Source organism: Dermacoccus sp. MPR-E5 (genome assembly GCF_058809565.1).
Map to the genome: position 1 here is coordinate 115,344 of NZ_JBXASS010000004.1, position 111,912 is coordinate 227,255.

110 protein-coding genes, 5 tRNA genes, 1 other RNA gene and 1 pseudogene (1 of these 117 cut by a window edge) are annotated in these 111,912 nt (G+C 69.3%); 67 read left to right on the top strand and 50 right to left on the bottom strand.

The features are described 5' to 3' along the window. A protein-coding gene (locus tag AC1RS9_RS04150; RefSeq protein WP_074045627.1) for a glycosyltransferase family 2 protein crosses the window boundary here: on the bottom strand, window positions 1-90 show its beginning. Its footprint begins 993 nt before the window's first position; only the first 90 of its 1,083 coding nucleotides appear in the window; the start codon lies at window positions 88-90; its stop codon lies off the left edge, out of view. A gap of 106 nt (window positions 91-196) precedes the next feature. Here AC1RS9_RS04150 and AC1RS9_RS04155 point away from each other — a divergent pair, with 106 nt between their 5' ends. From AC1RS9_RS04155 to AC1RS9_RS04190, 8 genes are all read left to right on the top strand, one after another. Then, window positions 197-424 (top strand): hypothetical protein, encoded by a 228-nt coding sequence (locus AC1RS9_RS04155; RefSeq protein WP_006944208.1) that lies wholly within the window; start codon window positions 197-199, stop codon window positions 422-424. A 17-nt stretch (window positions 425-441) separates the two neighbouring features. Next, window positions 442-1,029 (top strand): nicotinate-nucleotide adenylyltransferase, encoded by a 588-nt coding sequence (nadD, locus tag AC1RS9_RS04160; RefSeq protein ID WP_006944269.1) that lies wholly within the window; start codon window positions 442-444, stop codon window positions 1,027-1,029. Next, window positions 1,030-1,404 carry a ribosome silencing factor gene (gene rsfS, locus AC1RS9_RS04165; protein WP_006944260.1) on the top strand — a complete coding sequence of 125 codons (375 nt, stop codon included), beginning with the start codon at window positions 1,030-1,032 and terminating at the stop codon, window positions 1,402-1,404. Then, window positions 1,401-2,057 carry a histidine phosphatase family protein gene (locus AC1RS9_RS04170; protein WP_006944190.1) on the top strand — a complete coding sequence of 219 codons (657 nt, stop codon included), beginning with the start codon at window positions 1,401-1,403 and terminating at the stop codon, window positions 2,055-2,057. The genes rsfS and AC1RS9_RS04170 overlap by 4 nt, the downstream gene beginning before the upstream one ends. Window positions 2,058-2,249: 192 nt before the next feature. Continuing rightward, complete coding sequence (locus tag AC1RS9_RS04175) at window positions 2,250-2,567, top strand: hypothetical protein (RefSeq protein ID WP_131941200.1); 318 nt, start codon at window positions 2,250-2,252, stop codon at window positions 2,565-2,567. Beyond that, window positions 2,564-3,052, top strand: a complete 489-nt coding sequence (locus AC1RS9_RS04180; protein ID WP_083607192.1) for a DUF4442 domain-containing protein — start codon at window positions 2,564-2,566, stop codon at window positions 3,050-3,052. The genes AC1RS9_RS04175 and AC1RS9_RS04180 overlap by 4 nt, the downstream gene beginning before the upstream one ends. Window positions 3,053-3,148: 96 nt before the next feature. Next, window positions 3,149-3,221 (top strand) — tRNA-Ala (locus tag AC1RS9_RS04185). Window positions 3,222-3,517: 296 nt separating this feature from the next. After that, window positions 3,518-3,590: transfer RNA gene (locus AC1RS9_RS04190), tRNA-Ala, on the top strand. Between the two features lie 217 nt (window positions 3,591-3,807). Here the strand turns inward: AC1RS9_RS04190 and AC1RS9_RS04195 are convergent. The 3 genes from AC1RS9_RS04195 to AC1RS9_RS04205 all read right to left on the bottom strand — a co-directional run bounded on the left by AC1RS9_RS04195 (window position 3,808) and on the right by AC1RS9_RS04205 (window position 7,617). Further along, window positions 3,808-4,686 carry an MFS transporter gene (locus AC1RS9_RS04195; RefSeq protein ID WP_354944934.1) on the bottom strand — a complete coding sequence of 293 codons (879 nt, stop codon included), beginning with the start codon at window positions 4,684-4,686 and terminating at the stop codon, window positions 3,808-3,810. Window positions 4,687-4,931: 245 nt separating this feature from the next. Further along, the gene (locus tag AC1RS9_RS04200; protein WP_074045582.1) at window positions 4,932-6,215 is read right to left on the bottom strand and encodes an acyl-CoA dehydrogenase family protein; all 1,284 of its coding nucleotides are present in this window, start codon (window positions 6,213-6,215) and stop codon (window positions 4,932-4,934) included. Window positions 6,216-6,279: 64 nt separating this feature from the next. Further along, a complete protein-coding gene (locus AC1RS9_RS04205; RefSeq protein ID WP_083607193.1) occupies window positions 6,280-7,617 on the bottom strand; it encodes an acyl-CoA dehydrogenase family protein in 1,338 nt (445 codons plus the stop codon). 177 nt (window positions 7,618-7,794) lie between these two features. On the opposite strand from AC1RS9_RS04205, the gene AC1RS9_RS04210 reads away from it, so the two are divergent. Continuing rightward, window positions 7,795-8,271, top strand: a complete 477-nt coding sequence (locus AC1RS9_RS04210; RefSeq protein WP_006944311.1) for a GNAT family N-acetyltransferase — start codon at window positions 7,795-7,797, stop codon at window positions 8,269-8,271. Window positions 8,272-8,377: 106 nt separating this feature from the next. Here the strand turns inward: AC1RS9_RS04210 and AC1RS9_RS04215 are convergent, their stop codons facing one another. Beyond that, entirely contained in the window at window positions 8,378-9,007 is a 630-nt protein-coding gene (locus AC1RS9_RS04215) for a type II toxin-antitoxin system PemK/MazF family toxin (protein WP_006944316.1), read from the bottom strand. A 170-nt stretch (window positions 9,008-9,177) separates the two neighbouring features. On the opposite strand from AC1RS9_RS04215, the gene AC1RS9_RS04220 reads away from it, so the two are divergent. Continuing rightward, window positions 9,178-10,422 carry an MFS transporter gene (locus tag AC1RS9_RS04220; RefSeq protein WP_006944205.1) on the top strand — a complete coding sequence of 415 codons (1,245 nt, stop codon included), beginning with the start codon at window positions 9,178-9,180 and terminating at the stop codon, window positions 10,420-10,422. Window positions 10,423-10,502: 80 nt separating this feature from the next. Here the strand turns inward: AC1RS9_RS04220 and AC1RS9_RS04225 are convergent, their stop codons facing one another. Beyond that, window positions 10,503-11,096: a rhomboid family intramembrane serine protease gene (locus AC1RS9_RS04225; RefSeq protein ID WP_074045583.1), complete on the bottom strand. Its 594-nt coding sequence runs from the start codon at window positions 11,094-11,096 to the stop codon at window positions 10,503-10,505. A 338-nt stretch (window positions 11,097-11,434) separates the two neighbouring features. On the opposite strand from AC1RS9_RS04225, the gene lepA reads away from it, so the two are divergent. The 3 genes from lepA (at window position 11,435) to AC1RS9_RS04240 (ending at window position 14,682) form a co-directional block, all read left to right on the top strand. Then, window positions 11,435-13,276 carry a translation elongation factor 4 gene (gene lepA, locus AC1RS9_RS04230; RefSeq protein ID WP_074039872.1) on the top strand — a complete coding sequence of 614 codons (1,842 nt, stop codon included), beginning with the start codon at window positions 11,435-11,437 and terminating at the stop codon, window positions 13,274-13,276. After that, window positions 13,273-14,109 (top strand): tRNA (guanosine(46)-N7)-methyltransferase TrmB, encoded by an 837-nt coding sequence (trmB, locus tag AC1RS9_RS04235; RefSeq protein WP_074045584.1) that lies wholly within the window; start codon window positions 13,273-13,275, stop codon window positions 14,107-14,109. The genes lepA and trmB overlap by 4 nt, the downstream gene beginning before the upstream one ends. Before the next feature lie 93 nt (window positions 14,110-14,202). Continuing rightward, entirely contained in the window at window positions 14,203-14,682 is a 480-nt protein-coding gene (locus AC1RS9_RS04240) for a hotdog fold domain-containing protein (protein WP_074045585.1), read from the top strand. A gap of 3 nt (window positions 14,683-14,685) precedes the next feature. Here the strand turns inward: AC1RS9_RS04240 and AC1RS9_RS04245 are convergent, their stop codons facing one another. Next, window positions 14,686-15,621, bottom strand: a complete 936-nt coding sequence (locus tag AC1RS9_RS04245) for a LysR family transcriptional regulator (RefSeq protein WP_074045586.1) — start codon at window positions 15,619-15,621, stop codon at window positions 14,686-14,688. Window positions 15,622-15,705: 84 nt separating this feature from the next. On the opposite strand from AC1RS9_RS04245, the gene AC1RS9_RS04250 reads away from it, so the two are divergent. The 3 genes from AC1RS9_RS04250 to AC1RS9_RS04260 all read left to right on the top strand — a co-directional run bounded on the left by AC1RS9_RS04250 (window position 15,706) and on the right by AC1RS9_RS04260 (window position 18,396). Next, a complete protein-coding gene (locus tag AC1RS9_RS04250; protein ID WP_083607200.1) occupies window positions 15,706-16,824 on the top strand; it encodes a TDT family transporter in 1,119 nt (372 codons plus the stop codon). A gap of 72 nt (window positions 16,825-16,896) precedes the next feature. Next, a complete protein-coding gene (gene hemW, locus AC1RS9_RS04255; RefSeq protein WP_131941184.1) occupies window positions 16,897-18,129 on the top strand; it encodes a radical SAM family heme chaperone HemW in 1,233 nt (410 codons plus the stop codon). Window positions 18,130-18,237: 108 nt separating this feature from the next. Next, window positions 18,238-18,396 carry a hypothetical protein gene (locus tag AC1RS9_RS04260; RefSeq protein ID WP_160126212.1) on the top strand — a complete coding sequence of 53 codons (159 nt, stop codon included), beginning with the start codon at window positions 18,238-18,240 and terminating at the stop codon, window positions 18,394-18,396. Here AC1RS9_RS04260 and AC1RS9_RS04265 read toward each other — a convergent pair. The 3 genes from AC1RS9_RS04265 to AC1RS9_RS04275 all read right to left on the bottom strand — a co-directional run bounded on the left by AC1RS9_RS04265 (window position 18,347) and on the right by AC1RS9_RS04275 (window position 20,559). Further along, complete coding sequence (locus AC1RS9_RS04265) at window positions 18,347-18,811, bottom strand: hypothetical protein (protein ID WP_131941182.1); 465 nt, start codon at window positions 18,809-18,811, stop codon at window positions 18,347-18,349. The two genes, AC1RS9_RS04260 and AC1RS9_RS04265, sit on opposite strands and share 50 nt — an antisense overlap. A gap of 244 nt (window positions 18,812-19,055) precedes the next feature. Next, window positions 19,056-19,526 (bottom strand): DUF4870 domain-containing protein, encoded by a 471-nt coding sequence (locus AC1RS9_RS04270; RefSeq protein WP_006944228.1) that lies wholly within the window; start codon window positions 19,524-19,526, stop codon window positions 19,056-19,058. A gap of 151 nt (window positions 19,527-19,677) precedes the next feature. Then, window positions 19,678-20,559 carry a DUF3097 domain-containing protein gene (locus AC1RS9_RS04275; RefSeq protein ID WP_040014389.1) on the bottom strand — a complete coding sequence of 294 codons (882 nt, stop codon included), beginning with the start codon at window positions 20,557-20,559 and terminating at the stop codon, window positions 19,678-19,680. 271 nt (window positions 20,560-20,830) lie between these two features. On the opposite strand from AC1RS9_RS04275, the gene hrcA reads away from it, so the two are divergent. From hrcA to AC1RS9_RS04315, 8 genes are all read left to right on the top strand, one after another. Further along, window positions 20,831-21,853: a heat-inducible transcriptional repressor HrcA gene (hrcA, locus tag AC1RS9_RS04280; protein ID WP_062257786.1), complete on the top strand. Its 1,023-nt coding sequence runs from the start codon at window positions 20,831-20,833 to the stop codon at window positions 21,851-21,853. 64 nt (window positions 21,854-21,917) lie between these two features. Beyond that, window positions 21,918-23,030 (top strand): molecular chaperone DnaJ, encoded by a 1,113-nt coding sequence (dnaJ, locus tag AC1RS9_RS04285; RefSeq protein WP_062257843.1) that lies wholly within the window; start codon window positions 21,918-21,920, stop codon window positions 23,028-23,030. A gap of 3 nt (window positions 23,031-23,033) precedes the next feature. Next, window positions 23,034-23,792 (top strand): 16S rRNA (uracil(1498)-N(3))-methyltransferase, encoded by a 759-nt coding sequence (locus AC1RS9_RS04290; RefSeq protein ID WP_074045590.1) that lies wholly within the window; start codon window positions 23,034-23,036, stop codon window positions 23,790-23,792. Window positions 23,793-23,823: 31 nt separating this feature from the next. Next, window positions 23,824-24,906, top strand: coding sequence for a PhoH family protein (locus tag AC1RS9_RS04295; RefSeq protein ID WP_492920606.1), 1,083 nt, complete (start codon window positions 23,824-23,826; stop codon window positions 24,904-24,906). Further along, window positions 24,903-25,409 (top strand): rRNA maturation RNase YbeY, encoded by a 507-nt coding sequence (ybeY, locus tag AC1RS9_RS04300; protein WP_006944324.1) that lies wholly within the window; start codon window positions 24,903-24,905, stop codon window positions 25,407-25,409. Before AC1RS9_RS04295 ends, ybeY begins: the two co-directional genes overlap by 4 nt. 28 nt (window positions 25,410-25,437) lie before the next feature. Next, entirely contained in the window at window positions 25,438-26,763 is a 1,326-nt protein-coding gene (locus AC1RS9_RS04305) for a hemolysin family protein (protein ID WP_062257790.1), read from the top strand. Further along, window positions 26,760-27,704 (top strand): GTPase Era, encoded by a 945-nt coding sequence (gene era / locus AC1RS9_RS04310; RefSeq protein ID WP_006944283.1) that lies wholly within the window; start codon window positions 26,760-26,762, stop codon window positions 27,702-27,704. The genes AC1RS9_RS04305 and era overlap by 4 nt, the downstream gene beginning before the upstream one ends. Before the next feature lie 9 nt (window positions 27,705-27,713). Further along, window positions 27,714-28,460: a class I SAM-dependent methyltransferase gene (locus AC1RS9_RS04315; protein WP_235006170.1), complete on the top strand. Its 747-nt coding sequence runs from the start codon at window positions 27,714-27,716 to the stop codon at window positions 28,458-28,460. A gap of 145 nt (window positions 28,461-28,605) precedes the next feature. Here AC1RS9_RS04315 and AC1RS9_RS04320 read toward each other — a convergent pair whose 3' ends face one another. Continuing rightward, complete coding sequence (locus tag AC1RS9_RS04320; protein ID WP_160126211.1) at window positions 28,606-29,010, bottom strand: ABC transporter permease; 405 nt, start codon at window positions 29,008-29,010, stop codon at window positions 28,606-28,608. Between the two features lie 45 nt (window positions 29,011-29,055). Beyond that, window positions 29,056-29,595, bottom strand: a complete 540-nt coding sequence (locus AC1RS9_RS04325) for a hypothetical protein (RefSeq protein WP_131941176.1) — start codon at window positions 29,593-29,595, stop codon at window positions 29,056-29,058. A gap of 305 nt (window positions 29,596-29,900) precedes the next feature. Between AC1RS9_RS04325 and leuA the strand changes: the two genes are divergently transcribed. Then, window positions 29,901-31,652, top strand: coding sequence for a 2-isopropylmalate synthase (gene leuA, locus AC1RS9_RS04330; RefSeq protein ID WP_074039893.1), 1,752 nt, complete (start codon window positions 29,901-29,903; stop codon window positions 31,650-31,652). A gap of 207 nt (window positions 31,653-31,859) precedes the next feature. Here leuA and AC1RS9_RS04335 read toward each other — a convergent pair whose 3' ends face one another. Then, window positions 31,860-32,279, bottom strand: a complete 420-nt coding sequence (locus AC1RS9_RS04335) for a DUF4186 domain-containing protein (RefSeq protein WP_253184067.1) — start codon at window positions 32,277-32,279, stop codon at window positions 31,860-31,862. 172 nt (window positions 32,280-32,451) lie between these two features. After that, on the bottom strand, window positions 32,452-33,093 hold the full coding sequence (locus tag AC1RS9_RS04340) for an alpha-ketoglutarate-dependent dioxygenase AlkB (protein ID WP_131941174.1): 642 nt from the start codon (window positions 33,091-33,093) through the stop codon (window positions 32,452-32,454). Between the two features lie 227 nt (window positions 33,094-33,320). Here AC1RS9_RS04340 and recO point away from each other — a divergent pair, with 227 nt between their 5' ends. Together recO and AC1RS9_RS04350 are read left to right on the top strand one after the other, a co-directional pair. Then, the gene (recO, locus tag AC1RS9_RS04345; RefSeq protein ID WP_038568662.1) at window positions 33,321-34,130 is read left to right on the top strand and encodes a DNA repair protein RecO; all 810 of its coding nucleotides are present in this window, start codon (window positions 33,321-33,323) and stop codon (window positions 34,128-34,130) included. Window positions 34,131-34,186: 56 nt separating this feature from the next. Next, a complete protein-coding gene (locus tag AC1RS9_RS04350; protein WP_370448850.1) occupies window positions 34,187-35,116 on the top strand; it encodes an isoprenyl transferase in 930 nt (309 codons plus the stop codon). Window positions 35,117-35,402: 286 nt separating this feature from the next. On the opposite strand, the gene AC1RS9_RS04355 is transcribed toward AC1RS9_RS04350, so the two are convergent. The 5 genes from AC1RS9_RS04355 to AC1RS9_RS04375 form a co-directional block, all read right to left on the bottom strand. Next, window positions 35,403-35,834 carry a Fur family transcriptional regulator gene (locus tag AC1RS9_RS04355; RefSeq protein WP_006944276.1) on the bottom strand — a complete coding sequence of 144 codons (432 nt, stop codon included), beginning with the start codon at window positions 35,832-35,834 and terminating at the stop codon, window positions 35,403-35,405. Between the two features lie 45 nt (window positions 35,835-35,879). Then, window positions 35,880-36,881 carry a metal ABC transporter permease gene (locus AC1RS9_RS04360; RefSeq protein WP_006944160.1) on the bottom strand — a complete coding sequence of 334 codons (1,002 nt, stop codon included), beginning with the start codon at window positions 36,879-36,881 and terminating at the stop codon, window positions 35,880-35,882. 74 nt (window positions 36,882-36,955) lie between these two features. After that, window positions 36,956-37,804, bottom strand: coding sequence for a metal ABC transporter ATP-binding protein (locus AC1RS9_RS04365; RefSeq protein WP_006944281.1), 849 nt, complete (start codon window positions 37,802-37,804; stop codon window positions 36,956-36,958). After that, entirely contained in the window at window positions 37,801-38,742 is a 942-nt protein-coding gene (locus tag AC1RS9_RS04370) for a metal ABC transporter substrate-binding protein (RefSeq protein ID WP_492920612.1), read from the bottom strand. The genes AC1RS9_RS04365 and AC1RS9_RS04370 overlap by 4 nt, the downstream gene beginning before the upstream one ends. A 46-nt stretch (window positions 38,743-38,788) precedes the next feature. Then, window positions 38,789-39,106, bottom strand: coding sequence for a DUF6703 family protein (locus AC1RS9_RS04375; protein ID WP_131941172.1), 318 nt, complete (start codon window positions 39,104-39,106; stop codon window positions 38,789-38,791). Between the two features lie 84 nt (window positions 39,107-39,190). On the opposite strand from AC1RS9_RS04375, the gene dusB reads away from it, so the two are divergent. Further along, complete coding sequence (dusB, locus tag AC1RS9_RS04380) at window positions 39,191-40,423, top strand: tRNA dihydrouridine synthase DusB (protein WP_006944180.1); 1,233 nt, start codon at window positions 39,191-39,193, stop codon at window positions 40,421-40,423. A gap of 154 nt (window positions 40,424-40,577) precedes the next feature. Continuing rightward, the gene (gene mqo, locus AC1RS9_RS04385) at window positions 40,578-42,074 is read left to right on the top strand and encodes a malate dehydrogenase (quinone) (protein WP_131942039.1); all 1,497 of its coding nucleotides are present in this window, start codon (window positions 40,578-40,580) and stop codon (window positions 42,072-42,074) included. 115 nt (window positions 42,075-42,189) lie between these two features. Here the strand turns inward: mqo and AC1RS9_RS04390 are convergent, their stop codons facing one another. Continuing rightward, complete coding sequence (locus tag AC1RS9_RS04390) at window positions 42,190-43,044, bottom strand: sulfurtransferase (protein WP_006944323.1); 855 nt, start codon at window positions 43,042-43,044, stop codon at window positions 42,190-42,192. An 80-nt stretch (window positions 43,045-43,124) separates the two neighbouring features. Between AC1RS9_RS04390 and AC1RS9_RS04395 the strand changes: the two genes are divergently transcribed. The 5 genes from AC1RS9_RS04395 (at window position 43,125) to AC1RS9_RS04415 (ending at window position 47,299) form a co-directional block, all read left to right on the top strand. Further along, window positions 43,125-43,403: a DUF2277 domain-containing protein gene (locus tag AC1RS9_RS04395; RefSeq protein ID WP_040014394.1), complete on the top strand. Its 279-nt coding sequence runs from the start codon at window positions 43,125-43,127 to the stop codon at window positions 43,401-43,403. Continuing rightward, a complete protein-coding gene (locus AC1RS9_RS04400; protein ID WP_006944331.1) occupies window positions 43,403-43,816 on the top strand; it encodes a DUF3806 domain-containing protein in 414 nt (137 codons plus the stop codon). Before AC1RS9_RS04395 ends, AC1RS9_RS04400 begins: the two co-directional genes overlap by 1 nt. Beyond that, window positions 43,774-45,039 (top strand): deoxyguanosinetriphosphate triphosphohydrolase, encoded by a 1,266-nt coding sequence (locus AC1RS9_RS04405; RefSeq protein WP_369815077.1) that lies wholly within the window; start codon window positions 43,774-43,776, stop codon window positions 45,037-45,039. Before AC1RS9_RS04400 ends, AC1RS9_RS04405 begins: the two co-directional genes overlap by 43 nt. Window positions 45,040-45,132: 93 nt before the next feature. After that, window positions 45,133-47,118, top strand: coding sequence for a DNA primase (gene dnaG / locus AC1RS9_RS04410; protein ID WP_131941170.1), 1,986 nt, complete (start codon window positions 45,133-45,135; stop codon window positions 47,116-47,118). A 108-nt stretch (window positions 47,119-47,226) separates the two neighbouring features. Beyond that, window positions 47,227-47,299: transfer RNA gene (locus tag AC1RS9_RS04415), tRNA-Asn, on the top strand. Window positions 47,300-47,448: 149 nt separating this feature from the next. Here the strand turns inward: AC1RS9_RS04415 and AC1RS9_RS04420 are convergent. The 5 genes from AC1RS9_RS04420 to AC1RS9_RS04440 form a co-directional block, all read right to left on the bottom strand. After that, window positions 47,449-48,363, bottom strand: coding sequence for an amino acid ABC transporter permease (locus tag AC1RS9_RS04420; protein WP_038568648.1), 915 nt, complete (start codon window positions 48,361-48,363; stop codon window positions 47,449-47,451). Continuing rightward, window positions 48,360-49,040: an amino acid ABC transporter permease gene (locus tag AC1RS9_RS04425; protein WP_038568646.1), complete on the bottom strand. Its 681-nt coding sequence runs from the start codon at window positions 49,038-49,040 to the stop codon at window positions 48,360-48,362. Before AC1RS9_RS04425 ends, AC1RS9_RS04420 begins: the two co-directional genes overlap by 4 nt. Before the next feature lie 65 nt (window positions 49,041-49,105). After that, entirely contained in the window at window positions 49,106-49,927 is an 822-nt protein-coding gene (locus AC1RS9_RS04430; RefSeq protein ID WP_006944204.1) for a glutamate ABC transporter substrate-binding protein, read from the bottom strand. Window positions 49,928-49,961: 34 nt separating this feature from the next. Further along, window positions 49,962-50,750, bottom strand: a complete 789-nt coding sequence (locus tag AC1RS9_RS04435; RefSeq protein ID WP_006944163.1) for an amino acid ABC transporter ATP-binding protein — start codon at window positions 50,748-50,750, stop codon at window positions 49,962-49,964. Between the two features lie 204 nt (window positions 50,751-50,954). Beyond that, window positions 50,955-51,608 carry a hypothetical protein gene (locus AC1RS9_RS04440; protein ID WP_492920618.1) on the bottom strand — a complete coding sequence of 218 codons (654 nt, stop codon included), beginning with the start codon at window positions 51,606-51,608 and terminating at the stop codon, window positions 50,955-50,957. Between the two features lie 142 nt (window positions 51,609-51,750). Here AC1RS9_RS04440 and AC1RS9_RS04445 point away from each other — a divergent pair, with 142 nt between their 5' ends. The 4 genes from AC1RS9_RS04445 to AC1RS9_RS04460 all read left to right on the top strand — a co-directional run bounded on the left by AC1RS9_RS04445 (window position 51,751) and on the right by AC1RS9_RS04460 (window position 54,474). Continuing rightward, complete coding sequence (locus AC1RS9_RS04445; RefSeq protein ID WP_144707435.1) at window positions 51,751-52,671, top strand: MerR family transcriptional regulator; 921 nt, start codon at window positions 51,751-51,753, stop codon at window positions 52,669-52,671. Between the two features lie 64 nt (window positions 52,672-52,735). Continuing rightward, window positions 52,736-52,809 (top strand) — tRNA-Ile (locus AC1RS9_RS04450). Window positions 52,810-52,930: 121 nt separating this feature from the next. Continuing rightward, the gene (locus AC1RS9_RS04455; protein ID WP_051805963.1) at window positions 52,931-53,746 is read left to right on the top strand and encodes a potassium channel family protein; all 816 of its coding nucleotides are present in this window, start codon (window positions 52,931-52,933) and stop codon (window positions 53,744-53,746) included. A 218-nt stretch (window positions 53,747-53,964) separates the two neighbouring features. Beyond that, complete coding sequence (locus tag AC1RS9_RS04460) at window positions 53,965-54,474, top strand: DUF3145 domain-containing protein (RefSeq protein ID WP_006944212.1); 510 nt, start codon at window positions 53,965-53,967, stop codon at window positions 54,472-54,474. A 36-nt stretch (window positions 54,475-54,510) separates the two neighbouring features. On the opposite strand, the gene AC1RS9_RS04465 is transcribed toward AC1RS9_RS04460, so the two are convergent. The 7 genes from AC1RS9_RS04465 to aceE form a co-directional block, all read right to left on the bottom strand. Then, on the bottom strand, window positions 54,511-55,929 hold the full coding sequence (locus AC1RS9_RS04465; RefSeq protein ID WP_006944206.1) for an acyl-CoA carboxylase subunit beta: 1,419 nt from the start codon (window positions 55,927-55,929) through the stop codon (window positions 54,511-54,513). Then, entirely contained in the window at window positions 55,926-57,179 is a 1,254-nt protein-coding gene (gene fabF, locus AC1RS9_RS04470) for a beta-ketoacyl-ACP synthase II (RefSeq protein ID WP_006944307.1), read from the bottom strand. Before fabF ends, AC1RS9_RS04465 begins: the two co-directional genes overlap by 4 nt. A gap of 89 nt (window positions 57,180-57,268) precedes the next feature. After that, the gene (locus tag AC1RS9_RS04475; RefSeq protein ID WP_006944284.1) at window positions 57,269-57,517 is read right to left on the bottom strand and encodes an acyl carrier protein; all 249 of its coding nucleotides are present in this window, start codon (window positions 57,515-57,517) and stop codon (window positions 57,269-57,271) included. Between the two features lie 116 nt (window positions 57,518-57,633). Next, window positions 57,634-58,617 (bottom strand): beta-ketoacyl-ACP synthase III, encoded by a 984-nt coding sequence (locus AC1RS9_RS04480; protein WP_006944239.1) that lies wholly within the window; start codon window positions 58,615-58,617, stop codon window positions 57,634-57,636. Beyond that, complete coding sequence (locus AC1RS9_RS04485) at window positions 58,614-59,792, bottom strand: acyltransferase domain-containing protein (RefSeq protein WP_062257810.1); 1,179 nt, start codon at window positions 59,790-59,792, stop codon at window positions 58,614-58,616. The genes AC1RS9_RS04480 and AC1RS9_RS04485 overlap by 4 nt, the downstream gene beginning before the upstream one ends. 84 nt (window positions 59,793-59,876) lie before the next feature. Next, window positions 59,877-61,175, bottom strand: a complete 1,299-nt coding sequence (locus tag AC1RS9_RS04490) for a PucR family transcriptional regulator (protein ID WP_074040720.1) — start codon at window positions 61,173-61,175, stop codon at window positions 59,877-59,879. A gap of 307 nt (window positions 61,176-61,482) precedes the next feature. Next, window positions 61,483-64,245, bottom strand: a complete 2,763-nt coding sequence (gene aceE / locus AC1RS9_RS04495) for a pyruvate dehydrogenase (acetyl-transferring), homodimeric type (protein WP_115296095.1) — start codon at window positions 64,243-64,245, stop codon at window positions 61,483-61,485. Window positions 64,246-64,544: 299 nt separating this feature from the next. Here aceE and AC1RS9_RS04500 point away from each other — a divergent pair, with 299 nt between their 5' ends. The 7 genes from AC1RS9_RS04500 (at window position 64,545) to AC1RS9_RS04530 (ending at window position 69,891) form a co-directional block, all read left to right on the top strand. Then, window positions 64,545-64,964 (top strand): DUF3052 domain-containing protein, encoded by a 420-nt coding sequence (locus AC1RS9_RS04500; RefSeq protein ID WP_006944308.1) that lies wholly within the window; start codon window positions 64,545-64,547, stop codon window positions 64,962-64,964. A gap of 34 nt (window positions 64,965-64,998) precedes the next feature. Continuing rightward, window positions 64,999-65,460: a peroxiredoxin gene (locus AC1RS9_RS04505; protein ID WP_038568635.1), complete on the top strand. Its 462-nt coding sequence runs from the start codon at window positions 64,999-65,001 to the stop codon at window positions 65,458-65,460. A 103-nt stretch (window positions 65,461-65,563) separates the two neighbouring features. Continuing rightward, window positions 65,564-65,636: transfer RNA gene (locus AC1RS9_RS04510), tRNA-Val, on the top strand. Window position 65,637: 1 nt separating this feature from the next. Then, a complete protein-coding gene (locus tag AC1RS9_RS04515; RefSeq protein WP_115296096.1) occupies window positions 65,638-66,489 on the top strand; it encodes a Nif3-like dinuclear metal center hexameric protein in 852 nt (283 codons plus the stop codon). After that, entirely contained in the window at window positions 66,486-67,223 is a 738-nt protein-coding gene (locus tag AC1RS9_RS04520; protein ID WP_006944179.1) for a zinc ribbon domain-containing protein, read from the top strand. The genes AC1RS9_RS04515 and AC1RS9_RS04520 overlap by 4 nt, the downstream gene beginning before the upstream one ends. 96 nt (window positions 67,224-67,319) lie before the next feature. Continuing rightward, a complete protein-coding gene (locus AC1RS9_RS04525) occupies window positions 67,320-68,564 on the top strand; it encodes a bifunctional RNase H/acid phosphatase (RefSeq protein ID WP_006944214.1) in 1,245 nt (414 codons plus the stop codon). Window positions 68,565-68,691: 127 nt separating this feature from the next. Then, window positions 68,692-69,891, top strand: coding sequence for an O-succinylhomoserine sulfhydrylase (locus AC1RS9_RS04530; protein WP_006944272.1), 1,200 nt, complete (start codon window positions 68,692-68,694; stop codon window positions 69,889-69,891). A 67-nt stretch (window positions 69,892-69,958) separates the two neighbouring features. On the opposite strand, the gene AC1RS9_RS04535 is transcribed toward AC1RS9_RS04530, so the two are convergent. Next, on the bottom strand, window positions 69,959-71,077 hold the full coding sequence (locus tag AC1RS9_RS04535) for an ArsB/NhaD family transporter (protein ID WP_492920625.1): 1,119 nt from the start codon (window positions 71,075-71,077) through the stop codon (window positions 69,959-69,961). 36 nt (window positions 71,078-71,113) lie between these two features. Beyond that, a complete protein-coding gene (locus AC1RS9_RS04540; RefSeq protein WP_040014418.1) occupies window positions 71,114-71,860 on the bottom strand; it encodes a YaaA family protein in 747 nt (248 codons plus the stop codon). A 137-nt stretch (window positions 71,861-71,997) separates the two neighbouring features. Here AC1RS9_RS04540 and AC1RS9_RS04545 point away from each other — a divergent pair, with 137 nt between their 5' ends. Together AC1RS9_RS04545 and rnpB are read left to right on the top strand one after the other, a co-directional pair. Continuing rightward, complete coding sequence (locus AC1RS9_RS04545) at window positions 71,998-73,479, top strand: RNB domain-containing ribonuclease (RefSeq protein WP_006944174.1); 1,482 nt, start codon at window positions 71,998-72,000, stop codon at window positions 73,477-73,479. Between the two features lie 148 nt (window positions 73,480-73,627). Beyond that, window positions 73,628-73,998: RNase P RNA component class A (rnpB, locus tag AC1RS9_RS04550), an RNA gene on the top strand. A 92-nt stretch (window positions 73,999-74,090) separates the two neighbouring features. Here the strand turns inward: rnpB and AC1RS9_RS04555 are convergent. Continuing rightward, the gene (locus tag AC1RS9_RS04555; protein ID WP_006944181.1) at window positions 74,091-74,228 is read right to left on the bottom strand and encodes a hypothetical protein; all 138 of its coding nucleotides are present in this window, start codon (window positions 74,226-74,228) and stop codon (window positions 74,091-74,093) included. A gap of 96 nt (window positions 74,229-74,324) precedes the next feature. On the opposite strand from AC1RS9_RS04555, the gene AC1RS9_RS04560 reads away from it, so the two are divergent. Next, the gene (locus AC1RS9_RS04560; protein ID WP_006944282.1) at window positions 74,325-75,569 is read left to right on the top strand and encodes an MFS transporter; all 1,245 of its coding nucleotides are present in this window, start codon (window positions 74,325-74,327) and stop codon (window positions 75,567-75,569) included. 54 nt (window positions 75,570-75,623) lie between these two features. Here AC1RS9_RS04560 and AC1RS9_RS04565 read toward each other — a convergent pair whose 3' ends face one another. Continuing rightward, the gene (locus tag AC1RS9_RS04565) at window positions 75,624-77,084 is read right to left on the bottom strand and encodes a GuaB1 family IMP dehydrogenase-related protein (protein ID WP_038568609.1); all 1,461 of its coding nucleotides are present in this window, start codon (window positions 77,082-77,084) and stop codon (window positions 75,624-75,626) included. 187 nt (window positions 77,085-77,271) lie between these two features. Here AC1RS9_RS04565 and AC1RS9_RS04570 point away from each other — a divergent pair, with 187 nt between their 5' ends. Further along, window positions 77,272-77,928: an MBL fold metallo-hydrolase gene (locus AC1RS9_RS04570; RefSeq protein ID WP_006944258.1), complete on the top strand. Its 657-nt coding sequence runs from the start codon at window positions 77,272-77,274 to the stop codon at window positions 77,926-77,928. A 284-nt stretch (window positions 77,929-78,212) separates the two neighbouring features. After that, window positions 78,213-79,406 (top strand): lipid II:glycine glycyltransferase FemX, encoded by a 1,194-nt coding sequence (locus AC1RS9_RS04575; RefSeq protein ID WP_473956447.1) that lies wholly within the window; start codon window positions 78,213-78,215, stop codon window positions 79,404-79,406. A 507-nt stretch (window positions 79,407-79,913) separates the two neighbouring features. Here the strand turns inward: AC1RS9_RS04575 and AC1RS9_RS04580 are convergent. The 7 genes from AC1RS9_RS04580 to map form a co-directional block, all read right to left on the bottom strand. After that, window positions 79,914-80,363: a hypothetical protein gene (locus AC1RS9_RS04580; RefSeq protein ID WP_473956449.1), complete on the bottom strand. Its 450-nt coding sequence runs from the start codon at window positions 80,361-80,363 to the stop codon at window positions 79,914-79,916. Further along, entirely contained in the window at window positions 80,315-80,881 is a 567-nt protein-coding gene (locus AC1RS9_RS04585) for a hypothetical protein (RefSeq protein WP_473956451.1), read from the bottom strand. The genes AC1RS9_RS04580 and AC1RS9_RS04585 overlap by 49 nt, the downstream gene beginning before the upstream one ends. A 287-nt stretch (window positions 80,882-81,168) precedes the next feature. After that, window positions 81,169-81,963, bottom strand: a complete 795-nt coding sequence (locus AC1RS9_RS04590; RefSeq protein ID WP_473956453.1) for a class I SAM-dependent methyltransferase — start codon at window positions 81,961-81,963, stop codon at window positions 81,169-81,171. Further along, the gene (locus AC1RS9_RS04595) at window positions 81,960-82,688 is read right to left on the bottom strand and encodes a 4a-hydroxytetrahydrobiopterin dehydratase (protein ID WP_051805948.1); all 729 of its coding nucleotides are present in this window, start codon (window positions 82,686-82,688) and stop codon (window positions 81,960-81,962) included. The genes AC1RS9_RS04590 and AC1RS9_RS04595 overlap by 4 nt, the downstream gene beginning before the upstream one ends. Before the next feature lie 214 nt (window positions 82,689-82,902). Beyond that, the gene (locus AC1RS9_RS04600; RefSeq protein WP_144707428.1) at window positions 82,903-83,514 is read right to left on the bottom strand and encodes an Lrp/AsnC family transcriptional regulator; all 612 of its coding nucleotides are present in this window, start codon (window positions 83,512-83,514) and stop codon (window positions 82,903-82,905) included. 467 nt (window positions 83,515-83,981) lie between these two features. Further along, complete coding sequence (ppgK, locus tag AC1RS9_RS04605; protein ID WP_006944296.1) at window positions 83,982-84,746, bottom strand: polyphosphate--glucose phosphotransferase; 765 nt, start codon at window positions 84,744-84,746, stop codon at window positions 83,982-83,984. 143 nt (window positions 84,747-84,889) lie between these two features. Continuing rightward, entirely contained in the window at window positions 84,890-85,777 is an 888-nt protein-coding gene (gene map, locus AC1RS9_RS04610) for a type I methionyl aminopeptidase (protein ID WP_136788027.1), read from the bottom strand. 81 nt (window positions 85,778-85,858) lie between these two features. Here map and AC1RS9_RS04615 point away from each other — a divergent pair, with 81 nt between their 5' ends. Together AC1RS9_RS04615 and AC1RS9_RS04620 are read left to right on the top strand one after the other, a co-directional pair. Then, window positions 85,859-86,038, top strand: a complete 180-nt coding sequence (locus AC1RS9_RS04615; RefSeq protein ID WP_006944217.1) for a hypothetical protein — start codon at window positions 85,859-85,861, stop codon at window positions 86,036-86,038. Between the two features lie 193 nt (window positions 86,039-86,231). Beyond that, a complete protein-coding gene (locus AC1RS9_RS04620; protein ID WP_006944312.1) occupies window positions 86,232-87,494 on the top strand; it encodes an MFS transporter in 1,263 nt (420 codons plus the stop codon). Between the two features lie 45 nt (window positions 87,495-87,539). On the opposite strand, the gene panB is transcribed toward AC1RS9_RS04620, so the two are convergent. Beyond that, a complete protein-coding gene (gene panB, locus AC1RS9_RS04625; RefSeq protein WP_050786456.1) occupies window positions 87,540-88,376 on the bottom strand; it encodes a 3-methyl-2-oxobutanoate hydroxymethyltransferase in 837 nt (278 codons plus the stop codon). A gap of 179 nt (window positions 88,377-88,555) precedes the next feature. On the opposite strand from panB, the gene AC1RS9_RS04630 reads away from it, so the two are divergent. The 10 genes and pseudogenes from AC1RS9_RS04630 to AC1RS9_RS04675 all read left to right on the top strand — a co-directional run. After that, entirely contained in the window at window positions 88,556-90,877 is a 2,322-nt protein-coding gene (locus tag AC1RS9_RS04630; protein WP_473956458.1) for an immune inhibitor A domain-containing protein, read from the top strand. 99 nt (window positions 90,878-90,976) lie between these two features. Next, a complete protein-coding gene (gene glnA, locus AC1RS9_RS04635; protein WP_074040717.1) occupies window positions 90,977-92,311 on the top strand; it encodes a type I glutamate--ammonia ligase in 1,335 nt (444 codons plus the stop codon). After that, window positions 92,308-95,298 carry a bifunctional [glutamine synthetase] adenylyltransferase/[glutamine synthetase]-adenylyl-L-tyrosine phosphorylase gene (locus AC1RS9_RS04640; RefSeq protein WP_492920635.1) on the top strand — a complete coding sequence of 997 codons (2,991 nt, stop codon included), beginning with the start codon at window positions 92,308-92,310 and terminating at the stop codon, window positions 95,296-95,298. Before glnA ends, AC1RS9_RS04640 begins: the two co-directional genes overlap by 4 nt. Window positions 95,299-95,341: 43 nt before the next feature. Then, window positions 95,342-96,721 carry a histidinol dehydrogenase gene (gene hisD, locus AC1RS9_RS04645; RefSeq protein WP_492920637.1) on the top strand — a complete coding sequence of 460 codons (1,380 nt, stop codon included), beginning with the start codon at window positions 95,342-95,344 and terminating at the stop codon, window positions 96,719-96,721. Further along, complete coding sequence (locus tag AC1RS9_RS04650) at window positions 96,718-97,848, top strand: histidinol-phosphate transaminase (protein WP_492920639.1); 1,131 nt, start codon at window positions 96,718-96,720, stop codon at window positions 97,846-97,848. Before hisD ends, AC1RS9_RS04650 begins: the two co-directional genes overlap by 4 nt. Continuing rightward, window positions 97,845-98,486: an imidazoleglycerol-phosphate dehydratase HisB gene (gene hisB, locus AC1RS9_RS04655; protein WP_492920641.1), complete on the top strand. Its 642-nt coding sequence runs from the start codon at window positions 97,845-97,847 to the stop codon at window positions 98,484-98,486. The genes AC1RS9_RS04650 and hisB overlap by 4 nt, the downstream gene beginning before the upstream one ends. Before the next feature lie 3 nt (window positions 98,487-98,489). Beyond that, complete coding sequence (locus AC1RS9_RS04660) at window positions 98,490-99,143, top strand: hypothetical protein (RefSeq protein WP_006944237.1); 654 nt, start codon at window positions 98,490-98,492, stop codon at window positions 99,141-99,143. Then, the gene (gene hisH, locus AC1RS9_RS04665; protein ID WP_006944195.1) at window positions 99,140-99,760 is read left to right on the top strand and encodes an imidazole glycerol phosphate synthase subunit HisH; all 621 of its coding nucleotides are present in this window, start codon (window positions 99,140-99,142) and stop codon (window positions 99,758-99,760) included. The genes AC1RS9_RS04660 and hisH overlap by 4 nt, the downstream gene beginning before the upstream one ends. A gap of 43 nt (window positions 99,761-99,803) precedes the next feature. Next, the gene (gene priA, locus AC1RS9_RS04670; protein WP_006944303.1) at window positions 99,804-100,544 is read left to right on the top strand and encodes a bifunctional 1-(5-phosphoribosyl)-5-((5-phosphoribosylamino)methylideneamino)imidazole-4-carboxamide isomerase/phosphoribosylanthranilate isomerase PriA; all 741 of its coding nucleotides are present in this window, start codon (window positions 99,804-99,806) and stop codon (window positions 100,542-100,544) included. Between the two features lie 101 nt (window positions 100,545-100,645). Further along, window positions 100,646-100,936 (top strand): annotated as a pseudogene (locus AC1RS9_RS04675) (SseB family protein); the annotation flags it as partial. Here the strand turns inward: AC1RS9_RS04675 and AC1RS9_RS04680 are convergent. From AC1RS9_RS04680 to AC1RS9_RS04705, 6 genes are all read right to left on the bottom strand, one after another. Then, a complete protein-coding gene (locus AC1RS9_RS04680; RefSeq protein WP_492920644.1) occupies window positions 100,919-101,137 on the bottom strand; it encodes a hypothetical protein in 219 nt (72 codons plus the stop codon). The pseudogene AC1RS9_RS04675 and the gene AC1RS9_RS04680 sit on opposite strands and share 18 nt — an antisense overlap. A gap of 42 nt (window positions 101,138-101,179) precedes the next feature. Next, entirely contained in the window at window positions 101,180-101,473 is a 294-nt protein-coding gene (locus tag AC1RS9_RS04685; protein ID WP_062256422.1) for a DUF3349 domain-containing protein, read from the bottom strand. 4 nt (window positions 101,474-101,477) lie between these two features. Continuing rightward, window positions 101,478-101,771 (bottom strand): hypothetical protein, encoded by a 294-nt coding sequence (locus tag AC1RS9_RS04690; RefSeq protein ID WP_006944293.1) that lies wholly within the window; start codon window positions 101,769-101,771, stop codon window positions 101,478-101,480. Next, complete coding sequence (locus AC1RS9_RS04695; protein WP_062256426.1) at window positions 101,768-103,036, bottom strand: inorganic phosphate transporter; 1,269 nt, start codon at window positions 103,034-103,036, stop codon at window positions 101,768-101,770. Before AC1RS9_RS04695 ends, AC1RS9_RS04690 begins: the two co-directional genes overlap by 4 nt. 298 nt (window positions 103,037-103,334) lie before the next feature. Further along, window positions 103,335-104,735, bottom strand: a complete 1,401-nt coding sequence (lpdA, locus tag AC1RS9_RS04700; protein WP_038568578.1) for a dihydrolipoyl dehydrogenase — start codon at window positions 104,733-104,735, stop codon at window positions 103,335-103,337. A gap of 115 nt (window positions 104,736-104,850) precedes the next feature. Then, complete coding sequence (locus tag AC1RS9_RS04705) at window positions 104,851-105,816, bottom strand: sugar-binding transcriptional regulator (RefSeq protein ID WP_051805940.1); 966 nt, start codon at window positions 105,814-105,816, stop codon at window positions 104,851-104,853. Between the two features lie 132 nt (window positions 105,817-105,948). Here AC1RS9_RS04705 and AC1RS9_RS04710 point away from each other — a divergent pair, with 132 nt between their 5' ends. The 5 genes from AC1RS9_RS04710 to AC1RS9_RS04730 all read left to right on the top strand — a co-directional run bounded on the left by AC1RS9_RS04710 (window position 105,949) and on the right by AC1RS9_RS04730 (window position 111,857). Next, on the top strand, window positions 105,949-107,322 hold the full coding sequence (locus AC1RS9_RS04710; RefSeq protein WP_404603426.1) for an ABC transporter substrate-binding protein: 1,374 nt from the start codon (window positions 105,949-105,951) through the stop codon (window positions 107,320-107,322). A gap of 104 nt (window positions 107,323-107,426) precedes the next feature. Continuing rightward, window positions 107,427-108,305 carry a carbohydrate ABC transporter permease gene (locus tag AC1RS9_RS04715; RefSeq protein WP_459110271.1) on the top strand — a complete coding sequence of 293 codons (879 nt, stop codon included), beginning with the start codon at window positions 107,427-107,429 and terminating at the stop codon, window positions 108,303-108,305. After that, a complete protein-coding gene (locus AC1RS9_RS04720; RefSeq protein WP_459110121.1) occupies window positions 108,305-109,192 on the top strand; it encodes a carbohydrate ABC transporter permease in 888 nt (295 codons plus the stop codon). Before AC1RS9_RS04715 ends, AC1RS9_RS04720 begins: the two co-directional genes overlap by 1 nt. Then, window positions 109,192-110,688, top strand: a complete 1,497-nt coding sequence (locus AC1RS9_RS04725; RefSeq protein WP_404603423.1) for a mannitol dehydrogenase family protein — start codon at window positions 109,192-109,194, stop codon at window positions 110,686-110,688. Before AC1RS9_RS04720 ends, AC1RS9_RS04725 begins: the two co-directional genes overlap by 1 nt. A gap of 152 nt (window positions 110,689-110,840) precedes the next feature. After that, a complete protein-coding gene (locus AC1RS9_RS04730; protein ID WP_492920649.1) occupies window positions 110,841-111,857 on the top strand; it encodes an NAD(P)-dependent alcohol dehydrogenase in 1,017 nt (338 codons plus the stop codon). The last annotated feature ends 55 nt before the right edge of the window (window positions 111,858-111,912 follow it).

Consider the following 111,912-nt stretch of genomic DNA (forward strand, 5'->3'; position numbering starts at 1 on the left):
CAGGACCTCTTGCTCGTCGTACATCGGGACGACGACGGACAGGTGGGGTGCGCCGTTGGGGAGGGTGTCGAGGCTGGGGTGGGAGGTCATGGCTACCTTCTCGGCGGATCGGCTCGTGCGCGGTGGCACCGTGTCGATCGAGACGTTAGGAAGGGTCGCTGTCATCGGGCTGTGCTGAGGCAGTATCCTTGCTTTCATGACGTCGTTCGTTTCGCTTGTCGCCGCTGTGGATGTTCCGGAGCTCGAGGAGAACCACATCGCCATGCCGCCGTGGGCCTTCGGTCTGATGGCCCTGTGCATCTTCGGCCTGTTGTTCGCGCTGCTGTGGGCCTTCCGCAACACCGCGGCCCGCTACGGTGCCCCCAAGGGCCACGGCCCCGCCGGTGTGCGAGGTGGGGGTCAGAACCAGGGTGTGAACCACTGACATCACGAATCGGGGTCATGGGCGGCACGTTCGACCCCATTCACCACGGTCACCTCGTCGCGGCGAGTGAGGTTCAAAGCCTCCTCGACCTCGACGAGGTGATCTTCGTGCCCACGGGTCAGCCGTGGCAGAAGGCCGGACGAGATGTCGCGCCGGCCGAGCACCGTTATCTCATGACGGTCATCGCGACGGCGTCTAACCCGCGCTTCAGCGTGAGCCGCGTCGACGTCGACCGTCAGGGCCCGACGTATACGCGCGACACGTTGACGGACCTCAAGCGGCTGCGTCCCGATTCGGAGTTGTTCTTCATCACAGGGGCCGACGCGCTCGCGCAGATCCTGTCGTGGAAGGGCGTCGACGAGCTGTGGGAGCTGGCGCACTTCATCGGCGTCACGCGCCCCGGGCACGAGCTCAGTGACGCGGGGCTGCCGCACGATCGCGTCACCCTGCTCGAGATCCCGGCCATGGCGATCAGCTCGACCGACTGCCGTGACCGGGTGCGTGCGAGCAAACCCGTGTGGTACCTCGTGCCCGACGGCGTCGTGCAGTACATCCACAAGTACCAGCTTTACGGGCCCCGAGCGGGCTCCCTCCAGGAGGACTGAGTGTCCGCAACAGACCGTTCCCTCGAGCTGACGCGAGCTGCCGCCCAGGCCGCCGCGGACAAGCTCGCCACGTCGATCACCGCGATCGACGTGAGTGATCAGCTCGCCATCACCGACACGTTCGTGATCGCCTCCGCGGAGAGCGAGCGTCAGGTCAACGCCATCGTCGACGCCGTCGAGGAGGCGCTGCTGCCGCTCGGCGCGAAGCCTCAGCGACGTGAGGGCCGCGCCTCCGGGCGTTGGGTGCTCATCGACTTCGGTGACATCGTCCTGCAGGCCTTCCACGAGGAGGACCGCGAGTTCTACGACCTCGAGCGCCTGTGGCAGGACTGCCCCGTCATCGAACTCGAGCTCGACGAGCCCGCCGACGCGTGACGCCGACGTCCCCCGAGAATGACCCGCTGCGGCGGGTCATTCTCTTGCGTCATGGGCGCACGGCGTGGAACGAGCAGGGGCGCTGGCAGGGCCGCCTGGACGTGCCGATCGACGACGTGGGGCTCCGCCAGGCCGAGCGTGCCGCGGCGCTGCTCGTGCGCGACGGTTCGATCACGCGCCTCGTGACGTCGCCGGCGCGGCGCGCGGCGCAGACCACGTCCGTGCTCAAGGGTGCATTCGACCTGGCCGGTCGGCCGCTCGTGCGCACCGAGGACGCTCGGCTCGTCGAGATCGACATGGGTGCGTGGGCCGGTCTGACGCACGCCGAGGTCGCTGCGAGCTGGCCCGACGCGTCGGCCGCGATCGCGCGTGGCGACGACGTCCGGCGCGGTGACGGCGGCGAGACGCTCGCCGAGGCGACGGCACGCGTCGAGGCGGGCGTGCGTGATGCCGTGTCGTCGGCAACCCCGGGGGAGAGTGTGCTCGTCGTGACGCACGGCGCCGTCATCCGCGGGGTGGCGGGTGCGTTGGCGGGGCTGACGCCGCAGACCGTGCGCACGTCGTTCCGGAGCATCGACAACTGCCACTGGGTGACGCTCGTCGAGCGTCGCGATGGTGGTTGGGCCATCGAACGCTGGAACGCGGGGGAGTGAGCCTGCGGGCTCGTGGGCTCTGTGGTGCGGCCGCGTCTTGCCGTGTCGGCGGATCGGCATTCATGTCTCGGTTTCCGGGCTTGGTGCTCGCGGCGGAGTGGGGGTGGGGCAACCTCGTGAAGGGGCCGTCGGCGCCGCGTCAGGCGTGGCATGATCAGGGCGGATCGCACGCGGACGAGGAGAGAGGCTCAAGTGAGCGAGCACGGCAGCAGCACGTCGATGGAGCGATGGTTGGGGATCGAGGGTGGTTCTCGACCGATGGGGCGCCCGGAGTGGCTTCGCGTTCTCGCGGCTCTCGCGCTCGGGTTGGTGGCCTTCGTCGCCGTCATTCTCGTGGCGCGGTCCCTCCTTCCTGACAGCGTCCTCGACGACGCGTTCGGGGCGTGGTTGCCGCCGATCCTCGGTGGTGTCGGGATGGGCTTGGCCTCACCGGCGATCAACCGTCTCGTGGGTGTGCCCGTCGCGGGCCGTGCGGACGAGGCCCGTCGCGGGGACGAGGTGCGGCGATGAGTCGGCACGCGGGGCGCGAGCGCAAGCGGATGTCGCCGCGCACGTTCGGGCGGCTCATGAACTTCTACCCGCCGCTGGTGGGCATGGGATTGCGGGTGAAGTCGTTCTCGGACGACTGGAGCGAAGCGCGCGTCGAACTCAAGCTCAATCGGCTGAATCGCAACCAGAACGGCACGGCGTTCGGTGGGTCGATCAACGCGATGACGGATGCCTTCTTCCCGTTGCTGCTCATGCATCAGTTGGGTCCGGAGTATCTCGTGTGGGATCAGGCGTGTGAGATCGAGTTCCGTTCGCCGGGCACATCGACGGTGTACGGCGTGTACGAGATGCCCAAGGACGTCGTCGAGGAGATCCGTGCGCAGGCCGCTGACGGGTCGAAGGTATTGCGCTGGTTCGAGTGTGATCTGACGTTGGTTGACGGCACGGTCGTCGCGCATGCGAGGCGTCTCGTGTACGTGCGCAAGAAGCGTCCGAAGGCGGCGTGACCGTTCGTGGGTCGAGGTTCGCGGCGTGCGTGCGGGTGATTTGCTTCGTGGGTGACCGGCCGGTTAAGGTACACGGGTTGCTCACGAGCTGAGTGCGGGGCTATGGCGCAGTTGGTAGCGCGCTTCCATGGCATGGAAGAGGTCTGGGGTTCGAATCCCCATAGCTCCACAAGACAGAGACAGAGGACCACCCAGACACGCTTTTCGTCTGGGTGGTCCTCTGTTTCTGTCTTTGATCGAACTCTGTGATTCGAGGAGCAGGGCGAGCGTCAGCGAGCCCGACAGAGTCCCCATAGGTCCGACGCGCGAAGCCCGTGTGCCTGCGCGACGCTGGGACGCGCGACGCCCCAGCGGTGCACGCACGCAGCGCGTGACCCTGAGGAGTCGTCGCATCGGGGTGAACTCGAGTTGGACTTGCTGCGTCGAGGAGGTAACGTTCTGCGAGTGCTCACGTGAGTGGGTCACGGGGCTATGGCGCAGTTGGTAGCGCGCTTCCATGGCATGGAAGAGGTCTGGGGTTCGAATCCCCATAGCTCCACCGAGACAGATAAAGACCCTCACCGTACACGGTTTTCGTTCGGTGAGGGTCTTTCTCTATCTCTGTTGAACTCTGTGACTCGAGGAGGAGGGCGAGCGCTAGCGAGCCCGACGGAGTCCCCATAGCTCCACGACGCGCGAAGCGCTTGGACCTCGCGCCGCCACGCCACGACGCGCGAAGCGCGTGAACCTCGCCGCCACGCCGCGTGAGCCCATCGTCACGCCATCGCCACGGCTTTGTCATCGGCAGGCATCGTCCCGCGCAGCGCCGGCATGAGTATCAGCGACGTGATGATGGCGAGCACAGGGGCGATCGTCATCGCGGCAGCGGCTTCGACAACATCGGCGATGCCTCCGATGAGCAGCGCGCCGGCGGCTTGGCCGACCATGGTGCCTGTGCTGAGCAGGCCGAAGGCTTGGCCCTTGGTGGCGAGGTCGATGGATACGACGAGGCGTTCTTGCAGGGGCAGGGCGGCCGCGTAGCCGATGGCGGCGAGGCCGCCCAAAAGCGCGGCGAGCACGATCGGCGGGTGGAGGGGGCGAACACGAGGAACGGTGCGGCGAGCAGCGGGCGCAGCGGCAGCAGGAGTCGTTGGCCGGTAGTCCTGCAGGCCGATGCGGGTGCCGATGACGGCGACGACGGCCGCGCCGGCGGAGATGAGGAACAGGTTCGTGGGGGCCACCCACGTCAGCAGGATGGCGCCGAGGGCGTTGCCGACGACCTGGACGGTGCTCACCGTCATGTTGAGCGTTGCGCGCCCGAGGACGAACGCTTCCTTGGGCACGATGTCCGACAGCAGCGCGATGGTCGCGGCGAGGGCGGAGTGCATGACGGCGACGAGCACGAAGCGCATCCACCACGGCAGTGACGGGATGACCTGGATGCTGTCGACGCAGGCGGCGACGACGCCCGTCATCATCATGGCGGTGCGCGGGCGCAGGAGGTCGCTCGAGGCGAGCAGGTAGCGCGACGTGACGAGCTGGACGAGTGGCCGGCCGAACATGACCAGCGCGGTCAACAAGGGGGAGTGCGTCTGGTCGAACATCATGACGCCCAGCGTGGACGTCCCCATGACGGCACTGACCATGAGCAGCATCAGAGAGATGAACAGCGCGCGGAACTCGGCGTTCGCGAAGAGGCTGCATTAGGTGGTCACACCACAATCTGACCCATGTCTCGTATGGCTGTGACACCGGGGGTCACTTCACGATTCAACTTCACGAGCGATGCTTCTCGTGAGAAGGCCGCCCCCCCACGCAGTGCGCCCCGCCGAACGATCATCGCCCGCAAACGCGTCAGGGACGAGGCGTTTCCGGGCGATGCTCGACAAGGGAAGCGCGATTACTTCAGCTGCCCGCTCGTCAGACCCAGCAGGCGACGAGCGACGACGAGCAACTGGATCTGCTGCGTGCCTTCGAAGATGTCGAGGATCTTCGCGTCACGCGCCCACTTCTCGAGCAGCTCGCTCTCGGCGTAGCCGTCGACTCCGACGAGTTCGACGCACTGCAGCGCGACGTTGACGCACGTGCGGCCCGCCTTCGCCTTCGCCATCGACGCCTCCATCGAGTTGGGCTTGCCGTTGTCGGCCATCCACGCGGCACGCAACGTCAGCAGCAGCGCCGACTCGTAGTCGGCCTCCATCTGCACGAGGCGCGCCGAGGCGTACGTCTGGGCGGCGACGGGTGCGTCCCAGTCCTGGCCGTGGCCGGCCTTCTCGAGGGCCGCGCGGGTGAAGTCGAGGCAGGCGCGCGTCAGACCGACGGCCATCGCCGCGACGAGGGGGCGCGTGTTGTCGAACGTCTGCATTGCGCCACCGAAGCCGCCCTCGGTGCGGATCTCGGGGTCACCGAGCAGATCGTTCGCGGGCACACGGCAGTCCTCGAGGACGAACGCCGCCGTGTCGGAGGCGCGGATGCCGAGCTTGTGCTCGAGACGCACGAGTTTGAGGCCAGGGTTGGAGCGCTCGACGACGAACGACTTGATCGCCTTCTTGCCGAGCGAACGGTCGAGCGTCGCCCATACGACGACGAGTTCGGCGCGCTCACCGGAGGTGACGAAGATCTTCTCGCCGTTGAGGACGTACTCGTCGCCGTCCTTCGTCGCGGTCGTACGGATGTTGCCCGAATCCGAGCCGGTGTCGGGCTCGGTGATCGCCATGGCAGCCCAGCGGTTGCCGTAGCGCTCCTTCTGCTCGTCGTTCGCGACGGCGGCGATGGCGGCGTTGCCGAGGCCCTGACGCGGGATCGACAGCGTCAGCCCGACGTCACCACGGCACGTCTGCATGATCGACAGCGCCGAGCTCATGTTGGCGCCGTTCTTGTTGACCTTGCCGGCCTTCGTGCCGGACGCGGGCTTCGTCACGCCCGTCGCCTCGTCGGCGTCAGTGCTGGCCGGGGCCTGGTCGGTGCCGTCCTTGGCGCGCGTGGAACCGGCGGCGCCCGCGCCGTTGCTCGCACCCGAGTCGGTCATGCCGTCGATGAGGGCGGAGACGAGGTCGAGCTCGGCGGGGTAGGTGTGCTCGGCGAGGTCGTACTTGCGGCTGACGGGGCGGAAGACCTCGTCGGCCATCGAGCCGGCCTGCTTGACGAGGGGGACAAACTTCTTCGGGATCTCGAGGTCGATCATCACTGGGTCCTTTGCTGAAAAAACGCGGAAAGAGGAGGGCTGGTGGCGCAGCGGAGCGGCGAGCTCAGACGCTGACGCCACCTTCGAGGACGCCGGCGCCGCGCAGGTCGCGGTACCAACGCTCGTTGTCGAACTCCTTGACGAAGCCGTGTCCGCCGAGCAGTTGCACGGCGTCGGAGCCGATCTGCGTGGCGTGCATCCCGACGAGCGCGCGGGCGTGAGCGATGGTCTCGGCGGCACCGGCGTCGTCTCCGGCGTCGAGACGCGCCGCGGCGCGCAGGGTGACGAGGCGCAGCCCATCGAGTTCGATCGCGATGTTCGACACGGTGAACGCGACGGCCTGACGGTGACCGATCGGCTCACCGAACGCCTTGCGCTCGACGACGTACTGCCTGACCTGATCGAGCACGGCGCGGCCGGTGCCGCACGCGAGGGCGGCCCACGCGAGGCGCGAGCGGCGGATGGCATCGAGGGTGTCGTCAGCCTTGCCGAGCAGGTTCTCGGCGGGCACGCGCACCCCGGCGAGGTGCAGGCGCCCGGTGTGCGCAGCGCGCACGCCCATCGCCGGCTCGTCGCTCGTCGTCAGGCCCTCGGTGCCGGCTTCGACGATGACGAGGCGCGCGGCGCCGTCGAGCATGACGCTGATGACGAACAGTTCGGCGGCATCGGCGCACGGCACGAGCGCCTTCTCGCCGGTGATGACGAGGTCGGCGCCGTCCCGGGTGGCCGTCGTCGCGGGGGTGCGCGGGTCGGCGAGCGGGCCCGCTTCGGCGAGCGCGAGCGCGGCGACGGCGGGCTTCTTCTCGTCGGTGAAGGCGGGCAGGTAGGTCTCCTGCTGCGCGGACGTGCCGTAGCCCGCGATGGCGGTCGCGACGGCGGCCGGTGCCATGATCGCAACGGCGAGGCCCATGTCGCCGCGGGCGAGCTGCTCGAGAACGAGGGCCGTCATCACGGCGCTGCGCTCCTCGGCGATGCCGCCGAGCTCGGCCGGGACGCCGACGAGCGTCAGGCCCATCTCGGTGGCCTGCGCACGGATCTCGTCGGGCAGGGCGCGCTCCGCGTCGGCCTTCGCCGCGGCGGGACGCAGCAGTTCGTCGGCCAGTTCGGCGGCGACGGCGGCGATCGTCTCCTGATCCTCGGTGGGCGTCAGGTCGAACTCGCGGCGCGGCTTCGTCGGGGCGGTGCGTGCCGCGTCGCCCGAGCCGGCCTTCTTGGTGAAGGCGCGCCCGGCCACCGTCTGAGCCTTGAAACCGGACTTGCTGCCCTGGTAGAGGGCACGCTCGACCTTGGAGCGGATCGCCGGGTTCTTGAGCAGATCGTGCCCGCCGGCCTTGGCGAGAAGGCGCAGTGCGATGGCCTGGCCCTTGTCGGCGAGGGAGGCCTGGTTGGTGGTCGAAGTCATCTCGGCCCTTTCCGTGAGTGACGGTGCGTCGGGGTGTGCGAGCGCCGTTCGAGGCGGCGTGACACGCGGCTGAAGCCGAGGTTACCTGAACGTAGGTACGCGCGGTATCGGTAACCGGGGACTGGCGTGCGGGCGAGGACGACCCGCTCCGGGGCGTGCCGCGCTAGGGTGCGGATCGTGAACATTCGCCGCGCCACCCAGGATGACGTCCCCGAGATCGTGCGCCTCAAGGCGCTGCTCATGATCGACGGGTGGCCCTTCGACATCGAACTCGACGACGCGTGGCGCGAACGGTGCGCCCGCGTCGCGCGCCAGCTGCTCGCCTCCGACGGGTACGCGTGCTTCGTCATCGACCGCGTCGAGGGCGCGGGCCCCGGCTCGCCGCTCGCGTCGTGCGTGACGGCGACCGTCGAACAGCACCTGCCCGGCCCCGACGGCTCGGGTCGCTCGGCGTACGTCGGCGACATGTGCACCGACGCCGAGTTCCGCGGCCGCGGCTGCGGCACGGCACTGCTCGACGCCGCACTGCAGTGGTGTCGCGAGCAGGAGGCCGGCTGGGTCTCGCTGTTCTCCACCGAGAGCGGCGACGCGCTCTACCGCAAGGCCGGTTTCAGCGACGAAGGGCCGTTCCAGCACCTGTCGATGGCGTTGTGACTCTCGGCCGCCCGCTGCGTCGATGACGTCGCGCGAATGTGACCGAGCTTCGCAGAGGTGGACGACAATCGCCGATGTGGACGGGATTCGCCGTTGGGGCGGGTGCTCAGCGGCCCAGGGAGCGGGTGCGGGCGGCGGCGACGACGGCGTCGAACGTCTGCTCGTCGATGTGTGAACCCTCGCGTCGCACCCTGGTGACGTCGAGTTGCAGGACTCGGTCGAGGCGCACCTCGCTGCGTCGTCCGCGGTTGTCCCAGGCGCCGGAGCCGACGTCCATCCAGTGACGCCCCGCCTGAGCTTCCTGCGCGGCGTCACGGTCGTGATCCTTGCTCGTCAGTGGAAGCGCGAGGACGACGTCTTCCAGCTCCGGGTGCCGGGCGATGACGAGAACCGGACGATCCTTGCCCTGCGAGTGGTCCTCCTCGTACGGCACCCACGCCCACACGACCTCACCCGGATCGGGATGCCCGTCGTCATGCGGCGCATAGGCCGTCGCGGGTAGCGGGGCCGTCCAGTCGCCACCATACGGGTGCGCAGAGCCGGCCGGACGAGCGTTGGGCGCGTCGTCGTGACGGTGCGACGTCGGTGCACCCGCGCGGCGTCCGTCGGGCCCGACCGTGGCGTCGGCGCGGCGCCGCGTGGACGACGTTCCACGGCGTTCGGGGTCGAGGAGCGCATTCATGCCCCCACGTGCGAGGGCGCGGGAGAGGCGGACGGCGACGGTGCGCAGGTTCATGGTCCGAACGTAGCCCGTCCGGGCGAGCGCCGGGTGCGGGGCACGCGCCGGCCGCCCGGTTGCGCTCTCACACGAACGACGGACGCAGGTGACGACGGGTGATGAAACGCACGCCGTGCGCACCCCCTCAGCGGCTCGGGGTAGGGGTACGGGTGCGGAAGAATGGATCGGTGACCGAAGCAACCGCGCTGCATGACATCTGCGACGACGAGGCCGTCGACGCCGAACGCTCGAACCGCCACGGCAGCTACCCGCGAGCCGGTCTGGCGATCCTGGCGCTGGCGCTCGGCGGTTTCGCCATCGGCACGACGGAGTTCGTCACGATGGGTCTGCTGCCGCAGATCGCGCGGGGTCTCGGCATCTCGATTCCGAGCGCCGGTCACGCGGTGTCGGCGTACGCGCTCGGCGTGGTCGTCGGTGCGCCTCTCGTCACGATGCTGTTCGCGAAGGTGCCGCGCAAGAACGTCCTGCTCGGACTCATGGTCGCGTTCTTCGTCGGCAACATCGGCTCGGCGCTCGCCTCGAGCTACCCGATGCTGCTGCTCGCGCGCTTCGTCGCGGGCATGCCGCACGGCGCGTTCTTCGGCATCGGCGCCGTCGTCGCGGCCACCCTCGTCGAGAAGCACCGGCGCACCTGGGCCGTGTCGATGATGCTCGCTGGCCTGACGGTGGCGAACATCGTCGGCGTGCCCGTCTCGACGTGGCTCGGGCAGCATCTGGGCTGGCAGTGGCCGTACGCCCTCGTCGCCGTCATCGCGTTGCTCACCGTCGTTGCGGTGTGGTTGTGGATCCCGCACCAGGGCTCCCTGGGCGTCACGTCCGTCACCGGTGAACTGAAGGCGTTGACGCGCCCGCAGGTGTGGTTCGCGCTCGCGATCGGTGTCGTCGGCTTCGGCGGCATGTTCTCGACGTTCAGCTACATCGCGCCGACGATGACGGAGCTCACCGGCTTCTCGGACGCCGTCGTGCCGGTCATCCTGGTCATCTACGGCATCGGCATGACGGCGGGTGCGTTCCTGTCCGAACGCGTCGCCATGCGCGGGCTCATGCGCGGCATCTTCGGCTGCCTCGTGACGATCGCGATCATCCTGTCGCTCTTCGGCTTCGCCGCGCACAACAAGGTCAGCGCGGTCGTGTTCGTGTTCCTGCTCGGCTGCGTGCCGACGATCATGGTGCCGATGATCCAGACGCGGCTCATGGACGTCGCCCACGAGGGCCAGTCGCTCGCGGCCGCTCTCAACCACGCGACGCTCAACGCCGCCAACGCCCTCGGCGCCTGGCTCGGCGGCGTCGTCCTCGACGCGGGGCTCGGGTACGAGTGGTGCTCGCGCGTCGGTGCCGTGCTCGCGGCGGCGGGCGCCGTCATCACGCTGGTCTCGGCATGGACGTCGCGCCGCGCCGCCGTCGCAGGCTGAGCGCGCCCCTGGTGGCGCGAGGTGGCCGCGCTGATTCGCCCAGCTCTGCCGTCATCGTGGGCACGCTCGGGCCGTGCGGATCAGCCTGAGGACGCCGTCCGATCGCTGACGAGCTTCGCGGCGAGAACACCGCCGATCGCGCCACCGAGGTGACCCTGCCACGAAACGTGGGTGCTCTGCGGAAGCACACCCCACAGCACGCTGCCGTAGACGACGGCGAGGACGAGCCCCACGACGACCTCGGGCCAGCGGCGCGTCCAGAATCCTCGGACCATGAGGTACGTCAGCCACCCGAAGACGACGCCCGAGGCACCAGCGACGGCCGTGTACGGCGGGCTGAGCAGCCACGCGGCGAGCCCCGACGTGCACGTGACGATGAACGTCACACGCGCGAGGACGGCCAGGCCGCTGAGGGCGAGGACGAACCCGAGCGGCAGCAGCAACGCACTGTTCGCCTCGAGATGAGCCCACCCGTAGTGTGCGAACGGCATGGTGAAGATCGACCACAGGTCGCTCACCTCCCAGGCCTTCAGGGAGGCGGCGGCGTCGATGGCGTGGTGCGTCAGCACGTCGAGGGCCTCGATGATCCACAGCGCGGCGACGATCAGTGCGGAGACGACGGCGGATTGCTTGACGCGCTCTGCCGCGGGGCGAAGGGTGTGGTCGAGATCCATGGGCTGGCCTCCTGTGGGGAGTGGCTCGTCGGGTCCACCGGTATGGCGTGGGTGATGCGTCGTCGGTTCGACAACGCGTGCTCGACGACACCCGATCGACGCGTATCTGTCTCGCATCGTAGTGGGGCTCTCTTCGCGTGCGCTGGATGCACGTGTCGCGTCGGCCGTCGTACGTGACGCGTGCGGCAGGGGTGTCGGGGCGTGAAAGAATGAAGGGTCGCCGGTGTGCTCCTCGCGGGGCGCGACGGGCGGCCGCAGATCGATGCGTCATCGCCGCCTCCAGGGCGCGCGGCGGCGAACACCGACCCGACGAACTTCGAGGTATCACGTTGTCACCCATGGCCCGCAAGGCACTCGAGCCCGCCGCGACGCCGCCGGAGCAGATCCGCAACTTCTGCATCATCGCGCACATCGACCACGGCAAGTCGACGCTCGCCGACCGGATGCTGAGCAAGACGGGCGTCGTCGAGGATCGGGCCATGCGTGCGCAGTACCTCGACCGCATGGACATCGAGCGCGAGCGCGGCATCACGATCAAGAGCCAGGCTGTGCGCATGCCGTGGGAGCTCGACGGTACGACCTACTGCCTCAACATGATCGACACGCCGGGGCACGTCGACTTCACCTACGAGGTGTCGCGTTCGCTCGCCGCGTGCGAGGGCGCCGTCCTGCTCGTCGACGCCGCGCAGGGCATCGAGGCGCAGACGCTCGCCAACCTGTACCTGGCGATGGAGAACGACCTCACGATCATCCCGGTACTCAACAAGATCGACCTGCCGGCCGCGCAGCCCGAGAAGTACGCCGCGGAGATCGCCGGCCTCATCGGCTGCGAACCGGAGGACGTACTCAAGGTCTCCGGCAAGACGGGCGTCGGTGTCGAGGAACTGCTCGACGTCATCGTCGAGAAGCTGCCTGCCCCCGTCGGTGACGCCGACGCGCCGGCCCGCGCCATGATCTTCGACTCCGTCTACGACACCTACCGCGGCGTCGTTACCTACGTCCGCGTCGTCGACGGACGGCTCAGCCCGCGCGAGAAGATCGAGATGATGTCGACGCGCGCGACGCACGAGCTGCTCGAGATCGGCGTCAACTCGCCCGAGCCGATCCCGACGAAGGGCCTGTCCGTCGGCGAAGTCGGCTACCTCATCACCGGCGTGAAGGACGTGCGCCAGTCGAAGGTCGGTGACACGGTCACGAACGCCGCGAAGCCCGCGTCCGAGGCGATCGGCGGCTACTCCGACCCGAAGCCGATGGTGTTCTCGGGTCTGTATCCGATCGACGGTTCCGACTACCCGATCCTGCGTGACGCCCTCGACAAGCTGAAGCTCAACGACGCGGCGCTCGTCTACGAACCGGAGACGTCGGCAGCGCTCGGGTTCGGTTTCCGCGTCGGCTTCCTCGGCATGCTGCACCTGGAGATCACGCGTGAACGCCTCGAGCGAGAGTTCAACCTCGACCTCATCTCGACCCTGCCGAACGTCGTCTACCGGGTGACGACGGACGACGGCGTCGTCAGCGAGGTGACGAACCCGAGCGAGTTCCCCGAGGGCAAGATCGCCGACATCACCGAACCCGTCGTGCGTTCGACGATCCTCGTGCCGAGCGAGTACATCGGCGCCGTCATGGAGCTGTGCCAGGCCCGTCGCGGCAACCTGCTCGGCATGGACTACCTGTCCGAGGAGCGCGTCGAGATGCGCTACACGCTGCCGCTCGCGGAGATCGTGTTCGACTTCTTCGACGCCCTCAAGTCGAAGACGCGCGGATATGCCTCGCTCGACTACGAACCCGCGGGGGAGCAGAGCGCCAACCTCGTCAAGGTCGACATCCTGCTGCAGGGCGACACCGTCGACGCGTTCAGCGCCATCGTGCACCGCGACAAGGCGTACGCCTACGGCACGATGATGGCGACGAAGCTCAAGGAGCTCATCCCGCGTCAGCAGTTCGAGGTGCCGATCCAGGCGGCCATCGGCACGCGCGTCATCGCCCGTGAGAACATCCGCGCCATCCGCAAGGACGTGCTCGCCAAGTGCTACGGCGGCGACATCAGCCGCAAGCGCAAGCTGCTCGAGAAGCAGAAGGAGGGCAAGAAGCGCATGAAGATGGTCGGTTCCGTCGAGGTGCCGCAGGAGGCCTTCATCGCCGCGCTCAGCCAGGGCGAGTCGGCGGAGAAGAAGAAGTGAGCAAGCCCGGTTACGTTCCGGGTGCGACGTCCGGCCAGCCGTCGGAGGGCGCGGGGGAGCACCCGCAGGTCGGGCCGCGCCCGCTCGCACGCACGCGCTCGTTCACGCGCCGCGGCGGCCGGATGCCGGAGCGTCACCATCGTGCGCTGAGTGACAACGGTGAGCAGTACGTCCTCGACGTTCCCCGCAAGCCGGGGACGACCGAGCCCGTCGATGGTTTCCGGCTCGACATCGCCGAGGTGTTCGGACGCCGGGCGAAGCTCGTCGTCGAGATCGGTTCGGGCGCGGGGGATCAGATCGTCCATGCAGCGCTCGAGCACCCCGAGACGGATTTCATCGCTCTGGAGGTGTGGCGTCCCGGCATCGCGCAGACGATCTCGAAGGCCGTCCACGCGGGCGTGACGAACGTGCGTCTCATCGAGATCGACGCCTCCGAAGCGCTCGATCGGCTCTTCGCGCCGGGCAGCGTCGACGAGGTGTGGACGTTCTTCCCCGACCCGTGGCCGAAGACGAAGCACCACAAGCGTCGTCTCGTGCAGCTCGGCTTCGCCGACGTCGTCGCCGACGTCCTCGTGCCCGGCGGCACCTGGCGCCTCGCGACCGACTGGGCCGACTATGCCTGGCACATGCGTGACGTCGCCGAGGCGTCGCCGCGCTTCACCAACCCGTGGACCGGGCGCCTCGCGGACGCCGGGGACGCCCACGTCGATCCCGAGGGCGCGCGCGGAGGGTTCGCGCCGCGCTTCGAGGGCCGCACGACGACCCGCTTCGAGACGAAGGGTCTCAAGGTCGAGCGCATCGTGCGCGACCTCGAGGTGAAGCGAGCCAACTGAGCGGTGCCGCGCGGCCCCCACGGCGTTCGGGCTCGGTGTCCCCGGCGCGGCTGATCGGGCGCGAACGCGATACTCGCGGGTAACCTTGGGGCCATGAATCAGGTCTACGGCATGTACAAGAAGCTCACAGCGAAGAACGACAAGGCGGGGCGCGCAGCGTTCTCGGCCGCGTTCGCGCTCAAGGCGCCCTACTTCCGCACGGTCGCCCCGATGATCCAGACGATGGAGCCGCACCGCGGCGTCGTGAAGATCAAGAAGTGGTGGGGTGTGCAGAACCACATCGGCACCGTGCACGCCATCGCCATCGCCAACGGCATGGAGTGCGCCATGGGGCTGCTCGCGGAGGCGACGACGCCCGACGACATGCGCTGGATCCCCAAGGGCATCACGCTCGACTACGTCGCGAAGACGCCCGGCGACATCGAGTGCATCGCCGAGACGACGCCGGAGGACTGGGACAAGGAGCCGCCGTTCCAGGTCGACGTCAAGGTGACGGGGCGCCTCGTCGAGGACGGCACGGTCGCCGTCGAGGGCATCATCCCGATCTACGTCTCGGCCAAGAAGAAGAAGTGACGTTCACCCCGCCGCCGTGGCCAGAAGCGCCGCGGCGGCGGGGTTCGTCAACCGCCGTGGGCCGGCCCAGACGGCCCTCAGGTTGCGGGTGAGGTCGACGCCGTCGACGCCGACCTCCACGAGGGTGCCCGCACGCAGCGCGTCGTCGACAGCGAGCCGGCTGAGGACGGCGGGAGCCGTCCCGGCCGCGGCGGAAACCCGCACGGCGGCGTTGCTCGCCAGCTCGAGCGCCGGGGGAGCGACATCGAGCGGCGCGAGGGCGCGGCGCAAGGCCACCCGCGTGCCCGAGCCCGACTCGCGCGCGACGAGCGGTGTGGCCGCCAGTTCCTCGGCGCGGACACGTGAGCGCGCGGCCCACGGATGCTGCGGCGCGACGACGAGGACGAGGTCGTCATGCGCGACGACGACGGAGTTCAACCCTGGCGGAGCGCCGGGGCCCTCGATGAACCCCAGATCCACCTCACCGCCGCGTGCCGCGGCGAGCACCTCCGTCGTGTTGCCGACGGCTACCGAGATGCCGCGCGTCTCGCCAAGCGATGGGTCGTGAGGGGAAGCGCCACCGGCGCCCGCGCCACCCGCGGCGTGCTGCCACCCCGCGATCCATCCCGGTAACAGGTGTTCGGCGACCGTCTGGCTCGCCATGACGACGAGGGGCGCCTGCGTACGAGCGCGCAGTGCCGCGACTCCCGTCTCGAGGGCGCGCGCCGCCTCGAGCGTCGCGCGCGCCCATTCGACGACGAGCAGGCCGTCGGTCGTGACGCGGGCACCGGTCGTCGCGCGATGGATGAGCGACAGGCCGAGCCCGCGCTCCAGCCGGGCGATGCTGCGACTCGCGTTGGGTTGCGCCACCCCGCAGCGTCGGGCGGCCGCACTGAGCGAGCCCTCATCGGCGAGTGCCACGAGCAGTTCGAGCGTCGCGAGGTCGGGCCAGGTCGTCACCACTCCAGCCTATATGCGAAACGCATACCCCCATGCCGGATATAGGGCTACCGGGCGAGCCGACACGGCGGGAGCATGGAACCCATGAGCACAGCCACCGCCACCGACGTCATGCCTCACCGCACCACCGGCTCGTTCTTCGCGAACACGACGGTGCCCGCGGCGTCGCCGGCTTGGTACGGCAGTGTCATGGGCAGCGCCATCCTGGCGACGCTGAGCGAACTGCGCACCGACGTCATCCCGTTCGGTCACCTGCTCGCCGTGGTGTTCTGGCTCATCGCCTGTACGTTGCTCGTCGCCCTCACCGCCGCGTTCGTCGTCCGTATCGCTCGTGACCGCGACGCGTTGCGTGCGAGCATCGCGAACCCCGTCGCGATGGCGCAGTGGGGCATGGTCTCGATGGGCGTCCTCGCCGTCGGTTCGGCGACATCGGCGGTGCTCCCGACAATCTCCGCGGGCCTGAGGGACGCAGCCTGGCGGGCCGACCTCGTCCTGTGGGTCATCGGCACCGTCATCGGCCTCGCCACCGCCGTCGCCGTGCCGGCCCGTCTGCTCGTCGCCGACCCGAGCACACCGACGACCGCGTGGGGTCTGGCGGTCGTGCCGCCGATGGTCTCGGCGACCGCCGGCGCCGGCATCGTCGGTTGGCTGAGCGACCCGCAGGCGCGCGTATGGGTGCTGCTCGCGAGCGCGGCCTGCTTCTTCGTCGCGCTCGTGCTCGGGGTCATCATCTTCGCGATCGCCTACCGCCACCACTGGCTCGTCGAGCCGCTGCCGCTCGCGGCGTCGATCACCGCGTGGCTGCCGCTCGGCGTCGTCGGTCAGTCGACGGCGGCTGCGCAGGCCATCGCGAGGCAATCGGCGTCGATGCTGCAGGGCCCGATCGCGACGACGGTGACCCAGGCCGGGCACGTCTACGGCTACGTCATGCTGACGATCGGGGTGCCGCTCGTCGCGTGGGCGCTCGCCATGACGGTGCGTGGCTTCACGAAGCGCATGCCGTTCAGCCCAGGCTGGTGGGGCATGACGTTCCCCGTCGGCACGCTCGTGCTTGGCTCGTCGATGCTGGGGCTCAGCTCGCACCACGCGATCTTCACCTGGGCCGGTGCGGCGCTGTATCTCTTCCTGCTCGGCACCTGGAGCGTCTGCGCGATCAGCTCGCTGCTCGCGGTGTGTCACCAGCGCGCTCTGCGTCACGCCTGAACGCGGCGATGAGCTGGGCGCGGCAGGGATGGACGGCAACGGTGCGACGCCGAGCGGTGCGACAATGACCAGATGCCGCAGATGCCCGACGGAATCCCCGCCCCTGACGACGGTGCCCTCCCGTCCGCTGCGCTCGCGACGCTGGCGGGCGGTGCGTTCGGGCTGTACGTCCACGTGCCGTTCTGCGTGACGCGCTGCGGTTACTGCGACTTCAACACCTACACGCTCACCGAGCTCGGTGAGCCGGGCGCGAGTGTCAGCACATACGCGGACGCCGCGCTGCGCGAGCTGGATCTCGCGGCACGTGAGCTGGGCGAGGCGCCCAGCGGCGTCCCCGTCATCGAGACCGTCTTCATCGGCGGCGGCACCCCGACGATGCTGCCCGCCGACGACCTCGTCCGCATCCTCGCGAAGGCGCGCGAGCTGTTCGGTCTCGCCGAGGGGTGCGAGGTCACGACGGAGGCCAACCCCGATTCGGTCGACGAGACCTACCTGCGCACCCTCGCCGACGGTGGTTTCACGCGCGTCAGCATCGGCATGCAGTCGGCCGTCCCGCACGTGCTCGCGACGCTCGAGCGCACGCACGACCCGGCCAACGTCGAACGCGCCGTGCGCGCCGCGAAGGACGTCGGGCTGCAGGTCAGCATCGATCTCATCTACGGCGCGCCGGGTGAGAGTCTCGACGACTGGCGCACCTCGCTCGACGCGGCGATCGCGCTGGAGCCCGACCACATCAGCGCCTACGCCCTCGTCGTCGAGGAGGGCACGAAGATGGGGGCGCAGGTGCGTCGCGGCGAGCTGCCCCTGCCCGATGACGACGACGAGGCCGACAAGTACGAGCTCGCCGACGCCTTGCTCGCGGATGCCGGGTACGACTGGTACGAGGTGTCGAACTGGGCGCGCTCGCCGCAGACGCAGTGCCGCCACAACCTCGCGTACTGGCGCGACGAGCCGTGGTGGGGTGTCGGCCCCGGCGCGCACAGCCACGTCGGCGGCGTGCGCTGGTGGAACGTCAAGCATCCGCGCGCCTACGCCCAACGCGTCAACGCGGGGCTCTCGCCGGCGCTGGCACGCGAACTGCTCGACGAGCGCCAGCGCTATGAGGAACGCGTCCTACTCCAGGTGCGCCTCGCCGAGGGACTTCCTCTCGACATTCTCGACGAGGACGGGCGACGCGCCGTCGCCGGCCTCGTCGCCTCGGGGCTGATCGACGGCCCGTCAGCGGTGCGCGACAAACGAGTTCGTCTGACGCTGCGCGGTCGCCTGCTCACCGACACCGTCGTGCGGGCGCTGCTCGCGATCTGAGCCGCGCGCACCGAGACGCCCGCCTCCCGGGGCTGGCCTGCCTCAGGGGCGATCCCCGGGCCCCTGCGTGCCCGCCTGCGCCGACCCCGACGACCGAAGGGGGCGCCGATGAACGGCTCCGACTACTCGACGACGACGCTGCCGCTCCTGTTCGTCTTCATCTCCTTCGTCGTCACCTTCCTCGTGACGCGCCTCATCCGCGCCGGCAAGGGTCCGTTCAAGGACAACGTCTCCCAGGACGGCGTCCACGTTCACCCCGCCGTCTAAGGCATCTTCGCGCTGCTTGGCCGGCGCGGTCATGAACACGGCGGCCGAGAGTTCGGTCTTCCGCGTCCTGGGGGCGATCCTCATCGGCGCGGGCGCCTCGCTCATCCTGGGCGAGTTCGCGTTTTCCGGAGGCGGTGATCTTGGGCGAGAAGTCGACGCCCCCGAGCAGGTGGTTGGCGCCCCAGACGATGGTGATGGCGGCGATGCCGCCCCGTGCGCCGACGAGCCAGGAACCCAGCGCGCCCTCCTTGACGAAGCCGAGGTCGCGTGAGGTGATGTGCCAGGCCCGGCGGAAGACGAAGGCCGCGATCGCGAGCTGCAGCGCCATCGTCACGACGCCGATCGGCGTCACGAGGCCGTTCTCGCTGTCGCCGAACAGATCACCGACGGCGGCGACGAGACTGCCAGCGAACATGGCGAGCAGCAGGAGGCCGAGGGCACCGAGGACGTTCTTGAGCGCCGAACGCTTGTCGACGGCGGCGACGCCCTCGCGCTAACGGGGGGCCGGGGTCAGGGCAGGGATGATGATTCTTTTCTTAAATCGGGTAGCACGAAGCGCCGCGGCACGGGGTGCCGAGGGAACGTTGTCAGGGGTGGGGGCGAGCCCAGCGCTCACACGAGGTGCGCTGTTGGGGCGGGGCGTCGCGACGTGGGCCGCATCAGTTGAGGATGCGGATCTGGAACGGGTAGTCGTAGCTCTCGCCACGCGCCGAGCGCAGCGCTCCCTTGACGTGGCACCACGCGGCGACGAGGAAGATGACGGCCCAGAGCACGAGCGCGACGGGAATGCCGACGAGGGTTAAGACCAGAACCCAACCGACGATGTAGAGAATCGAGAACGCAACGTTGAAGTTGAACGCCCCGGCCGCTGCGCGGCGCACCGCGGCGGAGCGGTTTCTGTAGATGAACCACACGATGAGCGGGCCGAGGAAGCTCACCCATCCCGCAGACAGGATCGCGGCGGCCGGCGCCGACAGGTGCGCGACGATCGAGGCGGCGCGCTCGTCATCGCTGAGGTGACCCTGGCCGGTGACGGGCGGCTCGGCGCCGTACGGAGCGCCGGCCAGCCGTCCGGCTCCCTGGCCCTGCGTGCGCTCGTCGGGGTAGGGGTACGGCTGGGAGTTGCTCACGACGTCTCCTGGTGTCGAAGGGTGAATCTCTCGTTCACTGACCATGATTCCGTGTCTGCGTCCCGAGCGCATCCCCCGCGGGATCGATATTCGCGGGCCCCGGCGTCCATCCCGGGGATGATGTCGGCGCACGCCGCGCCATCCCGGCGTCTCACTGCTGCGCGGGGTCGGTGACGAAGTCGATGAGCTCCTCGACGCGTCCGAGCAGTTCGGGTTGCAGGTCGGCGTACGTGCGCACGGTGCCGAGGATCTGCTTCCATCCGCGCGCGACGTCCGCCTGCGTCGCGTGCGGCCAGCCGAGCTCGGCGAGGATGCCGTGCTTCCACGACTGCCCCTTGGGGATGACGGGCCACTTCGACCAGCCGAGCCGCTCGGGTCGTACGGACTGCCACACGTCGACGTAGGGGTGGCCGACGATGAGCACGTGGTCGCGTGCCTGCGGCAGGGCGCGTGCCTTCTCGACGATTCGTGCCTCCTTCGTGCCGGGCACGAGGTGGTCGACGAGGATGCCGAGGCGGCGTCCCTTCTCGGGTCGGAAGTCGCGGATGACGGCCGCGAGATCGTCGACGCCCTCGAGGTATTCGACGACGACGCCCTCGATGCGCAGGTCGTCACCCCACACCTTCTCGACGAGTTCGGCGTCGTGCCGTCCCTCGACGAAAATTCGCGAACCCAGCGCGACGCGCGCCTTCGCCCCGGGGACGGCGAGCGAACCGGACGCCGTCCGCCCGGCCTGCGTCTGCTGCTCGGCGAGGCGCGCGGCGGTGGCGGGTCGGGGCGCAACGAGTGTCACGGGTTCGCCGTCGACGAGGAAGCCGGCGCCGAGCGGAAATCCGCGGGCCTTGCCGAAGCGGTCCTCGAGGAAGACGACGTGCTGCCCGCCCGACTTCTCGACGCGCACGACGGCGCCGACGTAACCGCTCTGGGCGTCCTCGACGACGACGTCGAGCTCAGCGGGCACCTCGCGCGAACGCCCACGTCGAGGCGCGCGCCAATCGCCGGAGAGGACGTCGGAGCCGTAACGGTCGGTCATGGCGATCAGGGTAGAACCGCCCACCGACAACCGCCGTCGCGGCGCGCCGAGAACGATGGCCGCGGGCGCAGCCAGGCGCCCGTCGCGGCGTCGCCGAGGGCCGGGGAGCGCGCGCCTGCCGACCGACGGACGATGGACGACGGCGCGAGGGAATCGCCCGCGACGCTGTGGGCGAACACACCCCGCATGATTTGGCACTCGCTCGGCGTGAGTGCCAATCTTGGACGGACTGCAGATCGAAGGACGGTATCGAGGCGCGGGAGGTGAGCGCATGAGCGACGAACGGCGGCTCGAGGTGCTGCGCGCCATCGTGCAGGACTATGTCGCGACGTCCGAACCGGTGGGTTCGAAGGCGTTGCTCGAACGTCATCAGCTCGGCGTCTCCGCCGCGACGATCCGCAATGACATGGCCGCCCTCGAGGACGCCGGTCTCATCTCCGCGCCGCACACCTCGGCCGGTCGCGTGCCCACCGATGCCGGCTACCGAATCTTCGTCGACCGCCTCAGCCAGGTGCGGCCGCTGAGCGCGACACAGCGTCGAGCGATCGAGACGTTCTTGCGTCAGAGCGTCGACCTCGACGACATCGTCGAGCGCACCGCCCGGCTGCTCGCCACGCTGACGAACCAGGCGGCCGTCATGCAGTACCCGTCGCTGCGGCGCTCACGGGTGCGGCACATCGAGCTCGTGCCGGCCGCCGAGGGGCGCCTGTCGCTCGTCGTCATCCTCGACTCAGGTCGCATCGAGCAGCGTCTCGTCTCCGTCGCCTCCGCCGACGACGAGCGCCTCGTCCAGACGCTGCGAGCGCGCGTCAACGAGGTCTCCGGCGCGCGGTTGCTCACCGAGGCCGCCGCGGCCATGACCGAGCTGGGCGCGGAGTTCGAGCCGGGGCAGCGTGCGGACGTCGACACGATCGTCGCGACGATCGCCGCGGTGTTCGCCGAGGACCGGGAGGAGCGCGTCGTGCTCGCGGGGACGGCGAACCTCGCGCGTGCCGGGCTGCGCGACGACGCGGGCCTCAGCGTCAGCCGTGTTCTCGAGGCGCTGGAGGAGCACGTCGTCCTCATGCGCCTCATCAGCACACGCGACGACGATCCGACGCACGAGGTGACCGTCCGCATCGGCGCCGAGAACGACTTCGCAGGCCTCGAGTCGACCTCGCTCGTGACGACGGCCTACGGCAGCGACGCCGTCGCGACGCTCGGCGTGCTCGGCCCGACCCGCATGGACTACCCGCAGACGATGGCGAACGTGCGCGCGGTCGCCCGCTACGTCTCCGAACTTCTCGAGCAGTGATGGCTCGGGCGCACCACGACCACATGAGTGATGAAATCTTCACCCGTCGAAAGCAAGGATGCTCGTGAACGACTACTACGCCGAACTCGGTGTCACGCGTGAGGCCTCCGTCGAGGAGATCAAGCGCGCCTACCGCAAGAAGGCCCGCAAGCTGCACCCCGACGTCAACCCCTCCCCGGAGGCGGCCGAGGAGTTCAAGCGCGTCGGGCAGGCCTACGACGTGCTCGGCGATCCGCAGAAGAAGGCGGCCTACGACCAGGGCGTCGACCCCTACGCGCCCGGCGGTGGCGCCGGGTTCAGCTTCAGCGACATCATGGACGCGTTCTTCACGGGGGGTGCCGCAGGGGGAGGCGGCGGCCCGCGCAGCCGCGTCCAGCACGGCCAGGACGCGTTGCTGCCGCTCGACATCCAACTCGCCACGGCCGTCTTCGGCGGCGAGCAGGAGCTGACGTTCGACACGGCCGTCGTCTGCTCGACCTGTCATGGCGACGGTTCGCGTCCCGGCACGGGCAAGCACACGTGTGACGTGTGCGGCGGTGCGGGGCAGACGCAGCAGGTGCAGCGCAGCTTCCTCGGCCAGGTGTTGACGTCGCGTCCGTGCACCGCGTGCCAGGGGTACGGCGACATCATCGACAGCCCGTGTTTCGAGTGCGACGGCAACGGCCGCAAGCGCGACACGCGCACCATCACGATCAAGGTACCCGCCGGCGTCGACACCGGCACGCGCATCCAGCTGCGTGGTGAAGGCGAGGTCGGCCCCGGCGGCGGCCCCGCCGGTGACCTGTACGTCGAGGTACGCGTCGAGAAGCACCCGATGTTCCAGCGTCAGGGCGACGATCTGCACTGCTCGCTCGAGCTGCCGATGTCGGCCGCGGCGCTCGGCGCCACGGTGCCGTTCGAGACGCTCGACGGCTCGCGCGACATCGACATCAAGGCCGGCACGCAGCCCGGCGACGTCATCACCCTCAAGGGCCTCGGCGTCACGCGGCTGCGCACCGACAACCGCGGCGACCTGCTCGTGCACGCCAACGTGCGCACCCCGAGCAAGCTGACGGCCGAGCAGGCCGACCTGCTGCGTCAGTTCGCCGAGTCGCGCGGAGAGGACTCGCCGGCGCCGAAGTTCCAGCCCGTCAACCAGGGCCTGCTCGGCAAGCTGCGTCAGGCCTGGAAGGGCTGAGGCGTGACCGCGCACCTCTACTTCGTCGCACCCGGCGCTCTGTCCGACGACATGGCGCCGGGTGCACCCGTCGTGCTCGCGGGTGACGAGGGACGCCACGCCGTCACCGTCAAGCGGATGGGTGTCGGTGAGCAGATCCTGCTCGCCGACGGCGAGGGCCTCGTCGCGCACGCCGTGGTCGCAGAGACCACGAAGGGCGAGCTGACGGCGCACGTGAGCGAGGTGACGCGCGAGACGCCGCCGGCGGTGACGTTCACGCTCGTCCAGGCGCTCGCTAAGGGTGATCGCGACCTGCAGGCGGTGGAGGCGGCGACGGAGCTCGGCGTCGACGCCGTCGTGCCGTGGCAGGCGGAGCGTTCCATCGTGCAGTGGAGGGGTGAGCGCGCCGAGAAGGCCCGCCGTAAATGGGTGGCGCAGGCCGAGGCGGCCACGAAACAATCACGACGGGCGACGCCCCCGCGCATCAGTGACCTCGTGACGAAGAACGCTGCGGCGCAGGCGATCTCGGCCACCGTCGCGGAGGGCGGCCTCGCGCTCGTCCTGCACGAGGACGCCGAGGCGAGTCTCGCGCAGGTCGAGCTGCCGTCGGCCGGTGACGTGATGCTCGTCGTCGGCCCCGAGGGCGGCATCACGCCCGCCGAGCTCGACGCGTTCGTCGCGGCCGGTGCCACGCCGGTGCGGATGGGCGCCACCGTGCTGCGTTCGTCGTCGGCCGGCCCGGCGGCGCTCGCCGCCCTGCTCGCGCGCTCGCGCTGGGTCTGAGCGCCCGAGCGACCACTAGACTGGAGACACGATGACTGACGCTTCCGCGCCCTCCGAGCGCACCCCTCACGACCCTGACGGCCAGGCTGCCTCGCAGCAGACGCGCATCGTCATCCCGCCCGACGTCGCGATGGTGCAGTTGCTCGGGCCGCAGGATCAGCTGATGCGCACGATCGAGCGCGCCTTCCCGCGCCTGTTCGTCTTTGCGCGCGGCAATGAGCTGACGATCGACGGCCCGCGCGAGGACGCGGCGATCGTCGAGACCCTCGTCGGTGAGCTGCTCACGATGATCGATGCGGGCCACCAGATCAACCGTGACGCCGTCGAGCGCTCTATCGGCATGCTGCGCGGCAAGAACGCGCAGCGCCCCGCCGACGTGCTGACGACGAACATCATCTCCAGCCGCGGGCGCACGATCCGCCCGAAGACACTGGGGCAGAAGGAGTACGTCGACGCGATCGACCGCAACACGATCGTCTTCGGCATCGGCCCGGCCGGTACGGGCAAGACGTATCTGGCGATGGCGAAGGCCGTCGCGGCGCTGCAGGCCAAACAGGTCAACCGCATCATCCTGACGCGCCCTGCCGTCGAGGCCGGTGAGCGCCTCGGCTTCCTGCCCGGCACGCTCAACGACAAGATCGACCCGTATCTGCGTCCGCTCTACGACGCGCTGCACGACATGATCGACCCCGACTCGATCCCGAAGCTCATGGCCGCAGGCACGATCGAGGTCGCGCCGCTCGCGTACATGCGCGGGCGCACGCTCAACGACTCGTTCATCATCCTCGACGAGGCGCAGAACACGAGCAGCGAGCAGATGTGCATGTTCCTCACGCGCCTCGGCTTCGGTTCGAAGATCGTCGTGACGGGTGACGTCACGCAGGTCGACCTGCCGGGTGGCACGACGTCGGGCCTGCGGGTCATCGAGGACGTGCTCACCGGAATCGACGACGTCCACTTCGCCCACCTCGACTCGAGCGACGTCGTGCGTCACCGCCTCGTCTCCGACATCGTCGACGCCTACGGCCGCTACGACGCGGCAGCCGAACGTCGCCGCGCCGAGGCGAAGAAGCGCCGCGAGGCGCGCGCCGGCGGCGAGGGGCAGCCGGCATGACGATCGACATCGCCAACGAGACCGACGTCGACGTCGAGCTGGACGAGATCCACGACTGCGCGCGCTACGCGATGGACGCGATGTTCGTCCACCCCAACGTCGAGCTGAGCATCCGCATCATCGACGAGGCAGCGATGGAGACGCTGCACGTGCAGTGGATGGATCTGCCGGGCCCGACGGACGTCATGAGCTTCCCGATGGACGAGCTGACGCCCGGCAGCGAGCGCGAGCCGTCCCAGGAGGGCATGCTCGGCGACATCGTCCTGTGCCCGAGCGTCGCCGCCGCGCAGGCGGCCGCAGCCGGGCACGACACGATGGAGGAGCTGCTGCTGCTCACCGTCCACGGTGTGCTGCACCTGCTCGGCTACGACCACGCCGAACCGGACGAGCGCGTCGAGATGTTCGAACTGCAGCGCACGATCCTGCTCACCTACCTCGCGAGCCGCGGGCGCAGCACGGAGGCGGGCACCATCCGCATCGCGCCGCCGTCCGGGCGCGAGTGACCCCGCAGACCTTGGGAGTGAACCGCACGTGACCATCGTGCTGATCGCCGCGCTCGTCAGCGTGGTCATGGGCTTCGTCTTCGCCCTCGTCGAGTCGGCGCTCGGGCGCGTGACGCGTCACCGCGTCGTCGCGCTCGCCGAGGAGGGCCACGCCGGCGCCTCGGCGCTCGGACGCATCGTCGACAACCACGCGACGGCGCTCATGGTGCTGACATTCCTGCGCGTCGGCGCCGAGATGACGGCCGCCGTCCTCGTCACCGTCGCCGCGACACGCGCGTTCGACGGCGCGTTCTGGCCGAGCCTCGCGACGGCCGTCGCCGTCATGGCGATCGCCTCGTTCGTGCTCGTCGGCGTCTCGCCGCGCACGCTGGGCCACCAGCACGCCGACAAGGTGGCGCTCGCGACGGCGCGGCCCGTCCTCGTCGCGCTCACGGTGCTCTCACCGCTCGCGCGGCTGCTCGTGACGCTGGGCAACGCGGTCACCCCGGGTGAGGGCTACAAGGACGGCCCATTCGACTCCGAGGCGGAGTTGCGCGAGTTCGTCGACCTCGCTGAGGATTCCGACCTCATCGAGGCCGACGAGCGGCGCATGATCCACAGCGTGTTCGAGCTCGGCGACACGATCGTGCGCGAGGTCATGGTGCCGCGCACCGACATGATCACGATCGACGGCTACAAGAGCCTGCACCAGGCGATGAACCTGTTCGTGCGCTCCGGCTACTCGCGCGTGCCCGTCATCGGCGAGAACTCCGACGACCTCGTCGGCCTGCTGTACTTCAAAGACGTCGTGCGGCGCACGCTCACCGGCGACGCGGACGCCATCGCCATCTCCGAGGTGATGCGCGATCTCGCGTTCGTGCCCGAGTCGAAGCCCGTCGACGCGTTGCTCAAGGAGATGCAGCGCGACCGCGTCCACTTCGCCGTCGTCATCGACGAGTACGGCGGCACCGCCGGCATCGTGACGATGGAGGACATCGTCGAGGAGATCGTCGGCGAGATCGACGACGAGTACGACCGCGTGACGCCCGGCGTCGAGGAACTGGGGGACGGCCGCACGCGCGTTCCGGCTCGCATGTCGATCGACGACCTGAGCGAGATGTACGGCGTCAGCATCGACGAGGACGACATCGACACCGTCGGTGGTCTGCTCGCCAAGCTCGTCGGGCGCGTGCCGCTCGTCGGCGCGAGCGGCGAGATCGACGGGCTGCGCCTCACGGCTGAGAAGATGGCAGGACGACGCCACCAGCTCGCGACGTTGATCGTCGAGCGTGTGGAACCCGAAGATCCCACCGACCCGGACGGGCGTGGGGACGAGCGCAGCGCCGAGACGCGCGGCGAGGAGACGGATCGATGACCGAGCACGACACGACCCACGACGGCGAGATCTACCGCGCCGGTTTCGCCTGCCTCGTCGGGCGGCCCAACGCGGGCAAGTCGACGCTGACGAACGCGCTCGTCGGCGACAAGGTGGCGATCACCTCGAGCAAGCCGCAGACGACGCGTCACACGATCCGTGGGATCGTGACGCGCCCCGACGGCCAGATCGTCCTCGTCGACACCCCCGGCCTGCACAAGCCGCGCACGCTGCTCGGTGAGCGCCTCAACGACGTCGTGCGCGAGACGCTGCTCGACGTCGACGTCATCGGGTTCTGCCTGCCCGCCGACCAGAAGATCGGCCCGGGCGATCAGTTCATCGCGAAGGACCTCGCCGAGCTGCAGCGCGTGCGCAAGCGCCCCGTCGTCGCGCTCGTGACGAAGACCGACACCGTCGATCGGGAGCGACTCGCCGAGCACCTCATCGAGGTCGACCGTCTCGGGGAGTGGGCCGCGATCGTTCCGTGTTCGGCAGTTTCGGGCAAGCAGGTCGATGATGTGGCGAACGTGCTGCTGGGTTACCTGCCCGAGTCGCCTCAGCTGTACCCCGACGACGTGCTGACCGACGAGTCGGACACCGTCATGATCGCCGAGCTCATCCGCGAGGCCGCGCTCGAGGGCGTGCGTGACGAGTTGCCGCACTCGTTGGCCGTCGTCGTCGAGGAGATGGTGCCGCGTGAGGATCGCCCGGCCGACAAGCCGCTCATGGACGTGCGCGTCAACATCTTCGTCGAGCGTCCCAGCCAGAAGGCCATCATCATCGGCCGCGGCGGTTCGCGGCTGCGCGAGGTCGGCACCACGGCGCGCGAGGGCATCGAGAAGCTGCTCGGGCAGCGGGTCTACCTCGACCTGCACGTCAAGGTGGCGAAGGACTGGCAGCGCGACCCGAAGCAGCTGGGCAAGCTGGGATTCAACTTCTGAGGTTTTCGTATGAGTGAGCACATGAAGGACCACGAGGCGTGGGCCGAGTTCGGTGACGTGCTGCGGTTGCCGATCAACCCCGAGACCGACTATGTCGGCGGGATTCCCTGGGAGGGAGCCGGGTTCAAGCCTGAGTTGCCGCTCGTCGACATCGGCCCCGGCTCGGGCCTGACGACGGTCGCGCTCGCCGAGCAGTTCCCCGACGCCGAGATCATCGCCGTCGAACCCGACCCGTGGATGCGCTCGATGCTCATGATGCGCATCGCCGAGCGCGACTCGCTGCGTGCACGCGCCACCGTCGTGCCGAACTCGATCCTCGACGCGTGGATGCCCGAGCAGATCGGTGGCGCGCTGCTGTTCAACGTCATCTACTTCCTCGGCGGACGCGCGCGCCTCGCGTTCTGGGATCGCATGGCGCAGGTGCTGCCCGAGGGCGCACCGATCCTCATGAGCCGCGCGTACGGCGTCGTCGACACGGGTGAGGAGCTCGTGCGCACGGCGAGTTCGACGATGGGGCGCAACACCTACGAGCGGTGGCGTCAGACGGTTCCGGTCAAGGACGGGCGCGTCGAGATCACCAACACGTACAAGACGATCCGCGGCGGCGAGGTCGTGCGTGAGGTGACGACGAAGATCGCGCCGTTCTCGCTCGACGAGGAACTCGTCGTCTCCGAGATCCCGATCGGCAAGTTCGCCATCGAGGAACTGAGCGAGAAGTACCTCGTCATCCGCCGCGCGCCCGACATCCGACGCTGAGCGCTCGTCGCCGACCGCTTGCCTGAGGTCTGAAAGTCCGCAATTCGTGATTGCAGTCCTCACGAGATGAGTTGAGGTCCGAAACCCTGCAGTGCAGAGTGTCGGACCTCAACTCGTCTGGGCCGGGTTCGCACAGCGTGGGAGGTCACACGACGCGCAGGGCCTCTCCGGGCGTCACCGTCGTGGCGCGACGCGCGGGCGGCAGGGCCGCGACGAGGACCAGCGCGAGAGCTGCGACGACGATGACGGCGAGCACCTCGAACGGTAGACCCCAGACGAAGCCGTCGTTGCCGGCCCCGATGAGCGACTGCGCGCCGAGCGAACCGAGCAGCACGCCGAGGGCGATGCCGACGAGCACGGCCGTCAACCCGAGCGCGAGCGACTCGCGCGTCACCATGCCGCGGATCTGACGCGCCGTGAAGCCCATGGCGCGCAGCATGCCGATCTCGCGGCGGCGCTGGATGACGACGAGCGACATCGTGCTGACGAAGCCGACGCCCGCGATGATCGAGGCGATGACGACGAGCGACATCATGAGGATCGAGACCATGTGCATGACGTCGAGCGCTTGTGCCCTCTCAGCGGCGCTCAGATCTCACGTCGTGATCGACTCCGACAGCGCGGCGCTGCCGGAGGCGAACGTCGTGACGAGGCCGACGCCGATGACGAGGCCGAGCGTGGCGCGCGTCGTGCGCATCGGGTCAGCGACGGCGTTGCGGCGTGCGATGCGCGCGTCGGGGCCGGCTCCGAGCAGGCGTCCGAAGATGGCGACCAGGCGCGGCAGGACGAAGGGCGCGCCCGTGATGAGGCCGAGACGGCGCACGCGCGCGTCGCGGTGCACGCCGAGCTCGGCGCAGATCGGGGCGTAGAGAAAGTCACCGAAGATGATGAAGGCGTGCGGGTCGACGAGCTGCATGGCGCCGCCTGCTGCCGCCAGGTCGAACATCAGGCGCAGGGTGTGACGGCGGACAAGGAACGCAATGAAGATCGCGACGCTCGCCGCCACGCCCCACCCGGAGCCGTTGCGGCCCGACATGACGCTGAGCGACAGCCCTGTCAGGGCAAGTGCAAAGAGCCCCTCGGCCGCCATGATCCAGCGTCGCGCACGTGGCCCGCGGCTCCAGATGTCGTTCACCCGCCCAGCTATTCACGCCGCGCGCCGGGCCGTCGTCATCCTGTGGTGGGATGAGCGCGCGGTAACGACGCACCGCCGGCGAGGAAGCTTGCGGCAGCCCGCCGCCGTCCGCCTGCTGGACGACGGCGACGTGCGGGTGGTGGTGTGGGGCGCGTCACCCCTAGGTTGGTGGCATGCGCACGGTTCGGGGAGTGAGTCTCCTTCTTCGTTGCCGCGGTGGGGCCAACTAGTCGGCCATCCTCACCGCGGGGTTGAATGGTGCTCGGCCGGCACCCGCAACGAACGCAGTGAGGCGAACACCACCCATGCACGGATCTCAGCAGCCGACGACGATGCCGATCGGCAAGTACGTCCCCTTCCACGAGCAGATCAAGGTCGACCTGCCCGACCGCACGTGGCCCGACAAGATCATCGAGAAGGCGCCGCGTTGGTGCGCCGTCGATCTGCGTGACGGCAACCAGGCGCTCATCGACCCGATGGATTCCGAGCGCAAGATGCGCATGTTCAAGCTGCTCGTGCAGATGGGCTACAAGGACATCGAGGTCGGTTTCCCGTCGGCGTCCGACACGGACTTCAACTTCGTCCGCGAACTGATCGACGGCGGCCACATCCCCGACGACGTGACGATCCAGGTGCTGACGCAGTGCCGCGACCACCTCATCGAGAAGACGTTCGACGCCATCAAGGGTGCGCCGAGCGCGATCGTCCACTTCTACAACTCGACGTCGGTGCTGCAGCGTCGCGTGGTGTTCAACCTCGACGAGGACGGCATCGTCGACATCGCCCTGCAGGGGGCGCGGTTGTGCAAGAAGCTCGCCGAGACGATCCCCGAGACGAAGGTGTACTTCGAGTACTCGCCCGAGTCGTACACGGGAACCGAGCTCGAATTCGCGGCGCGCATCTGCAACGAGGTCATCGGCGTCATCGAGCCGACGCCCGATCACAAGATGATCATCAACCTGCCGGCGACCGTCGAGATGGCGACGCCGAACGTGTACGCCGACTCGGTCGAGTGGATGTCGCGTCACCTCGACAGTCGCGAGTCCGTCGTGCTGTCGCTGCACCCGCACAACGACCGCGGCGAGGGTGTCGCGGCTGCGGAGCTGGGCTACATGGCGGGCGCCGACCGCATCGAGGGCTGCCTGTTCGGCAACGGTGAGCGCACCGGCAACGTCTGCCTCGTCACCCTGGGCATGAACCTGTTCGGTCAGGGCATCGACCCGATGATCGACTTCTCCGACATCCAGACGATCCGTTCGACGGTCGAGTACTGCAACCAGCTGCCCGTCGGCGAACGTCACCCGTACGGCGGCGACCTCGTCTTCACGGCGTTCTCCGGTTCGCACCAGGACGCCATCAAGAAGGGCTTCGACGACATGGAGCGTCAGTCGAAGGAGACGGGCAAGTCGATCGACGAGCTCGTCTGGGGTGTGCCGTATCTGCCCGTCGACCCGCACGACGTCGGGCGCTCGTACGAGGCCGTCGTGCGCGTCAACAGCCAGAGCGGCAAGGGTGGCGTGTCGTACCTGCTGAAGAGCGAGTACAACCTCGACCTGCCGCGCCGCCTGCAGATCGAGTTCGCTGGCGTCGTGCAGCAGTGGACGGACACAGCCGGCGGCGAGGTGACGCCGCAGTGGCTGTGGTCGACCTTCTCCGACGAGTACCTGCCCGGCACCGGTGAGGGCGAGCGCGCCTGGGGTCGTTTCAAGCCGGTCGGCAGCCAGCTCGACTCGACGGACGACGGCCGCGACAAGATCACCGTCCGTCTGCTCGATCGCGGCGAGCCCGTGACGATCTCGGGTGAGGGTAACGGACCCATCGACGCCTTCTTCGACGCGCTGAGCACCATTGACGTCGACGTGCGCCTCCTCGACTACACGGAGCACACGCTCTCGTCCGGCGAGGATTCGAAGGCTGCGGCGTACGTCGAGTGCGCCATCGGCGACCGCGTGCTGTGGGGCGTCGGCATCCACGAATCGACGGTGCGTGCGTCGCTCATGGCGATCCTGTCGGCCGTCAACCGTGCCGAGCGTGACGCGGAGGCGGCTGCGGCCTGACGGCTGGGCCAAGGGTTGTGGAGGTTCGCGCTCTGGGTAGCGCGAACTTCCACAACTATTTCGGTGTTCCGCGACGCATGAGGCACTCGGTGCAACACGGCATAATGGGACGAGCGGGTGGAACCCAGCGACCGGGGAAGGTGCTGGGCTCCACCCGCTTCGTCGTGTCAGGGTGACGGGCGTTGTGCGACATACCGCGGGGAGCGCTCAGAAGAGCGCCGCATCCGATGACATGCCCGGTCGCCGATGCTTGGACGGGGGCAGCGGAGCGCGACAGGAATCGTGGGGGAGGCGTCGCAACTCTCGCTCGATCCAGCGCATGATGACGGCGACGACGTAGACCTGATGCTCGTCTGTCAGCGGGTGGTGCTTGACGATGCCGTGGTGCTTCGCGAGGCATCCGCGGCAACAGGTCGCCGTCGCGTGTTGAGCCAGGAAGACCGGATGGCCGCGCATCGGGGTCTGCCGGCCGTCGTTGTCGGGATTGGCAGCGGCGAGGCGCTCGCCGATGAAGCGCGCGGCATGGGTTTCGATCTCGCGACGCCCCCGATCGCGCGCGTACCGCGCATCGGCCGGGCTGAGATGGAACTTCGCCCTGAACGATGATCGCCCGATCCGGTCGAGCACGCCGTCAAGGGTTTCGACACTGCGGGTCGCAAGAGTGGGCGTCGAAGAACGGGGCCGTGGGTCGGGCATGGCTACTGCTCCCCAGGTCGTCGAGGCGCGGGCGCCGTGGGCGCGTCCTGTGGTCCCACGCCCCTCGGCTGCAGGCTGACGGCATGCGTCACGGGGTTGAATCTCATCTCACGTCGTAGGGCCGGAACTGGATGCTGATGCGAGGCCCGACGGACTTCGTCGTCTTCGGAACGGCATGCTCCCAGGTCCGTTGACAAGAGCCACCCATGACGAGCAGGTCGCCGTGGCCGATCTGGAAGCGCAGGCTCTGCCCGCCACCGACGGGGCGAAGCGCCAGTGTGCGCGGCGAGCCGATCGAGACGATGGCGATCATCGTGTCCTTCGTGCTCGAGCGGCCCTCCTTGTCGCCGTGCCACGCGACGGAATCACGGCCGTCACGGTAGAGGCACATGCCGGCGGTGGTGAATGGCTCGCCGAGTTCGGGGGCGTAATGGTCGCTCAGCGCGCGTTGGGCGTCGCGCATCACGGGGTCGGGCCAGCGTTCGTCGCCGCGGTAGAAGCGCAGCAAGCGGGGCGTGGTGACCTCCTTGTCCCACATGACGCGACGCTCGCCCCGCCAGTCGACGCCCGCGCTGCCACCGAGCATGAGGCGGCCGAACAACTCGTCAGCGCCGGTGATGAAGCCGGGGCGCAGGTCGACCCAGGCCCCGCGCGTCAGCTGGGTGCGACGGACGGCGCCTACGAGCGGACGCACGCCGACCTCCTCGACCTGGTCGAGCAGCGACCCCTGCAACCCTGCGAACATGTGTTCGATTATGCGCCTCTTGTCCTGACTCGTCCAGCCCCGCCCTTTACGCCCAGATGCACCCGGGTGCAGTTGGACGCAGGGGGAAACGGCGGGGGTGGGGGAGCAGAACGCATGTCGGCGGCTGAGGCATGCCTGGGGACGCATCCGCCCGACGAGTTGCGCCGTCAGCGGACGAGACGCGGGCCCGCTATCGCTGACGCAGGCAACCGCGAGACAATGGAGACATGCCTCCCCTCTACCGTGACGCCGCCATCGTGCTGCGCACCCACAAGCTGGGGGAGGCCGATCGCATCATCACGATGCTGACGCGCAATCACGGCAAGAAGCGCGCCGTCGCGAAGGGCGTGCGCAAGACGAAGTCGAAGTTCGGGGCGCGTCTCGAGCCGGGCATGGTCGTCGACATCCAGCTGCACGAGGGGCGCAACCTCGACGTCGTCACTCAGGTCGACCTCCTCGCCTCCTACGGCGACGCCATCGCGCAGGACTATCCCTCCTACACCGCGTGTGCCGCGATGCTCGAGACGGCAGACCGGCTCTGCGAGGATTCCGACCGCGTCGTGGCCCACTTCAACCTTCTCGCCGGGGCGCTCGCAGCGCTCGCGCAGCGTCAGATCCCCGCGCATCTCGTACTCGACGCCTACCTCGTGCGTTCCGTCGCGACGGCCGGGTGGACGCCGAGCTTCATCGACTGCGCCGGCTGCGGCGACCCCGGCCCGCAGCGTGCGTTCAACCTCGCCGTCGGTGGCGCCGTCTGCCCGCAGTGCCGCCCGCCCGGATCGACCGCGCCGATGCCCGAGACGTTCGTCCTCATGGACGCCCTGCTGCGCGGCCACTGGAACGCCGTCGCCGCGACGAGCGACGACGCGCGTCGACAGTCGAGCAACCTCATCGCCGCATACGTCCAATGGCACCTCGAACACGGCGTGCGCTCGCTCAGGCACGTCGATCGCGGCGACTACACCGTCGTCGCTCGCTCGACCCCACCCGCGACACCCGCCGAGCCTGCGACGCACGACGCGCACCCGGCGTCCTGAGAGACTGTCCTCACCGAGACGTCGGGACACCTACGTCACGCAGCACGACGACAAGAATCACGACCCGAAGGACGACGCCCGTGCCGATCTCACCCGACCCGCACCCCAGCGGCGCCACGCCGCCCGCGATTCCTGCTGAGCTGGTGCCGCAGCACATCGCGATGGTCATGGACGGCAACGGGCGTTGGGCCAACGAGCGCGGTCTGCCGCGCACGAAGGGCCACGAGGCGGGTGAGGCGATGCTGATCGACGTCGTCGCCGGCTGCATCCAACTCGGCGTCAAGAACATCAGCGCCTACGCGTTCTCGACGGAGAACTGGCGCCGTTCGCCGGAGGAGGTGCGCTTCCTCATGGGCTTCAACCGCGACACGATCCGTCGTCGCGTCGACCTGCTCGACTCGTGGGGCGTGCGCGTCATCTGGTCGGGGCGCAAGCCGCGGCTGTGGCGTTCTGTCGTGCGCGAGCTCGAAGTCGCCCAGGAGCGCACGAAGAACAACACCGTCTGCACCCTGCAGATGTGCGTCAACTACGGCGGGCGCGCAGAGCTCGTCGATGCCACACGCTCGCTCGCTGACGACGTCGCGGCCGGCCGGTTGAACCCGAAGAAGATCACCGAGAAGACGATCCAGAGCTACCTCTACGCGCCGGGCCTGCCGGACGTCGACCTGTTCGTGCGCAGCTCCGGCGAGCAGCGGACGAGCAACTTCCAGCTATGGCAGAGCGCCTACGCCGAGATGGTCTTCCTCGACACGCTGTGGCCCGACTTCGACCGTCGCAAGCTGTGGGAGGCCGTCGACATCTACGCCCGGCGCGACCGTCGCTATGGCGGAGCCGTCGACGCCGTCGCCGCTCAGCAGGCTGCGGACGACGCTGCGGCGGCAGCTCGTGCGCCGTCGAAGCCCAAGCCGTCCTACGACCCGGTGCTCATGGGGGACCCCGACGCTGACGGCGGCGGCATCTACGAGGACGACGGCCTCATCGACTGACCCGGCCCCCCTGCGATTTACGAAGGTCGACGAAAAGCGCACAGAGGGACGCAGTTCGCAGTGGTGTCAGATGCCGGCCGCGTCGCCTGATTCACCCCTCGAGACCGGAGTCCGGGGCAGTGCCGTCATGGTATTCAGTGCCGCCGTGACGCGTCAGCGCCGCCGTGACACGGTGGAGACGGCGCCTTCGTGAGGTGTTTGCGCCGTCGCCATGCGGCAGGGTCAGTGCCGTCGAGACATTCGGTGCGGTCCTGACGGGAGAACCCGCCGCAACGCTTCGGGCGACTCAAGGCCCCGCGTCAGAGGGGGCGGAAGCAGAGGCAGCGGCGGCGTCCTGACTGCACGCGCGACACAGCCCGAAGATCTCGAGCTGGTGGCTGACGGCGGTGAAGCCGTGCTCGGCGGCGATGCCGGAGGCCCAGCGTTCGACCGTCGGGCCCTCGACCTCGACGGTGCGTCCGCACCGTCGGCACACGAGGTGGTGGTGGTGCGTGGGGGAGCAGCTGCGGTAGACGGCTTCACCGTCGTCGGTGCGCAGCACGTCGACGGTGCCGTCCCCGGCGAGCGCCTGCAGGGTGCGGTACACCGTTGCGAGGCCGATCGTCTCACCGTCGGCGCGCAGCTTCGCGTGCAGATCCTGCGCGGAGCAGAACTCGCCGCAGCCGTCGAGCCTCTCGGCGACGGCGCGCTGCTGGCGTGTCGGTTTGCGCGCACTCATCGGACATCCGTCCAGACTCGTCGAAGCTCGAAGCGTCCTGCGCTGTCACACCGCATCATGCGTGCCTTTCGAGGTCTCGACGGCGGGTCGGTGGGCGTCCCAGTGGTCGCCGTGCGGCGCGTGGAACTCACCGTCGTGAAGGTAGTCGACGTGGTCGCCGTGAGGGACGGACGGGTGCCCGCAGCCCTGCCGGTGCTCGTGCGCGTGGTGCGCCACCCGTCGCGCCTGACGAGCGCGCACGGCGTGCACGGTCATCGCCACGAACGACGCGAGCAGGAACAGCGCGATCGCCGCGAGCACGACGGTACCGCCGGGCGGGGTGTCGAGGTAGTACGCGCTGGTGACGCCCAGCGCACCGCTGAGGCAGCCCACGACGACGGCTGCGGCCGTCGTCTGACGGAAGCTACGACCGATCAGCTGGCCCGTCGCGTTGGGCAGGATCATGAGCGCCGAGATGAGCAACAGGCCGATGACGCGCATCGACAACACGACCGTCACCGACGTCAGAATCGACAGCAGCAGATTGAGCGGCACGACGGGCAGCCCCACGGCCCGCGCGTACTCCTCGTCGTTGGCGACGGCGAACAGGCGCTTGCGCAGCACCGTCGTCGCGCCGACGGCGACGAGGGCGAGCGCGCCGAACTGCCACAGCTGGTCGCTCGTCGTCGTGAGGATCGAGCCGAACAGGTACTGACTGATCGACGTCTGCCCCGCGTTGTCGGCGCGTGAGAGCAGTACGACGCCCGCCGCGATACCGCCGTAGAACATGACGGCGAGGGCGACGTCGGCGTTCGTCGTCCCGCGCAGGCGGATGAACTCGATGATGCACGCCGCGACGACGGCCGCGATGAGCGCCGTCAGGATCGGCGAGGCGTGCAGGAGCACCCCGATCGCGACGCCGGCGAGCGCGACGTGGCCGATGCCGTCACCGATGAGCGACAGCCGTCGTTGCACGAGGAACACCCCGACGGACGGCGCGGCCGCCCCGACGAGCAGCGCGGCGACGAACGCGTATCGCATCGCCTCGAGGACGAACAGGTCACCCACGGTGGCCTCCGATCAGAGCGTGGAAGGGAGCGACGGGACGCACGGGCGCCCCATCAGAACACGTAGCGAGCGACTCAGCCACGACGATCCCCCTCCCTGAATCGCCCGTGATCGGGCGCGAACCTGGCGTCGTCGAAGGGTCCGCGCGCGTAGCCCGGCGCGTGGTGCGGCAGGTCCTCGGCGTGGTGGTCGTGGCCGCCGAGCGACGCCCCACCGAGCGACGCGCTGACGCGCTCGCCGTAGCGCGCGGGCGGTCCGTCGAACGTCACGGCGCCGTGCGCGACCTCGACGATGCGCGTGACGATGCCGTGCAGCGCCTCGATCTCGTGCGTGACGATGATCATCGTCACGCCACTCGCGGCGAGGCGCTCGAGCACCTCGGCGAGTACCTCCTGACTGGCGGTGTCGACGCCGGCCGTCGGCTCGTCCATGACGAGGATGTCGGGCTGCGCGGCCAGCGCGCGGGCGATGAGGACGCGTCGGTGCTGACCCCCGGAGAGGGTGGCGACGTCGTCGCGGGAGCGATCGGCGAGCCCGACCTCGGCGAGGGCCGCGGTGACGAGCCGGCGATCCACGGCGTCCGCGCGTCGGTACCAGGGCCGGTGCGGCAGGCGACCCACCTCGACGACCTCTTCCACCGTCGCGCGCACCGACGCCGACAGCGTGTGCCGCTGCGGCACGTAGCCGATGCGCGTGCGCGCCTTGAACGAAGATGCGGGCGTGCCGAACAGCTCGACCTGCCCGCTGACGTGGTCGTTGAGGCCGAGGATGCCGCGCATCAGCGTCGACTTGCCGGAGCCGTTCGGCCCGAGAACCGCGATGATCTCGCCGGGGTTCACCTCGAGCGAGACACCGCTGACGACCGCGCGGCCGTCGTAGCCGAACGCGGCGTCGCGCAGTCGCAGGATGGGGGAGACGCTCACGAGCAGCCCTGGCCCTTCTTCAATGTGGCGAGGTTGGATCTCATCACGGCGAGGTAGTCGCTGCCCTTGCTCGCGTCCGTCAACCCTTCGATCGGGTCGAGGACGTCGACGCGGGCGCCGGTCTGGGAGGCGATGGTCTGAGCCACCTTCGGCGAGACGAGGGTCTCAGCGTAGATCGTCGTCACCTTGTTCTTCTTCACGTAATCGCTGATCGACGACAGCTGCGCCGGCGTCGGCTCGGCCTCGGGGGAGACACCCGACGCGCCGCGCTGCGTCAGCCCATATCGTGCCGCGAGGTAGGCGAACGCCTCGTGGCCGGTCACGATCGTCCGGTTCGTGCAGTGAGCGAGGCCGCCACGGTACTCGGCATCGAGGGCATCGAGATCCTTGACGAGTGACGCGGTGCGCGTGTGGTATCCGTCGGCGTGCTCGGGGTCGTCCTTGGCGAGCCGGGCACCGATCGCCTGGACGACGGCCTTGTAGCGCACCGGGTCGAGCCAGAAGTGCGGGTCGGAACCGCCGGCATGGGAAGCGTGCTCGTGCTCGCTCTCGTCATGGTGGCCCTCCTCTTCGGCTGTGAGGTCGAGGTCGGCCTGCGGCGAGACGTCGAGTGCGCGCCCGGCCTTGGCGCTCGAGGCGACGGCGTCGTCGACGCTGGCCTGGAAGCCCTTCGCGTAGACGATGAGGCCGGCGTCCGCGACGGAGGCGACCTGGCGGGGCGTGAGCTCGACGTCGTGCGGCTCCTGGCCGGCCTTCGTCAGGTTCTTGACGGTGACGTCTGGTCCGCCGATGCGTTCGAGCGCGTACTGCATCGGATAGAAGCTCGCCAGTGTCTGGACGCGGCCGTCGTCGGTGCGCCCGTTCTCGGAGCCGCAGGCGGTGACGCCGAGCCCCAGGGCGGCGGTGAGAGCAACGGTGAACGAGCGACGCATGAACATGACAATGATTCTCACTCAAAGTGAGAATCATTGTCAAAACATGGGGTTACCTCGGGAACGCCAGCACGATCGTCACGCCCAGCGTCAGCACGATGACGGCGGCGCGCGCGAGGCGGTCGAGCGGGCGCAGCTGCTGCCACGACAGGTACAGCAGCCAGGTGAGGAAGGCGGTGACGAGGCCGAACGCGACGGCTCCGACGACGCCGCGCACCGCGATGCCGACGATCATGAGGACGGCGAGGACAGCGAGGATGACCCACTGCGGCAGGCGCGCCAGCGCCCCGATCGCCGGGTCGGAGGCGTGCATGGCCTTCGCGCGGCTCGTGCTGACGGAGACTTCGGGTCGTGGTTCGTTGCGTGACACGGCACCAGGGTAGTGGGCGCGGGCCGGGTGCTGCTCCAGTCGTCATGTCGCCCGCCTTGCGCGCGAGTGGGACACTGGAAGGCGATGACTGTTCTCGAAGCCCCTCCCGCACCCGGTGCGCTCGTGCGCGACCCGTCGGCGCTGCCGCCGCTGCAGATCGGACGGCACACCATCACCTCGCCCGTCGTACTCGCGCCGATGGCGGGCATCACCAACCGTGCGTTCCGGCGCCTGTGTCGTCAGTACGGCGATGACGGCTCCGTCGCCGCGGGTGCGAGCGGCGCGACGTCGCTCTACGTCAGCGAGATGATCACCTCGCGCGCTCTCGTCGAGCGCGTTCCGCTCACGATGAAGCTCATCGAGACCGACCCCGACGAGAACCCGCGCTCCATCCAGCTCTACTGCACCGACCCGCTCAACGCCGGCAAGGCGGCGCGCATCCTCGCCTCGGAGGGCCGTGCGGACCACATCGACCTCAACTTCGGCTGCCCGGTGCCCAAGGTGACGCGCAAGGGCGGCGGTTCCGCGCTGCCATGGAAGACCGAGCTGTTCCGCGGCATCGTCAGCGCCGTCGTGCGCGAGGCGAGCCCGTACGACATCCCCGTCACCGTCAAGATGCGCAAGGGCATCGACACCGATCACCTCACCTACCTCGAGGCGGCGCGCATCGCCGAGGGTGAGGGCGTCGCGGCCGTCGCGCTGCACGCCCGCACGGCCGCACAGGCGTACTCGGGCCACGCGGACTGGTCGGCGATCCGCACCCTCAAGGAGACCGTGACGAGCATCCCGGTGCTCGGAAACGGTGACATCTGGTCGGCCGAGGACGCCATGCGCATGGTCGCCGAGACAGGCTGCGACGGCGTCGTCGTCGGGCGCGGCTGCCTCGGACGGCCCTGGCTGTTCACCGACCTCGCCGCGGCCTTCGCCGGTTCCGACGCCCGCGTCGACCCGACGCTCGGTGAGGTCTGCGCGACGTTGCGCCGCCACGCGGAGTACCTCGTCGAGTTCTACGACGACGAGCTCAAGGGCTGCCGCGACATCCGCAAGCACATCGCCTGGTACTTCAAGGGCTTTCCGGTCGGCTCGCAGCTGCGTCATCAGCTCGCGCTCGTCGACTCCCTCGCCGCGCTCGACGACCTCGTCGCCGGGCTCGACCTCGACGCCCCGTGGCCCGGCGCTGCGGCGGACGGGCCGCGCGGTCGCGCGGGCAGCGAGCGACGCGTCGTCCTGCCCGACGGGTGGCTCGACACGCAGGAGCTCACCGCCGAACAGGCCGCCTGGGTGGCCGAGGCGGAGGCGGAGAACTCCGGGGGCTGACACGCCAGGCGTGTCACGGATCACATCACCCCGGTAGTTCATCGCCCCGTTGCACGCTCGGCATCCAGGAGGACTACCGTGGAGAACAAAGCGTCGCGATGCGGCGCGCCAGCAACACGACACATCAGCGCGTAAGGGGCATGTGGTGAACAACGTGGAGGGCGCGAAGAGCGCATCCGATTCCGTCGACGTCCTGCTCGTCGGCGGCGGCATCGTCAGCGCGACGCTCGGTGCCATGATCCAGCGGGTGCACCCCGAGTGGTCGCTCACCGTCTTCGAACGTCTCGACGAGGTCGCCCTCGAGAGCTCGAACGGCTGGAACAACGCGGGCACCGGCCACGCCGCGCTGTGCGAGCTCAACTACACGCCCGAGGCGGCCGACGGCAGCGTCAACATCTCGAAGGCCATTGCGATCAACGGCCAGTTCCTCACGACGAAGACGTTCTGGGGTTCCCTCGTCACCGAGGGCGCGATGCGTGAGCCGTCGACGTTCATCAACAACACGCCGCACATGGCGTTCGTGCGCGGCGATGCGAACCAGAAGTTCCTGCGCGAGCGCTTCCGCCTCATGAGCGAGCACCCGTTCTTCCACGACATGGAGCACTCGGAGGACTACGGCCAGATCGAGCAGTGGTCGCCGCTGCTCATCGAGGGCCGCCCGGCCGGTGAGAAGATCGCCGCGACCTACGCCCCGAGCGGCACCGACGTCGACTTCGGCGCCGTCACCCGTCAGCTGTTCGAGGACTTCGTCGCCCGCGGCGGCGCACTCGAGCTCAAGCACGAGGTCACCGACATCGAGCGCAATGCCGACGGCTCGTGGAACGTCACCGTCAAGAACCTGCGGGACGGCGCGACGCGCGTCGTGCGCACGAAGGTGCTCATGCTCGGCGCGGGCGGTTACACGCTCAAGCTGCTGCGCAAGGCCGGGGTGCCCGAGGTGAAGGGCTACGGTTTGTTCCCCGTCTCCGGCACGTTCCTGTCGACCGAGAACCCGGCCGTCACCGCCAAGCACCAGACGAAGGTGTACGGCAAGGCCGCCGAGGGCGCGCCGCCCATGTCGATGCCGCACCTCGATGCACGCATCATCGACGGCCAGCGCACCGCGCTGTTCGGCCCGTTCGCCGGTCTCGTGCCGAAGTTCCTCAAGGAGGGCTCGGTTCTCGACCTCTTCCAGTCGCTGCGCACCGACAACGTGCTGCCGATCGCGACCGCCGGCCTTGAGAACCTCGGCCTGACGAAAGTGCTCGCGCAGGATCTGCTCGCGAACCAGGCCAAGCGCATCGAGGCGCTGCACGACTTCGCGCCGACGGCCGTCTCGGACGACTGGAAGCTGTTCACCGCCGGCCAGCGCGCGCAGATCATCAAGCCCATCTCGGGCACGAAGGGCACGCTGCAGTTCGGCACCGAGGTGATCACCTCCGCGAACGGCACGATCGCGGGTGTGCTAGGCGCGTCGCCGGGTGCGTCGACCGCCGTCCCGATCGCGCTCGACATCCTGCGTTCGTCGTTCAAGGACGAATGGGAGCGTTGGGAGAACGAGCTGCGCAGCGTCATCCCGATGCTCGGCACCGACGTTGCGAGCGACCCCCACCGCGCGCTCGAACTCGAGGCCGAGGCTGACACGAAGCTGGGTCTGCCCAAGCGCGGCTGACCCACGCTGACACGACGAACGGCCGGCCCCTGCACGAGCGGGGGCCGGCCGTTCGCGTCTGTCACGGGTGGGGCAGCGAAGGGTGCGAGATCGCCGAGGGGCGCGACGGCTCGGTTCAGTCGCGTTCGACGGGTCGTTCGGGGTCGCTGATCCAGTCCGACCACGACCCGATGTAGACCGCCGGGTCGTCGAACACGCCGCTCACCTCGAGCGCGAGCGCGAGATGCGCGGCCTGCACGCCGGAGCCGCAGTAGACCCCGACGCGTTCATGACGTGGGATGCCACGCGCGGTGAAGCGCGTGGCGAGGTCGTCGCTCGTGAGAAAGCAGCCGTCGGCGCCGATGTTGCTCAGCGCCGGGATGTTGACGGCGCCGGGGATGTGCCCGGCGACCGGGTCGATCGTCTCGTTCTGGCCGGCGAAGCGGTCGGCGGGGCGGGCGTCGACGAGCAGGTGACGCGCGGCGAGCTCCTCCGCGCCGTCGGCATCGACGAGAGTGAGGTGGCGGGGCGTCGCGATGAAGTCACCGCGTTGCGTTGGCGTCGGATCGCCCCCCTCGAGCGCCCCGCCGGCCTGCTTCCACGCGGCGAGACCGCCGTCGAGCACCTGCACGTCGAGCTTGCCGAAATAGCGCAGCAACCACCAGCAGCGGGCCGCGGCGAGGCCGTTCGCGGCGTCGTAGACAACGACGGGCACATCGTTGCGGACGCCGGCGGCGCGCATCGCGTCCTGGAACCGATCGAGCGACGGCATCGGATGACGCCCGCCCGCGCCGTCGTCGCTGACCGCGTCGCTGAGGGCGTCCTCGAACTCAACCCAGCAGGCGCCGGGCAGGTGTGCGTGCAGGTACGCCTCGTGCATCGAGGGCTGCCCGAGCGCCCACCGCACGTCGAGCAGGTGGAAGCGTTCGCCGGCTTCTAGGCGTGCGGCGAGTCGGTGAGCTGACACGAGCGGGTGCGGCAGGTGCGTCATGCTGTCAGCGTAGCGAGCCGGGGCCCGGCGTGGCGCCCGATGCGACGGCTGTTGTCGGCGTCGTGTGGCACGCTTTAGGCATGTGCCGCAACATCCGCCCGCTCAACAACTTCGCGCCCCCCGCGACTGACGAGGAGGTGCGTGCCGCAGCCCTGCAGTACGTGCGCAAGATCGGCGGCTCGGCCAAGCCGTCGAGCGCCAACGAAGCCGCCTACGAGCGCGCCGTCGACGTCATCGCGCAGGCCTCGCGCGAGCTGATCGACTCTCTCGTGACGAGCGCGCCGCCCAAGGACCGCGAGGTCGAGGCGAGCAAGGCGCGCGCCCGCGCGGCGCAGCGCTACGCGGCGGTGGCGAGCTGATGGCCGACATCATCGTCGAACCCGTCGGCGAGGCCGAGCAGACCGTTCTCGACGGCTGGCTCGATGACGCGGCGCGCTGGAACATAGACGTCACCGACGTCGCGACGATCGACGCGGCGTACGAGAGTTACGTCGACCGGGTCATCGCGCAGGACGAGACCGAGCGCGAGGATCCGACGCCGTTCGTCGCGATGATCGGCTTCGCGCTGGGGCAGTGGTTGACCCTGGAGACGGTGCTCGAGTGGCGGGTCATCACGGACGCCGAGGGCCGCGACATCGGGCTGTCGCTGCCGGACGAGTCGAGCATCATGTTCCCGAGCGACTTCGTCGCCGATGCCTGGAACGAGATGCAGCGCGACTGGCTCGCCGACTGGGCACGCGACCTACGCACGCAGCTCGAGGTGCTTCGCTGAGCACGTACGCGGCGCGCGATCGGGAGCGCTTCGTCGCGGAGGATCGCACCCGCAAGCGCAGTGATCGTGACGACTTCGCGCGCGATCGAGCGCGCATCGTGCACAGCGCCTCGCTGCGGAGGCTGTCGACGAAGACGCAGGTGTGGCAGGCCGGGACGGACGACTTCGTGCGCAACCGGTTGACGCACTCGCTCGAGGTCGCGCAGATCGGGCGCGAACTCGCGGACGCGCTCGGTTGCAACTCGGACGTCGTCGACGCCGCATGTCTCGCGCACGACATCGGCCACCCGCCGTTCGGGCACTTCGGCGAGAGCGTGCTCGACGCGCTCGCGGCCGACATCGGCGGGTTCGAGGGCAACGCGCAGACCTTCCGGCTGCTGACGCGCCTCGAGGCGAAGCGGCACACCTCGGGAGGGCGCTCCGTCGGGCTCAATCTCACGCGCGCGACGCTGGATGCGGCGACGAAGTACCCGTGGCGCCGTGGCGAGGGCCCGGCGGGCACCACGAAGTTCGGTGTCTACGAAGACGACGCGGACGTCTTCGCGTTCGTGCGCACCGAGGCGCCGGCACGCACGTGCCTCGAGGCGCAGGTCATGGACTGGGCCGACGACGTCGCCTACAGCGTCCATGACATCGAGGACGCCGTCGCGGCCGGTGCGCTGGAGTTGCGGGCGTTGCGCTCGCCGGCTGAGCGTGCCGGCGTCATCGCCGCGGCGCGCGCCCGGTACGCGCCCGATCTGAGTGATGACGCGCTCGCGGAGGCCTTCGACGCCCTGCTGCACGACGACCTGCCGGCATCGTTCGTCGGTTCGCGCCGCGATCTGGCGGCGTTGAAGGACATGACGAGCAAGCTCATCGGCCGTTTCGCAGCGGCACCCGAGGACGCCACGCGCGCCGCGTACGGCCACCAGCCGCTCGCGCGGTACGACGCTGTGCTCGTCGTGCCCGACGACGTGCGTGCACAGGTCGCGGTCCTCAAGGGAATGTCGGCGCACTTCGTCATGTTCACGCAGGCACGCGAGGCGCAGCACCGGGTGCAGCGCGAGGTCGTCGAGTCACTCGTCGCCCGTCTCGTCGCTGATCCCGAGCGCATGGACGTACCTTTTCTCGACGACGCGCGCGCCGCGGCCGACGATGCCGGCGTGCTCCGCGTCGTCATCGACCAGGTCGCGTCGTTGACGGACGGGCGAGCGCTCGCGGAGGCGGCGCACGCCCCGTCGTGACGATCGGATGGGGTTGTCGGTGGCCGCGCCTACACTTACGGTGCGTGCCGAGCCGGCCGTGGCCGGGCATCGCGTGAGGTGGGAAGGAGTGACGTGGCGGGGCTGATCAAGGCAGAGGACATCGCTGCCGTGAAGGATCGCGTCAACATCGAGGACGTCGTCTCCGAGCACGTGACGCTGCGGCGCGCGGGCGCCGGTTCGCTCAAGGGGTTGTGCCCGTTCCACGACGAGAAGACGCCGAGCTTCACCGTGCGTCCCGCCGTCGGTGTCTATCACTGTTTCGGGTGCGGTCAGTCGGGTGACGTCATCTCGTTCGTCATGGAGACCGAGCACCTGTCGTTCACCGAGTCCGTCGAGCGCCTCGCCGCGAAGGCCGGGATGGTGCTGCGTTACGAGGAGGGCGAGCGGCCCGACCGTGAGCCGCCGGGGCGGCGCATGCGGCTCGTCGAGGCGCACCGCGTGGCGGAGGAGTTCTACACCGAGGCGCTGCTTCGCGACCCGTCTGCCCGCGCCGGGCGGGATTTCCTGCGCGCCAAGGGTTTCGACGGCAAGGCCGCGCAGCACTTCGGCGTCGGCTTCGCGCCACGCACCGGCGACGCGCTGACGGCGCACCTGCGCGCCAAGGGTTTCAGCCCCGAGGAGATGACGACTGCCGGGCTCGTCGGTCAGTCGTCGCGGGGCCTCTACGACCGGTTCCGTGGCCGCGTCGTCTGGCCGATCCGCGACATCACGGGCGACACCGTCGGCTTCGGCGCGCGCCGCATCTTCGAAGACGACCGCATCGAGGCGAAGTACCTCAACACGAGCGAGACGCCGGTCTACAAGAAGACCCACGTCCTGTACGGGTTGGACCTCGCGAAGAAGACGATCGCGCGCGAGCGACGCGCTGTCGTCGTCGAGGGCTACACCGACGTCATGGCCGCGCACCTCGCGGGCGTCGACAATGCCGTCGCGACGTGTGGCACGGCGTTCGGCGTGGATCACATCAAGTCGTTGCGTCGCATCATGCGTGACGAGGCCGGGGGCACCCCCGCGCGCGTCATCTTCACGTTCGACGGTGACGCCGCCGGCCAGAAGGCGGCGATGAAGGCGTTCGACGAGGATCAGCGCTGGGCGAGCCAGTCGTTCGTCGCCGTCGCGAAGGACGGGATGGACCCGTGCGACCTGCGCCTGCGCCAGGGCGATGAGGCGGTGCGCGGTCTCATCGAAGACGCGGTGCCGATGTTCGAGTTCGCCGTGCGCACGACGATCGCGGGGTTCGACCTCGACCACGCGGAGGGGCGCGTCGCCGCCATGCGCGCGGTGGCCCCCATCATCGCCGGCATCCGTGACCAGACGCTGCGGCCCGAGTACGTGCGCACGGTCGCCGGGTGGATCGGAGTCGAGATCGAGCAGCTCAGCGCAGCCGTGCGCACCGCGCCGCGCGGCAAGCTGAGCGAGCGACGCCCGCCGCGGCGGGAGGAGTCGCCGGCCGCATCGCGGCAGGGTTCTCAGCAGCCATCGTCGGGCCCCGGCGGTGGGCAGCGCGAGGGCCAGAGCGTGTCGGAGGCCGCTGAGCCGCAGCGTCCGAGCATCCCGAAGCCGAACCCGCGTGATCCGTCGATCGCGGGGGAGCGGCAGCTGTTGCAGGTGATGCTGCAGTACCCGGAGTCGTTGAAGGGCACCGTGTTCGATCAGCTCGTACCGGGGGACTTCAGCGCGCCGGCGCACCAGCTCATCCTGGCGGCGGCGATCGTGGCCGGCGGACCGGGTTCCGTGGCGTCGATCGGGGCGTGGAACGAGGCCGTGCGGCGCGGCACCGACCCGCAGCTGCATGACGTGCTCAACGAGCTCGTCGTCCGTGACCTGCCGACGAAACTCGACGAGGCGACGGGCCGCCCGGATGAGCGTTATGTCGCGGCGCTCATCCAGAACGTGCAGGAGGGCGCGCTCAGCTCGGCGATCGCCGATGCCATGGGGCAGCTTCGCCGGCTCGACCCGAACGCGCCGGGTTACGCAGACGCCTCCCGTGCAGCGAGTGCGCACCTGTTCCAGTTGCAGACGCAGCTCAACGCGCTGCGCGAGGCCGGTCTGAGATAGGTGCCCCGGGCGAGCGCAAGGCTGCGATTGTGAACGCGCGTCTAACCTTTGCTATAGTTACGGCGCGCCAAACGTTCGGGTGAGAGCCTGAACCGCTGGGTCGAGCATTCCCCTATAGCTCAATTGGCAGAGCATTCGACTGTTAATCGGAGGGTTCTTGGTTCGAGTCCAAGTGGGGGAGCATCACCGAGAACCGCCTCGTATCACCATGATACGGGGCGGTTCTCGCATGCTGTGGCGGCTCGTGCGCCGCTGAGCGCGTCCTGACGCAACACGACGCGGGGGCCTCGACCGATCATGGTCGAGGCCCCCGCGTCGTGTGCGCGAACGTCAGGTCGTGTGTTGCTCGCCGAAGTTGACGCCCGGGGCGCCGGTGACGGCGACCCCGGCGGTCACGCCCGCGCCCGGCCCGTCGCCGTGTTCGCCCGCGCCGGCTGCCTGCCCGCGGTTCTGCAGGCGCTTCTCGACGAGGACGGCGATCTTCGAGATCGTGTAGTTGAGCGCGATGTAGATGAGCGCCACGACGAAGATCATCGGCACGATGTTCGCCGACGAGACCGCGGCGTTCTTGGCCTTGTAGAGCATCTCGCCGTAGAGCACGTTGTACCCCAGCGCGGTGTCCTTGAGCACGACGACGAGCTGGCTGATGAGCGTCGGCATCATCGCGGTGATCGCCTGCGGCAGCAGGATCGAGCGCAGGGTCTGCGTCTGTGTCAGACCGACGGACAGACCCCCCTCACGCTGCCCGTTCGGCAGCTGGTCGACGCCGGAGCGGATGACCTCGGCGACGACCGCACCGTTGTAGATGACGAGGGCGACGACCGTCGCGATGAACGGGTTGTTGTCGTTGTCACCGCGGGTCGAGAGCCAGCCGTAGACGAACAGCATCATGAGCAACACGGGCACGGCGCGGCCCAGCTCGACGATGACGCCGGCGACCCACCGCAGGGGCCGCACATGCGACATGCGGGCCATCGCGAAGACGATGCCGAAGACGGCGGCGCCGATCATGGCGGTGCCGGCGGCCTTCAACGTGCCGAGCAGGCCCGGCAGGATGTAGTCCTGCCACGTCGAGGCCTCGAGGAACGGCTTCCACATGGCCGAGGTGAGCTGGCCCTTGTCGTCGAGACGGCGGTAGACGAGCCACAGCAGGCCGAGAAGGACGAGGGCGCCGAGCACCGTCAGGACGGCGTGTCGCCGGCGGGCCTTCGGGCCCGGGGCGTCGAAGAGAACTCCGCTACTCATCGCTTCACCGCCAGTTTCTTGCCGAGGTAGCCGACGAGCAGACCCGTCGGCAGGGTCAGTGCCACGAAGGCGAGGGCCGAGGCGGAGAACGCCTGGTTGAGCAGGCCCGGGTCGTCCTCGGTCACCTTCGCCAGCATCGCGGCCATCTCCATGACGCCGATGACGACGGCGACCGTGGTGTTCTTCGTCAGCGCGATGAGCGCGTTGCCGAGGGGGACGATCGCGCCGCGGAACGCCTGCGGCAGGATGACCTCACGCAGTGACTGGCTGAACGTGAGCCCGATCGAACGCGCGGCCTCGGCCTGCCCGAGCGGGATCGTGTTGACGCCGGAACGCAGCGCCTCGCAGACGTAGGCGGCGTGGTACACCGTCAGGCCGAGCACCGCCAGGCGGAAGTTGTTCGTCGTGAAGAAGTCGGGGCTCTTGCTGTCCGCGAGCTCGACGCCGAGCTTGGCCCACAGCACGAGGTTGCACGACAGGATGATGAGCGTCAGGGGAGTGTTGCGGAAGATGTTGATGTAGGACGTGCCGAGGAAGCGCAGCATCGGCACCGGCGACATGCGCAGGACGGCGACGAGCGTGCCGAGGACGAGGGAGCCCACGGCGGCCACGAGGGTCAGCTTGATCGTCATCCACAACGCGTCGAGCAGATGATAATCGCTGAAAAGCGTTGACATGCAAGGCCTTTCAATGGGTGACGGTGACGGGCGCGGCGGGTGCCGCGCCCGACACCGCGCGTGGATCAGGAGCAGGCTGCCGGCTTCGGCGGGTTGAGCTTCGTGTCGTAGCGGAAGTCGGCGCCGAGGTTCGACTCGACGGCCTTCTTCCACTCACCGGAGTCGACCATCTTCGTGATGGCCTTGTTGACCTTCTCGCAGGTGTCCTTGTCGCCCTTCTTGAGGCCGACGCCGTACTTCTCCTCGGTGAAGGCATCGCCGACGAGCTTGAACTTGCCCTTGTAGGCATCCTGGTTGGCGTAGCCGGCGAGGATCGTGTTGTCCGTCGTCATCGCGTCGATGGCGCCGGAGGCGAGCGCGTCCGCGCACTCGGAGTACTTGTCGTACTGCTGGGGGACGAGGTTCGGCTGCTGCTTCTTCAGGTTGTCGACCGACGTCGAGCCGGTGACGGAGCAGACCTTCTTGCCCGCGAGGTCCTTGACGCTCTTGATGTCGCTGTCCGCCTTCGTCAGGACCGACTGGCCGGCGACGAAGTAGGGGCCGCCGAAGGAGACCTGCTGCTTGCGCTTGTCGGTGATCGAGTACGTGGCGAAGATCATCTTGACGGTGCCCGCCTCGAGCATCTTCTCACGCTGCTTGGAGGGCGACTCGACGAAGTCGATCTTGTCCTCGCCGTAGCCCATCTCCTTCGCGACGTACTTGGCGACGTCGACGTCGAGGCCCTTGTAGTCCGAGCCGGCCTTGAGTCCGAGGCCGGGCTGGTCGTACTTGATGCCGATCTTGATCTTGTCGCCCGAGCCGGACGAGCTCTTGTCGTCGCTGCCGCCACAGGCCGTCAGGCCGAGGGCGAGGGCGGCGACACCTGCGGTGGCGATGGCACGCTTCATGTCTGTTTCCTCCTGGGTTTGCTGACGGCCTGCGTCAGTGGGTGAGAATCTTGCCGAGGAAGTCCCGGGCACGATCGGTCGTCGGGTTGCTGAAGAACTGTTCGGGGGCCGCCTGCTCGAGGATGGCGCCGTCCGCCATGAAGATGACGCGGTCGGCGGCGCGGCGGGCGAAGCCCATCTCGTGGGTGACGCAGATCATCGTCATGCCGTCGGCGGCGAGCTGCGCCATGACGTCGAGGACCTCGTTGATCATCTCGGGGTCGAGCGCTGACGTCGGCTCGTCGAAGAGCATCACCTTCGGTTCCATCGCGAGGGAGCGGGCGATGGCGACGCGTTGCTGCTGGCCGCCGGAGAGCTGGGCCGGGAACTTCTTCGCCTGGTGGGCGACACCGACGCGTTCGAGCAGCTCCATCGCCTTCGCCTCCGCGTCGGCCTTGCTCTGCTTGCGGACCTTGATGGGGCCGAGGGTGACATTGTCGAGAATCGTCTTGTGGGCGAACAGGTTGAACGACTGGAACACCATGCCGACGTCGGCGCGCAGCTTCGCCAGCGCCGCGCCCTCCTCGGGCAGCGCCTTGCCGTCGATCGTGATCGTTCCGGACTCGATCGTCTCGAGCCGGTTGATCGTGCGGCACAGCGTCGACTTGCCGGATCCCGAGGGGCCGAGCACGACGACGACCTCACCGCGATTGACGCTCAGGTCGATGTCCTTGAGGACGTGCAGGTCGCCGAAGTGCTTGTTCACTCCGTCGAGCACGACGAGGGGTTCGCCTCGCTGGGCGGTGATGTCACTGTGCGCTGGGGCAGTGGTGGCTCCGGTCATGGCAGTGATCGTAGTCACGCCCACAGGACGCTACGGCGCCGCCGCGCTCATTCGTGACCTAATTGCTACACATGAGCGTGGATAGGTTGTCGATATCTACTGACCCGTCAGATCCCGCAGCACCCGCGCTCGTCTCACGCTGTTGACGACTCACGACCCCGGCTCCACCTGGTGGCCGGGGTCGCGAGCGAATCTGTGAGTGTCTCAGGCGGCGAGGACGCGTTGTGACGCTGCCGCGCGCTGCGCCGACTGGATCAGGGCGCGCGACGAACCCGACGTGAGCGTGCCGGTGAGCGACATCGTCAGCACCGGGGAACCGTCGACGCTCGTGAGCTGGAGGCCGACGCGCACACCGTCAACGTCGAGGTGGGCGCGCAGCTGCCCGACCGTCTCGGTCGGGATGCCGTCGATGACGAGCCGCCCCTGGACGTGCCTGCCCTCGGCGCCGGTGACGAACAGGCCGAGGCGCTCGCCGTCATGGACGATCTCGGCGATGTGCGCGACGGGGGTGTCGTCCTCCTCGAGGACCCAGTAGATACGGGGCGCGACGGCGTCGCGGGCCGGCTGCGCGAGCATGAGGACGCGGCCGTCCGTGCGGCCACAGGCGGCGAGAACGTCACGCTTACGCGCGGCGAACTCATCCGCGGTGAACGCGCCGAGGTCGTACGAGCGGAAGCCATGCGCCCACCGGGAGAGGCGTACGGGCAGGGCGAGGTCGGCGAGCCACAGTTCAGCTGCCTGGGTAGAGCTGACGGGCAGCGGCGCCGTCCAGGTCTGGTGCAGCCGCAGGCGGGCCAGTGCGGGCAGGCTCAGACCAAGGTCACTGAAAGATGTGTCGGTCTCGAGTGCCGTGCTCATGGTCGCCCCCTTCTGGTCGGCAGCTGCGGCGGGCGCCGACGAATGGGAACTCGCTGTGTGCGGCGTTCCTTTGAACGTAAGGCGGGGTGACAGGCGCCGACAAACCTTTGTCTAACGTTCTCAAGGTCGCTAATCTCTGCGTATGTCAACGCATGTCGAGGGGCTGCAGATCGGCGAACTCGCCGAACGCGTCGGGGTGTCGACTCACACCCTTCGCGCCTGGGAGCGCCGTTACGGCATCCTCAAACCGTCGCGCACGACGGGCGGCTACCGCGTCTACAGCGAACTCGACGTCCGTCGCGTCTCTGCGGTGCTGGGCCTACGCGAGCAAGGTGTGTCCATCGCGGAGGCCGCGCGCCGCGTCAACGCGAACGTCGTCGCCCAGATCCCGGCCGGCCGACGTATCGATGCCGCAGCCATCGTCTACGAGATGCACCGCGCTGTCGACCGGTTCGACGAGTTCGCCCTGAGTGCCGCGCTGGATCGGCTGCTGTCGTCGCATCGGCTCGAGGAAGCCTTGCGTGACGGCCTCATGCCGTTCCTCGTGCAGTTGGGCGGGCGTTGGGAGCGGGGTGAGGTGTCCGTCGCGCACGAGCACTTCGCGACGCAACTCATCCGCCGTCGCCTCGACAGCTACAGCCTCATGTGGGCCGATGGTGACGGGCCCCTCGTCGTCCTCGCCTGCCCGCCGGGGGAGCAGCACGACATTCCACTGCTCGTGCTCGGGGTGCTTCTCGCGCGCTCGGGGTGGCGTATTCGCTACATCGGCCAGGAGACGCCTGTCGCTGATCTTGCACAGGCGTGCTCGATCCTGCAGCCCGATCTCGTCGTCATGGCTGCGACGCGTGACACGACGTTCCGTCGCTCGCTCGACGAGCTGCGTGACCTCGCGCGCTCCTACCGCCTCCTCATCGGCGGGCGCGGCGCCACCGAAACCATCTGCGCCGACCTCGGCGTCGAGGCGATGTCGCAGGACGTCGTCGCCGCAGCTTCTGCACTCATCGACGAATCGGGGCGCACCGGACGATCCGACTCCGACGCCGCCGCACAGTTGGTCGGCTGACGCCACGTGGGTAACCCCACGTCACGGGGGTTAAACTCTCTTGCGGCCCGCGACGAGCGGGCGAGGGGCGGTAGCTCAGCTGGTCAGAGCAGGGGACTCATAATCCCTGGGTCGCGGGTTCAAGCCCCGCCCGCCCTACTCGGACGTCGTCACGCCGTCACGCCGAGGACGTCGTCATCTCGAGGCGAGCCGCCTTCTCGCAGGGCGTATGTCGGCGGCCGTCGGTGCGCGAGGGCGCGCCTCCCCCTACGATGGGCGCATGAGCAACGCGCCGTGGGTGAGCACCGGCCCGGCATCATCCGGTGAAGGCGCGCGGGAGAAGTGGCAGGAGACGACGCGCGTCCCTCTCGGCATCCTGGCGCTCGTCTTCATCGCCTCGTATGCCGCACCCATTCTCCGGCCGAGCCTGCCGACCGATGTCATCCTGACGTTCCATGCACTCAACGTCATCACCTACCTCGCGTTCGTCGGTGACTACTTCGCGCGCCTCCACCTCTCCCGCGACCGTCGCGGCTTCCTGCGCCACTCCGGGCTTGACGTGCTCGTCCTCGTCCTGCCCGCGCTGCAACCGCTGCGCACGATGCAGCTCATCGCCCTGCTGCGGCTGCTCGACAAGCGCCTCGGACGCACCCTGCGCGGCCGCATCGTCGCCTACCTCGGGTTCGCGACGCTGACGGTGCTGTTGCTCGGCGCACTCGCCGTCCTCGACGCCGAACGCAAGGCGCCGGGCGCCAACATCCACACCTTCGGCGACGCCCTGTGGTGGGCGACGACGACGATCACGACGGTCGGCTACGGCGAGCACCACCCCGTGACACCGAGCGGACGTGTCGTCGCCGCCTGCCTCATGTTCAGCGGCATCGCGCTGTTCAGTGTCGTCACGGGTTCGGTGGCGTCATGGATCCTCGATCGCGTCCGCGAGGAGGACGGCGAGGTCGCCGCCGACGACCGCATGCGCGACGAGGTCGAAGCACTCACCCATGAGATCCGAGCCCTGCGCGCCGACGTCGCGGAACTACGGGGCCGGACGGCGTCGCACCGGGCCGCAGCGCCCGAGAGCGACGACATCCTCTGAGCGGGCACTGCGAGACAGCTCGCCAGGACACGCGGGCGTGTCGCTCCCACGGGGTGAGCACCGCATGCGCCAGAGTGACAGGTTGATTCTTAGCCACGCCGCACGGGTGCTGGCCTGCAGCGTCGCCATCGTGCAGAATGGCGGCACACATCATCGGATTCCTGGGTGTGGCTGAGGTCGTTGGGGAAGACGTCCCTCGCGAACACCAGGAGGTTCGGATGTCGATGACTCGCGTCATGACGCGCGGGGTGGTTTTCGTGCACTCCACCCCCGCTGCGCTGTGCCCTCACATCGAGTGGGCGCTCGAGAGCGTCCTCGGCGCCGACGTCAACCTCGAGTGGACGCAGCAGCCCGTCGCGCCGGGCCTCGTGCGCAGCGAGTTCAGCTGGAGCGGCGAACCAGGCAGCGGCGCAAAGCTCGCGAGCGCGCTGCGCGGCTGGGATCACGTGCGCTACGAAGTCACCGAAGAACCCTCACCCGGCAACGACGGCTCACGCTGGTCGCACACCCCGAACCTCGGCATCCACCACACGTGGACGTCGGCGAGCGGCGACGCCGTCGTCAGCGAGGACCGCCTGCGCAGCGCCCTCGTCGCGAGCCAGGGCGACCCTGAGGAGTTCCGGGCCGAGATGGCCGAGCTGCTCGGCACCGCCTGGGACCAGGAGCTCGAGCCCTTCCGCTACGCCGGCGACGGCGCTCCCGTGCGCTGGCTGCACCGCGTCGGCTGACGCACCACACACGTCGAAGGCCGGGTGGGCGTCAGATCACAGTGGGATGTTGCCGTGCTGCCCGCGACGCGCGGGTGCGGCGGCCAGTGCCGAAGCGAGCGCTCCGCGCGTCTCGGCCGGCTCGACGACCTCGTCGACGACACCGATCTCCTGGGCGCGTTCCAGTCCACCCGCGAGCACGGCATGCTCGGCGGCTAGTTCCTCCTCGACCCGGGGACGCGCGGCCTCGTCGACCTCCGCGAGCCGGCGACGGTGCAGGATGCGCACGGCAGCGACGTGACCCATGACGGCGACCTCCGCGCTCGGCCACGCGAACACGCGCGTCGCGCCGAGGGAGCGGCTGTTCATCGCGATGTACGCGCCGCCGTACGTCTTGCGCGTCACGAGCGTCACGCGCGGCACGACCGCCTCGGCGAACGCGTGCAGCAGCTTCGCGCCGCGGCGCACCACGCCGTCCCACTCCTGACCGACGCCAGGCAGGTAGCCGGGGACGTCGACGAGCACGACGAGGGGGATGCCGAACGCGTCGCACATGCGCACGAAACGGGACGTCTTCTCCGCGGCGGGGGAGTCGAGGCACCCGCCGAGACGCATCGGGTTGTTCGCGATGACGCCGACGGTGCGCCCGCCGAGGCGCCCGAGCGAGGTGACGATGTTGGGCGCCCACTTCGCGTGCAGCTCGACCTGCTCACCCGCATCGTCGAACAGGTCGTCGACGAGGGGGTGCACGTCGTAGGCGCGCTTCGGGTTCTCGGGGAACGTGGCGCCGAGGTCGCGCTCTTCGAGCGATCCGAGGTCGAACTCGCCCTGATTCGCCATGAGCGAGGCGAGCAGACGGCCTCGCTCGAAGGCCTCATCCTCTGTGGCCGTGACGACGTGGACCACGCCCGAGCGTCGACCGTGCGGTTCGGGCCCGCCGAGGCGTGCGGCGTCGACGTTCTCGCCCGTCACCGAGCGCACGACGTCGGGGCCCGTCACGAAGATGCGGCCCTGATCGGCCATGATGACCACGTCCGTCAGCGCCGGCCCGTAGGCGGCACCACCGGCGGCGGCGCCGATGACCACGGAGATCTGCGGGATCTTGCCCGACGCCCGCGTCATGATGGCGAACACCTCGCCGACGGCATGCAGGCTGACGACGCCCTCGGCCAGTCGCGCACCGCCGGAGTGCCACAGCCCGATGACGGGCAGGTTCTCGGCGAGGGCGATCTCGTAGGCCTCGACGATCGCCTTGCACCCCTCGACACCCATCGCGCCGCCCTGCACCCGCGCGTCGGAGCAGAACACGACGACGGGCGTGCCGTCGGCGGTGCCGCGAGCGGAGACGAAGCCGGAGCGCTCGACCTCGGCGATGACGTCGACGCTGCCGGCGTCGAGGAAGTTCTCGAGGCGGCGATACGGGTCGCGCGGGTCGACGTCGGCCTCGGCCGGCGCGGTGGCGGTGAGGGCGTTCATGAGGCGCTCCGAATCGTGAGGGCGACGTTGTGGCCGCCGAAGCCGAACGAGTTGTTGAGGGCCGCGATGTCGCCCTCGGGCAGCGTGCGGGCCTCGCTGCGCACGACGTCGAGGTCGATGGCGGGGTCGAGGTCGTCGATGTTGATGGCCGCCGGAACGAGGCGGTGGTGCACCGACAGCACCGTGATGACGGCCTCCAGCGCGCCCGCAGCGCCGAGCAGGTGACCCGTCATCGACTTCGTCGCGGCCACCGCCATGTGGTCGGCGTCGGCGCCGAACGCGGCGCGGATCGCGTTCGCCTCGGCGACGTCACCGACGGGCGTCGAGGTTGCGTGGGCGTTGATGTGGCAGATGTCGGCGGGCGTCAGACCGGCGGCATCGACGGCCTGACGCATCGCCCGCTTGGCACCGGCACCCTCGGGTTCGGGCGCGGTGATGTGGTGGGCGTCGGCGGACATGCCGATGCTCGCGAGCTCGGCGTAGATCCGCGTGCCGCGCGCCTTCGCGTGCTCCTCGGACTCGAGCACGACGACCGCAGCACCCTCGCCCATGACGAAGCCGTCACGGCCAGTGTCGTACGGGCGGGAGGCGGCCTGCGGGTCGTCGTTGCGCGTCGAGAGGGCCTTCATCGCCGCGAACCCGGCGAACGGCAGCGGGTGCATCGGCGCCTCGGTGCCGCCGGCGATGACGACGTCGGCGCGGCCCGAGCGGATGATGTCGATCGCGAGACCCATCGCCTCGGCGCCGGAGGCGCACGCGGAGACGGTCGTGTGGGCGCCTGCGCGCGCACCGAACTCGAGCGACAGGTTGCCCGCAGAGGTGTTGGGCATGAGCATCGGCACCGTCAGCGGGTACACGCGACGCGGGCCCTTCTCGCGCATGACATCCCACTGGTCGAGCAGCGTCGTCACCCCGCCGATGCCGGTGCCGAACGCGACTGCGAGTCGCTCCGGCTCCACCTCGGGGCTGCCCGCGTCTGCCCACGCCTCGCGCCCTGCGATGAGCGCGTACTGGGCGCTGCGGTCCATGCGGCGCGTCTCGACCTTCGTCAGCACCTCGGCCGGGTCCTGGGCGATGGACGCGGCGAACGTCACGGGCAGCTCGAACTGCTCCAGCCATTCGGCGGGCAGCGCGCGAGCACCGGAACGACCGGCGAGCAGGGCGTCCCACGTCTCGGGTGCGGTGCCGCCGAGCGGGGTCGTCGCACCGATGCCGGTGACGACGATGCGGGCGTCGCGGTTCGGGGTCATGCTGGCTCCTTGGTGGGGCACGAAAGAATGGGGTGCGACGCGCCGCCCGGGCGGGCGAGGTGCCGGGGCGGCGCGTCGACGGGGGCCGTTCAGGCCTGGGCGTTCTTGATGTAGCTGACGGCGTCGCCGACGGTGACGAGGTTCTTGACCTCTTCGTCGGGGATGCGGACGCCGAACTTCTCCTCGGCGTTGACGACGATCGTCATCATCGACAGCGAGTCGATGTCGAGGTCGTCGGTGAACGACTTGTCGCTCTGCACGGAGGCGGCGTCGATGCCGGTCTCCTCGTTGACGATCTCGGCGAGGCCGGCGAGGATCTCCTGCTCGGAAGCAGCCATGGTGTTTCTCCTTGTCGTGACGTCGACCGTTCGTCGATCGACTCCGTCTGCGGTTCTTTCCTTGCCCCGGATGGCCCGCCGAGGCGCGGGAGCTGAATGCTGAGTCGCGGTGCGGCTCAGGGGATCTCGACGACCTGCGCCGCGTAGGCGAGGCCCGCGCCGAAACCGATCTGCAGCGCGAGATCGCCGCTCTTGGCCTGCCCCTCGCGCACGAGTCGTTCGGCGGCGAGCGGCACCGACGCGGCGGACGTGTTGGCCGTGTCGACGATGTCGCGCGCGATGACGACGCGTTCGGGTAGCTTCATCTGCTTGGCCATGGCGTCGATGATGCGGACGTTCGCCTGATGCGGGATGAACACGTCGATGTCGTCGACGCTCAGGCCCGCGGCGTCGATGGCGCGCAGCGCGACGGGAGCCATGCTCCACACCGCCCAGCGGAAGACGCTCTGACCTTGCATCGTGATCGTCGGGCCGGGCGAGCCGTCCTCGAGCACGTTGGGGCGGATGGCCTCCCACGCCGCTCCGTCACTGCCCCAGATCGTCGGGCCGATGCCGACGTGGTCGCTCGCGCCGACGATCGCCGCGCCCGCGCCGTCACCGAAGATGAAGGCGGTGCCGCGGTCGCTCGGATCGAGCACGGACGTCAGGCGCTCGGCGCCGAGGACGAGGACAGTGCTCGCGCTACCGGCCCGCACGAGGTCGGAGGCGACACCGATGCCGTGGCAGTACCCGGCGCAGGCGGCGGACAGGTCGAACGCGACGGGGGAGTCCAGCCCCAGTCGATCCGCGAGCATCGGCGCAGCGGCGGGCGTGAACATGTCGTGCGTGACCGAGCCGAGGATGACGCCGTCGATCGTCGCCGGGTCGACACCGGAGCGTGCGATCGCGTCGCGCGCCGCCGACTCGGCCATGTCGAGCATCGTCTCGTCGTCGCGCGCGAAATGACGCGTGCGGACACCGGAGCGCTCCTGGATCCACTCGTCGGAGGAGTCGATGGCCTCGACGATCTCGCTGTTCGGCACGAGCCGCTGCGGGCGGTAACCGCCGAAACCGAGGATGCGGGTGTACTGCGCGCCGGTGCGCTGCGCGAGGGCCTTCACTGCGCCTCCTTCGGATGAAGACGCACGAGGGGCTGGCCGGGAGAGACAGGGTCGCCCTCACTGACGAGCCACTCGATGATGCGCCCGCCGTGCGGCGCGACGACGTTGTACGCGTCGCGCGCCGTGACGACCTGTCCGATCGTCTCGCCGGGGGTGATGGTGTCGCCCTCGTCGAGGGGCGCGCGCTCGATCGTCCCCTTGGCCGGCGCGATGACGAGTCGCCACGCGGGTTCGAGATCGGTGTCGACCTGGCCGTGCTCGCGCACCATGCGGTGCGCCGCGTCGAGGTCGTCGGGGGTCTTGAGCGCCAGGGTCTCGACACCAGGCAGGGCACGCTTGGCGAGGCCCGTCAGGGTGCCGGCCGGCGGCACCTCGATGAGGCCCGTCACGCCCATCGCCTTGAACGTCTCCATCGTCAGATCCCAGCGCACCGGGTTGCTCACCTGGCTGACGAGGCGGCGCAGCACCCGCGTGCCGTCGTGGACGACGAGCCCGTCCTTGTTCGACACGAGGGGGATGCGAGGGTCGTGCGTCGAGATGGCCCGCGCGAAGACACTGAGCCGCTCCACGGCCGGCGTCATGTGCTCGGTGTGGAAGGCACCCGCGACCTGGAGCGGGATCACGCGTGCCTTCGCCGGCGGCTCGGCCTTGAGCCGCTCGATCTGCTCGAGGGTGCCGGCCGCGACGATCTGACCGGAACCGTTCATGTTGGCCGGCGTGAGGCCGAGGGCTTCGAGGTGGCTGACGACGTCCTTCGCCTCGCCGCCGACGACGGCGGCCATGCCGGTCGGCGTGACGGCCGAGGCCTGCGCCATGCCCGCACCGCGCTCGCGGACGAAGACCATGGCCTGCTCGGCGCTCAGGACGCCGGCCGAGGCCGCGGCAGTGATCTCACCGACGCTGTGGCCGGCGCCGACACCGACGGAACGGAATCCGTCGACGGGGTGGGCGAACAGCGCGAGCATCGAGACGAGGCCGCTCCCGACGATGAGGGGCTGTGCGACGGCGGTGTCCTTGATGGTCTCCGCGTCACCCTCGGTGCCGAGGTGGACGAGATCCATCCCGGCGCAGGCCGACAGCCACGCCATGCGGGAGTGAAACTCTGGCAGCTCGAGCCAAGGGCGGAGGAAACCGGGGGTCTGAGAGCCCTGTCCGGGGCACACGATCGCTAGCACCCCTCAACCTTGCCCTGGAGGTGGTGGGCGAGGCGACGAGCGGGCCGACGAACTTCGCCGGTGTGATTTGTAGGAAACCTCCAATCACACCTGGCTGGGTTGCTCCCGTGCGGCGCGGGAGGCGTCCGGCCGGGTGCGCGGGCGGGACCGAGCTGCGTCGAGGTCGGCGTACATGAGGCCCAGTCGGATGGCGAAGGCGTCCTCGGGGCAGGTGAGGTCGTAACCGGTGAGGTCGTGGGTGCGCCCCAGGCGGTAGCGCACGGTGTTCGCATGGACGAACAACTCGCGCGCCGTGGCCTCCAGCGAGCCGAGACGGATGTAGGCGCGCGCCGTCTCGCGCATGACCGAATCGGGCTGGAGCGCGGCCGTCACCCGTGCGGCGAGCGCGCGGCGTGCCTTGTCGTCACCGGAGACGGCGCGTGCGGCGAGCAGGTCGTCGCTGTGCACCGGGCGGCGGCAGGAGGTGGCCGCCGGCGCGGCGTCGTAGCCGCGCAGCGCGTCCCGTGCAGAGCGGCCCGCCGCATAGAGGTGCGGCACGCGGGGCCCGCACACGAGGGGGCCGTCGCCGAAGTGGTCGGCGAGCAGTCGCGCCGCGGCGAGCGGGTCGGCGTGCGGGGCGGCCTGAGACGACGTGCTTGCTGCATTGCCTGACGATGTGCCGCTGCGTGGCGTCGCGAGGGTGGCCGCGTCGAGCCCGCCGACGACGGCGATCATCCGCCGTCCTTCGACGGAGACGAGGATCTCGAGCCCGGCATGACGCGCGGCGCGTCGTAGTGGGTCGACGACGCTCGTCTGGCTGCCGAGAGGGCTCGCGCCGACGACGACGGTGACGCCGCGCACCTCGGCCCAGCCGAGGGCATTGACGCGGGAGCCGAGCGTCTCGTCGGGTTCGCCGCGCACGACGGCGTCGACGACGAGCGACTCGAGGCGTGCATCCCACGCGCCGCGCGATTCCGCGGCGCGCGCGTAGACGTGGGCGGCGCCGAACGCGACCTCACGGGAGTAGCGCAGGACAGCTTCGCGCACGGCCGCGCGTTCGTCGGCCCGCGCGAGGGCGGGTGCTTCGTCCTCGACGATCTCGATGACGGTGCGCAGCAGGTCGAGGGTCTGTTCGAGGCTGATACTGCGCGTCAGTTCGCTTGGTGCGTCGGCGAACACGTCGATGGCGCCGGCGCCTTCGACGTGCGGGTTCTCGAGCCACGACAGGAACGACGTGATGCCGCCGTGCGCGATGACGCCGATCCAGCTGCGATCCTCGGCGCTGAGCGCGGCGAACCAGGCGTGGTCGGCTTCGACGCGCGCCGCGGCCGACGTCGCCATCGCCCCGACGCCGCGGCGCATCGCCGTCAGAGATTCACGCGAGGGCACCCTGGGTTCCGCCATGCCCGTCACCGTAACCGAGCCTTGTGGGAACCCACGAGTAGCAACGACACCGGTCGGCCGACCGACCCCGGAAAGCACGAAGCCGTGCGCACTCACGGACGGTGAGTGCGCACGGCCAACGTGCGATGCAGGGGACGTGGACGCGCCCCCGTGGCGGTGTCGCACCTCGGGCCGGGAGAGCTTGCGACTCCGGACCGATGGAAGACGCCGCGAGGGAATCGTCAGGCTTCTCCGCGCACCATTTGGCGCAGAAGCCCGACGGGCAGAACCGTCGCCCAGTTCTGCCCGTCGCTGTTCGCATTGCCCGTCAGGCTTCTCCGCCGGCGTTGCCGGAGGTGCCGGCCTTGACGTTGAGCAGCTCGTACTTCTCGGCTGCCTGACGCGGGATCGACGGGTCGAGTTCGCCGCGGTCGGCGAGCGACTGCAGGGCGCGCACCGCCATCGACGGGCCGTCGATGTGGAGGAAGCGTCGTGCTGCAGCTCGCGTGTCGGAGAAGCCGAATCCGTCGGCGCCCAGCGAGTGGAATTCGCCGGGCACGTACTGGCGGATCTGGTCGTGCACCTGGCGCATCGAGTCGCTCGTCGCGATGACGGGACCGGGTGCGTCCTTGAGGCGCGACGTGATGAACGGCTCGCGGCGCTCGTCCTCGGGGTGGAGGAAGTTGTGCTCGTCGGCCTCGAGGCCGTCACGGCGCAATTCGTTCCACGACGTCACGGACCAGACGTCGGCGACGACGCCCCAGTCCTCCTTGAGTAGTTCCTGTGCCTCGAGGGCCCAGGCGACTCCGACGCCGGAGGCGAGCAGCTGCACGCGGCGCGCGTCGTCGCCGAGGCCGTCGAACGAGCCGTCCTTGAGCTTGTAGATGCCGCGCTTGATACCTTCGACGTCGACGTTCTCGGGCTCGGCCGGCTGCACGATCGGCTCGTTGTAGACGGTCAGGTAGTAGATGACGTTCTCGGCGTTCTCGCCGTACATCTTCTCCAGGCCGTCCTGCACGATGTGCGCGATCTCGTAGCCGTAGGCCGGGTCGTAGGAGCGGATGGCGGGGTTCGTCGCGGCGAGCACGTGGCTGTGACCGTCGGCGTGCTGCAGACCCTCACCCGTCAGCGTCGTACGGCCCGCGGTGGCGCCGATGAGGAAACCCTTGGCCATCTGGTCGGCGGCCGCCCAGATCGAGTCACCAGTGCGCTGGAAGCCGAACATCGAGTAGAAGACGTAGACCGGCACCATCGGGATGTCGTTCGTCTCGTACGCGGCGCCGACGGCGGTGAACGCCGCGACGGAGCCGGCCTCGTTGATGCCGAGGTGCAACAGCTGGCCCTGCGGGCTCTCCTTGTACGCGAGCATGAGCTCGGCATCGACGGAGCGGTAGTGCTGCCCGTGCGGGTTGTAGATCTTCGCCGTCGGGAAGAACGCGTCCATGCCGAACGTGCGCGCCTCGTCGGGGATGATCGGCACGATGTGCTTGCCGAACTCCTTGTCGCGCATCAGCTCCTTGAGGATGCGGACGAACGCCATCGTCGTCGCGACCTCCTGCTTGCCGGAGCCCTTCTTCGCGATCTTGTACGCCTCGTCACCGGGCAACGGCAGCTGCGAGCTGCGGCCCTTGCGCGACGGCAGCCCACCGCCGAGCTTCGCGCGACGCTCGAGCAGGTACTTGATCGCCGGGTCGTCGTTGCCGGGGTGGTAGTACGGCGGACGGTACGGGTCCTTCTCGAGCTGCTCGTCGCTGATCGGGATGTCGAGCGAGTCGCGGAACTGCTTGAGGTCCTCGAGCGTCATCTTCTTCATCTGGTGCGTCGCGTTGCGGCCCGCGAAGTGCGTGCCGAGGCTGTAGCCCTTGATGGTGTGCGCGAGGATGACCGTCGGCTGGCCCGTGTGCTCCATCGCAGCCTTGTAGGCGGCGTACACCTTGCGGTAGTCGTGGCCACCTCGCTTGAGCTTCCACCACAGGTCGTCGTCGGACCAGTTCTCGACCATCTTCGCCGTGCGCGGGTCCTGACCGAAGAAGTACTCGCGGACGTAGGCACCGTCATTGGCGCGGATCGTCTGGTAGTCGCCGTCACGCGTCTTGTTCATGATGTTCACGAGCGCACCGTCACGATCCTGGGCGAGCAGAGGATCCCAGCCGCGGCCCCACAGCACCTTGATGACGTTCCAGCCGGCGCCGCGGAAGAATGCCTCGAGCTCCTGCACGATCTTGCCGTTGCCGCGCACGGGGCCGTCGAGACGCTGCAGGTTGCAGTTGACGACGAACGTGAGGTTGTCGAGGCCCTCGTTGGCGGCCCACTGCAGGGCGCCACGCGACTCGACCTCGTCCATCTCGCCGTCACCGAGGAAGGCCCAGACGTGCTGGTCGGACGTGTCCTTGAGGCCGCGGTCGTTGAGGTAGCGGTTGACCATCGCCTGGTAGATGGCGTTCATCGGGCCGATGCCCATGGAGACGGTCGGGAACTCCCAGAACTCCGGCATGTTGCGCGGGTGCGGGTAGCTCGGCAGGCCGGCGGACTCACCGTCGATGAAGTGGCTCTTCTCCTGACGGAAGCCGTCGAGCTGCTCCTCGGTCAGGCGGCCCTCGAGGTAGGCGCGCGAGTAGATGCCGGGGGAGGCGTGGCCCTGGATGAAGACCTGGTCACCGCCGCCCGGGTGGTCCTTGCCGCGGAAGAAGTGGTTGAAGCCGACCTCGTAGAGCGTCGCGGCGGAGGCGTACGTCGAGATGTGGCCGCCCACGCCGATGTCGGGGCGTTGCGCGCGGTGCACCATGACGGCGGCGTTCCAGCGGATCCAGGCGCGGTACTTGCGCTCCATCTCCTCATCGCCGGGGAACCACGGCTCGGCCTCGGGGCCGATCGTGTTGATGTAGTCGGTCGCAGTCAGCGACGGCACGCCGATCTGCTGCTCGCGGGCGCGCTCCAGCAGCTTGAGCATGACGTAGCGGGCACGGTTGCGTCCGGCTTCGTCGACGAGGCCGTCGAGCGAGTCGAGCCACTCCTGCGTCTCGTCGGGATCGATGTCCGGCAACTGACTGGGAATGCCATTCAGGATCGGGCCGGCTTCCTCAAGCGACACTTAGGTCACGTCCTCTCGTCCACTGCGTCGGCGCTACCTGGCACGCGCCACATGCTCCCATCCTGCCCCCCGTGAGCACCCTGCGCGAAACCGGGACGGGGTTACTCGTGGGTACTCGGTTTGGCGGGCGGGACGAGGGGTTTCGAGGCTCATCAGGCCAGGGCGACCGGGCCCACGAGACGGTCGTCATGAGGGCGCCTTCTTGCAATGCGCGAGACAACCTTGTGGACTACCCTTCGAACAAGGCTGCATCCACCCGGCGTGGTCGCAGCGTCCAGAACAGAAAGTGAGCACAGCACGTGAACCAGACCGCAGGGGCACATCCGGCGGCCAAGATCGGCTTCTCCGCGGACGACATCGTCATGGAGATCGGTTGGGACGACGACGTCGACGAGTCGTGGCGCGAAGCCATTGAGGAGATCGTCGGCTCCGAGATCGAGGACGAGACGTACGACGGCGTCGTCGACTCCGTCCTCGTGTGGTTCCGTGACGGCGACGGCGACCTCACCGACGACGTCGTCGACGCGCTCGCCACGCTGGAGGACAAGGGGTTCGTCCTCCTCATGACGCCGAAGGCCGGCTCGGATCTTGCGATCGACGCCGCGGACGTGCAGGAAGCTGCGACGACCGCCGGTCTCAAGGCCAGCTCGACCTTCAAGGTCGGCGACGACTGGATCGGCACGAAGCTCGTCCAGGGTGGCGCGGCGAAGCAGCGCTGAGCGCGGCCGCCGCACGAGACGAAGAGGGAGTGACATGAGCGGTCTCGAGGTGGGTGCTGCGGCGCCCGATTTCACGCTCAGGAACCAGTTCGGTGAGGACGTGACATTGTCCGGCCTCGTCGCCGAGCGCCCGACGCTGCTCGTCTTCTACCCCTTCGCGTTCTCCGGCATCTGCACGGGGGAGCTGTGCCACATCCGCGACAACCTGCCCCGCTACGACGGTGACGCGATGCAGGTCGTCGGCATCAGCTGCGATGCGATGTTCACGCAGCGCGCGTGGGCGGACGCCGAGGGCTTCGACTTCCCACTGCTCAGCGACTTCTGGCCGCACGGCGCGATCGCGCGCGCCTACGGCGTCTTCGACGACGAGCGCGGGTTCGCCGTGCGCGGCACCTTCCTCATCGACGCGTCGATGACGGTGCTCTGGTCGCTCATCAACGGCCCCGGCGAGGCGCGCGACTTCTCGCCCGCCCTCGAGGTGGCCGAGAACCTGTGACGCGGCGCGGCGTCGTGGCGCCGCCCCTCGATGACGCCGAACTCGACGTGGCCACGCGGCGGGTAGGATTCAGCTGCATCCGCGCCGTCTCGGCGCGCGCTCAGGGCCTCTAGCTCAGCTGGTAGAGCAACGCGTTTACACCGCGTCGGTCGTCGGTTCGATCCCGGCGGGGCCCACATGAACAACTCCACCACGACCCTCGCGGACGTCACGCGAATCCTCGACGGCTTCTACCCGCCGTCGACGGCTCAGTCGTGGGATGCCGTCGGCCTCGTCACCGGCGACCCGGAGCAGCCGATCGAACGTGTCCTGTTCGCCGTCGACCCGGCGATGAGCGTCATCGACGAAGCCGTCACCGGCGGTTACGACCTGCTCGTCACGCATCACCCGCTGCTCATGCGTGGGGTCAAGTCGGTCGCGACGACGTCAGGCAAGGGGCGCGCGGTGACAGCGCTCGTCGTCGGCGACGTCGCCCTGTACGCGGCGCATACGAACGCCGACGTGGCCACACCCGGCGTCAACGACGCGCTCGCGGCCGCATGCGGCCTGCAGGACGTCGAACCCCTGGTCGAGAGCGAGGGGCAGCCGCTGGGCCGCGTCGGTGAGCTGCCTCAGAGCATGACGCTGCGCGCCTTCTGCGAAAGCCTCGCCGCGGCGCTACCACCCGCCCCCGTCGGCCTGCGCGTCAGCGGAGAGGCCGAGGCGAGCGTCCAGCGCGTCGCGGTGCTCGGCGGCGCCGGTGACGGCGAGTTCGGCGCGGCACGACGCGCGGGGGCGGACGTCTACGTCACCGCCGACCTGCGTCATCATCCCGCCATCGAGGCGCGCGAGGAGGACGACCCGGCGGCGCCGATGTTCCTCGTCGACGCCGGACACTGGGCTACCGAATGGTTGTGGCTGCAGCACGCCTGCGAGCGTCTCGTGAAGGCCGTGCGCGAGAGCGGCGGCGACATCGAGGTGCACGTCTCGACGACGTGCACCGACCCCTGGAATTTCCTCGTGCCCACCAATGAAGGAGAGATGCAGTGAAGGCAGAACTTCAGCAGCAGTGGAGGCTGCTCGACCTGCAGAAGCTCGACACCCGCCTCGACCAGATCGATCACCGTCTCGCGAACCTGCCGCAGGCGAAGGAGCTCGCGGAGCTGACGAAGAAGGCGGACACCGCGACGGAGGAGATGATTCTCGCGCAGACGGCCGTCATGGACGTCGAGCGTGAGATCGCGCGCAGCGAGGCCGACGTGCAGCAGGTGCGCGACCGCATGGCCCGCAACGAGAAGCGCCTCGCCTCGGGTGAGGGCAGCGCGAAGGATCTGCAGGCGCTGCAGCACGAGACGGACACGCTCGCTCGCCGTCAGGTCGTCCTCGAGGACGCCGAGCTCGAGATCATGGAGCGCGCCGAGGGCCTGCGCGAGCGGCTGACCGCGTTCACGACGGTCGCTGACGAGGCCGAGGCCAAGGTCAAGCAGCTCAAGGCGGAGATGGGCGAGGCAGCCAAGGAGCTCGAGACCGAGCGCGCCGAGGTGCAGCGCAAGCGCGACGACATGGCCCCGTCGTTCGCCGCCGACCTGCTCGCGGAATACGACGGCATCCGGGCCCGCAGCGGTGTCGCCGCGGCGGCGCTGCACGGTCGTCGCTGCCTCGGTTGCGGCCTCGAACTCAACCACTCGGATCTGCAGCGCATTCGCTCGAGCGCCGCCGACCAGGTCGTCTACTGCGACGAGTGCGGACGCATCCTCGTGCGCACGGCCGAATCCGACCTCTGACCGGGCAGAGAGTACAGCGCTCGGCGCGTCGCCTCGCGGTGACGGCGCCGGGCGCTGTTCGTCGTCCGAAATGCCTGTGGGCGAAGGAGATTCATCATGACGCGACGTCTCATCGTCGAAGCTGACGGCGGTTCGCGCGGCAACCCCGGCGTCGCCGGGTACGGCAGCCTCGTGCGCGACGCGGACACCGGTGCGCTGCTCGCCGAACGCGCCGCGCCGCTCGGCAAGGAGTCGAACAACGTCGCCGAGTACACCGGCCTCATCGAGGGGCTGCGGGCCGTCGTCGATCATGCCCCGGGCGCTGCCGTGACGGTGCGGATGGACTCGAAGCTCGTCGTCGAGCAGATGTCGGGCCGCTGGAAGATCAAGCATGAGGACATGAAACGCCTCGCCGCCGAGGCCCAGGCGCTCGCGGCGGAGATCTCGAGCGCGGGCGGCGCCGTCACGTACGAGTGGATCCCGCGTGCCAAGAACAAGGACGCCGACAAGCTGTCCAACGACGGCATGGACGGCGTCACCGTGCGACGCGACACATGGGGTGACGACGTCGAGCGCGCGTCGCAGGGTGGTGGTGGCGAGCGCACTGACGGTGCTGGTGCTGACGTGGACGGCGCCAGTAGCGCGGGCGCGGGTGCGGGCGACCCGAACGGTGGGGGCGAAGTGGGCGGCGAGGTCGTCGTTGAGCCCGACGAGAAGCCGAGGGGGCCGGCGGATCTCGGACGGCCGACGCGCATCGTCCTCGTGCGCCACGGCGTCACCGACTTCACGACGAGGGGGCTGCTCGACGGTCGCGGTGGCGCGGACCCGTCGCTCAGCACCGAGGGTCGCGATCAGGCACGCCGCGTCGCGGGCGCGCTCGACGGGCTCGTCGGTGACAGCGACGTGCACGTCGTGACGTCGTCGCTCGCCCGTGGGGTCGAGACAGGCACGCTGATCGCCGAACGTCTCGGGGTGACGCCGCGGGTCGACGCCGACTGGGACGAGCAGGCCTTCGGCGAGTGGGACGGGTTGTCGTTCAAGGAGATCCGCGCCAAGGACGCGGCGGGACTGTCGAAGCTGCGTCACGAACCGACTCACCGCGCGCCGGGCGGCGAGACGCGCGACGAGCTCGACGAGCGCGTCGCTGCAGCCCTCGGTCGGGCGGTGGAACGCGGCGGTGTCGTCATCATCGTGACGCACCGCATCGTCATCATGTCGGTGCTCGCCAAGGTGCTCGATCTGAGCATGGACGGCGCGTGGCGCGTTGCGGCGGCCCCGGCGTCGCTGACCGGCATCGAGGTGTGGCGCGACGGCAACGCGCAGGTCGCGTTCACGAACGACACGCATCACCTGCGGGGCTGACAGAGCCTCAGAGCCTCCGATGCAGGCGTCAAGGGGCGTGCGCCGGCGTCCAAGGCGGGTCGTCCGGTGCGCGGACGATCATCCATCCTGTGTGGCGAGCGGCGCCGAAGATCCATAAGTTGCAGTTATGGATATTCAGCGCGGGCAAGAAGACTGGCGACCCGACACCCTCGCGGTGCGCAGCGGCCTCGCGCGCAGCGGTTTCGAGGAGACGGCGGAGGCGCTGTACCTGACGTCGGGGTTCGTCTACGACTCCGCCGAGGCCGCCGAGGCCGCGTTCTCGGGTGAGAGCGACCGGTTCGTCTACAGCCGATACGGCAACCCGACAACGGCGATGCTGCAGGAGCGGCTCGCCGCTCTCGAGGGAGCCGAGGCGTGCACGGCGACGGCGTCCGGCATGTCGGCGGTGTTCACGGCCCTGGCCGCGCTGCTGGGGGCGGGCGACCGCGTCGTCGCCTCACGCGGGTTGTTCGGCTCGTGCTTCGTCATCCTCGACGAGATCCTGCCGCGCTGGGGCGTCGAGACGGTCTTCGTCGACGGGCCTGACCTCGAACAGTGGCGCCAGGCGCTGTCGCAGCCGACGACGGCGGTGTTCTTCGAGTCGCCGAGCAACCCGATGCAGGAACTCGTCGACATGCGCGCCGTCAGCGACCTCGCCCATGCGGCCGGGGCGCAGGTCGTCGTCGACAACGTCTTCGGCACGCCTGTGTTCAGCCGGCCGCTCGACCACGGCGCCGACGTCGTCGTCTACTCCGCGACCAAGCACATCGACGGGCAGGGACGCGTGCTCGGTGGCGCCATCCTCGGCAGGCGCGAGTTCATCGACGGGCCGGTGCAGAACCTCGTGCGCCACACCGGCCCGACGATGTCGGCGTTCAACGCGTGGGTGCTGCTCAAGGGCCTGGAGACGCTGCGGCTACGCGTCGAGGCGCAGGCGGCGACAGCGCTGACGCTGGCCGAGGTGCTCGAGGCACATCCGAAGGTGTCACGTGTCGTGCATCCGTTCCTCGTCTCGCACCCGCAGCACGAGCTCGCGAAACGTCAGATGAGCGGTGGCGGCTCGGTCGTGACGTTCCAGATCGACGGTGACAAGGCGGAGGCGTTCGCCCTGATGAACGCGCTGCGCATCGTCGACATCTCCAACAATCTCGGCGATTCCAAGTCGATGATCACCCACCCCGCGACGACGACGCATCGTCGGATGGGTGCCGACGCGCGGGCCGCGATCGGCATCACGGACGGCACACTGCGCCTGTCGGTCGGGCTCGAGGATGCGGGTGATCTGGTCGACGACGTCCGTCAGGCGCTGCAGGTCGCTCTCGGCTGACGGGGGTCGCCGGCGCCATGCGTCATGCTTTTGGGGCCAGCAGGTCAAGCAGCTACGGGCCAGTAGCTCATCGCGTCAGGGCGAGGACGGCAAGAGCCGCGGCGGTCGTGATGAACGTCGTCGATCCGGTGAGCAGCAGGTGACGGCGCCAGGACACGGTGACGCCCTCGCGGCGCAGGCGCTCGCGCCACAGCAGCGTCGCCACCGACCCCCACCACGTCAGCCCACTTGCGACGTTGGCGCCGATGAGCAGGGCGAGCACACGCGTCGCGTCGTGGGCGGCGGGTTCGAGGGCGAGGTAGGCGGGCAGGTTGTTCGTCGCGTTGGCGAGGCCCGCGCCACTGAGCGTGAGGGCCCAGGCGGGCGCGTCGTCGAGCGTCCGGACGAGCGGGTCGAGCGCGCCGGACCCATGCAGCACCGCGACGGCGACGAACAGGGCCGTCGTGATGAGCAGGCTGCGCCACGGCAGGGTGATCTCGCGGAGACGCTCAGGGGTGAGCAGTGCGAGAGCGAGGACGCAGCACAGCGCCGCGACGCCGGCCGTCATCCACGGTTCGACGACGAGGATCGCCGCGCACATGAGCAGGGTGATGACGGCGACGCTTCGACGCGCGGATCTTTGCTGCGGCAGTGGTGCTGACGCCGATGTGTCATCGGGCGCCGTGGTGCACGGTGATTGCCGCCCGGGGCGATCGTGCCCGTCGAATGGCCGGAATGCGGGGCGCCAGATGACGGCGGCGCACAGGAGCGGCACGAGCGTCGTCGTCAGTGCGACGGGCCACGCCAGCGCGAGGAAGCCGAGGCTGCTCGTGGTGTCCAGGTGCCCGCGCGCCAGCAGGTTGGTGAGATTGGAGACGGGCAGCCACAGCGAGGCCATGTTCGCGAGCCACAGCGTCGGGAAGGCGAACATCGCGACCGGCGCCCGCAGTCGACGCGCGACGACGACGGCCGCGCTCGTCATGAGCACGGCAGTCGTGTCGAGGCCGAGCAGGGCGGTGACGACGCCGGTGGTGAGCAGGAACAGCAGCCACGTCGCGGGCACGTGACCGCGCCCCACAGTGACGAGACGCCGGGCCAGGTCGTCGAAGACGCCTGCGGCGGAGCAGCATTCGGCGACGATCGTCAGCGCCAGAAGAAACGCGAGAACGCCCGGCACCCGGGCGAGCAAGTCGAGCGCTTCATGCATGAGAACACCGCGTCGTGCACCTGGTGTGGGCAGTCGTCATCGGGCCGTGGCGTCGAGGATCCACGGTTTCGTCGCGCTCTTGGGCGCGGTGAGGGCGACGTCGAACGTCTCGGCGAGCTGCTCGGCGAGGGCTGCCGGCGTGCGCGGGTCACGCGGGTCGGTGACGAGGGCGCGCGTGACGAGGCCACGCGTGTGCTTCGCCATGTGAGTCGCCCCGGGCACCCGGATGTGCACCCAGCGTTTCGCAAGGTCGCCGGATGGCGCCCACGACGCGGCGTACGTCGATGATCGACAGTCGATGACGAGGCCGCGCCCGGCGGCCTCGGTCAAGGGCGCGTCGAGCAGTGGCTTCCAGAAGCTCGCGAGCGGGCCGATGCCCGGCAGGTTGACGGCCATCGACAGCCGGTAGGGAGCGACCGCGTCGCGCAGACGCACGGCTCCGTAGAGGGCGGAGGAGATGACGACGCGCCGCCCGGCACGTGTCTTGTCCGCCCCGGTGAGCGAGGCGAGATCGAGCGCGTCGTAGAGCACGCCGGTGTAGAGCGACGACGCGGGCAGGGCGGGTGCCGTCGTCAGGCGCGTGTTGCGGGCGATGTCGTCGGTGAGGTTGGGGGAGACGCCGAGGGCGGACGCAGCGTCGGGGCGAGCGCTCACCGCCGTCAGGGCGTTGATGACATTGCGGCGCGCGTCGTTCAGTTCGGGGTTGCTCAGCGAGTCGAGGTTCATGGCGCGCCCGCGGGCACGCGTCGCCTTGGTCTCCGACGGCGGCAGAAGGATGATCACCGGCACAGGGTAGTGGGCGAGGCGCTCGGTCACCCGCCGGCGCTGAGTCGCTCGCTTTCGCGCGCGGTGGGGGCAGCCGCGTCGCGTGCCGGTGTGGAACGGGCCATGCCGAGGCGCTCGCCGCGTAGGCTCGGGCCATGCCGAGCACACGCATCCTGCTGCAGAACACCGACGCCTCCGGCGAGCTCGCGCGCTCGTTCGAGGCCCTGCGCGCCGAGAACGAGCTGGCCACCGACTACCCGGCCGACGCCGTGGCCGACGCTCTCGACGCGCTCGCGCACGTCGAGAAACCGGAGCGCGACGAAACGTCCGTGCCGTTCTTCACGATCGACCCGGCCGGTTCGATGGACCTCGATCAGGCCATGCACCTGGAGCGTGACGGCGACGGTTTCCACGTGCGCTACGCCATCGCGGATGTGCCGCTGTACGTGCGTCCCGGCGGCGCTCTCGACGCCGAGACGCGCCGTCGTGGGCAGACGATCTACATGCCCGACATGCGGATTCCGTTGCACCCCGAGGAACTCAGTGAAGGTGCGGCGAGCCTGCTCGAGGGGCAGATCTGCTCGGCGTTCGTGTGGGACATGCATCTCGACGCACGCGGCGAGGTGACGTCGGCGAGTTTGTACCGCGCGCAGGTCCGCAGCGTCGAACGGCTCGACTACACGCAGGTGCAGGGGAATGTCGATGGCGGGGGCGCGACGGGCGGCGCCGTCGACGAGCGCTTCGCGCTGCTGCGTCAGATCGGTGAGTTACGCGCGCAGCTGGAGATCGAGCGTGGTGGCGCGTCGCTGCCGATGCCCGAGCAGGAGGTGAGCGAGCCGAGCCCCGGCGACTACGAGGTGCACTTCCGCCCACCCGTACCGAGCGAGGACTGGAACGCGCAGATTTCCCTCATGACGGGCATGGTGGCGGCGCGGATGATGCTCGACGCCGGCATCGGCATCCTGCGCACTATGCCGAAGGCCGACGAGCGCGACGTCGCGCGGTTCCGCCTGCAGGCGAAAGCGCTAGGCGTGGCATGGGCCGAGGACCAGACGTACGGCGCGTTCCTGCGCTCCCTCGATCGTGATGACCCGCACCATCTCGCGCTCGTCCACGAGGCCGTCGGGCTGTTCCGCGGTGCCGCGTACACGCCGTTCGACCGCGACAACCCGGCCATCGCGACGCCCGAGATCACCGAGCAGGCCGCCGTCGCGGCGCCGTACGCGCACGTCACTGCGCCGCTGCGGCGGCTCGTCGACCGCTTCGGGCTCGTCATCTGCGAGGCCGTCTCCAACGGACGCGAGGTACCGGCTTGGGCGCGCGAGGCGCTCGTCGAGCTGCCCGAGATCATGAAGCGCACCGACTCGCTGGCGCGCAAGATCGACCGCGCGTGCGTCGACCGCGTCGAGGCGGCCGCGCTGTCGTCCGACGTCGGGGAGACGTTCGCGGCGTTCGTCGTCGAGGACGGAGACCACGGCCACGGCAAGGGCGAGCCGACGATCCAGCTCGTCGACCACGCCGTTGTCGCGACGGTGAAGGTCGGTGACGCTGCGGCCCCTGCGCTCGGTGAGGCGTGTGAGGTGACGTTGACGGGCGCCGACATCGCGACGGGGAAGCTGACGTTCGCCCTCGCGTGAGGTACTGACGCCTCGCTGCGTCACATCGTGCTGGGTGCGTCAGGCGTGACCGACTCGGGCGGCATCATGTGACGCAGCTGGGTCGTCGCCCGTCATGGGCCGGTCGGATGCGTCGGCACCCGCAGGCAAAGGTAAGCTTGCGCGCGGATGAGTCGGCCGGGCGGTCGCGTCGAGAGTTCGCTCTCGCCGAGGAAAGTCCGGGCTCCACAGGGCAGGGTGATGGCTAACAGCCACCCGGGGCGACCCGCGGGAAAGTGCCACAGAGAACAGACCGCCACGCTCATGAGCGCGGCAAGGGTGAAACGGTGGTGCAAGAGACCACCAGCGCCCCAGGCGACTGGGGCGGCTCGGTAAACCCCACCCGGAGCAAGATCAGACAGCATGCGTCGAAGCGGCCCGCTGAGCATGTGGGTAGATCGCTCGAGCCCTGCAGCAATGCAGGGCCTAGATGGATGATCGCCGAAGCGATGCCAGCAATGGCGCGCGGAACACAACCCGGCTTATAGGCCGACTCATCCCCCGAACATCGCGGGCGCCAGCCCGCAACAGCAGGCCGGAAGGCGCCATCCGGCAGGAGTGGCGCCTTCCTGCCTGTCGCGATCGTGGGGCCGTCAGTGCGTCGCCGCGCTGCTGCACATGTTGAGCAGCAGCGTGAGCACGATCGAGGCGATGACCGAGAACAGGATCATGCCGAGACACCCGGGCAGGCCCCCGACGGGACGGATCTGGACGCGAGGACGTTCGTTCATGGCCTGAAAAGTACACGGTGAGCGCACGGGGCGCTCCCACCCCCAGGGGTGCCCCGTTTGCTTCACCGCCCGTCCCACATCGACGATACTGGCGCGATGACGACACGCATGACGGCCGTGCTCACCGGGCAGGTGCTCAGCTGGCTGGGTGATGCCTTCCAGGTGGTGGCATTGCCCGTGGCGATCGTCGTGGCGGGCGGTAGCGCCGGGCAGATGGCCGCGGCCATCACCGCGACGACGGTGGCACGCCTCGTGTTCACGTTGTTCGGTGGGGTCTGGGCGGATCGGGTGCAGCCACGCATCGTCATGGCCGCCTCGGACGCGGTGCGCGCAGCGTGCGGGCTCGTCCTCGCCTGCTGCTTCTGGGCCGGCGCATGGTCGACGCCGGTCATCGTCGGATGCGCCTTCGTCACCGCGGCTGCCGGTGCGTTCTACGGGCCTGCGTTCATGACGTGGCGGCGCGCCGTGGTGCCGGCGGGGGCGCGTCGGCGCACGAACGGGACCATCACGAGCCTGCGTCAGCTCATGCTCATGTTGGGCCCGGTGCTCGGGGCAGCCGTCGTCGGGTTCGCCGGCGCGGGAGTCGGCTTCGCCGTCAACGCGGCGACGTTCGTCGTCTCCCTGGGGGCGGTGCTCGTCTGGGCGGGTCAGGTCGACACGACGGCGAGCGAGCTCACGGAAGCGGGCGAGGGCACCGAAGTGGATGAGAGCTTCGGCGAGCAACTCGTCGCCGGGTGGCGCGCGGTGCGCTCGCGCTCGTGGCTGCTCTTCGGCTTGCTCGCGGCCGGTTTCTACCACATCGGCAACGGCGCGATCCTCGTGCTGGCACCCTTGCTCGTCGCCAGAGAGGCGGGTGGCGCCCACGCCGTCGGCATCGTCGCCGCCGCCGAGGGGCTCGGTGGGTTTGTCGGCGCAGCTCTCGGGTCGCGCATCCACCTGCGACGTCCGCTCTTCAGCGGGTGGGCGCCGCTGCTGCTCATGCCGTTGTGGGCCTTCAGCTTCGCGGTCTTTCACTCGGTGTGGCCGATCGCGGTGCTCGCCGCCGTCGGATACGCGGGTCTGCTCTTCTACGACGTGCATTGGGAGACGGCCATTCAGCAGGCTGTGCCCGGCGAGCTGCAGGGCCGCGTGCATTCCTGGGACATCCTCATGTCCTTCGTCGCGCTACCGCTCGGTTCGGTGCTCGCCGCACCCCTTGCCCAGACGTTCGGCGCCCGCCAGGTCATTGCCGTCGCCGCGTGCTTCCTTCTCATCGCGAGTGTCGTGCCCTTGTTCATCCGCAGCATGCGCGAGTTCACCCTCGAACCGTCGCAGACGGACCAGCCCGCCCCATCCCGGTGACGCATCGTGTGCTCGATGCGGCCCGGGTGAGGCCGGCCTGCGCAGGCTCCGCCGTCACCAACTCGTGTGGCGCGGGCGCCCTTCGTCGTAGCCCGAGGCGCTCTGCACACCCACGCGGGCACGTTCGTGGAACTCGTCGATCGTCTTTGCGCCCGCGTAGGTGAACGAGCTGCGCACGCCGGCGATGATCGAGTCCATGAGGTCTTCGACACCCGGCCGCTGCGGGTCGAGGTACATGCGCGAGGACGAGATGCCCTCCTCGAACAGCGCCGAACGTGCACGCTCGAACGCACCCTGCGATGACGTGCGGCCACGCACGGCACGAGCCGACGCCATGCCGAACGACTCCTTGTAGAGGCGCCCGTCGGCGTCGCGGTTGAGGTCGCCGGGCGACTCCCAGGTGCCAGCGAACCACGACCCGATCATGACGCTCGCGCCCCCGGCCGCGAGGGCGAGCGCGACGTCACGCGGATACTTGACGCCGCCGTCAGCCCAGACGTGAGCGCCGAGTTCGCGCGCGGCGGCTGCGCATTCGAGCACCGCGCTGAACTGCGGGCGCCCGACACCCGTCATCATGCGGGTCGTGCACATCGCTCCCGGCCCGACGCCGACCTTCACGATATCGGCGCCCGCTTCGACGAGGTCACGGGCACCGTCGGCAGTGACGACGTTGCCCGCCGCGATGGGGATGCGGCGCCCCGAGGACGTCTCGTGAGCGTCACGGGCTGCCCGCACGACGCCGAGCGCGTCGATCATCTTCTCCTGATGCCCGTGGGCGGTGTCGACGACGAGGACGTCGGCACCCGATTCGAGCATCGTCGTCGCCTTGCCCTCGACGTCACCGTTGATGCCGATGGCGACGCCGATCGACAGCTTGCCGTCGGGGTCGAGCGCGGGGGAGTAGATCGTGGAGCGCAGGATGCCGCGTTTCGTCAGGACACCGACGAGGGCGCCGCCCGCCTCGACGACGACGGCGATGTCGCGGTGCGTACGCTCGAGCAGGTCGAACGTGTCGTGCAGGTCGGCTCCGGATTCCACGGTCGTGATGTCGCGCGTCATGACGTCGGCGATGACGCTGAAGCGGTCGACCTCGAGGCAGTGCGCCTCGCTCACGAGGCCGAGGGGGCGGCGGTCGTCGCCGATGACGACGGCGACGCGGTGTGCGCGTTTGCCGAGCAGCGCGAGCACGTCGCTGACGGGGGCGTCCGGCGCGATCGTCACCGGCGTCTCGTAGGTCGGGTGGCTCGCCTTCACTTGCCGGATGGTCTCCTGAACGGCTGCGATCGGAATGTCCTGCGGCAGGACGGCGACCGCGCCGCGCCGGGCGACCGTCTCGGCCATGCGGCGACCCGAGATCGCCGTCATGTTTGCGACGACGAGCGGGATCGTCGTGCCGACCCCGTCGTTCGTCGTGAGGTCGACATCGAGACGGCTCGTGACGCGCGAGCGCGACGGCACCATGAAGACGTCGTTGTACGTGAGGTCGTAGGCCGTTTTTCCGGTGATGAGTTCCACGTCACTCACCCTAGGCTGACGCGCCGACAACCGCGGAATTGCGGGGTCTTTCTTGTTCGAGGCGGCCTTCGCCCGAATGCCCGAACGGATGCCTGCCCGGCGTCGTGTGGGGCCGGCAGCTGGCCACACGGCCCGCCGCGACCGTCCCGAGCAGACGCGGGGGCGGCGGCGGGCCTACGGTTGAGGCATGAAGCTCACGCATCACGGTCACTCCTGTATCGAACTCGACGCCGGCGGCGTTCGCGTGCTGTTCGACCCCGGCACGTTCAGCTCGTTCGACGACGTCAAGGGCGTCGACGCGATCGTCGTCACGCACCAGCACGCCGACCATCTCGACCCCGACGCCATCGACAGCCTGCGGGCCGAGAACCCTGATGCGGTGTGGTTCGCCGAGCCGCAGACGGCACAGTTGCTCGCGGACAAGGGCGTCGAGGCCACCGCGACGAAGGCCGGCGAGACGTACGACGTCGCGGGCGTCACGCTCGAGGGCGTCGGTTCGACGCACGCCGAGATCCACCCCTACATCCCGCGCGTCGGCAACGTAGGCATCGTCGTGAGCGCGCCGGGTGAGCCGCGCGTCTTCCATCCCGGTGACTCGCTCGAGGGGCGCCCCGAGAACATCGATCTTCTGTGCGTGCCGCTCGCCGCGCCGTGGTCGGCCGTCAAGGAGACCATTGCCTTCGTCCGCGCCGTCGCGCCGCAGCACGTCGTGCCGATCCACGACCAGATCATCGCCCCCGCCGCGCGCGGCATCTTCCTCAACCACGTCGCCGACTTCGGCCGCGACGGCGGCGTCGACGTCATCGACGTGCCCGTCGGCGACAGCGTCGAATTGTCCGCTTGACCCGCCCGGGATGACGCGGGTGGTGCGATCGGCGGCAGGCCGCTTCAGTGCTGCCAATGACGCCGTGTGCGGACACGTGCTGAATGAATGGGAGCGGCTAGCTGGTCTCCCGGCAGCGCTGGGCGGGGGGATCAGGCTGCCGTCGCACGAGAGTGCAGCCGACGGCGCCCGCTCGGTGGGATAGTCCCCGGCGAGTGCCCGAGAGGCGTGGCCGCCGACGCGACGTGTCGCGGCCGGGGCGTCGGGCTTTGTGGGGTGTTGGCGCCTGCCGATAACCTGGGCGCATGACGCTCTCGGTGACTTCGTGCCACGACCGCGACGAGTGGAATGCCCTCGTCAACTCCTCCGGCGGCCACCCGCTGCAGTTGTGGGGTTGGGGCGAGCTGAAGTCGCAGTACGAGTGGTCGGCCGACCGCGTCGTCGTGCGTGACGGTGACGACGTCGTCGGCTCGGCGCAGGTGTTGCTGCGCCGCCTGCCGGCCCCGTTCAAGTCGCTCGCCTACGTGCCGCGTGGCCCGCAGGCCGCCGAGGCAGACCGCGCGCGCGTCGTCGCGGCGCTCGCGCAGTACGTCAAGAACACGCACGGCCCGATCGGCCTGACGATCGAGCCCGACTGGGAGGCGCCGTTCGCGCCGCTCGAGAAGGGCGCGTCCGACGACGAGATCGCGTCCCTCGTCGCCCGGCCGACGTCCGGGTGGCTCGCCGAAGTCGAGGCTGCGGGGTACGTGCGCAGTGACAACACGGGGCTCATCCCGCACACGCTGATCGTCGACGTCACTCGTGACGAGGACACGATCATGAAGGAGCTGAGCAGCTCCACCCGTCAGAACGTGCGCAAGTCGTTCAAGGCCGAGAACGCCCGGTTCGGTCTTGTCACCGAGCAGGCCGATCTAGATCAGGTGCTCGCGATCAACAAGGAGACGGCGAAGCGCGCGAACTTCGCCGTGCACTCCGACCTCTACCACGAGCAGATCCGCGACTTCATGGGCCCCGCCTCGCAGCTCATCGCGGCGTGGGAGGGCGACGAGGTCGTCGCGTTCGTGTGGCTCGTGGTCTCCGGCAAGACCGCGTTCGAGCTGTACGGCGGCGTCAGCCCGCGTGGCATGAAGCTGCGCCTCAACTACGGCCTCAAGTTCTGGGCGATGACGCACGTCAAGGCGCAGGGCGTCGAACGCTATGACTTCAACGGGCTCCTCAATGACGGCATCAGCGACTTCAAGCGCCAGTTCGCCAAGCACGAGGACATGCTCGTCGGCACGTACGACAAGTCGCTCTCGCCGATGTTCCCCGTTTTCGCGACGGCCCTGCCCGTGGTGCGCTCGACGCTCAAGCGCGGCGTGCCCGCGGCGAAGAAGACGGCTGTCTCGCTCAAGAACGACCCCAAGGGGACGCTCGTCGGCGCCGCCGCGGGCGCCCGCTCCAAGGCATCTGACGTTCGCGCCAAGCGCGCTGACGCAGCGTGGCACCGACTCGGCTGACGCTGACCTGACCCGCGACGACCCGCCTGATGTCCCATCGGGCGGGTCGTGGGTTTTCGAGGTGTGGCGAGCGGGAGTTCGCGCGGCGGTCGACTGCCCGTTCTGCGCGTGCCTTTTCGGCGCGGCCGAACGCCGCCGCTCGTTGCCGGTCGTCGGGGCTGGCCGCGGCGGGGGCCAGCTGGCTGACCCTCGCGTCGGACGGCGAGAAGCGCTCGTTCGGCTCAGTTCACTGATTCGGCGCCTGCCGGCGATCGTCATCACGGCAACCGGCATTGGCTGACTGACTTCCTCGGCGCGTACGACGGCGGTTGCCGCCGAGCGACTTGTCGACTTGTGTGCCCTGCCACGCCGCTTCCGCTCGACCCACCTCGAGGCCGAACGGCGACGTCGCCACCGTCTGCCCAGAAGCCTCAAGATCGCCTGCCGGGCGTTGCCGCTGATTTCGCGAGGCCGTCCACCACGATGCGGGAAGCGGCGAAGCCTCGCGCGCGCGATTCCCGCGGCCCGCTATGCCGCGTGGAAGCGCGGCGCGGCCTTTTCGATGTGACAGCCCGGGTAGGTGAGCCACAGGTGGAGTGTCGTGCTGACGCGGTTGTTCTCCAGTGCGAGGTCGAGAAGCGCCTTGACGCGCAGCGATCCGGCCGGGGGAGCCGCTCCGGGCGGGCTGTTCTCGCGCAACGACTGCGCGTGTTCCTCGATGACGGCGTTGAGCGCCACCGCGTCGCCCGTGCCGAGGGTGACGTGCAGTTGCGTCAACGCGTCGAAATCGAGGTGCGGAGTGAACCAGACGGCGTGTTCACGTGCGGTCTCATCAGGGTCGCGCGGTTTCGCGAGACCCTGCCGGTGGAGCAGGGTGAGCGCCCGCGCACGTGCCGCGTCGGCTCCGAGGCGGTGGGCGCCGGCCTTCGTCAGGTCGGCCTCGATGCCGGACGCGACCTCGGGCTCGAGGTGCTGCACCTCGTGCACGATGGCGCGCACCGCAGGCATGCGCGCGTCACCGTGTGCAGCTGCGCGAGCAACCGCGGGTGGCGGCTGCGTAGCGCGGCGACGTCATCGGACATCGCAGCGACCGTGCCGGGCTGCATCCCGAGCACCGCAGCGAGGTGGGCGGGGGCGAACTCGCCTGGCGCGAGCGAGTACGACTCGTCAGCACGTGCGAAGCGTTCGAACTCAAGATGATCCTGAGCCCGCACCGTGTCGTGATGAGCATGCGCGGTGAGGTCGACGACGGTCTGCGCCAACCGGGTGACCTTGCGCGCCGCCTCTGTCGCTCGCTCGAGGTCGCGGCGGGTCGCCGCGAGGGTTGCGCACTGGTCGTCGAGGGTCACGCCGTCGTCCGCATCGGACGTCAGCGCGGAACCGCTTGCGAGCGCCCGGTCTGCTACCACGCGCGTCAGTGCCTGCCATGTCTCGACGAGTTCGTCGCCGGGCAGGCAGGTGAGCGCCCCGAGGCTCTCCCGCACGATGCTGCCCATGCCGCATTATCGCACATATGTTCGAATGGTGGAGATTGTTGCACGCCGGGTTGACCGGTCGAAGCCGGGCTGGTCCGTACCTTTGCGAGAAACCCCCAGCGGATCGGCTGCCCCTCGCCAGCTATGGTGCCGTGCAGCGACCCCAGCGATGCCGAGCGCAGCGGGCCTGTGACTGAGTCAACGTCCGCTGTCGCGCACCGTCGGTCACGGGATGGCCCGTCCCGCCGCCGACCCCATTGCGCCGAGGAAACGCCACGCGTCATCGCACGGTCAGGCCCACCGGAGGTTCACGAAATGCGCCCGGTCGCCAGCACGGCGCGAGCATCGAAGGTCAGCGTCCCCTCGGCACTCATCGTGCGGGCCGTCTCGAAGAAGAGCTCCCGCATCCGGGCCCTCACCTCGGGTGATTGAGCAAGGTACGTCATGCCCGGCGTCGCCACGCCGGCCGTGATGCCCGCCCACAGGTCCTCGGGCGTCACCGTCCACGTCCAGTTGATGTCGGTGGATCGGACATCGTCGAGCCCCGCCGCGGCGAAGAGGGAACCGAGGCCCCGGCGGGTTCGCTCGAAGTCCTGATCGGCAGGTAGGGACTGGTCAGGCAGCGGCGTCAGATCGGGGCAGGAGAGCACCTCGCGGAGCAAGGGGCCGAACCCTGCGCCACCGGCGGGCCAGATCGTCGCCGCCACGATCCCGTCACGACGGCAGACGCGGGACAGCTCGCGCATCGACGCGCACGGTGCCTCGACGTGATTGATGACGAAATTGGCCGTCACGATGTCGAAGCTGCCGGAGCAGAAAGGGAGTTCAGGCAGCGCTGCTTTCAGAGTGGCCACGTGGGGTGCCGAAGAGCGGGTGAGTTCGCACATCGTCGCGTCCGCGTCGCACGCGACGACCGCACGACCGGTCTCTGACGCGGCAGCGGCCAAGCGACCGTCGCCGCACCCGACGTCGAGATGGCGCACGACGTCGTCGCTGTGGCCGCGCTGGTCATTCGTTGCGGCGAGGAGCGGCCCGGTGGCGCCCGCGCAAGCCCGTGCAAACGATCGGCGGTAGCCCTCCGCGACGTCGGCCCAGTCCCTCATCGCCCGGCGGGCGTGCAGATGCAGTGACGGTTGCCGTCAGCGTCCTCGACGACCCAGAACGACGGGGCGTGGGCGTCGCTGACGAGGCGGCCGCCGGCATCGAGAACGGCTGCCAGCCGCTGCTCGGCGGCCTCCGCCGCCACCCAGACGTCGAAGTGCCAACGCTGCTCGTGATCCGTCGGCGGGAGCTGGGAATCGTCGGCCGCATCGCCATCGGGGGAGTCCGCATCATCCGGTGCCTGCCACCACACCGTCGGCGTCTGGCCGCTCGGGTCGACGGGCTCACCGTCACGCAGCGGCGCAGCGAAGAGCGCCGAGTAGAAGGGAGCGACCTCGTCCGCGTGTGCAGTGTCGAGCCCCGGATCGATCTGGGTGAGACCGGCCACGTCCGGTTCGAGGCCCAGGTGCGCCGCGTGCTCGGCGCTCAACCTCGCCATCCGTAGATCGCGGCTCGTGATGCCGCGGACGTCATGGCTGACGAGGCTGACGATGACGTCCCCGTACGTCAGGGTGACGTCGGGATGGTGATCCCACCGTTCCGCCGACTCGCCGATGAGGTTCACGAGCCGCAACCCCGTCGCGAAGTCGCCCGTGCGGTAGCGCGCCCGCAGTGACCCCATGATCTGCGCCCACCCGGCCGGGGCCTGCGCGGCCACCTCCGCTGCCGTCAGGGTGCGCATCGGATCGGGCCGCCCGCCGGGACGCTGCGTCATGTCGTCGCTCATGGCTCCAGTCGACCACACCCGCGCCCGTGCTGGGAGCGTGTCGGTCGCCTCGGTTCCGCCGTGCCCAGCACCGCGGGCGACTGCGTGAGGTGCAGCGTCGGCTCCCACGCTTGACCGCCGGAACTGCTAGCAGCTCCTCGAGCACGTGGCTCGGTTCCACACCGCGATGCGCCTCACGCACCCACGACGTCGTCGCCCGCCCCGTCCCGCCGCCTCACCCCCGCCGGTCGCGCGCAGACGTCGGTTCGTCGATGCCTTCGCGCAACAGCGGGTCGATACGGTAGGGGATGACGCGGCGCAGGTAGACGCTCGTGCGGGTTCGAGTGACGCCGGGGCACAGGCGGATCTCCTCGCTGACGCGATAGAGGTCGTCAGGGTCGCGCGCGACGACGCGCACGAGCAGGTCCGTCTCGCCGGCCGGCGCGAAGCACTCGAGCACCTCGGGGATTTGCGCCAACCCGTCGATCGCGCCCGAGATGTCGTGCTGATCCAGCTCGACCGCCACCATCGCGCTCATGGGCCGTCCGAGCGTCGCCGGGTCGACGCGCGCACTGTTGAGTCGCAGGATGCCGCGCTCGCGAAACCGCTCCAGCCGCGCGTGCACCGTGCCGCGCGCCAGGCCGCAACGCTGCGCGAGCGCCATCGTCGTCATACGCGGGTCCTCGTCGAGAGCGAGCAGGAGCAGCCGATCCGTCTCGTCGAGCTGCGGCGGTGAGGTCGGGCGCGGCGACCCAGATGACGTCGCGGTCGCGGACGTCGTCGCCGTGCGTGGCCCCGTGTCTGTTTGTCGAGCTGCGCCGCGTCGGGCGGGGGAGCGTCGATCCATGATCATCCTCGTTCCAGTCGTGACGCGTGCTCAGCGCACCGCATCCATGGCCTGAAGCACAGTGCAGTGCGCTGCCCCGCGCAGGTCGCACGAGCAGTTCACGCCCACCCGAGCCTGACGCTGGAAGGGCCCGGTGCCTGCCAACCTGGGCGTCGTGGCCAAGCAACGACGCATGACGCCCCGCCACCTTGATCATAATGACCAATCAAGGCGGTGGGTGTTGCGCAGCATGATCGACATTGCAAGAGTTGAGGCATCGCGTTCGACGCGCTCACCACCCCGAGTGCGCGAACCGGCAGGTGACTCGGAGCCCCACCACGGCCCGAACAGCCGCGCACCACCACCCTGGGTGAGCACGCCACGAAGCGACCGAGGCCGGCTCCCGCACACTGCGGGAAGCCGGCCTCGTCGTCATCGGGCGAGTTCTCGGGCGCGCCTGGTCGCAGGTGACGGCCGAGCAGTGGCCGCTACTTCACGTGCCGATCGTGCGCGAGGCGCGCTGCACCGACGATGCCGGCGGCGTTCTCGAGCTTGGCGGGCACGATGGGCGTGCGGATGTCGAGCAGTGGCAGGAACTTCTCGGCCTTCTTCGACACGCCACCGCCGACGACGAACAGGTCGGGCCACAGCAGGTTCTCCAGCGAGGTGTAGTACTTCGTGAGTCGCTTGGCCCACTTGCCGTACGACAGTTCCTCGCGCTCCTTCGCCGAGTGAGCGGCCCGCGTCTCGGCGTCGTGGCCCTCGACCTCGATGTGGCCGAGCTCAGAGTTCGGTACGAGCACACCGTCGTTGATGACGGCGGTGCCGATGCCGGTGCCGAGCGTCGTGACGAGCACGAGCCCGTCCGTGTCCTTCGCCGCGCCGTAGAAGTTCTCTGCAATGCCGGCCGCGTCGGCGTCGTTGACCACGAGCACGTCGCGCCCGATATGCGCCGAGATGAGCTCTTCGGCGTTCGTCCCGATCCACGCCTTGTCGATGTTCGCGGCCGTACGCACGACGCCGTGCTGCACGACGCCGGGAATCGTCACGCCGATCGGTTCGTCGCCGATCATGTCGGCGAAGTGCTCGACGATCTGGGCGATGACGTCCGCGACAGCGTCAGGCGAGGCACCCGCGGGCGTCTCGAAACGGATGCGCTCCGAAGCGAACGCGCCCTTGTCGAGGTCGACGGGGGCACCCTTGATGCCGGTTCCGCCGACGTCGATGCCGAGGGGATAGGACGTGCGGGTCATGCTCGGGCTCCTTGATCAACTGCAGGGGAATCGCACTGCACGGGACGGGGCCACCGACATCTCGCGTGCGGCGACGAACTCGTCGACAGCCTAACCGCGCGGCCCGTCAGCCCTCGTGCGCAGGCGCTGGGCCTGCAGGAACGTCAGTCGAGGCTGGTGAGGATCTGCGGGCCCGTCTCGGTGATGACGAGGGTGTTCTCGAACTGCGCCGAACGCGAGCCGTCGGCCGTCACGACCGTCCAGCCGTCGTCCCAGGTCGGGGCCGACTCGCCCGAACCCAGGTTGAGCATGGGCTCGACCGTGAAGACCATGCCCACCTCGATGACGTCGTCGTAGTGGGGCGCCGCGTCGTAATGCGGGATGATGAGGCCGTTGTGGAACTCGGTGCCGATGCCGTGGCCCGTGTAGTCACGCACGACGCCGTAGCCGAACCGCTTCGCGTACTGCTCGATGACACGGCCGATGACGTTGACCTGCCGCCCCGGCTTCGCGGCGCGGATGCCGCGCATCATCGCCTCCTTCGTGCGTTCGACGAGCAGGCGCGACTCGTCGTCGACGTCGCCGCACAGGTATGTCGCGCAGTTGTCGCCGTGCACGCCGTCCTTGTAGGCCGTGACGTCGAGCTTCACGATGTCGCCGTCCTCGAGCACCGTCGAGTCGGGGATGCCGTGGCAGATGACCTCGTTGACGCTCGTGCACAGCGACTTCGGGAAGCCGAGGTAGTCGAGCGTCGAGGGGTAGGCGCCGTGGTCGAGCATGTACTCGTGGGCGATGCGGTCGAGCTCGTCGGTCGTGACACCGGGGGCTACGGCCTTGCCCGCCTCCTCCATCGCGCCCGCGGCGATGCGCCCGGCGACGCGCAGGCGTTCGATCGTCTCCGCGTCCTTGACGTACGACTCGAAGCCCTCGCGCGCCTCGTCGCGCCCGACGTACTCGGGGCGGGCGATCTTCTGAGGCACGCTGCGGCGCGGGCTGATCGTGCCCGCGGTGATCGTGCGGCCGGACGTGGTCGTGGAGCGCGTCGTCGTCATAGGGTTGAGTCTAGAGGCCGGGTCCGACAGGGCTCGGCGCCCGCACAAGACGCGCCCGCAGGCGCGAGGAGGTGAGCCGTCATGGCCTACTGGTACAACGTCAACACCGGTGCCGTGGAGCAGGGGGAGGAGACCAACGCCAAGAGCGACATGCTCGGCCCCTACGCCACCGAGGCCGCGGCGCGCGACGCCATCGAATCCGCGCACAAGCGCAGCGAGGAGTGGGACGCTGAAGAGCGTCGTTTCAACGGCGACGACTGACGCACCCATCCACGCGCGACGGGCCGCATCCCACGAGGGATGCGGCCCGTCGTCATGATCTGGCGCGGCGTGATGCGGCTGATCCGACGCGCGCATCTGGCCAGGAATGTCACCGTTGCCTGCCGGGTAGGGCCGCCCATGAGCCCCACGTGAGACGCTGACGCGCCCCACGCCATCGACGCATAGCATCGCAATGCAACGACGGGTGCGAAGAAGGGGAGCACAGGTGAGCGAGCTCGGGTTCGATCTGCGGCGGCTCGCGATCCCCGCCTATGGCCCGACGCTGCTGTTCGGTGCCGCTGAGGGCGCCATCCTGCCCGTCATCCCCTCGACGGCCGTGGCGCGCGGCGCGTCGGTGGCGCTCGCGGCTTTCGTCGCGATGCTCATCGGGCTCGGCTCGCTCGTGTCGAACATCCCCGCCTCACTCATCACGCAGCGCCTCGGCGAACGTCGCGCGCTCGTGCTCGCGGGCGTCGTCACGGCCGCGGGATGCCTGCTGTGCCTCGCGCCGAGCCTCGTCGCGCTCATGCTCGGTGTCGTCATCATCGGCATGGCGTCGTCGGTCTACATGCTCGCGCGCCAGAAGTACCTGACGGAGGCCGTCCCGCCCACGCACCGGGCGCGCGCGTTGTCGCTGCTCGGCGGCGTGGGTCGCATCGGCATGTTCGTCGGCCCCCTCGTCGGCGCCGCCCTCATCGGAGTGTTCGGCGGGCGTTCCGTCTTCGTCCTCGCCATCGTCTTCCTCGCGCTCGCGACGTGGTGCGCGCTGCTCATGGAGGATGTCGAGCGGGCCGGAACCGGGCCCGTCGAACGGGTCTCCACCCGCACCGTCGCACGCTCGTTCGCGCGCGTGCTGCTGACGGCCGGGCTCGGCGTCCTGCTCGTGTCGGCCGTGCGCGCGACACGGCAGGTCGTCATCCCGCTGTGGTGCACGCACATCGGCCTCGACGAGCAGTCGACGAGCGCCATCTACGGGATCGCGGGCGGCATCGACATGCTCGTGTTCTACCCGGCCGGCAAAGTCATGGACGTGCGGGGGCGCGCCGCCGTCGCCGTACCGTCGATGCTCATCATGGCCGCAGCCCTCGTCGCGCTGCCGTTCGCCCACACCTTCGCCGCGGTGCTCGCCGCGAGCTGCGCGCTCGGGTTCGGCAACGGCATCGGCTCTGGCATGGTGATGACGCTCGGCGCCGACTTCTCGCCCGACGTCGGACGCGCGCCGTTCCTCGGCCTGTGGCGCCAGCTCAGTGACACCGGTTCGACGATCGGGCCGCTCGCCCTGTCCGGCATGACGGCGCTGGCCGGCCTGAGCGCCGCCGTCGTCGTGAACGCGATCTTCGGCGTCCTCGCCGCCGCGATGCTCGCCTACTGGCCCGCCAAGCTCATGCGCGCCGGATGGGGTGCCGCCCGGCCCGAACCTGACGCCGCCGACTCAGCACCCTCACACCAGCGCTGACATACCCGATCCTCTCGCGTCCCGCGCGAACGACGAGCGCGGGCGTCAGCTCTCGAAGCTGTGCTCGGGCGCCGGGAACGTGCCGGAGGCGACGTCTTCGCGGTAGGTGCGCGCCGCGTCGAGCAGCACGCTGCGCACGTCGGCGAACTTCTTGGCGAAGCGCGGATAGCGGCCGTCACGCAGGCCGGCGAAGTCGGTCCACACGAGCACCTGACCGTCGCATCCGGCGCCGGCGCCGATGCCGATCGTCGGCACGCGCAGCGCGTCCGTCACCTGCTGCGCGACGGGCGCCGGCACCATCTCCATGAGCACGCAGAAAGCCCCCGCGTCCTGCAGCGCCCGCGCCTCGGCGACCATGCGCTCGGCGTCGTCGCCGCGGCCCTGGACTCGGTACCCGCCGAGCGTGTGCTCGCTCTGCGGCGTGAACCCGATGTGCGCGATGACGGGGATGCCGCCGCGCACGAGATGCTCGACGGTGGGCGCCATGTGCGCCCCGCCCTCGAGCTTGACCGCGTGAGCGCGCCCTTCCTTCATGAGTCGCGCGGCGCTCGCGAACGCCTGCTGCGGCGATTCCTGGTAGCTGCCGAACGGCAGATCCGCGACGACGAGGGCGTGCTGCGCAGCGCCGCTGACGGCACGCACGAGGGGGATGAGTTCGTCGAGGGTGACGGGCAGCGTCGTGTCGTAACCGAGCACGTTGTTGCCCGCCGAGTCGCCGACGAGGAGCGTCTCGATGCCGGCCTCGTCGAAGATCTCGGCCGTGTACATGTCGTAGGAGGTGAGCATCGAGAAACGCTCACCGCGCTCCTTCAACTGCTGCAGCGTGACGGTGCGGATGCGCTTGCGTTCGGCGGTGCGGTACGGGGCGGCCTCTTCACTCATGGCTCCAGCGTAATCAGCAGCCGTTGGAGCCGTTCCCATCCGCTGGCGGGGGCGGATCGTGATAGCACCCTTCGTTACGCAAATGTTGTAAGCGACATCACCGTTCGCTGAGGGGAGGCTGGGTATCTTCACAGTGTTCACGTGCTGGACGTGGGCGCCCTTCTGCTCCTGGAGTACTCATGACACATCGTCGTTCGAACACGCCGCGCATGGCCGCGGCTCTCGTCGGCACGGTGACGGCCTTCGGTCTCATCGCAGCCCCGGTCGCCTCCGCCAACAACGCCCCGCCCGCAGGCGAGGGCCAGACCCGCGTCGGCAAGTCCGACGACCGTCCGAACCCGCTCGCGGAGAAGAAGGCCGACCTGCGTGACGCCGCCGTCAGCGCTCTCGTCACGGGCAAGGCCGCCACGAAGAAGGTCAACGGCAAGCGCGTCATCGAGGTCAAGGGCAAGGACAAGAAGGGCAAGACGAAGCCGCGTTACGTCCAGTACGACGTCAACCAGAAGGCGAACATCCTGAGCTTCCTCGTCGAGTTCGGTGACCAGACGAAGCCCGCCGCCGGTGGCGCGCCCGGCCCGCTGCACAACAAGATTGCCCAGCCCGACCGCAAGATGGACGGCGGCGCGACCGACAACAACAGCACGATCTGGAAGGCCGACTTCAACCGTCAGCACTACTTCGACATGATGTTCGGCAGCTCGGAGTCGTTCAAGGACTTCTACTCCAAGCAGTCGAACGGCCGCTTCGACGTCGAGGGCGACGTGAGCGACTGGGTCAAGGTGCCCTTCAACGAGGCGCGCTACGGCCACAACCCCGTCTCGGGTGATGGCACGAGCGAGGCCGAGGGCTCCTGGTCCTTCATCGCCGACAGCGCCACGGCGTGGGTCAACGCGCAGAAGGCAGCGGGCAAGAGCGACGCCCAGATCAAGGCGTACCTGCAGAGCTTCGACAAGTGGGACCGTTACGACTACGACGGCGACGGCAACTTCGACGAGCCCGACGGCTACATCGACCACTTCCAGGCCATCCACGCTGGCGAGGGCGAAGAGGCCGGCGGTGGCGCCCAGGGTGATGACGCCATCTGGAGCCACCGCTGGTACGCGTACCAGAACCTCGCGGGCAAGGCCGGCCCGTCGCAGAACAAGCTCGGTGGTGTGCCGCTCGGCGACACGGGCCTGTGGATCGGTGACTACACGACCGAGCCGGAGAACGGTGGTCTCGGTGTCTTCACGCACGAGTTCGGTCACGACCTCGGCCTGCCGGACCTGTACGACACGACGAACAAGGCTCAGAACGACGTCTCGTACTGGTCGCTCATGAGCGCCGGTTCGTGGCTCGGCGACGGCAAGACCGACATCGGTTCGCGCCCGGGCTACATGGGTCCGTGGGAGAAGCTGCAGCTCGGCTGGCTCGACGCCACGAAGGTGAGCTACGGCAAGAGCAAGAAGGTCCAGATCGGTCCGAGCGACCGTGACTCGGCGACGCTCGGCCAGGCGGCCCTGATCAACCTGCCAGACAAGACGATCACGACGACGTACAACAAGCCCCAGTCGGGGGCCAACGAGTGGTGGGGCGGCAGCGCCGACAACCTCAACTCGACGTTGACGCGTTCGATCGACCTCACGGGCAAGAAGTCCGCGAGCGTGACGACGGCCGCCTGGTACGACACCGAGGAGGGCTACGACTTCTTCTACGGCGAGGTCAGCACCGACGGTGGCGCCACCTGGGCGCAGGTCGGCAAGGAGGTCTCCGGTGAGAAGAAGAACTGGAGCGACCTCACGTACGACCTGAGCGCTTACGCGGGCAAGAAGGTCGACTTCCGCTTCCGCTACGCGAGTGACGGCGGCGTCCACGGGGCGGGCCCGTTCCTCGACGACATCCGCATCGTCGCCGACGGCGCGACACTGCTGTCGGACGACGTCGAGAAGGGCACGAACGGCTGGGTCGCGAAGGGCTTCACCCTCTCATCGGGCACGACGAGCGAGAAGAAGACGCACTACTACCTCGCAGAGAACCGTCAGTACAACGGCTACGACCTCTACCTCAAGACGGGTCCGTACAACTTCGGTTATCTCAAGCAGCAGGCAGAGCGTGTCGAGCACTTCGCCTTCCAGCCCGGTGTTCTCATGTGGTACGTCGACAACGAGTACGCGAACAACAACGTCTCCGAGCACCCCGGCCACGGCCAGGTGCTGCCCATCGACTCGCACGCGCAGGCGATGAAGTGGAAGGACGGCACGCTCGTGTCGAACAAGCTGCAGCCCTGGGACGCGGTGTTCGGCTCGTCCTCGATGCCGTCGCTGACGCTGCACCGCAACGGTGACGCCACGACGTTCCCGAAGAGCAAGGGCGTGTCGACGTTCGACGACACGAAGGCGACGAACTACTACGACGCCTCCAACCCGACGGGTTCGACGCTGACGGCAGGCAGCGGCGTCCAGGTCACCGTCAGGGGTGTGAGCAAGGACAAGGCGCACCTCGACGTGCTTTTCCGCCGCTGACGCGCTGAGGCGAGCGGCTGAGTCCGACATGTGAGCGGCCCCGGGGATCATCCCCGGGGCCGCTCGTCGTCGGGTGACGCGGTGAGGCAGGATGGCGTCATGAACCGTCAGCAAGAGTTCGTGCTCCGCACGATCGAGGAACGTGACATCCGATTCGTGCGTCTGTGGTTCACCGACGTGCTCGGAACCCTCAAGTCGGTCGCCGTGGCGCCGGCGGAACTCGAGGGGGCGTTCGCCGAGGGCATCGGCTTCGACGGTTCGTCGATCGACGGTCTCGCGCGGGTCTACGAGGCCGACATGCTGCTGCGCCCGGACGCCTCGACGTTCCAGGTGCTGCCGTGGCGCGGCGAGAACCCCGGCACTGCGCGCATGTTCGCCGACATCCTGCTGCCCGACGGCACCCCGAGCCTCGCCGACCCGCGTGACGTGCTGCGCCGCTCGCTGACGAAGGCCGCCGACCTGGGGTTCACCTTCTACACCCATCCCGAGATCGAGTTCTACCTGTTCGAGAAGGACCTCGACCACGGCCGTCCCGTGCCGGTCGACTCGGCCGGGTTCTTCGACCACGTGCCGCACGGCACGGGCCACGACTTCCGGCGCGCCGCCATCACGATGCTCGAGAACATGGGCATCTCCGTGGAGTTCAGTCACCACGAGGGCGGGCCGGGGCAGAACGAGATCGACCTGCGCTACGCCGACGCGTTGTCGATGGCCGACAACATCCAGACGTTCAAGGCCGTCATCAAGGAGGTCGCGCTCGAGCAGGGCATCTTCGCGAGCTTCATGCCGAAGCCGATGGCAGGCCAGCCCGGCAGCGGCATGCACACGCACCTGTCGCTGTTCGAGGGTGACACGAACGCGTTCCACGAGCCGGGTTCGCCGTATCAGCTCTCGCGCACGGGCCGCCAGTTCGTCGCCGGCCTGCTCCACCACGCGCCGGAGTTCACGGCGATCACGAACCAGTTCGTCAACAGCTACAAGCGCATCTGGGGCGGTTCCGAGGCGCCGGCGCACATCTGCTGGGGGCACAACAACCGCAGCGCGATGATCCGCATCCCCATGTACAAGCCCGACAAGGGCCAGAGCACGCGCATCGAGGTGCGCACCCTCGACGCAGCGTGCAACCCCTACCTCGCGTACGCCGTGATGCTGGGCGCAGGCCTCAAGGGCATCGAGCAGGGCATGGAGCTGCCGCCCGAGGCCGAGGACGACGTGTGGACGCTCACCGAGCGCGAGCGTCGCGCCATGGGCATCCGACCGTTGCCGGCTTCGCTCGACGAGGCGATCCGCACGATGGAGGAGAGCGATTTCGTCGCCGAGGTGCTCGGCGAGCACGTCTTCGACTTCGTGCTGCGCAACAAGCACAACGAGTGGGCCGCCTACCGCGACCAGGTGACCGAGTTCGAGATCAAGCAGGATCTGCGCCGGTTGTGAGTCGTACGCAGCAGACCAAGAGTTCCGCGGCCTGGCGCAAGGCGGGCTACACCGACACCGAACGCGCCGGCTCGCTGGCCCAGGAGGTCGCCGACCTCGTCCCGACCGACGTCCTGCTCGACGTCACGGGCGCGGTCGCCGACCCCGACCAGGCGCTGCTCGCGTTCGTTCGGTTGCGCGAGGCGCTCGATGCTCCCGGCCGGCGCGCGCTGACGGAGGCGCTGACGCAGCCGCTCGCACGAGCGCGCTTGTTCGGCGTGCTCGGCGCCTCGAGCGCCCTCGGTGATCACCTCGTCGCCAAGCCCGAGCAGTGGCGCGACGTGGTCGCCGCGGAGCGTCGCGACCAGGCGGCGTTCGCTCAGGCGCTCATCGCCGAGATCGACGGGCGGGACGACGACGTCAGCGCCTACGACGCGCTGCGCGTGGCCTACCGTCGTCAGCTCGTGCAGATCGCGGCGCTCGACGTCACCGACGTCCCCGCCAATGTCCTGCCCGCGACGGCAGCGTCACTCGCCGACCTCGCGGGTGCCGCGCTCGAGGCGGGGTTGCACATCGCGACGCAGAGCGTCGAGGGCGCCGAGCAGGCTCGACTCGCCGTCATCGGCATGGGCAAGACGGGCGGGCGCGAGCTCAACTACATCTCCGACGTCGACGTCATCTTCGTCGCGCAGCCCGCGGACGGGGTCGACGAGGACGTCGCCCTGCGCTTCGCTACGGAGCTCGCGACCGAGCTGATGCGCGCTTGCTCGGCGAGCACGGGGGAGGGTTCGCTGTGGCAGGTCGACGCCGCGCTGCGCCCGGAGGGCAAGCAGGGCCCCCTCGTGCGCACCGTCGCGAGCCACCGCAACTACTACGAGCGCTGGGCGAAGGGCTGGGAGTTCCAGGCGCTCCTCAAGGCGCGCCCCATCGCGGGCGACCGTGAGGTCGGCGACGCCTACATCGCCGCGATGCGGCCGATGGTGTGGCAGGCCAGCAAGCGCGAGAACTTCGTGGAGGACGCGCAGGCGATGCGCCGTCGCGTCGAGTCGCACGTGCCCGTCAGCGAGCAGGCACGCCAGATCAAGCTCGGCCCGGGCGGTCTGCGCGACATCGAGTTCTCCGTGCAACTGCTGCAGCTCGTCCACGGACGCACCGACGAGCGGGTGCGCGCCCGCTCGACGCTCGACGCCCTCGAGGCGCTCAGTTCGTGGGGTTACGTCGGGCGCACGGATGCCTCGGCGCTCGACCGCTCCTACCGTCAGCTGCGCGTGCTCGAGCACCGCATCCAGCTGAGCAAGATGCGTCGCACCCACCTCATGCCGACGTCGAGCGCAGACCTGCGCCGCCTCGGACGCGGCGTCGGGTTGATGCGCGACCCCGACGAGGCCGTCACCGCCCACTGGCAGGAGCTCGCGCGCTCGGTGCGCCGCCTGCACGAGAAGCTGTTCTACCGGCCGCTGCTGTCGGCCGTCGCGCGTCTCGACGACGATGAGGCGAAGTTGTCGGACGAGGGCGCGCGCGATCGTCTCGCCGCGCTCGGTTACGCCGACCCGAGCGGCGCGCTGCGCCACCTGCAGGCGCTGACGTCGGGGCTGTCGCGGCGTGCGCAGATCCAGCGCACGCTCATGCCCGTCATCCTGCAGTGGCTCGCCGACGGCCCGACCCCCGACGCCGGGCTGCTCGCCTACCGCCGCATCAGTGACGAGCTCGGCACCTCGCACTGGTACCTCAACACACTGCGCGAGGGCAGCACCGCGGAACTGTTCGCCGAGGTGCTGTCGAAGTCGCGCTACGTCTCGGAACTGCTCGAACGCGCGCCCGAGAGCGTCAAGCTGTTCGCCGACCCTGCGCTGCGCGTGCCGCGTGACGAGAAGGCGATCAGCGCGACGATGACGTCCGTCGCCGGTCGCCACGACGACGTCGACAAGGCGATGCTCGCGGCGCGCACCGTCCGCCGCACCGAGCTGACGCGCATCGCCATCGCCGACGTGCTCGGCGAACTCGACCTCGAGGGCGTCGAGAAGGCCCTCACCGACGTCATGGCCGCGATGCTGCAGACCGGGCTCGACCTCGCATGGCGCGCCGTCTGCGATGACTCGGACGCACGCCTCACCGACGTCACGATCATCGGTATGGGACGCTTCGGCGGGCGTGAGCTCGGCTACAGCTCCGACGCCGACGTCATGTACGTCCACCGCCCGCGCGACGGCGCCGACGCCGGTGCTGCGCAGGACCAGGCGCTCGCCGTCGTCACCGAGTTGCGACGCCTCGCCGCGCTCGCCGGGCCAGACCCGAAGCTCGAGATCGACGCCGCGCTGCGTCCCGAGGGCAAGCAGGGCCCCCTCGTGCGTTCCCTCGACTCCTACGCCTCGTACTACGAGCGCTGGTCGGAGGGCTGGGAGGCCCAGGCGTTGCTGCGCGCCTACCCGCTCGCCGGTGACGCCGACCTGGGCCGCGCCTTCGTCGACCTCGTCGATCCGCTGCGCTGGCCCGAGGGCGGCATCAGTGACGCCGCGGTGCGTCGCATCCGCACGCTCAAGGCGCGGATGGAGGCCGAGCGCATTCCCCGCGGGGCCGATCCGCGCACCCACTTCAAGCTGGGGCGCGGCGGGTTGTCCGACGTCGAGTGGTGCGTGCAACTGCACCAGTTGCAGCACGCCCACGCCCACCCACAGTTGCGTCGGACCGGCACGATCTCGACGCTGCGGCTGCTCGCCGAGCTCGAGCTCATGGACGCCCACGACGCCGAGGTGCTCGCCGACGCGTGGACCTTCGCCTCCCGGGTGCGCAACGCCTCGGTGCTGTGGCGCGGCCGCCCCGTCGAGTCGCTGCCGAGCGACCTGCGCGACGCGGAGGGCATCGCGACGCTGCTCGGACTGCCCGCCGGTGACGGTCGTCAGCTCGGCGAGGAGTACCGCAAGGTCTCGCGGCGCGCCCGGCTCGTCGTCGACCGCGTGTTCTACGGTGAGGATCCTCACAACAGCACCGGACCGAGCTTCCGACGCTGAGACGGGCGGGCAGGCGCTCGGTGCCGCCGCCTAGAATGGAGAGGTGATTTCGCGTCGTGACCTTCGTGGTTCAGCCCTGACCTCCCTCGATGCACGCGGCCTGCGCGATGCGCTGCCGCGCGCACAGTTCGACATTGAGGCGGCCCTCGACGTCGTGCGTCCGCTGTGCGAGCAGGTGCGCCATGACGGGGCCGACGCGCTGCGCGAGCTGGGGGAGCGATTCGACAAGGTGCGTCCGACGCACCTGCGGGTGCCCGCGGAGGTGCTCGCAGCCGCCGAAGCGCAGCTCGACCCCGCGATCAAGGACGCCCTCGTCGAAGCCATCCGCCGCGTGCGGATCGTCCACGCCGCGCAGGCGCGCGAGGACGTCACGACGCAGGTGAGCGACGGCGGCCGCGTCACTGAACGTTGGATCCCCGTCGAGCGCGTCGGGCTCTACGTGCCCGGCGGCCTCGCCGTCTACCCGAGCTCGGTCGTCATGAACGTCGTGCCCGCGCAGGTCGCGGGCGTCGACTCGGTCGCCGTCGCGAGCCCGCCGCAGGCGCAGAACACCGGCGAGTTCGCCGGTTACCCGCACCCGACGATCCTCGCCGCGTGCTCCCTGCTCGGCGTCGACGAGGTGTACGCCGTCGGCGGCGCGCAGGCCGTCGCGATGTTCGCGTACGGCGCACGGGAGAAGGACGGCACGAGCGTGTGCGAGCCCGTCGACCTCGTCACCGGCCCGGGCAACATCTACGTCGCAGCCGCGAAGCGCCTGCTCAAGGGCCTCATCGGCATCGACGCCGAGGCGGGCCCGACGGAGATCGGCATCCTCGCCGACGACACCGCGGACGCCGAGCACGTCGCCGCAGACCTCATCAGCCAGGCCGAGCACGACAACCTCGCGGCCTCCGTCCTCGTCACCGACTCGACGCGCCTCGCCGACGACGTCGAGGCAGCCCTCGAGCGCCGCGCCCGCGCGACGAAGCACAGCGAGCGCGTGCTCACGGCCCTCGGCGGTCCGCAGTCGGCCATCGTCCTCGTCGACGACGTCACGGCCGGGCTGCGCGTCGTCGACGCCTACGGCGCCGAGCACCTCGAGATCCACACCGCCAGCTCGCGCGAGGACGCGCTGCGCGTGCGCAACGCGGGTGCCATCTTCGTCGGCACCTACTCGCCCGTCAGCCTCGGCGACTACGCCGCCGGGTCGAACCACGTCCTGCCGACCGGCGGGTGCGCCTGCCACTCGAGCGGGCTGTCGGTGCAGTCGTTCCTCAAGGGCGTCCACATCGTCGACTATTCGCGCGAGGCCCTCGCGGAGGTCGCGGAGGTCGTCGTCACGCTCGCGAACGCGGAGGACCTGCCGGCGCACGGCGAGGCCGTGACGGCGCGCTTCGAGCGTCGGGACGAGGCAGAGGCCGGGGCGGAGAACGCGCCCGCATGAGCGAACCCACGATCACGCAGCTGCTGCGCGAAGACCTGCGAAACCAGAGCGCGTACGGCGCGCCGCAGCTCGACGTGCCCATCGCGCTCAACACGAACGAGTCGTCCTACGACGTGCCGGAGACGGTCGTGCGCAGCATCGTCGAGCGAGTCGAGAAGGCCGCGGGCGGGCTGAACCGCTACCCGGACCGCGAGTTCACCGAACTGCGCGCGGCCCTCGCCGACTACCTCGATCGCGTGACGGGCGTCCGGTTGCCTGTCGAGCAGATCTGGGCCGCCAACGGCAGCAACGAGGTGCTCAGCCACATCGTGCAGGCCTTCGGTGGCCCGGGCCGCGTCGCGCTCGGCTTCACGCCGAGCTACTCGATGCACCCGATCATCGCGCGCGGCGCGGGAACGACATGGGTCGACGGCTTGCGCGATCGTCGTGAGGGCGTCTACGACCTCGACGTCGACCTCGCAGTCGAGCAGGTGCGCGAGCACCGTCCGAACGTCGTGTTCGTCTGCACGCCGAACAACCCGACGGGCACCGCGGTGAGCAACGACGTCGTGCGCGCCATCTACGACGCGGCGCCGAACGCCGTCGTCATCGTCGACGAGGCATACGTCGAATTCGCGCGCCCGGGCACGCCGAGCGCCCTCGAGCTGCTCGCCGATCACCCGCGCCTGATCGTCAGCCGCACGATGAGCAAGGCGTTCGCGTTCGCCGGCGCGCGCGTCGGTTACATGGCCGCCTCGCGCGAGATCTGCGACGCGATGCGCCTCGTGCGTCTGCCCTACCACCTGTCGTCGGTGACGCAGGCGACCGCCCTGGCGGCCCTCGACCACGCCGACGAGATGCTCGCCATGGTCGATGCGATCAAGGCCCAGCGCGACCGCATCGTCGAGGCCGCGCGAGTGGCGGGGCTCACGCCGACGCCGAGCGATGCGAACTTCGTTCTCATCGGTGGTCTCACCGACGCGCACGCCACGTGGCAGGCCCTGCTCGATCGCGGCATCCTCGTGCGCGACGTCGGCATCGCGCACCACCTGCGCATCACGGCCGGCACGCCCGCCGAGACGGACGCCGTCATCGCGGCCCTCACCGACCTCGCCCCCACGCACGCCCTCCAGGAGGAGAAAGCATGAGCGACGCGACCGACTTCGTCATCCCCGACGTGCCCGCCGACCACCGGACAGCGCTCATCGAGCGCACGACGAAGGAAGCCTCGATCAGGCTGTGGCTCGACCTCGACGGTACGGGCACGTCCGACATCCGCACCGGGGTGCGCTTCTACGACCACATGCTCGACTCGCTGAGCAAGCACAGCCTCATCGACCTGCGCATCCGCGCGCGCGGCGACCTCGACGTGGACGCCCACCACACGGTCGAGGACACCGCGATCGTGCTCGGCCAGGCTCTGCGCGAAGCGCTCGGCGACAAGTCGGGCATCTCGCGTTTCGGGGACGCGAAGGTGCCGCTCGACGAGGCGCTCGTCGAGGCGGTCGTCGACGTCGCGGGCCGCCCGTACGTCGTCCACACCGGTGAACCGGACGGCCAGATCTACGCGGTCATCGGGGGCAACTACATCGGCTCCCTGACGCAGCACGTCATCGAATCGCTCGGCTACAACGCGGGCATCGCGCTGCACGTCAACGTCATCTCCGGGCGCGACCCGCACCACATCGTCGAGGCCCAGTTCAAGGCGATCGCCCGCGCGCTGCGCGCCGCGGTGGCGAAGGACCCGCGCGTGCAGGGAATCCCGAGCGCGAAGGGTGCTCTCTGAGTCATGCCGAGACTAGGTCGGCAGTCGAACTTCACCGGCGCGCTCGACGCCGTCGTCGTCATACGCGGCGATGCCGAGCGTGTGGCTCGCTGGGTCGAACAGGGCACCGTGCCCGCGTACGTCGTCGACCTCGACGGGCCGTGGTGCGCCGTCGTCGCGGCGGGCCCTGGGCATGCGGCCGCGCCCTTTGACGACGCCGCGACGGTGCTCGTCGCCCGCCCCGTTCCGCAGATGATGCGCCCGGCCGCCGGGTTCTTCGTGCACGGCGACGACGCCGTCGTCCTCGTCCAGCCGCGACGGTGGCGCTCCCTGCCGCGTTGGTTCGTCGTCCGCCGCGGTTTCGGGGTCGTGCGCGCGGCGCTGCCGCAGGCGAGCCTCGCGGATCTGCTCGCGGTGGGGGAGAACTCGCACCCGGAGACCCTCGAACGCGTCCTCGCGCAGCGCGGCGCCGAGCCGATCGAGGTGCTGCGTGGCGTCATGGTCGCCCTCGGCATCCCCGCCGGGCATCTGCTCGCGCTGCATCCGCGCGCGGCGATCGAGGCCGATCTCGTCGAACCTGATGCGAAGGCAGTACGACGCTTCGACAAGCACACCCGCGAGGAACGGGAAGAACGGCGAGAGATCGAAGGGCACGCCCTGATGGAGGAGAAGCGATGAAGAAGGTCGTCGTGCTCGACTACGGCAGCGGCAACATCCACTCCGCCGTGCGTATGCTCGAACGCATCGGCGCCGACGTCGAACTCACCGCCGATCCCACGTCCGTGGCGCGCGCAGACGGGCTGTTCGTGCCCGGCGTCGGCAACTTCCACGCGTGCGCCGCGGGGCTCGTCGCCGCGGGCGGGCGTGAGCTCATCGCAGAGCGACTGACACGTCAGGCCCCCGTGCTCGGTATCTGCGTCGGCATGCAGGTCATGTTCGACGGCTCGAGCGAGCCGTCGCCGTCGCCGGTCGACGGGCTGGGGCTGTGGCATGGTCGAGTCGAGCGTCTCGACGCCCCGGTCGTACCGCACATGGGCTGGTCGCAGCTCGAACCGGCGCCCGGCAGCCGACTGTTCGCCGGTGTCGAGGACGAACGGTTCTACTTCGTCCACTCGTTCGCGGCCCCCGCGACCGTCGCCGACCTCAACTCGGGCGCGCGCGTCACGCTCGCGACGCACGGCACCCCCTTCGCCGCGGCCATGGAGCAGGGTGCGCTGAGCGCCACCCAGTTCCACCCCGAGAAGTCGGGTGACGCCGGCGCCGCGCTGCTGACCAACTGGCTCGACACCCTCTGATGCCATGCCCAGCCACCCCGATCCGACGGCTCGAAGGAGCACCATGACCACCGAACCCCGCCTCGAACTGCTGCCGGCCGTCGACGTCGCCGGCGGTGAGGCCGTCCAACTCGTCCAGGGCATCGCCGGGACGGGCGGCCAGTTCGGCGACCCCGTCGCAGCTGCACTCGCGTGGCAGGAAGCGGGCGCCGAGTGGCTGCACCTCGTGGACCTCGATGCCGCGTTCGGACGCGGCGAGAACCGCGGCCTGCTCGCCAAGATCGTCGGCACGCTCGACATCAAGGTCGAGATGAGCGGCGGCATCCGTGACGCCGAGTCACTCGAGGCTGCGCTCGCCACGGGCTGCCGTCGCGTCAACCTCGGCACCGCAGCCCTGGAGAACCCCGAGTGGACCGCTGCCGCCATCGCCGAGCACGGCGACCGCATCGCCGTCGGCCTCGACGTGCGCGGCACCACCCTCGCCGCCCGCGGCTGGACGAAGGAGGGCGGCGACCTGTGGGAGACCCTCGCCCGCCTCGACCGTGAGGGCTGCGCGCGCTACGTCGTCACCGACGTCGCGAAAGACGGGATGCTCGCCGGCCCCAACACCGCGCTGCTGCAGCAGGTGTGCGAGCGCACCGACCGCCCCGTCGTCGCCTCCGGCGGCGTGACGACGCTCGACGACCTGCGCGCGCTGCGCGAGCTCGTGCCGTACGGGGTCGAAGGCGCCATCATCGGCTCGGCCCTCTACAAGGGCACGATGACGCTCGCCGACGCCCTCGACGTCGCGGGGCGCCCCGAGTGAGCGGCCCGGGGCCGAGCGACACGGCCGGCATCCCGTTCAGCGGCCGCGAGGTGACGAGCACCGGTTTCGACGACGACCGCGGCGAGGCCGATGCGGCTCTCGTGGCGGCGCTGGCGAGTGGTGACGAGGAGGCGTGGGTCGCAGCGTTGGCCGAGAGCAGGTTGCTCGTGCCGATCGTCGCCGCCCCCACCGAGGTCGACACGAGCGGGGAGCACGCCGTCGAGAAGTCGACCGACATGGCTGTCGTGACGCTGACCGCGCCGGACGGTACAAAGGGCCTGCCCGTCTTCACGAGCCTTGAAGCGCTCGCCGCCTGGGATCCGGCGGCCCGCCCGTCACCCGTCAAGGCCGCGTTCGCGGCGCAGGCGGCCATCTCAGAGGAATGCGACGTCCTGCTGCTCGACATGGCCAGCGAGCATCGCGTCGTCGTGCGCGCGAGCATGGTCTGGGCGCTCGCGCAGCAGCAGGCCTGGGTGCCCGCCTACCGTGACACGCACGTGCGCTCCGCCATCGGGCAGGCTGTGCGCGTCGAGGAGGCCGTGCTCGCGCAGGAGTGCGTCGACGGGGGAGAGGGCGTGCTGCGGCTGCGTCATGCGTCGGCGCGTCGACACCTGGCGTGCGGTCTGACGTCGTGCTCAGTCGAACTCGTCGTGCAGCGGGAACCCGCACTCGTGCAGGTGGTCGAGCACCCGGTCCATTTCCTGTGGGCTGGGCAGCTCCTGGGTCACCTTCGTGATGCCGACACCCACATCGACCCGGTCAGCGGGCACGAGCCCGTCGGCGACGAGGTGGTTGCCCAGTTCGTGCATCTCCTCAGGAGAGAGCCTGCGCCGCATGAGCGCGAGCAACGGCTGGTAGTCGCGCTCCGGTACCCCCGTGGGGTAGCTGACGCGCAGCCAGTTGACGATGCGCTCGAGGGATGGGTTCATCGCCTCACTTCTTCTCGGCAAAGGTCGGGAACACGTGCTCGAACGACACCTTGTAGCCGAAGCCCGACGCGATGATGATGGCGAGGCCCAGCGCCACCGCGACGGCGACGAGCGCGAAGCAGAGCAGGCCGACGGGCTTGCCCCAGGACTTGGCGCTCTCGCCGGTTGTGAGAGCGCCTTCACCGGCGGCGAAGCCACGCACGCCGAAGGCGAACAGGGCAGGCACGCCTGCACCGAGGACGATGGCGACGAGAAGCACCTTCCAGGCGCTCTCGAACGCGAGGGAGAGAGTGTTCATCGGGAACCAACCTTGGTCGCGGGGTGGACGGTGTTGCGGTCGGACTCGGCCACGACGTCGGGGATGTGCGTCGCCGCGAGGTCCTGCGGGTCCCACTCCTCGTTGACGTTGTTGTGGTCGACCGGCGTCTTGCGCGAGTGGTAGAACATGTATGCCGCGAACGCGCACAGGATGGCGAAGACGACGATGCCGCCGGCGCCACCACCGATGACGTCACCGAGGTACCACATGAGCGCACCGACGACCGCGGCGGCGGGCAGGGTGATGAACCAGGCGAGCACCATGCGTCCGGCGACACCCCAGCGGACCTCCGCGCCCTTCTTGCCCAGGCCGGTACCGAGGATCGAACCCGTCGCGACGTGCGTCGTCGACAGCGCGAAGCCGAGGTGGCTCGAGACGAGGATGACGGCGGAGCTGGCCGACTCGGCAGCCATGCCTTGCGGCGACTCGATCTCGACGAGGCCCTTGCCGAGCGTGCGGATGATGCGCCAGCCGCCGAGGTAGGTGCCGGCCGCAATGGCGAGCGCACAGGCGAACTTCACCCACAGCGGAACGCTGTGCGTGTCGGTCCAGGAGCCGTAGCCGATGAGGGCGAGGGTGATGACACCCATCGTCTTCTGCGCGTCGTTGGTGCCGTGAGCGAGCGAGACGAGCGAGGCGCTGCAGATCTGACCCCAGCGGAAACCACGCTCGGACTCGGCGTGACTGACCTTCTTCGTGATGGCGTAGATGAGCTTCGTGCCCAGCGCCGCGACGACCGCCGCGATGAAGGGCGACAAGAACGCGGGGATGATGACCTTGCCGACGACACCGTCGAGCTTGGAACCGTCACCCGTCCACTTGACGCCCGCCATGCCGATCGCGGCGATGGCCGAACCGATGAGACCACCGAACAGTGCGTGGCTCGAACTGCTCGGGATGCCGAGCAGCCACGTGAGCAGGTTCCACACGATGCCACCGACGAGGCCGGCGAGCACGATGAGCAGCAGGGCCTGGCCGTGGTCGGCGAGGAACTCCGGTTTCGGAGCGCCGTCCTTGGCCTGGATCTTGATGACTGCGTTGGTGACGGTGAGGGCGACCTCGACCGACAGGAAGGCACCGATCAGGTTGAGGATGCCGGAGAGGGCGACTGCCACCTTGGGCTTGAGGGCACCGGTGGCGATGGACGTCGCCATCGCGTTGCCGGTGTCGTGGAAGCCGTTGGTGAAGTCGAACGCCAGTGCCGTGACGATGACGAGCACGAGAAGAATGAACGAGAAATCCACACGGCAAGTGTGCAACCGCGCAGTGGCCGCCGAGCGCGCTGTACGCAAACGGGTGTTGGCACTACGGGAAATTCGCGGGAGCGCCCGATATCTGTTCACCGGAAGTTCACCTCCCGTGCGGCGATTCTTTGCCGGACGGGCACGCGCGAGGGCGCCCCGGGGTCTCGCCCGGTTGACGCGGGCGGCCCGCTCGACCACGTGACGCAACGAGACCGCCGGGTCTGGAGCATGAGCTCCGGACCCGGCGGTCTCGAATCGATCGCGCTGAGGTACAGGCGCGATCAGTGGATCTGCGCGATCAGAGGTTGATCATGTGCCCGGCGATGCCGTGCACGGCTTCCTTCACGGCCTCTCCCAGCGTCGGGTGGGCGAAGATGTTGCGCGAGACCTCGTCGGCCGTCAGATCCCACTGCTGCGCGAGCGTCAGCACCGGGAGCATCTCGGTGACGTCGGGGCCGATCATCGCGGCGCCGAGCAGTTCGTCGTGCTTCGCGTCTGCGATGACCTTGACGAAGCCCACGGCCTCGCCGAGGCCCTGCGCCTTGCCGTTCGCGGAGAACGGGAACGTCGCCGTCTTGACGTCGTAGCCCTTCTCCTTGGCCTGAGCCTCGGAGTAACCGAACGAGGCGACCTGCGGCTGGCAGTACGTCGCGCGCGGGATCATGTCGTAGTTGATCTCCATCGTCTCGACGCCCGCGATGGTCTCGGCGGCGACGATGCCCATGGCCTCGGCGGTGTGCGCGAGCATGAGCTTCGCCGTCACGTCACCGATGGCGTAGACCTTGTCGACGTTGGTGCGGCCGCGCCCGTCGATCTCGATGGCGCCGCGCTCGGTGAGCTTGACGCCGAGATCCTCCAGGCCGTAGCCCTCGACGCGCGGCTTGAAGCCGAACGCCGACAGCATCTTGTCGGCCTCGAGCACCTGCGAGTCGCCGCCCTTGGCGGGGGAGACGGTGACTTTGACGCCGGAGCCGGTGTCCTCGGCCTTCTCGACCTTCGTGCCGGTCATGACCTTGATGCCGAGCTTCTTGTACTGCTTGAGCAGCTCCTTGGACACGTCCGCGTCCTCGGTCGGCACCATGCGGTCGGCGAACTCGACGATCGTCACGTCGACGCCGAAGTTCTTCATGACGTAGGCGAACTCGACGCCGATGGCGCCCGAACCGCCGATGATGATGGAGCCCGGCAGCTCCTCCGAGAGGATCTGCTCCTCGTAGGAGACGATGTTCTTGCTGAGGTCGACCCCGGGCATCGTGCGCACGGTGGCGCCCGTCGCGATGATGAGGTTGTCGTAGGTGACGCTCTGGGTGGAGCCGTCCTCACCCTTCACGTCGATGGAGTGGTCGGCTTTGAGCGTGCCGTGACCGTTGATCTCGGTGATCTTGTTCTTCTTCATCAGGTAGTGAACACCCTTGACGATGTTCGACGAGACCTGACGGGAACGCTTGTGCGTGGGCCCGAACGCCATCGTGGCGTCGCCCTCGATGCCGAACTTCTCCTTCTCGTGCGTGAGCACGTGCGCGAGTTCGGCGTTCTTCAGCAGAGCTTTCGAGGGGATGCACCCGACATTGAGGCAGACGCCTCCCCAGTACTTCTGCTCGACAACGGCGGCGCTCAGGCCGAGCTGGGAGGCGCGGATAGCCGCGACGTACCCACCCGGGCCGGCGCCGAGGACGACGACATCAAAATGATTGGCCACGAGGCAGAGCCTAGACCCATCGGGGCGCAGGGTGTGAGTGCAGGTAGTTACTGGCGGGTAGAAGTTTGCGGTGCCCGGTCCCGACCGTTCCCGTGCGCCTCGCGGCGCGTGGGGCTCAGTCGTCCGTCGCCTCGGTGTGCTGCGCGAGCAGCTGCTGCGCCAAGGGCGTGTCGACGACGATCGAGGTGAGGTAGCCCCCGCGGATGCCGGCCGCGACGGCCGCGGCGCGCGCCCGACCGTGCGACAGGGCCACGACGTGGGTGATGAGCCGCAGGTCGTCGGGGCGCATGCTGACCAGACGTGCCGTCAGGCCCGCGTGCACCGGCGCGCCCGTCACGTCGAACAGGGAGCCGGCGATCTCGCCGACGACCTGCAGGCGCGCGAGATCGTCGCGCTCGTCGTCGCTCGCGAGGTCGAACAGGGTGCTCTCGCCACTGCTCCACCCGCCGACGCCGACGAGTGCGAGGGAGCAGTGCTTGGCGTCGTCGAGGGTGCCTGCGACGCTCGCCTGAGCGCGGATGACGGCGGCCGCAGCGGCGTCGTCGGCAACGAGCGGTGCGTAGAAGACGCGGGGTTCTCCGCCGGTGAGGCGGGCGGCGTCACGCACGACGTCGACGGGGGAGGATTCGTACGCCGGCAGGTCGAGGGCCCCGGAGAGCTGGACGATCGGCACGGGTGGCAGACCGTCGAAGTGGCGCACCGCCTTGGCGACCATCCGGCTCCATGGCAGCCCGATGACGTCGGTCGGCTGCGCGAGGCGCCGCATGAGGTCGGCGCCGCGGCGGGCGAGCTCGTCCTGCGCGGCGTCCGTCTCGAGTTCCTCGACGTCGACGACGACGGCGTGTGCGAGCCCGAACGCGTCGCGCAGGCGGCGTTCGAGGTGCTCGCACCCGGCGCCGGGGTCGACGACGTCGATGCGGACGATTCCCTGGTCGCGGGCCTCCTCGAGCAGGCGCGCCACCTTGAACCGACTGATGTCGAGCTCTTCGGCGATGGCCACCTTGGAGGCGTCGTCGAGGTAGTAGCGACGTGCTGCGTGGACCATGAGGCGCTGATGCTGCGGTGCGCTCGCGTCGACCATGGGAACTCCCGGCGTTCGTAGCGTGAATCGTGGGTTGACATTGTGTGTCGAATCACACTTTACTCATATGTGCCTGCTAGTGCTCAAGTGAGCATGGTGCTCGTTCGAGCATTGCACACCAGGCACGACGACATGGGAGGTTTCGTGGGACGACGACGAAATGGCATCGCCCTCCTCGCCGCGACAGCACTGGTGGGCGGTTCTACGACCGCGTGCGCGGGCTGGGGTGGCGGGGTCTCATCGGGTGGCAAGGACAGCATCAACGTCCTCATGGTCAACAACCCGCAGATGATGGACTTGCAGAAGCTCGCGCCGGAGTTCGAGAAGGAGACGGGGATCCACGTCAACTTCACGGTGCTGCCGGAGGACGACCTGCGTGACAAGACGAGCCAGGAGTTCAGCGCCCAGGCCGGTCAGTACGACGTCGCGACGTTGAGCAACTTCGAGATCCCGATCTACGCGAAGGCCGGTTGGGTCGCGGATCTCACGAGCCACGTCAAGGCCGACACCGAGTTCGACCAGGACGACATCCTCGCTCCCATGACCAAGGCGCTCAGCGTCGACGGGAAGATCTACGGCGAGCCGTTCTACGGCGAGTCGAGCTTCCTCATGTACCGCAAGGACATCCTGGCGTCGAAGGGCATCACGATGCCCGCGAACCCGACGTGGCCGCAGGTCGCCGACATCGCCGCCAAGGTCGACGGCGCCCAGCCGGGCATGCGCGGCATCTGCCTGCGTGGTCAGCCAGGATGGGGTCAGCTGTTCGCGCCGCTGACGACCGTCGTCAACACCTTCGGGGGCACCTGGTTCACGAAGGACTGGCAGGCGCAGGTCGACTCGCCCGAGTTCGAGCAGGCGACGAACTTCTACGTCGACCTCGTCAGGAAGCACGGTGAGGCCGGAGCGCCGCAGGCGGGCTTCACCGAGTGCCTCAACAACACCCAGCAGGGCAAGACGGCGATGTGGTACGACGCGACGTCGGCCGCCGGTTCCCTCGAGGCCAAGGGCTCGCCGGTGGCCGGGAAGATGGGCTACGCGCCGGCTCCCGTCGTCAAGACGAAGAACGCCGGTTGGCTGTACGCCTGGTCGTGGGCGATCGAGCAGAAGTCCGAGAAGAAGGACGCCGCCTGGAAGTTCGTCTCGTGGGCCTCGGGCAAGAAGTACGAGAAGCTCGTCGGCGAGAAGATCGGCTGGTCGTCGGTCCCCTCCGGCAAGCGCGCCTCGACGTACGAGATCCCCGAGTACGTCGCCTCCGCGAAGGCGTTCGCCGAACCCGCGAAGAAGGCCATCGAGTCGGCTCAGCCCGACAACCCGGGCGTCCAGCCCCGACCCGCCGGCGGCATCCAGTTCGTCGACATCCCCGAGTTTCCGGCCCTGGGCACCCAGGTCAGCCAGGAGGTCAGTTCGGCCATCGCCGGCAAGCAGAGCGTCGACGCGGCGCTCGAGACGGGCCAGGAGCTCGCGAGCGACGTGGCCGAGGACTATCGCAAGCGTGAACGGAAGTGAGTGACGTGAGCACCAACGCGCTCGCACGAGGGGGCGAGGACGACTTCGAGCACCGCGACCCCGACAACCACGATCTCGAACCGGCTCCGGGCGGCAAGACAGCCCTGGCCAGGACGGGAGCCTGGGCGCGCCGCGCGCCGCTGCTGCCGGCGCTGATCTTCATGATCATCGCGACGCAGCTGCCGTTCGTCGCGACCATCGTCATCTCGATGATGCGCTGGAACGCGTATTACCCCGATGACGTCGGATTCGCCGGCTTCGACAACTTCGTCACGGTGTTCACGAACGTCAACACCCGCAAGGCGATCTGGGTGACGATCCTGCTCACGCTCATCGTCGTCATCATCAGCCTGCTGCTCGGGCTCGGCATCGCGCTGCTGCTCGATCGCAAGTTCAAGGGCCGCGGCATCGTCCGAACCCTCATGATCACGCCGTTCCTCATCGTGCCCGTCGCCGCGGCGCTGCTGTGGAAGCACGCGCTGTTCAACCCCGAGTACGGCCTGTTCAACGGATTCCTCAAGATGGTTCTCGGCGACGATGCTCCGCAGCCGGACTGGATCACGAACAACCCGCTGCTCGCGGTGGCGGCCTCGCTCATCTGGCAGTGGACGCCGTTCATGATGCTCATCCTGCTCGCGGGTCTGCAGTCGCGCCCGATGGACGTCGTCGAGGCCGCGCGAATCGACGGTGCGTCGAACTGGCAGATCTTCAAGCACATGACGCTGCCGCACCTGCGCCCGTACATCGAGCTGAGCACCCTGCTCGGCGCGATCTACATCGTGCAGAACTTCGACGCCGTCTTCACGATCACCTCGGGTGGTCTCGGCACGGCGAACCTGCCGTACCTCATCTACCAGACCTTCTATCAGGCCCACGACTACGGTCAGGCCTCCGCAGCCGGTGTGATCGTCGTCCTCGGCACGATCATCATCGCGACGGCCGCTCTGCGCACCGTCCTCAGCCTCTTCAAGGAGGAGAACTGATGAGCACTCCCTCCTCCGCGGCCGCTGCACCCGCCGCGACGCCGAAGTCCTCCGGGTCCGCGTACACGCCGAACCCGAAGAAGAGGTCGGGCGCCCTGCTCGGCGTCCTCGCCTGGATCATCGGCCTGCTGTTCGTCCTGCCCGTCGTGTGGATGGTGTGGATCTCGTTCCACTCAGAGAACGACGCGGCCACCAACCCGCCCAAGTTCGACGCTCCCTTCTCGACGGAGGGCTACAAGAACTTCTTCGACTCGAACCCGTGGCCGTCCCTGGCGAACTCGCTGACGGCGAGCGTCGTCTCGACCCTCATCGTCCTGCTGCTCGCCCTGCCTGCCGCGTACGCCCTGTCGATCCGTCCGGTGAAGAAGTGGTCGGACGTGCTGTTCTTCTTCTTGTCGACGAAGTTCATGCCCGTGGTCGCAGCGCTGCTGCCGATCTACCTGTTCGCGCATAAGGTCAACCTGCTCGACAACATCTGGCTTCTCATCCTGCTGTACACGTCGATGAACCTGCCGATCGCGATCTGGATGCTGCGCAGCTTCCTCGCCGAGGTTCCGACCGAGATGCTCGAGGCTGCCCAGGTCGACGGCGCCGGTCTCGTGCGCACGCTGCGTGAGGTCATCGCGCCGGTCGTCATGCCCGGCATCGCCTCGGCCGCGCTCATCTGCTTCATCTTCAGCTGGAACGAGATGCTGTTCGCCCGCGTGCTCACCGGTACGGTGGCGGAGACCGCGCCCGTGTTCCTCACGGGCTTCGTGACGAGTCAGGGCCTATTCCTCGCCAAGGTGTGCGCCGCGTCGATCGTCGTGTCGCTGCCCGTCCTCGCCGCCGGTTTCGCCGCGCAGGACAAGCTGGTCCAGGGCCTGTCGATGGGAGCTGTCCGCTGATGGCCGTCCGCCTTTTGCAATCCACGTTGGCCGAGCTGCCGGAACAGGTGGCGCGCCCCACCTACGACCGCGCGAAGCTGACGACGGGCATCGTCCACTTCGGCGTCGGCGGCTTCCACCGCGCGCATGAGGCGATGTACCTCGATCGCCTCATGAACGACGGCGAGGCCCTCGACTCGGCCATCACGGGCGTAGGGGTGCTTCCGCACGACAAGCGCATCGTCGACACCCTCAATGCGCAGGACGGGCTCTACACCCTCGTCCTCAAGCACCCGGACGGCACCCGCGAGCCGCGCGTCATCGGCTCGATCCAGAAGATGCTGTTCGCGCCCGACGACCCCGACGCGGTCATCGACCTCATGGCGAGTCCCGAGGTCAGGATCGTCTCGCTGACGATCACCGAGGGCGGCTACCTCGTCAACCAGGTGACGGGGGAGTTCGAGGCATCCAACCCGGGCATCCAGCACGACCTGGCCGACGGGGCGTCACCGCAGACGGCGTTCGGGCTCATCGTCGAGGCGATCCGACGCCGTCGAGACGCGGGGCTCATGCCGTTCACCGTCATGAGCTGCGACAACCTGCCGGGCAACGGCGAGATCGCGCGGCGCATGATGACGGCGTACGCCGAGCTGAAGGACCCGTCGATCGCGCAGTACATGCGCGATCACGTCGCGTTCCCGAACTCTATGGTCGACCGCATCACGCCCGTCACCGCGCCGGAGGACATCGCCGAGCTCGCCGACACGTTCGGTGTCGCGGACGGCTGGCCGGTCGTGTGCGAACCGTTCGCCCAGTGGGTGCTGCAGGACGAGTTCACCGACGGGCGCCCGCCGTTCGAGGATGCCGGGGTCCAGATCGTCGACGACGTCGAACCGTACGAGTTGATGAAGCTGCGCCTGCTCAACTGCGGCCACCAGACGCTCTGCTACGTCGGCTACCTCGCCGGTTACCGCTACGCGCACGAGGTGTGCAGGGACCCGTTGTTCGTCGACTTCCTGCTCGGTTACATGGAGAAGGAGGGTTCGGCGACGCTGCCGGAGGTGCCCGGGGTCGACCTCGACGCCTACCGTCACGAGCTCATCGCGCGGTTCGCCAACCCCGAGGTGCGCGACACGCTCGCCCGGCTGTGCATGGAGAGCAGCGACCGCATCCCCAAGTGGCTCGTGCCGGTCGTCAAGCACAACCTGGCGCACGGCGGCGAGATCGACCGCTCGGCCCTTGTCATCGCGTCATGGGCGCGCTACGCCGAGGGCGCCGACGAGCAGGGCGACCCGATCGACGTCAACGATCGCGCCAAGGAGGCCGTCATGGCGGCCGCGGCCGCGCAGCAGGACGACAAGCTCGCCTTCCTGCGCAACCCGGACTTCTTCGGCGACCTCGTCGACGACGAACGATTCAAGACGGCCTACGTCGCGGCACTCGACTCGCTGCACGAGGTCGGAGCCCGAGCCACGCTCGAGGCCCGCGCCGCCCAGGATGCCCGCCCCGGCGCGTGAGCCGGCACGGTGACGTCGGGGTGACCTGACGAGGCGTGGTCGGCGCCGCCGGCATCGTGCCTGCGGCGCCGGCCGCGTCGGAGCCCTCGGGGGTGAATGCAACCCCAGGACGACAGACGAGACCGGATGACGTGTGACGAGAGGAACCCCCCATGCGCGTGCTCGAACTGAGCGCACCCGAGACGCTCACCCTGACCCAGCGTGACGTGCCGACGCCCGGCCCCGGCCAGGTGCTCGTGCGCATGACGTGCGTCGGTGTGTGCGGCAGTGACACGCACTACCTCACGCATGGGCGCATCGGCAGCTACGCCGTCGACTACCCGATGGTGCTCGGGCATGAGGGTGCCGGTGTCGTCGAAGCGGTCGGTGAGGACGTCGACGCCTCGCGCATCGGCGAGCGCGTCAGCATCGAACCCGGCGTGCCGTGCCGCACGTGTGCGCAGTGCCTTGCCGGCGCCTACAACCTGTGCCCTGACATGGTGTTCCACGCGACGCCGCCGTACGACGGCTCGCTCGCCGAATGCATCGTGCACGACGCCGCCTTCGCGCATCCGGTGCCCGACGGCGTGAGCGACGAGGCGGCCGCGATGGTCGAACCGCTGTCGGTCGGATTGTGGGCCTGCCGCAAGGCCGACGTGACGCTCGGCGATCGCGTCCTCATCACCGGCTGCGGCCCCATCGGGCTCATGTGCCTGCTGGCCGCCCGGGCGCGCGGCGCGCGTGACATCACCGTCGTCGACCTCAACCCCGAACGCCTCGAGCGTGCCCGGGCGCTCGGCGCGCGGGTCGTCGACTCACGTCACGAGAGGTTCGACGAGCGCGAGTACGACGTTCTGCTCGAGTGCTCCGGGGTCGCCTCCGTCACGCTCGCCGGGATGCGGGCCCTGGCGCGAGGCGCTCGCGCCGTGCTCGTCGGGATGGGCGGCGACACCGTCGAACTGCCCCTGTCTGCGCTGCAGGAGCGTGAGGTCAGCGTCACCGGGGTGTTCCGCTACGCGAACACATGGCCGCAGGCGCTCGCGATGCTTGCGGGCGGCGTCGTCGAGGTCGACGATCTCGTAACGGGGCGTTTCGACCTCGCCGACGGCGAGCAGGCCCTGCGCGCGGGCCTCGACGACCCGGCATCCGTCAAGGCCATGATCTATCCGAACGGACTGCCGACGGTCTGATCTCACCGTACGGTTGCCGCCATCCGAACCGCGCGTCGCCCCGGCGACGCCTGAG

Excerpts from the sequence above, each read along its gene's own strand:
- AC1RS9_RS04155 (WP_006944208.1), top strand. The coding sequence starts at position 197 with ATGACGTCGTTCGTTTCGCTTGTCGCCGCTGTGGATGTTCCGGAGCTC.
- nadD (WP_006944269.1), top strand. The coding sequence starts at position 442 with ATGGGCGGCACGTTCGACCCCATTCACCACGGTCACCTCGTCGCGGCG.
- AC1RS9_RS04180 (WP_083607192.1), top strand. The coding sequence starts at position 2,564 with ATGAGTCGGCACGCGGGGCGCGAGCGCAAGCGGATGTCGCCGCGCACG.
- AC1RS9_RS04195 (WP_354944934.1), bottom strand. The coding sequence starts at position 4,686 with ATGCTGCTCATGGTCAGTGCCGTCATGGGGACGTCCACGCTGGGCGTC.
- AC1RS9_RS04200 (WP_074045582.1), bottom strand. The coding sequence starts at position 6,215 with ATGATCGACCTCGAGATCCCGAAGAAGTTTGTCCCCCTCGTCAAGCAG.
- AC1RS9_RS04205 (WP_083607193.1), bottom strand. The coding sequence starts at position 7,617 with ATGACTTCGACCACCAACCAGGCCTCCCTCGCCGACAAGGGCCAGGCC.
- AC1RS9_RS04215 (WP_006944316.1), bottom strand. The coding sequence starts at position 9,007 with ATGAACCTGCGCACCGTCGCCGTCCGCCTCTCCCGCGCCCTCGCACGT.
- AC1RS9_RS04225 (WP_074045583.1), bottom strand. The coding sequence starts at position 11,096 with ATGGATCTCGACCACACCCTTCGCCCCGCGGCAGAGCGCGTCAAGCAA.
- lepA (WP_074039872.1), top strand. The coding sequence starts at position 11,435 with ATGGCCCGCAAGGCACTCGAGCCCGCCGCGACGCCGCCGGAGCAGATC.
- AC1RS9_RS04240 (WP_074045585.1), top strand. The coding sequence starts at position 14,203 with ATGAATCAGGTCTACGGCATGTACAAGAAGCTCACAGCGAAGAACGAC.
- AC1RS9_RS04250 (WP_083607200.1), top strand. The coding sequence starts at position 15,706 with ATGAGCACAGCCACCGCCACCGACGTCATGCCTCACCGCACCACCGGC.
- hemW (WP_131941184.1), top strand. The coding sequence starts at position 16,897 with ATGCCGCAGATGCCCGACGGAATCCCCGCCCCTGACGACGGTGCCCTC.
- AC1RS9_RS04260 (WP_160126212.1), top strand. The coding sequence starts at position 18,238 with ATGAACGGCTCCGACTACTCGACGACGACGCTGCCGCTCCTGTTCGTC.
- AC1RS9_RS04265 (WP_131941182.1), bottom strand. The coding sequence starts at position 18,811 with ATGTTCGCTGGCAGTCTCGTCGCCGCCGTCGGTGATCTGTTCGGCGAC.
- AC1RS9_RS04275 (WP_040014389.1), bottom strand. The coding sequence starts at position 20,559 with ATGACCGACCGTTACGGCTCCGACGTCCTCTCCGGCGATTGGCGCGCG.
- hrcA (WP_062257786.1), top strand. The coding sequence starts at position 20,831 with ATGAGCGACGAACGGCGGCTCGAGGTGCTGCGCGCCATCGTGCAGGAC.
- AC1RS9_RS04295 (WP_492920606.1), top strand. The coding sequence starts at position 23,824 with ATGACTGACGCTTCCGCGCCCTCCGAGCGCACCCCTCACGACCCTGAC.
- ybeY (WP_006944324.1), top strand. The coding sequence starts at position 24,903 with ATGACGATCGACATCGCCAACGAGACCGACGTCGACGTCGAGCTGGAC.
- era (WP_006944283.1), top strand. The coding sequence starts at position 26,760 with ATGACCGAGCACGACACGACCCACGACGGCGAGATCTACCGCGCCGGT.
- AC1RS9_RS04315 (WP_235006170.1), top strand. The coding sequence starts at position 27,714 with ATGAGTGAGCACATGAAGGACCACGAGGCGTGGGCCGAGTTCGGTGAC.
- AC1RS9_RS04320 (WP_160126211.1), bottom strand. The coding sequence starts at position 29,010 with ATGGTCTCGATCCTCATGATGTCGCTCGTCGTCATCGCCTCGATCATC.
- leuA (WP_074039893.1), top strand. The coding sequence starts at position 29,901 with ATGCACGGATCTCAGCAGCCGACGACGATGCCGATCGGCAAGTACGTC.
- AC1RS9_RS04340 (WP_131941174.1), bottom strand. The coding sequence starts at position 33,093 with ATGTTCGCAGGGTTGCAGGGGTCGCTGCTCGACCAGGTCGAGGAGGTC.
- recO (WP_038568662.1), top strand. The coding sequence starts at position 33,321 with ATGCCTCCCCTCTACCGTGACGCCGCCATCGTGCTGCGCACCCACAAG.
- AC1RS9_RS04355 (WP_006944276.1), bottom strand. The coding sequence starts at position 35,834 with ATGAGTGCGCGCAAACCGACACGCCAGCAGCGCGCCGTCGCCGAGAGG.
- AC1RS9_RS04370 (WP_492920612.1), bottom strand. The coding sequence starts at position 38,742 with ATGTTCATGCGTCGCTCGTTCACCGTTGCTCTCACCGCCGCCCTGGGG.
- dusB (WP_006944180.1), top strand. The coding sequence starts at position 39,191 with ATGACTGTTCTCGAAGCCCCTCCCGCACCCGGTGCGCTCGTGCGCGAC.
- AC1RS9_RS04390 (WP_006944323.1), bottom strand. The coding sequence starts at position 43,044 with ATGACGCACCTGCCGCACCCGCTCGTGTCAGCTCACCGACTCGCCGCA.
- AC1RS9_RS04395 (WP_040014394.1), top strand. The coding sequence starts at position 43,125 with ATGTGCCGCAACATCCGCCCGCTCAACAACTTCGCGCCCCCCGCGACT.
- AC1RS9_RS04400 (WP_006944331.1), top strand. The coding sequence starts at position 43,403 with ATGGCCGACATCATCGTCGAACCCGTCGGCGAGGCCGAGCAGACCGTT.
- AC1RS9_RS04420 (WP_038568648.1), bottom strand. The coding sequence starts at position 48,363 with ATGAGTAGCGGAGTTCTCTTCGACGCCCCGGGCCCGAAGGCCCGCCGG.
- AC1RS9_RS04425 (WP_038568646.1), bottom strand. The coding sequence starts at position 49,040 with ATGTCAACGCTTTTCAGCGATTATCATCTGCTCGACGCGTTGTGGATG.
- AC1RS9_RS04430 (WP_006944204.1), bottom strand. The coding sequence starts at position 49,927 with ATGAAGCGTGCCATCGCCACCGCAGGTGTCGCCGCCCTCGCCCTCGGC.
- AC1RS9_RS04435 (WP_006944163.1), bottom strand. The coding sequence starts at position 50,750 with ATGACCGGAGCCACCACTGCCCCAGCGCACAGTGACATCACCGCCCAG.
- AC1RS9_RS04440 (WP_492920618.1), bottom strand. The coding sequence starts at position 51,608 with ATGAGCACGGCACTCGAGACCGACACATCTTTCAGTGACCTTGGTCTG.
- AC1RS9_RS04445 (WP_144707435.1), top strand. The coding sequence starts at position 51,751 with ATGTCAACGCATGTCGAGGGGCTGCAGATCGGCGAACTCGCCGAACGC.
- AC1RS9_RS04455 (WP_051805963.1), top strand. The coding sequence starts at position 52,931 with ATGAGCAACGCGCCGTGGGTGAGCACCGGCCCGGCATCATCCGGTGAA.
- AC1RS9_RS04460 (WP_006944212.1), top strand. The coding sequence starts at position 53,965 with ATGTCGATGACTCGCGTCATGACGCGCGGGGTGGTTTTCGTGCACTCC.
- AC1RS9_RS04465 (WP_006944206.1), bottom strand. The coding sequence starts at position 55,929 with ATGAACGCCCTCACCGCCACCGCGCCGGCCGAGGCCGACGTCGACCCG.
- fabF (WP_006944307.1), bottom strand. The coding sequence starts at position 57,179 with ATGACCCCGAACCGCGACGCCCGCATCGTCGTCACCGGCATCGGTGCG.
- AC1RS9_RS04475 (WP_006944284.1), bottom strand. The coding sequence starts at position 57,517 with ATGGCTGCTTCCGAGCAGGAGATCCTCGCCGGCCTCGCCGAGATCGTC.
- AC1RS9_RS04490 (WP_074040720.1), bottom strand. The coding sequence starts at position 61,175 with ATGGCGGAACCCAGGGTGCCCTCGCGTGAATCTCTGACGGCGATGCGC.
- AC1RS9_RS04505 (WP_038568635.1), top strand. The coding sequence starts at position 64,999 with ATGAGCGGTCTCGAGGTGGGTGCTGCGGCGCCCGATTTCACGCTCAGG.
- AC1RS9_RS04515 (WP_115296096.1), top strand. The coding sequence starts at position 65,638 with ATGAACAACTCCACCACGACCCTCGCGGACGTCACGCGAATCCTCGAC.
- AC1RS9_RS04525 (WP_006944214.1), top strand. The coding sequence starts at position 67,320 with ATGACGCGACGTCTCATCGTCGAAGCTGACGGCGGTTCGCGCGGCAAC.
- AC1RS9_RS04530 (WP_006944272.1), top strand. The coding sequence starts at position 68,692 with ATGGATATTCAGCGCGGGCAAGAAGACTGGCGACCCGACACCCTCGCG.
- AC1RS9_RS04535 (WP_492920625.1), bottom strand. The coding sequence starts at position 71,077 with ATGCATGAAGCGCTCGACTTGCTCGCCCGGGTGCCGGGCGTTCTCGCG.
- AC1RS9_RS04545 (WP_006944174.1), top strand. The coding sequence starts at position 71,998 with ATGCCGAGCACACGCATCCTGCTGCAGAACACCGACGCCTCCGGCGAG.
- AC1RS9_RS04555 (WP_006944181.1), bottom strand. The coding sequence starts at position 74,228 with ATGAACGAACGTCCTCGCGTCCAGATCCGTCCCGTCGGGGGCCTGCCC.
- AC1RS9_RS04560 (WP_006944282.1), top strand. The coding sequence starts at position 74,325 with ATGACGACACGCATGACGGCCGTGCTCACCGGGCAGGTGCTCAGCTGG.
- AC1RS9_RS04570 (WP_006944258.1), top strand. The coding sequence starts at position 77,272 with ATGAAGCTCACGCATCACGGTCACTCCTGTATCGAACTCGACGCCGGC.
- AC1RS9_RS04575 (WP_473956447.1), top strand. The coding sequence starts at position 78,213 with ATGACGCTCTCGGTGACTTCGTGCCACGACCGCGACGAGTGGAATGCC.
- AC1RS9_RS04585 (WP_473956451.1), bottom strand. The coding sequence starts at position 80,881 with ATGGGCAGCATCGTGCGGGAGAGCCTCGGGGCGCTCACCTGCCTGCCC.
- AC1RS9_RS04590 (WP_473956453.1), bottom strand. The coding sequence starts at position 81,963 with ATGAGGGACTGGGCCGACGTCGCGGAGGGCTACCGCCGATCGTTTGCA.
- AC1RS9_RS04595 (WP_051805948.1), bottom strand. The coding sequence starts at position 82,688 with ATGAGCGACGACATGACGCAGCGTCCCGGCGGGCGGCCCGATCCGATG.
- AC1RS9_RS04600 (WP_144707428.1), bottom strand. The coding sequence starts at position 83,514 with ATGGATCGACGCTCCCCCGCCCGACGCGGCGCAGCTCGACAAACAGAC.
- ppgK (WP_006944296.1), bottom strand. The coding sequence starts at position 84,746 with ATGACCCGCACGTCCTATCCCCTCGGCATCGACGTCGGCGGAACCGGC.
- map (WP_136788027.1), bottom strand. The coding sequence starts at position 85,777 with ATGACGACGACGCGCTCCACGACCACGTCCGGCCGCACGATCACCGCG.
- AC1RS9_RS04615 (WP_006944217.1), top strand. The coding sequence starts at position 85,859 with ATGGCCTACTGGTACAACGTCAACACCGGTGCCGTGGAGCAGGGGGAG.
- AC1RS9_RS04620 (WP_006944312.1), top strand. The coding sequence starts at position 86,232 with ATGCAACGACGGGTGCGAAGAAGGGGAGCACAGGTGAGCGAGCTCGGG.
- panB (WP_050786456.1), bottom strand. The coding sequence starts at position 88,376 with ATGAGTGAAGAGGCCGCCCCGTACCGCACCGCCGAACGCAAGCGCATC.
- AC1RS9_RS04630 (WP_473956458.1), top strand. The coding sequence starts at position 88,556 with ATGACACATCGTCGTTCGAACACGCCGCGCATGGCCGCGGCTCTCGTC.
- glnA (WP_074040717.1), top strand. The coding sequence starts at position 90,977 with ATGAACCGTCAGCAAGAGTTCGTGCTCCGCACGATCGAGGAACGTGAC.
- AC1RS9_RS04650 (WP_492920639.1), top strand. The coding sequence starts at position 96,718 with ATGAGCGAACCCACGATCACGCAGCTGCTGCGCGAAGACCTGCGAAAC.
- hisB (WP_492920641.1), top strand. The coding sequence starts at position 97,845 with ATGAGCGACGCGACCGACTTCGTCATCCCCGACGTGCCCGCCGACCAC.
- AC1RS9_RS04660 (WP_006944237.1), top strand. The coding sequence starts at position 98,490 with ATGCCGAGACTAGGTCGGCAGTCGAACTTCACCGGCGCGCTCGACGCC.
- hisH (WP_006944195.1), top strand. The coding sequence starts at position 99,140 with ATGAAGAAGGTCGTCGTGCTCGACTACGGCAGCGGCAACATCCACTCC.
- priA (WP_006944303.1), top strand. The coding sequence starts at position 99,804 with ATGACCACCGAACCCCGCCTCGAACTGCTGCCGGCCGTCGACGTCGCC.
- AC1RS9_RS04680 (WP_492920644.1), bottom strand. The coding sequence starts at position 101,137 with ATGACGCAGCCGCAGCACGCCCTCTCCCCCGTCGACGCACTCCTGCGC.
- AC1RS9_RS04685 (WP_062256422.1), bottom strand. The coding sequence starts at position 101,473 with ATGAACCCATCCCTCGAGCGCATCGTCAACTGGCTGCGCGTCAGCTAC.
- AC1RS9_RS04690 (WP_006944293.1), bottom strand. The coding sequence starts at position 101,771 with ATGAACACTCTCTCCCTCGCGTTCGAGAGCGCCTGGAAGGTGCTTCTC.
- AC1RS9_RS04705 (WP_051805940.1), bottom strand. The coding sequence starts at position 105,816 with ATGGTCGACGCGAGCGCACCGCAGCATCAGCGCCTCATGGTCCACGCA.
- AC1RS9_RS04710 (WP_404603426.1), top strand. The coding sequence starts at position 105,949 with ATGGGAGGTTTCGTGGGACGACGACGAAATGGCATCGCCCTCCTCGCC.
- AC1RS9_RS04720 (WP_459110121.1), top strand. The coding sequence starts at position 108,305 with ATGAGCACTCCCTCCTCCGCGGCCGCTGCACCCGCCGCGACGCCGAAG.
- AC1RS9_RS04725 (WP_404603423.1), top strand. The coding sequence starts at position 109,192 with ATGGCCGTCCGCCTTTTGCAATCCACGTTGGCCGAGCTGCCGGAACAG.
- AC1RS9_RS04730 (WP_492920649.1), top strand. The coding sequence starts at position 110,841 with ATGCGCGTGCTCGAACTGAGCGCACCCGAGACGCTCACCCTGACCCAG.